This window comes from Labrenzia sp. THAF187b (assembly GCF_009363375.1).
Taxonomy (GTDB): domain Bacteria; phylum Pseudomonadota; class Alphaproteobacteria; order Rhizobiales; family Stappiaceae; genus Roseibium; species Roseibium algicola.
On the sequence record NZ_CP045344.1, the window covers coordinates 3,902,395 to 4,017,001 of the forward strand.

The following is a 114,607-nucleotide window of genomic DNA, read 5'->3' on the forward strand; positions in this document are numbered from 1 at the left end:
GCCATGCTGGTCGGCCGCCTTGAGCTGTTCACAATCCTGGTTCTTCTTGATCCGGATTTCTGGTCAAAGTGACCTTTAAGCTCACCTGAACGAACGGGGCCGTCCGGCCCTGATCTGCACGAGAGAGATCTGCCATGAAGTTTTCCGCGCCCCTTGTCAGTGGCCGTCTGGTCAAGCGCTACAAGCGTTTCCTTGCCGATGTTCTTCTGGACGACAATAGCGGTGCGATCACGGCCCATTGCGCCAACCCGGGCTCGATGCTCGGCTTGAAGGAGCCAGGATCTCGTGTCTGGCTGTCTGCGTCGGACAACCCGAAACGCAAGCTCAAGTATTCCTGGGAAGTGATCGAGGCCGACGGAGCTCTGGTCGGCATCAACACGGCGCATCCCAACAAGCTGGTGGAAGAAGCGTTGGAGGCAGGGCGTATTGCCGGACTTACAGGCTACCAGACGCTGCGCCGTGAAGTGAAATACGGCAAGAACTCACGTATCGACATTCTGCTGGAAGGTGCAGACGGCGCGAAGACCTACGTGGAAGTGAAGAACGTCCACCTGATGCGTAAAGCAGGACTTGCTGAATTTCCGGACAGTGTCACCGCCCGCGGGGCCAAGCATCTTGTGGAACTGGGCGACATGGTGGCCGAGGGGCACCGCGCGGCAATGGTGTTTCTGGTCCAGCGGCCCGATTGCAGCCGGATGAGCCTTGCGGACGACATCGACCCTGCCTATGCAGCCGCCTTTGCCGAAGCCAGACGAGCCGGAGTGGAGGCCTTTGCAATCGGCTGCGATGTCCGGCTGGACGGCATTGATGCAGTCAAGCCGGTCGAAATCATCGCCTGAGCCAAGCCAAGCCAAGCCAAGCTAAGCTAAGCCAAGGCAAGCAAAATTGTGCGGCAGCTGTTACGCCTGCCGCACGACAATCGGCGTGCCGTTCGGCACACGGTTATAAAGATCTATAATGTCCTGTTGGAGCAGGCGCACGCAGCCGGACGACACGGCCTTGCCAATGGACAAGGTTTCCGACGTGCCGTGCAGGCGGTAGAGCGTGTCGCGATTGCCTTCAAAGATATAAAGAGCTCGCGCACCCAGCGGATTGTCGAGACCCGGCGGCATGCCGTTCCTGTATTTCTCCAGTTCTGGCTGACGGTCGATCATTTCAGCCGGCGGCGTCCACTTGGGCCAGGCAGCCTTGCGTGCGATGCGCGCACGGCCACCCCAGGCGAATCCTTCCCGGCCGATGCCGACGCCATACCGCATTGCCTGGCCGCCCTCCATGGTCAGGTAGAGAAACCGGTTGGGCGTATCAACGATGATCGTGCCCGCCGGTTCGGGAGCGGCATAGGTCACCAGTTGGCGGTAGTAGACCGGATCGATCTTCGACAGATCCACTGCCGGAATAGGGTAGGGCTCTTCCGGCATTGCCCGGTACATCTGAAGGTACTCGGGTGAAATGCGCACAGCTCTTCCCAGGCCATCGGCTGGGTAACCAGGTCCTGCAAGTTGTCCGGTTCTTTGGCTGGATGCGCAGCCGGTCACAAGAGCGGCAGCAGCGGAGGCGAGGAACAAACGTCTGTTGAGCATTCCGTTTTCCGAAATCGGCTTTCGTAGCGTGTAACGACTAAGTTTTCGGAGAGGAAACGCATGACAGGCGACAAAGTTCTGATTTGCTAAATTTTTGTTTCGGCGAGCCGAGAGATCTGGCCGGATTGACTTGAAGGCAGACGCAAAAAGACCGGCCAAACGCGATGCCTGACCGGTCGATTGTCGATTTACAAACAGGGTTCCAGCGGAAACGTGCCAGAACCTTCAAAAGTTCGCGAAGTCTGGATCAGCCTGCGGTTTCTTTCGAAAGCGGCGGCTGGAACTGCCAGCCCATGTCCCAGGGGAAATAGATCCAGGTGTCCTGCGATACTTCGGTGATGAAGGTATCGACCATGGGCACGCCAACCGGCTTTGCATAAACAGTCGCGTAGTGTGCCTTCGGCAGCATTTCACGAACCACTTTCAGGGTCTTGCCGGTGTCGACCAGATCGTCGATCACCAGAACACCGCTGCCTTCACCGTCTTCCAGGTCGATGACCTTCGGGTCGATCGGCTTGATGACCTTGAGCGAACCCTGGCTGTCGTAGTCGTGATAGGACGCAATGCAGACGGTTTCGATGGTGCGGATGCCAAGCTCACGCGCAACGATCCCGGCCGGTACCAGTCCGCCACGGGTGATGCAGACGATCGCCTTCCATTCACCTTCGCTAGAAAGGCGCCAGGCAAGTGCGCGGGAATCTCTGTGAAACATGTCCCAGGAAACGGGGAATGCTTTGTCTTGGGCTGGGTTTTCCATTTCTAGTCCTTCAGATTATCCCGACAGGTCGGCGACAGCTTCCGCGACATCCCTGACCGCAGCCATCAGTATCGCCTCGTCCCGCGAGCGGATCACGATTTGTGTGGTGAACTTGCCGTCCGTCGCTCTTGGATAAGAGCCAATCAATGTTTGCGGATGCGCGTCCTGAATGGCAGCGAGGCGCTCGGCGATGCGGCTTTCAGGCATGTCTGCGGCAACGGTTTCCGACAGCATCTTCTTGCCTGTCTTCAGCGAGGGCGCAAGCGCGTCCATCATCGCCTGCATGATTGACGGCACGCCTGCCATCACGTGGACGTTCTCGATCCGGAAGCCCGGTGCTTTCGAAACCTTGTTTTCGATGAGGTCCGCGCCTTGGGGGATTCGTGCCATCCGCTGGCGAGCCGGAGTGAATTGTCCCGGCGGGTAGTGGGGTTCCATGATTGCGACAGCGCGTGGATCAAGGTTCAGCGCAACACCAAAGGCATCGGCGATGCTTTCGGCCGTGATGTCGTCGTGCGTCGGGCCAATGCCGCCGGACGTGAACACGTAGTCGTAGCGCGCCCGCAGCGCATTGACGGCACCGATGATTTCCGGCTTTTCGTCCGGAACAATGCGCACTTCCTTCAGGTCAATGCCAAGCGCAGTCAGGTAGTCGGCGAGGAAGCCGATGTTCTTGTCCTTCGTGCGGCCGGACAGGATCTCATCCCCGATGACCAGAAACGCAGCGGTTACAACGTCATCTGCCCTCTGACCGGTCATCTTCACACTCCCTGACACATGGATGGGGATTGGCTTTATCCCAGCTTGACGCCGGGCTCAAGCGAAAGCGGGTCTATTGCCCGGGAGTCCAGCCATAAATATCGTCGAACCTGGCTGCCAGACTGGTTGGTTTCGACAGGCGCAAAACGGTGTCGCGGGCAAAGGCCATCGCGCCGCCGTAGTGGAACGTGCGGGCGTTTCTGAAAGAAATACCCTGAATGTGCTGTACCCGTTGTTTGCGTTGCCGCTCAAACGCCCTGAAGGCAGCGGGGATGTTTTCGACGTCCTGAGGCATATGCTCAGCCAGGATCGCTGCGTCCTCGATGGACATTGCCGCCCCCTGCGCCATGAACGGCAGCATCGCATGGGCGGCATCACCGATCAGCGCAATATTGCCATGGGTCCACGGGCCACCAGCGTCCACGCTGCACAGGGCCCATTTCAACCAGGCGTCAGGGATCGTGAGGAGATTGCGAACTTCCGTTGGCCAATCCCGGAAAATCTTCAGAAGGGTTTCCTTGTTGGCCTTTGCTGACCAGGTCTCGTCCTCCCAGGCCTCTTCGACCAGCCCGACGATGTTCAGTTCCCGACCGCCACGAACCGGGTAATGCACCAGATGGGCGCTCTTGTGGAACCAGAGGCCGGCATCGCGGCGCCAGCGCTCGGGCACCGCATCGATCGGAACCGTGGCCCTGTAGGCGACCTGGCCGCTGTAATGAGCGTCTTCATGTCCGGGAATGAGTCGTCTGGTCTTGGACCAGACCCCATCAGCGCCAATGAGAGCCCTGCAATGAAGGTTTCCCGAGATCTCATTATCCTGGAACACGCAGGTCAGATGCTCATAGGGCGAGGATTCCAGATCGATAACTTCGCTTGAAAGGCGGAGGGAGATACCGTCACTGGACTGGACCTTCTCCAGAAGCACACGCTGGAGATCTGCCCGGTGGATTTCCCAGAAAGGATAGCCGTGTCGCTCCTTCAGGAAAGTGCCCATGGTCACCCTGGCGAGCTCTTCGCCAGATTTTGCCGAGAAGATTTTTACGAAATCCGGGGCATAGGCATGTGGAGCGAGGTCTTCCAGCAAGCCAAGCTGATCGAGCACCGAGCAGGCGTTGGGTGAGAGCTGAAGGCCGGCGCCAACTTCCGAAAGTTGCCGAGCCCTGTCCATGAGGACAATGTCATGCCCTTGAGCATGCAGGCAAAGGGCGGCCGTAAGACCGCCAATCCCTGCGCCGGCAATAATGATCGGAAGACCGGTCTCACCATTCGTGCTCATGGACAGACCAATAAATTACGCCGCTACAGGCGTCCAGGTGCAGTCTGAAGGCGAGGATTCGGTTGCCTGCAGTGTCTTGTCGAACTTGTAGAGCGTTGAGCAATAGGGGCAGACCACTTCGTTCTCACTCCCCATGTCGAGGAAGACATGGGGATGATCAAACGGAGGATTTGCGCCGATGCACATGAATTCCCGTGCGCCGATCGCCACCGAATCGTGTCCGCTGGAGTTCTGGAAATGCGGGACGACATGATCCGCCATGTTGAAATTCCTCTGTCTCTAAAAGGTTGGACCCCGATAGCAAATTTTGCGGACCATATCCATTTGTAAAATATATGGGTAGACCCGGAATCTGCGATCCACAACCGCAGCAAGGCTCCACCTGGAGCCGGAAATGGGCTTTACCTTCGCTGCCTAAACCCCTTACTCTACCGTGAAATTGTGTTTTCCGTTTACGTAAGGGTTAATGTCTTAGATGCCTCAGTTCGAGTTCGATGGTGTTAGGATCGCCTATGAGGATAAAGGTGAGGGGGACCCGATCCTGCTGATCCACGGGTTCGCGTCCAACAAGCAGGTGAACTGGCAGTATCCCGGTTGGGTCGATTTGCTGGTCGGCGACTGCAGGCGCGTGATTACCATCGACAATCGCGGCCACGGCGACAGTCAGAAGTTCTACGACCCGGCAGCTTATGGTGCACCGGTGATGGCGGAAGATGCCAAACGCCTGCTCGACCATCTTGATATCGAGCGTGCCGATGTCATGGGCTACTCGATGGGGGCAAGAATCTCGGCATTCCTGACCCTCAACCACCCGGGCAGGGTGCGCCGTGCGATCTTCAGCGGCCTGGGCTACGGCATGATTTCCGGCATCGGAGATCCGGAGCCGATTGCGACAGCCCTTGAGACCGACCGCATCCAGGACATTTCCGATCGCACCGGACGTGCCTTCAGGGCCTTCGCGGAGCAGACAGGGTCCGATCGCCGGGCACTGGCGGCCTGCATGCGCTCCTCGCGGCAGAAAATCAGCGAGGAAGACGTCGCGCGCATCGAGCGTCCGGTGTTGATTGCCGTCGGTACGAAGGACGATATCGCCGGGTCACCGCACAAGCTGGCAACCTTGATTCCGCACGCGGAAGTGCTGGAGATCCCGGGCCGCGATCACATGGTTGCCGTGGGCGACAAGGTGCACAAACAGGGCGTTCTGGCGTTCCTGAACAACATTGAAGCGTAAGGCCTGACGCCACCGGAGGCGCAAGCCGCGCTGTGGTGTGCTGATCGGGTATCGAGGGAGGTTGCATGGGTCCGAAGCGTGTTGAATTCCAGGGCGCGGAAAAGAACGGTCTGGTGGCAGACCGTTACGGGGTAGGGGACTTGCCTGTGATCATGCTCCACGGCGGCGGCCAGACCCGGCATTCCTGGGACGGTGCCGCACGCAGGATCGCGGATCTCGGGCACCCGGTCTATTCACTGGACCAGCGCGGACATGGCGAAAGCGACTGGGTTGCCTCGGGAAACTATGCATTTGACGATTTCGCCAGGGATCTCGTGGCTGTCACCTCTCAGGTCGAGGCCTTGCACAAGGCAAACCCGGTAGTCGTTGGGGCGTCGCTTGGCGGCTTTGCCGGTATGCTGGCGGAGGGACAGGAAAACAGGGGCGGTCTTTCCGCGCTGGTTCTGGTGGACATCACGCCGCGGATCGACATGGGTGGTGTCGCCAAAATCCTGGGCTTCATGGGAGACAGGGTCGATGACGGCTTTGCCGACGTGGAAGAGGCCGCTGATGCGATCGCCCGCTATCTGCCCAACCGCTCGCGGCCCAAGGACCTGTCCGGCCTCTCAAAGAACCTTCGGCTCCATGCAGATGGCCGCTACCGCTGGCATTGGGACCCGGCATTCCTGAAGTCAAAGCATCATCAGGACGAAGACAGGGCGGTGGAGTCGCAAGAGCGCATGCTGGCTGCGGCGGGCAATCTTTCCGTGCCTGTTCTCCTGATCCGGGGGCAGAACTCCGAATTGGTCTCCATGGACCATGTTCGCGAGTTCCAGGCGCTGGTGCCTCACTCGAAATTCACCGATATCCGCGACGCCGGACACATGGTTGCCGGTGATCGCAATGACGTTTTTGCCGGAGCGGTAGAGGACTTCCTGATCGCACTCAAAACCGATGCCGCGATGGCCTGAGATAGAATTGCCGACAAGTCGTTGCGACGCGTTCGGATATTCGCTGTGAAGTGAAAACGGGAGTCGTTTCAAGTTGCTGGCAGAAGTGGTTGAGAGGTTGATTCAGCTTCGGGCTTGGCTTGCGATCTTGTCAGACGCCAGTGAACACCGGCGATCTCTTTTCCAGAAAGGCCCTGCAGCCTTCGCGGTAGTCGGCACTGTCGATACAGACCTGCGCATTGGCAAGGTCAGCCGTTGCGTCCGTCTGACTGCCGGGCTGGGCGAGGCGATTGATGGCTTGCTTGGCTGCCTTCAGTGACAAAGGCGCATTGGCGCAGAGTGTCTCGCTTAGCGCATTGATGTGCTGGTTCAGATCCGTGTCGTCGACCACTTCATTGACAAGGCCCATGTCCAGCGCCTTTTCGGCCGTCAGGCGCTCGGCCGAAAACAGCAGTCTCTTGGCGTTGGAAGGTGAAACGGCCTCCAGCAGATCACCGAGCGCTTCGGGCGGATAGGCTAGACCGAGCCTCGCTGCGGGAATGGCGAAAAAGGCGGAACGGGCGGCGATGCGCAGATCGCAGGCGAGTGCAAGGCCCAGGCCTCCGCCAAGGCAGGGGCCTTCGATTGCCGCAATGACCGGGACGGGCAACGCCTTAAGTGCCTTGAAGGCGGCAACATTTATGTCGTCGTATCTCTTGGCGGCTTCCGGCGTCGAGCGTATGGCTTCGAATTCCGATATGTCAGCGCCTGCGCAAAAGCTCTTGCCACCGGCACCACGCACGATGCAGACGCGCAGATCCGGATCCCGTGCGAGCTCTGCCAGAAGACCGGGAATTGCCTGCCATGCGGCAAGAGGCAGTGCGTTTTTTCTGTCGGGCGCATTCAACACAAGCTCTGCAATCTGACCGTTGCGGATCACCATCGGATTGCCGGAAGGGGCTGGTTGGGACGTTTGTGTTGGCATGATTTAACCTCAAATTGCGATTTCAGTTAGCAAGATGCTGAAAATCTTCAGGTATCGGGGTTCATTTGAAACGGTCATATCTGATATCAGGAAGTTTGATTTGGGAATATCAGACGACAGTCCTATTTTAAGGACCACTCGTGACGGCTTGAAAAGGAGACAGGCCATGTCGGCACCGATCAGCAAGACCGGTTTGAAAGAAGTTCCGACCCATGATCCGGTCTGGCATCAACTGAGGGATGAAGCACAAGCGATGGTCGCGGCAGAGCCGGCCCTGTCGTCCTTCGTCTACGAAACGGTTCTGAACCATGACAGCCTGGAAGAGGCCGTCGTTCATCGCCTTGGCGACCGGCTGGGCCGGGACATTGTTTCCGCATCATTGATCCGGCAAACCTACCTTGAAGCACTGGCAGACGAGCCGGAGCTGGCCAAGATTTTCCGGGTCGACATCGTTGCCGTCTTCGACCGCGATCCGGCATGCTTCCGTTTCCTGGAGCCGGTCCTTTACTTCAAGGGCTTCCATGGCCTGCAGACGCACCGGCTGGCAAACTGGCTGTGGCGCCGTGGCCGGAAGGATTTTGCCCTTTATCTGCAAAGCCGCAGCTCGGAAGTTTTTCAGATCGACATCCATCCGGCGGTTCCCGTCGGGCGCGGTATCTTCATCGACCACGGTACCGGCATTGTGGTTGGCGGAACCGCGGTGATCGAGGACGATGTCTCGATCCTGCAGGGCGTCACCCTTGGCGGCACCGGCAAGGAAGATGGCGACCGCCATCCGAAGATCCGCCGCGGTGTCTTGCTGGGGGCGGGTGCCAAGGTTCTCGGCAACCTGGAAATCGGACATTGCTCGCGCATTGCCTCGGGGTCCGTGGTGCTTCAGGACGTGCCTGCAAACACGACGGTTGCCGGGGTTCCGGCCAAGATCGTCGGCAAGGCAGGGTGCGCAGAACCGGCCCGCAGCATGAATCAGCTGCTCGGTGAAGACGCCGGCCAGACGAATTGAAAATCCGGTTTCAGGAAGACGGGGAAAGCTTGCGGAAAGGCTTTGGCATTTCCGTTGGCTCCTGTAGGGTCCGCGCCAGATTGATGCTGAAGGCAAAGAACAGGAGAGCGCCGTGAAACCCGATGAAATCCGAAAGATCGAAGCCTATCTGCGTTCGAAGTTCGAGAACAAGACCATCAAGGTGCAGGCCCGCCCGCGCAAGGACGACTCTGCTGAAGTTTACATCGGTGACGAATTCATCGGTGTCATCTTCCGAGACGATGAGGATGAAGATCTGAGCTGGAACTTCCAGATGGCAATCCTTGAAATTGATCTGGACGAAGTCTGAGTTTCAGACTTTTCGATCGTAACGTGAAAAGGCGGCTCCTCTGGTGTGCCGCCTTTTTCATTTCTCCGCCATCCGCTCAAGTCAGGTCATTGCATCCGGTAACCTTCGATGCTGGCAACGATGTCGCCGTCGAGGCGGCGCCAGTCCGGCAGAAGCGATTGATCGAAGCTGTAGCGCAGTTCCAGACCCGAGGCGAACACGATGGCGCGGTGGCAACCGGCTTTTCCCGAAGTGCTGTCTTTGCGGCATCGTGCGATGAAGCCGTTTTGAACGGTTGGATCGTAGACGATGAGATCCGTCGCCGGCGCGCCACGCGCCGACAATTTCAGGACCTTCAGTCCCGAAGGCCCCTTCATCTCGCCACCGCGTGCAAGACGCCTGTAGAACGGATCAAGCCTTGCCCGCAGGCTCTCCCGGCCGGGATTGCTCTCAAGGTCAACCCGGATCGTCGCAGGGGCGTCCCATCCCGTATCGCTGTTCTTCGTGGCGCTGGAAGACCAGTGCAGGTTCAGGCGAAGTGTTTCAAACGCGGCTTCGGAACCAAGGGCCTGCCGTTTCTGCGAAGCCGTCGCGATCAGGTTCAGGGGAAGCTCAAAGCGGGTCGTGCCGACGGCAAAGCGGACGGGCTGGTCCTGACTGATGCCTGCCTCCATCGGCCAGCCGGACGACCAGGAGTAGATCTTCCCGCCAACATGAGCCGTGCCCAATACACACATTGCCAACGCCAGCCAGGTGAAGTGGCGGGGATCGGTTCTGATCGGGCGTGGCAAGGAGACAGGTATCACGACTTCAGTCCCTTGATTGGCTGTGCACATATATGGGACAGGTTGTCCTGAAACGGCACAGGTGTCCCGCTTGGGGAAGGCGTTGACGCTGCTCGAAGTGGCTCAATTGAGGGGTTTTCGCTCATTTGCCGTTCCGGCACAGTCTTTGCTCTTGACCCTTTACGAATTCTTAATCACTTTCCGTGCGAAAGAGTTAACAAGGGGTTAACGGGCGTGCTGTTCAATCTTCTAATCGTTGGATATATCGCATGCGCCGGATTTGTTGCGTCCGGTGTGCTGGGCAGCCTTTATCAGCTGATCACGAAGCAGCCGCCGAAGTTCGCCTTTGACGGAGAGGGCATCCTGTCGTTTATCGCCGGCGTTTTTGTCTGTGTGTTCGCTGGACCCTTCATCATCATGCGCAACGCCATTCGTGGACGCAGGATCGAAAAGCGGCCGTTGGGTTGGCTGGTCGCATCTTCCACAATTGCCGGCATGTGGAGCATGTGTTCCGGTGTTATGGTAATCAACGTTGCCCTGATCATGATTGGTTACACCTGAGGTCTCATGCCGGTCTTTGCTCTTGATGGACGTACGCCTGTTTTTCCGGAAAACGGGGAATACTGGATCGCACCGAATGCGACGCTGATTGGCGATATCATTCTGCAGGAAGCTGCAAGCGTCTGGTTCAACGCGGTCCTGCGTGGTGACAACGAGACGATTACCGTCGGCATGCGCTCCAACGTCCAGGACGGCTGCGTCTTTCATACGGACATGGGCTACCCGCTGACCATCGGCGCCAACTGCACGATCGGCCACAAGGCAATCCTGCATGGCTGTACGATCAAGGACAATTCGCTGGTCGGGATGGGCGCAACAATTCTGAACGGCGCTGTCATCGGCTCCAACTGTATCATTGGTGCCAATGCCCTTATTTCCGAAGGCAAGGAAATTCCGGACAATTCTCTTGTGGTGGGCGTGCCAGGAAAGGTCGTGAAAACGTTACCGCTGGAGGCGGCGAACGGGATTGCGAATTCCGCCGACGGATATGTGCGCAACTGGCGGCGCTTCAAGGCCGGCCTGCGGGAACTCTGACCCGCTTTGATCTGACCCATTCGACCCGACCCCAATTGAGCTGGGCCTGAAAAGGCGGGAACCGGCCTGCGGGGGGCGGGCCGGTTCCCTGGATCCGGTCGTGGTAGGGATGGGGAGGGTGGGGACGCGACCGGATCGTCCTAGAGGCCGGCTGAGGCCGGACCAATCCCAATCCTAATTGGACACGCTACTGACAGTCGTCACGCGCGTGTCGGCAATACCTGTCCACTGCACGGGCGAGCTGGCAGACTGACGCTTGATGTAACGGTAGGGTGTCGAAAACCAGGGCAGCACCGCCTCGATCTGGTTGTCGAGGATCATGTCACCATGGTCCGTACGTACTGTCAGAACGGCATGACCCGAGTTCTTGGTATCTTTTGCAACAGTGATCAGAAGGGCGCTTTTCGGCCAGCCGGCTTCGATCAGGACGCGCTGCTTTTCAAGGACGTATTCCTCGCAGTCGCCGTATCCGTTCACCGGATAGGTCCAGTATTCTTCCTGGCCGAACAGATCCTGGTCGGTCATAGGATGAACCCGGCGATTGACTTCCTTGTTGATGGCAATGAGTTCGTTCCAGCGGGCTTCGTCCAGCTTCACGACAACCGGCTTGTACTTTTCCTTCGGACAAGCCCAGACGTTGTCACGGCAGAACTGGTCATAGCCGACGGGTGCCTTGACAACCGTTTGCATGTCCATGAAGCGGCCGGGTTCTGCCTGTGCAACCGATCCCATGACGGTGCAAGACAGCAACACTGCAGATGCGAGTAGAGTTCTGTGAAGTAATTTCATCGTAACGCCCTCCCCAAGGCTGACGCAACGATGACTCAATGATTTTTACTTGGAGAAAATCTCCAAAGTAAAACTGTATTTGTATTTTATGTGTGTTTGAGTTTCTTTTTATCGTTATTTGAATTTACTTTAATTCAAGTTGGAGGAAAATTTTCGTAAAATTTGATGCATCCTCCAGAAGTCCTTGAAATGGCGAGAAATTGGTGTTTTTCGAGTGGTGCGAAATCGGCGTTCAATCGCCTGGTTTTCGGTCTGGAGCGGGTCTTGTGCCCGTCCTTGAGGGGGAGGAAAGGGCATGAAAGTTTTTTGATTTTTTTGGATCTGGCCAGCAGAAAAGAAACGCTACTACCCGGAAAATTACGCAGAAACAAAAAGGCCCGGCAAAAAGCCGGGCCTTTCTGAAGTGTCTCAAGCACTTGAGAATGATGAGAAAGCTAAAGTCAGCTTTCCTCTGGTGCCGATATGTGATGTTCCAGCAATTCGCGGCTTTGAACAGCAGCAAATTCGACGGCTATGCCACCTTCGATGCGGCGAATGACACGTGCATGCATCTTGCCGAGCGTGATGGCGTCGCCCATCTCCGGCACGATGTCCGTGGCGATGGCCGCGCCGGACAGGGATACGTCGATGATGCGGCAGACATGTTCCGAGCCGTCTGGCAGGATCATCTTCGTCATCGGGTTTTTGGGCACGAAGCGGTCGTGGCGGCGGTCTTCGGGAAGATTGAGTTCGTCCCGGTTCGCGAGCCACGTCAAAACATTGGCGATCTTGTCGCGTTTACGGACCGTATTGCGCAGTTCAACCGCAAAGCCGCCATCGATCAGGCGGGAAATCCTGCCTTCGACGCGGCTCAGGTGGTCAAGATAGGCAATCACGCGTTCGCCGACCCTGCCGGTGACCGGTGTAATCATGGCCATGCCGCCAGGCGACATGTCGATAACCTGACAAGGGTATTCGCGCCGATCTTCAAGCATGAAGCGGCCCAGTATATTGACCTGGACCCGTTGATGGCGCCGGCGGTCAGTGACTTGAAGCGATCTGCTTCCTTCTGTTGCTGTTGCCACTCCGGCGCTCATGCCTGTTCTATCCAAAACGGTGCGCAAATCGCATTGTCCCCGGCTGAGATGCGATTCAAAAGACGTCTTTCAAAGCACTTTAGGTAGCTGGGGTTAACGATGTGTAAGAGTGTAGCTCAGAAGGCGCACAGGTCCAGACTTGTGATCGATAAAAATGCGGGTACGGCCGCGATGTTCGGAATTCAAGCCCTCTCTGTCGAGAAAGCACAATAATGCGAGAGTAAAAATCCGGAAGGAAGGACTTCTTTTCGGCTGAATAGAGGCTGTAAATCAGCCGGTGCCGGACATGAATTCGGGCCAGCTGATTCTCGGCCGGCCCGATTTCGCAGGTGAACAGGGATGTTACCAGACTTGCTATGTTGGGCGGATCAGGTCTTGCCGCCAGAATAGACGGTCAGATGTCCGACCTTGCGCTCGGCACCGCTCGGCAGGGGCGGTGTCGGCATGGCGATGCCTTCGGCGGTAAAGCGCGGCAGGATCGGGTTGAGCGTGGAAGCAGGGGAATCCACGAAATAGGGACGCTCGTCCGGCCAGACCAGGCGCAGGCTGCAGATCGACTGGCTCAAAATGGGATGCAGGCCGATCCAATAGGGTTTTTCCATCGGAGTGCAGCTTCCCAGGACACGGATCCTGCCTTCACCTGGAACATTCAGCGGTACCAGCAGCATTTCCATCTGCAGGATCTGTCCGCGTTCCGTATGGCCGTTGATGCCGATCACGGCCGCAGCCGCATCTTCGGTGATGGCGGCGATCAGGCTTTCCAGGGCTTCACGGTCTTTCACGCTCCAGCCGCGCAGGAAGTTGCGGCCCTTGAGTTCCCGGCAATGTGCGGAACACAGGCGTGTGCCGGCGAGGCGGTAGCGCACGTCCCTGGAACCGTTCGTCTCCAGAATGAAGGTGTCACCAAGAAGGCCGCGGATCTCACCCGGATCGACTTCGCTGCGGTTCGGTGCTGGACGGGCGCCGCGAAGATTGTCCCAGTAGTTGTAAAGAGTTTGCGTTACGCCGTGTTTCATCTGGTTCGCCTCTTTGCCATTCTTGCGCCCGGTGTTTCGTCTCAAGACAGTTCTTGTTTCAAAACGGGACGAAAATGCTTCCCTGTTGGTTTTTGACCTTTACAAAGCAGGGCGCGTGCCAAGTGCTTGTTGGCGCGAAAGCTTGAGAGGCGGTCAGAAATTAAGGTTAATTTTCGGTAAAGCTTGTATTGGGGGCGGTTGCCTGTCAGCTTAACACTCAGTTCACATAGACAGCGGGTGGGAGGAACCTGTTGTTGCAGGTCAGGCCGCGGGCCGATAGGTACAGCCGCCAAGAGCTGCCTCGGTAAAACAAGCGCCGGCCGGAGTGAACAACTGTCCTGAACGGGCGTCGTGGGGACGCGACCGGTTTTGGGGGGCATCGCAAAGCGCTGGTCACCTTTAGGTGGCCGGCGCTTTGTATTTTCAGGCTTTTTGGGGATTGTGACTGGAGAAGCCGAAGTCACTCTTTCCCGGTTTCGCATGTTCTGGCGGTCGAACCACTCTTGTTTTGTCTTCGATCTGGCTTAGAAGAAAGACTGGAAAGGCAGAGGGTCCATGAACGTTTACCGCATTGATGAAGAGCGCGCCCGGCGCGAAAAAGCCCAGAAGGAACAACCTCCCCAACGGCCGTCCGGTCCGCCCGTGTTCAATCTGCCCGGGATCATCGTCTGGCTTGGCGGTATCCTGATTGCGATCCACGTTCTGCGTGTGATGATCCTTCCGGCGAACCTGGACAATCTGATCATCGAACTTTTTGCATTCTGGCCGGTAAAATATGCCTATCTCGGCAGCCTGCCGCCTTTTGATCTTCTCTCCAGCCTCTGGGCCTTCGTCACTTACAGCCTGCTGCATGGTGGCGCCATGCACATTATCTTCAACCTGCTCTGGATGGCGATTTTCGGCAGTGCGGTTGCCAGGCGGTTTGGCGTAGGCCGATTTCTGCTGTTTTCGGCGGCTTGTTCCGTTGGTGGGGCGCTGGCCCATCTTGCCACCCACTGGGGAGAAGGCGCGCCGATGATCGGCGCATCCGCCGCCATTTCCGGCCAGATGGCTGCGGCCATTCGCTTCGTTTTCGAGCGTGGTGGCCCGCTGGGTGCGATCCGCAGCAACGATCCGACGGCCTATTTCGTACCGGCGCAGCCGCTTGCGGAATGCCTTCGCAATCAACAGGTTCTGGTTTTTGTCGCGGTATGGTTCGGGCTCAACCTGTTCTTCGGCCTGATGAGCGGTCCCGTTGCGGGACAGCCGGCAAGTGTTGCCTGGCAAGCTCATATTGGTGGATTTGTCGCCGGACTTGCCCTGTTCCCGCTGTTCGACCCCGTGCCGCAGCGGCGTAATTCCTGACGCGAAGCGAAAGTACCTTCAAGACGCAAGGTCAACAGTTTGCGCGATCTGATTTTTTTGCCATGATACCTGACGACTGGAGGTCGTCCTGTCGGATTCGAATGGACGTCCGGCCCCAGTCGGTGCGAAAGTGGTCGAGCAGCTGGAACATCTCCTTCCGGAGACCGGCTGGCAGACTACATTAAGGTCGATCAACTATTGACGTTTGATCGCTTCCGATTGAGCGTCGGTTGATCTGGTCCGGTAAAACGGACCGATTGATGCCATGGGAGGTGATTGAATGACCGTAGCCGCAATCCTGAGTGGGAAAGGCCACGATATTATCACAGCGCGCAGCGACGCGTTGCTCAGCGAAATTTGTGAAACCCTGGCAAAACACAAGATCGGTGCCGTGGTCGTTTCCGACAAGGAAGGTGCCGTTGACGGCATTGTGTCAGAGCGGGACATCGTTCGCGTGGTCGGTACGCAAGGCGTGTCGGCGCTGAAAACACCGGTTTCCGGTGTCATGACCAAGAACGTGGTTACCTGCTCCGAAGAGAACAACATCAACGAAGTCATGGCTCGCATGACACAGGGCAGGTTCCGCCATATGCCGGTCGTGAAGGACGGCAAGCTGACCGGTGTGATCTCCATCGGCGACGTCGTAAAGTTCAAGATTGCGCAGGTTGAACTCGAAGCCGAGCAGATGCGCAGCTACATTACGATGGCCTGACGTGAAAAAGGCTGGCTTGTAGGCCAGCCTTTTTGTTTCGACGTGTGATTTATCAATCTTGCCGTGTTGCCAGAAACGCGGTGGCTTCCTTCAGCATTTTTTCGGGTTTTTCCCCGTGCCATGCCGACTGAGACATGTCCGGCAAGCGATGCGCGATGCCCTTGTGGCAATCGATGCAGGTCTTTTCACCCGTGAACAGGAAGCGTTGGTGCGCCTCAGAGGCCCTTCCACTCTGACGGGTTATGTCCATGGAATCGGCGGAATGGCAGTTGCGGCACTCCAGCGAATTGTTCGCCTTGAGCCGGGCCCACTCGTGCTGGGCCAGTTCAAGCCGGTGTTCCAGAAACTTTTCCCGCGTATTGATCGTTCCGAAGATCTTGCCCCAGACCTCCTTTGAGGCCTGCATCTTGCGGGCGATCTTGTCTGTCCATTCATGGGGGACATGACAATCCGGGCAGGTGGCTCTCACGCCCGAGCGGTTGGAGTAGTGGATTGTCGTTTTAAGCTCGGCAAAGACGTTGTCGCGCATCTCGTGACAGCCCGTGCAGAACTTCTCAGTATTGGTCAACTCCAGCGCGGTGTTGAAACCACCCCAGAAAATTATGCCCATGATGAAGCCGCCGAGGGTCAGAAAGCCGAGGCTGTAGTGCACGCTCGGGCGGCGGATGGTGGTCCAGAGCCTTTTGAGGAAGGCCAGCATCATTTTGCCCCCTCTTTGGATTTCACATATTCGAGCACTTCATCGACATCGACAAAGTCGTTCTCGACCAGAGGCCGGGCGTCGGTCTGCGGCACGTGGCACTGATTGCAGAAATACCGCCGGGGTGTGACGGACGCCAGGAACTGGTTGTCCCGGTTCATGAAATGCGTGATCGACACCATTGGCGCCTGGCTGACTTCAATGGCTGTACGGGAGTGACAGCTCAGGCACTTGTTGGAGTTCTTGTCGATCTGATAGCCCTCGATCGTGTGAGGGATCAGCGGTGGCTGCTCGGGATAGTTCCGCACCTGGCGAATGTCGGAGTTCACCGGCTTTGGCATCGGGGCAGGCGTCCCGTTTTCCGCCAACGGCGTTGCGGGGCGCATGGTGGCGATGTGTTCCTGGGCGGCTGCGGCAGCTGCGGCAACCAACAGGGCGGCGCAGGCAAGGCCGATTGCAAAGCGTTTCATGGCTCACCTCACACTGCTTCTACGCGCACGGCGCATTTCTTGAAATCGGTCTGCTTCGACAGCGGATCGGTCGCGTCCAGCGTGACCTTGTTGATCAGCTGGCGGGCATCGAACCAGGGCACGAAAATCAGCCCCTTGGGCGGTTTGTTGCGGCCTCTGGTTTCGACGCGGGTGAGAATTTCCCCACGTCTGGATTTGATGCGCACTTCCGCACCGCGCCTCAGGCCTAGAGCCTCGGCATCGTCCGGATGCATGTAGCAGAGGGCATCGGGCACGGCCTTGTAGAGTTCAGGCACGCGCTGCGTCATCGATCCGGAGTGCCAGTGCTCCAGAACCCGGCCGGTGGACAGCCAGAAGGGATACTCCTCATCCGGGCTTTCCGCGGGCGGTTCAAAGGGCAGGGCGAAAGCGACCGCCTTGCCGTCCGGTTTCCCATAGAAATCGAACGCGGCTCCCTCTTTCACATAAGGGTCGTATTTGCCGTTGTAGCGCCAGCGGGTTTCCTTGCCGTCCACCACGGGCCAACGGAGCCCGCGCACCTGGTGGTAGGTGTCGAAATCCGCCAGATCGTGGCCGTGTCCGCGGCCGAACTGGGCGTATTCCTCAAACAGGCCTTTCTGGATGTAGAAGCCGAACTCGTCGGATTCGCGGTTTTCGTAGTCTTCCGCCCGCTCGCTGTTGGGGAAGGCGTTGACATTGCCGTTTTCGAACAGAACTTCGTACAGCGTCTTTCCCTTGTAATCGGGATTGTCGGCCAGAAGCTCGGGCGGCCAGACTTCGTCTGTTGTGAAACGTTTGGAAAACTCAACCAGCTGCCACAGGTCGGACATGGCCCCTTCCGGTGCGTCGACGAGCTGGTGCCAGAACTGCGTGCGGCGCTCGGCGTTGCCGTAGGCACCTTCCTTTTCCACCCACATTGCGGTTGGCAGCACAAGGTCGGCGGCTTCTGCCGTCACAGTCGGGTAGGCATCGGAAACGACGATGAAGTTTTCCGGATTGCGATATCCTGGCAGGCCTTCTTCCATCATGTTCGGGGCGGCCTGCATGTTGTTGTTGACCTGCACCCAGTAGCAGTTGATTTCGCCGTCCTTGAGTTTCCGGTTCTGCAGAACGGCATGCGCACCGATCCATTCAGGAACGGTTCCTGCCGGCAGCTTCCAGATCTTTTCGGCTGTTGCCCGGTGCTCCGGATTTGAAACCACGAGGTCGGCAGGCAGGCGGTGAGCGAAGGTGCCGACTTCGCGGGCGGTGCCACAGGCAGACGGCTGGCCGGTCAGGGAGAAGGGGGAATTGCCGGGCTGGGCAATTTTACCGGTCAACAGGTGGATGTTGTAGATGAGGTTGTTCATCCACACACCGCGGGTATGCTGGTTGACGCCCATGGTCCAAAGGGACATCACCTTGGTGTCCGGATCTGCGTAAAGCTCAGCGATCTGCTGAAGCCGCTCCCTTGAAACTCCGGACTTCTCCGCGGCGAAGTCCAGTGTGTAGGGTTTCACGAATTCGGCGAATTCCTCGAGAGACATCGGCTCGGAATCGCCGCTGCCGGCATTCGCTGCAGCAGCTTCAAGCGGATTTTCCGGTCGCAAGCCATAGCCGATGTCCTGTGCGCCCTTCCGGAAATTGACGTGGTTTGACACGAACTCCTCGTTCACCGCGCCGGACTGGATGATGTGGTTCGCAATATAATTGGCGATGATCAGGTCCGTCTGGGGAACGAATACGCCGGGAATGTCCGCCAGATCGAAGCTGCGATGTTCGAAGGTGGAAAGCACGGCAACCTTGACATGGGGATGGCTGAGGCGCCGGTCGGCGATCCTGGTCCACAGGATCGGGTGCATCTCGGCCATGTTGGAGCCCCAGAGCACAAAGGCGTCGGCGTTTTCAAAGTCGTCGTAGCAGCCCATGGGCTCGTCAATGCCGAAGGCACGGATGAACCCGACGACCGCTGACGCCATGCAGTGGCGAGCATTGGGGTCGATATTGTTGGATCGGAAGCCGGCCTTCATCAGCTTGGAAGCCGCATACCCCTCCCAGACCGTCCATTGGCCCGAGCCGAACATGCCGACAGCCTTCGGGCCCTTGGCCTTCAGTGTCGCCTTCCATTTCTCCGCCATGATGTCGAACGCTTCGTCCCAGGATACCGGTTCGAAGTCGCCGTCCTTGTCGAACTTGCCGTTCTTCTTGCGCAGGAGAGGTGTCGTCAGCCTGTCCTTGCCGTACATGATCTTCGACAGGAAGTAGCCCTTGACGCAGTTGAGACCCCGGTTCACCTCCGCTTCAGCGTCGCCGTGTGTCGCCACCACGCGTCCTGCCTTGGTCGCGACCATGATGGAACAGCCGGTGCCGCAGAAGCGGCAGGCAGCCTTGGACCACTTCAGGTCGGTCAGATGCGCATGGGTGACAAGGTTCTGTGCGGCCGCAGGCACGGGTAGTCCCGCTGCCGCGGCGGCGGCCGCCACAGCCTGCGCCTTGATGACATCACGTCTGCTTATTCCGCTCATTGTGTGTCTCCTTGAAGGGAGGTCGGTGCCGCCTCGGGCGCACCGTCTGTCTGGTGGTAAACAAGGGATGCGCTCACAACGCCGGTGAGCAGCTGGATATCCGTGAGGGCCTGTACGATTTCCGCTTCGTTCGCGGTTTCCAGTGTCACGATCAGGCGTCCCTGATCATCGGAATGGGCGATCTCGGCGCCGCCGAGAGCGAGAACATCCCGCTCGACATCGGATATCGCCTCTGTTCGTGCATGAACGAGAAGACTGGCTATGTGGACTGTTGTGCTCATGCTGTCTGGTCATCCTCTTTGGGATGGACAATGGCCAGTGCATCCTGCGGACAGACTGGGAGACAGGCTCCGCAGCCCGTGCAGGCATCTGTTTCGATGCGAAGCCGGCCAAAGGGGCGTTTGGTGAGATCTATTCGAATTGCCGAAGTGGGGCAGATATCCCGGCACACCTGGCAGGCAATGCCATGATCCTGCAGGCAACCCGGCTGAAATTCAGCCTTGATCGGCCAGGCCGGTGTGCGCTTCGTGTCAAAGACGTCCTGTGCGCAGGCGTCTGCGCATTTGCCGCAGAAAGTACATTCGCCGCCGTCGAAGACAACTTCCGGCCGCCCGGTGTCGTCCGGCCTCAAGATGGATTCGGGGCAAGCTTCGCTGCAGGCGTTACAGCTTGTGCAACGCGCGGCAACAAGGGCTTCGTCCGTCCAGGGTGGGCGAAGTCTCTGGATCTCCGGTTGGCTGGGCAGTTTCAGGAATGCTCTGCGGCTGGCCGAAAAATGAGGGTCGGGTGACATTGCATCAGCCCGTCGGCGGCCCAAGGACCAGCTGTGACATCCAGACGATAAAGCCGTAGCCGCCAACAATTGCGACTGAAAGCGCCGGGGCAAGCAAAACGGCCAACAGGATGAACGCAATCCGTTCGTCCCGTTTGCTTGGAACAGTATTGTCCGCCATAGCCTCTCCCTCAGCTTGCGGTCGATAGGGAATCAGGCACGGGGTGTTGATCTTGTTGTTCGCGCCTGATGAAAACTTAGGCGCAAGAGAGGGGATTGAGATATACGTGATACTACTTAAAAGTTTGTTTCAAAAATTCGCAACTTAATATGTTTCAATGACTTGCAGCAGGGCTGCCGAGAAGGTTGCTGGCCCTGGAGGCCAGGCTCAACTCTTGCCATAAACTACGTCGGGATCGTAAACCCGATCGGTTTCCACGCGTTCCAGACGCACCGTTCCGTCGTCGCTCTTCACGGTTTTTCTGTAGAAACAGGAGCGATATCCGACGTGGCAGGTTGCGCCATTGCCGGCAACCGAAACCTTCAGGATCAGGGCGTCCTGGTCGCAATCGGTCAGGATTTCATGCACGGTCTGGATCTGGCCGGAGGTTTCGCCCTTCTTCCAGAAGCTCTGGCGCGAACGGCTCCAGTACCAGGCCTCGCCGGTCTCGATCGTCCGCTTCAGGGCCTCTGCATTCATGTAGCCAACCATGAGCACTTCGCCTGACGCCACATCGGTGACGACAGCCACAATCAGGCCGTCCCGGTCAAACTTCGGCATCATCAGATCGCCGTTTTCAACCGTTGCCTTGTCGCCGCGCTCAGTCAGGTGGGTATTGCACATGGGAGGAAAGCCCTTGTCGTCATTGATAACGCAAGGGCTGAAAAGTCAGAGACCCTTGCCGCGTACCAGTGACATGAATTTCGCCTGTTCGGCGGGATCGTCCTGGAATACGCCGGTAAACTGGGTGGTGATCGTGGAGACACCGGGTTTCTGGACACCGCGCATGGTCATGCACTGGTGTTCGGCTTCCAGCATCACGGCCAGGCCACGCGGGGCCAGAGCGTCGTCAATGACCGATGCGATCTGCGCAGTCAAGTTTTCCTGCGTTTGCAGACGCTTGGCGTAGATGTCGACAACGCGTGCCAGTTTGGAAAGTCCAACGACGCCTTCTGCCGGGTAATAGGCGATATGAGCTTCGCCGATGAAAGGCAGCATGTGGTGTTCGCAATGGGAATGGAACGGGATGCCGCGCACAAGGACGATATCCTTGTAGCCGCCAACATCTTCGAACGTCCTTGCAAGATGCTCTGCCGGATCTTCGAAGTAGCCACTGTAAAGCTGGCTCAGTGCCTTGACCACGCGCTTCGGTGTTTCCACCAGACCTTCGCGGTCCGGGTCGTCGCCGGTCCAGGCCAGAAGCGTGCGCACTGCAGCTTCCGCTTCTTCACGGCTTGGCCGATGCAACTGATCCGGCGACTTTCTTTCGAAGGTTTTTTCTACCGGCTTGAGGACAGCGTCCATGGGGATCCTCGCAATTTAACCCTTGTCACTCGTCATACGGCGCCCGCTGGTGCACAGATCAGAAGGTTCGGGCTTTTCAAGCCGCGGACCCTTATCATACTCCAGGCAAAAAGCGAACGCACAGTTTCTGAGCGGGAGGAGCCGGTTTCTAGCGTGCAAACGTCATGCGAAAGACCAACTGCGACCACTCTGCCCCTTGCGAATTTGCCGTGGCGTCTGATGTATATATATGAAAGCAGTGCGCCATCAATGTGTCGCGCATCACAGGCATTCACGAAGAGGCGAGTTATGCTCGACGACATTTATAACGCGAAGATCCTCGAATTCGCCGGAAATATTCCGCGGATCGGCCGTCTCGAGCATCCGGACGCAAGCGCAAAAGCTCATTCCAAATTGTGTGGCTCCACCGTCATTGTCGATCTTTCCATGAAGAACGGCGTCGTCACGGATTTTGCTCACGACGTCAAAGCCTGCGCGCTTGGCCAGGCGTCTTCGTCAATCATGGCTCGAAATATCATCGGCGCGCGCGCAGATGAGTTGCGCGAAGTGCAACGGACCATGCGTGCCATGTTGAAGGAAGGCGGCGAGGCACCCACAGGCCGCTTCGAAGACCTGAAGTTTCTGGAACCGGTCCGCGAATACAAGGCGCGCCATGCCTCCACGCTTCTGACATTTGATGCCGTTGTCGACGCGCTCGACCAGATCGAGGCGAAAGCCAAGGAAGACAGCGCGGTCGCGTGACCGCGGTTCGGCGCCCCATGTGTTCTCTCCATAACGAACCGCGAAAGCCGGATGGCCGATTGTCACCAGTCGGATATGCAGCGATTGGGCTTATCTGGCTTTACCGCCATTCCGTGTCGCTCTTCATGGGGCGCACCTGCCGCTACGCGCCAACTTGCTCCGATTACACCGAGCAATCCATTCGCCGCTTCGGCTTTTGGGCCGGGGGGTGGGTTGGCCTGTCCCGGGTTCTTCGGTGTAATCCCTGGGGTGCGTCCGGTTTTGACCCGGTTCCCGACACCTTGCCGCCCAATGCGCACTGGTTTTTGCCCTGGCGTTACGGTCATTGGACCGGCAAGCACATCCCGCCGGAACATCGTCTGGACTAATCGCTCATCCGATCCGTTGTTGACCTAACGTCAGGTTGGTGCAACGCTTGCCTCTCATGCCAGAAGGCGGAGGGAAGAATGAGCGGACGCGACTTCCATTTCGTGATGATCAAGCCGACCCATTACGACGACGACGGTTATCCGATCCAGTGGCTTCGCTCCGCAATTCCTTCCAACACGCTCGCCAGCCTGAACGGGCTCGCAGAAGCAGCTCGTAACCGTCAGGTTCTTGGGAAGGATGTCCGCATCCATCTTCATACCTTTGATGAAACCAACAAGCGGGTTCGTCCGGAAAAGATTGCCCGGCAGATCCGGCAGGCAGGTGGATCTACGCTTATTGCGCTGGTCGGGGTTCAGTCCAACCAGTTTCCCCGGGCGACCGACCTTGCCCGCAGGTTTCTAGGTCTTGGTCTGCCGGTTGCCATCGGCGGATTTCATGTCTCCGGCTGCATATCCATGCTGGATGAAATGCCGGAAGAGATGGTTCGGTTGCAAAAGGAAGGTGTCGTCTATTTTGCCGGCGAGGCCGAGGACGGGCGGTTGGACGATGTCTTCCGAGATGCCTTTTCTGACGATCTGAAGCCGCTTTACAATTTCATGGCGGACTTGCCGTCGCTGGAGGGGGAGCCGACCCCGATCCTGCCCACCCAGCACATTCGCTTCACGGCCGGATCGCATTCCAGCTTCGATCTTGGCCGCGGTTGCCCTTTCCAGTGTTCCTTCTGCACCATCATCAACGTGCAAGGTCGCAAGAGCCGGTTTCGTTCCGCCGACGATCTGGAGCAGATCATTCGCGACAACGTTGCACAGGGGATCGACCGTTTTTTCATCACCGACGACAATTTCGCCCGCAACCGGGAATGGGAGCCGCTGTTCGACCGCTTGATCCAGCTTAGGGAGCAGGAGAGTTTCGACATCAAGTTCATCATCCAGGTGGACACGCTCTGTCACCGGATTGACGGTTTCATCGAGAAAGCGACGAGGGCAGGGGTCAACCGGGTCTTCATCGGGCTGGAAAACATCAATCCGGACAATCTCATGGCCGCAAAGAAGCGGCAGAACAAGATCACCGAATACCGGGAGATGCTGCAGAAATGGCGAGCCCACGGGGCAACCACCTATGCCGGTTACATCATCGGTTTTCCGGGCGATACCAAGAAGTCGGTCCTGCATGATGTCGAGATCATCAAAAAGGAGCTTCCGCTCGATCTGCTCGAGTTCTTTTATCTGACGCCGCTTCCGGGATCCGAAGATCACAAGGTGCTGTTAAGCAAAGGCATCTGGATGGATCCAGACCTCAACAAGTACGATCTCAATCACCGGGTGAGCCATCACCCGAAAATGAGCGATGAGGATTGGGAGGAGGCCTACCGGCAGGCCTGGGCAAGCTACTATTCGGATGGCCACATCGAAACGGTGTTGCGCAGAGCCGCGGCGCATCGCAAGGGGCGTCCGGGCAACAAATTGTTCCTGATGATGTGGTTCAAGCTGATGGTCGAATGCGAAGGCGTTCATCCGCTTGAGGGCGGTTATTTCCGCCTGAAATTCCGCACAGACCGACGCGGCGGGCTGCCGCTTGAAAATCCGCTGGTGTTCTATCCGCGGTATCTTGCCGAAATCGTCGCCAAACATTGGGTCTATCTATCTGCCGTCTGGCGGGTTTACCGGATCTACCGGAGGGTCAAGGCATCGCCCGACAGGCGGACGTATTCCGATCTTGCCATTGCCCCGATGAACCGGAGCGAAGAAGAGGATCTGGCGATGATCCGGGAAACACGCGGCGGCGCGGAAGCGGTTGCCAAACAGCTTCGCGACGCCGCGCTTTCGAAGGCCGGAAAAGACAGGGCGAAGGCTGCTTCGGCCCTATGATGGAGAGGCCGTGGCCTTGCGCCGAAGCAGCCGCCAGCCGAAGGTCATACCCATCGCGGCAATGATGATCGCAGCCGCTCCGACAAGCTGCAGCGGTTTCAGCTGATGGCCGAAGGCAACATAGTCGACAAGGATCGCCACCACCGGATAAATGAAGGAAAAGGCACCTTGCAGATAGGTCGGCAGCTTCTGCACTGCGCCATACATGAGGATGTACATCAACCCCGTGTGAACGGCGCCAAGCGTGACAAGCGAGCCCCAGGCCATTGTACCTTCCGGCAGAGCGTTCCAACTGACAAAGGGGGCAAGCATCAGGATGCCGACACAGACCTGTACCAGCGCGATCAGCTGTGGAGGCGTTCCCGTCAGCTTCTTGGTCAGCAGGGCCGCGACAGCCCAGAAAAAGGCAGCGCCGAGCGAGAGTGCTATACCGAGTGCATAATTTGAACCGGCATATTCGACAGCGCCGGGTTTTGCCTGGACGATCAGCAGGACACCGGCAAAGGCAATGACCAGCCAGCCGAGCTTGTTGACGGTGATCCGTTCTCCCAGAAACAGAATGCCGAAGCCGACCAGGATGAACGGCTGGGTATTGTAGACAGCGGTTGCCACGCCGATGGATGCCTCGGAATAGGCAGTGAAGAGCATTGCCCAGTTCACGACGATGGCAACGCCCCCTATGGCGGCAACGGCCAGTTTCTTCCAGGTCAGGTGCCGGCGGAGTAGACCCTGGGCAGAACAGATGACAAGCAGCGCCAACGCACCGAAGGCGCAGCGCCAGAACACAACGTCGATGGCGCCTTGGCCGGAGAGGACCACGAAAAGTCCTATCGTTCCCAGAATGGTCATGGCGGCGGTCATTTCGGTGGCGCCGCGCAATGTCTTGTCCATTTTTGCCTCCAAGCGTTTCAGGATGGCCTTCATTCTGCCAAGGAGATGGACGCGAGTACTTTTGATAAATCAGCTGAAGCTGGTATTGTTTTGTGAAATGTAAGCTTATCTGCCGATTGGTATTTCGAAATGAAAATGGATGAGACGGATATCAAGATCGTTGAAGCCTTGATTGACGACGCGCGCATGTCGTTGAAAGACCTGGCCACTCACGTGGGATTGTCGTCGCCCGGTGTTTCGGAGCGGATCCGCCGTCTGCAGGAGCGCGGCGTCATTCGCGGCTTTACCGTGGATATTGATCCGAAGGTGCTTGGATACAGTCTGCAGGCGATCGTGCGCATTCGACCGCTGCCTGGAAAGCTGCATATTGTGCAGCAACTCATTCAGGAAATTCCCGAGTTTTGCGAGTGCGACAAGGTCACGGGAGAAGACTGTTTCGTCGCCCGTCTTGCCATTCCTTCCATCGATCAGCTCGACGGAATTCTGGACCGGATTTCGGACAAGGCGGAAACCAGCACCTCGATTGTCAAATCCCAGCCGATCCGCCGCCGTCCGCCGCCTTTGGCTGTGGCTGAGAAGGCCTCTTGAGTCCTGCGTTTCCGGGCCGTTAAGGCCTGAATGCAAAATGTGTTGCCGCAACGAAAATTCTCAAAGACAGCACCTGCAAATCGGTGTATTCCGCAAAGGCCGCCGACCGGTCCGTGCAGTCTCGAATCTGCCTCAGGACCGTCGCCAATGTTGGATGGAGACCGGGTGCGGCGCACCGGCCTTTGGGTCTTTCAAGGCACCATGGACAAGGCTTCGCCCCAGGCCGAAACCGGGGATATTCTCATCCGCACTGCCGAGCCCGGCGATCTCGCCGAGCTGTTTCGCATTGAAAACGCCGCCTTCGTCGGCGATCGCATTTCCCGGCGAAGCTTCCGGCGATTTCTGGAGAGCCCTCGCGCTCGCGTTTTGGTCGCAATCGGCGCAGACGGGTTGGTTGGGTACGCGCTGCTGCTCTTGCGCCAGGCAACCGCGCTGGCGCGGCTCTATTCGCTTGCTGTGGATCCGGCCTGCCGGGGGCAGGGGCTTGGCGCAAAGCTGCTGGAAGCGTCCGAAGTTGCCGCCTTCGACAGCGATCGCATTGTGCTGCGGCTTGAAGTGCGTGCGGACAACGAGGCGGCCATCGCACTCTATCAGCGTAGCGGCTACCGGATGCTGGGCAGGGTAGAGGCCTATTACGAGGATGGCTGCGCAGCGTTGCGCATGGAAAAGCTGCTCCATGGTCCGGTGCTGGGCACCGGCAACGCGCCTTATTACTCGCAGACAACCGAATTCACCTGCGGCCCGGCCTGTGCACTGATGGCGGCCCGGCATTTCGACCGGTCGGTTCCGGCTGAGCCCTTGACGGAACTCACCCTCTGGCGGGAGGCAACGACGATCTATCTGGCCTCCGGTCATGGCGGCTGCGGTCCCTTCGGCCTGGCCAATGCGCTTGCACGGCGCGGGCTTTCGGTCGAGGTCAGGCTGTTTCCCGACGAACTCCTGTTTCTCAATTCGGTTCGGAACCCGGAAAAGCGCAAGGTTCTGACCCTGGTACAGGAAGGCTACCGCTCGGAAGCCGCGCAGCTTGGTGTTGCCCGTTCGGAAAACCCCTTGGAAGCAACAGCACTGGCGACCGAGATTTCAGCCGGCACTCTCGCGATCGTGCTCATTTCCGGCTACCGCATGTTCGGTCAGAAAGTGCCACATTGGGTGCTTGTGCATGACGCGGACGATCGCCACCTCATCATTCATGACCCGTGGCTTGAGCGCGAGCGCCATGAAAGTCCGGCAGATGCTGCCAATCTTCCCATTCCCTTTGCCGAATTCGACCGCATGGCCCGCTGGGGCCGCAGCGCGGTACGTGCCCAAATCCTGATACGAAAGGACGCCTGATCCAATGTCTTCCTGGGTCATTCTGGTCGACAACCTCAAAGACCTCTCCAACACGGAAACGCCGCACAAGGTCATGACCGTGCGGGAGTATCTGACGCACCCGAAACTGTTTACCGGTGCCAAGCCGACCATTCTCAATCTTTCGCGCTCCTACGCTTATCAGGGGGCAGGCTATTACGCGTCGCTTCTGGCTGAAGCGCGCCAGCACCGCGTGGTGCCGGTTGTCGAGACGATGATCGAACTGTCCCGCAAGCAACTCTATCAGCATGCCTTGCCGGAGCTTGAAGACCGGCTGAACCGCTGCCTCCGCAAGATGGCACCGGAGGCTGCTGGTGCGGTCTCTCGGCTGCTGATCTATCTCGGCCAGGTTGGTGACCCCGCGCTTGAGCCATTCGCGCGGCTGCTATTCGACTGGTTCCGCGCGCCAGTGCTGGAGGTGCTGCTGGAAGAGGGCGAATGGCGCAGCATCAAGCGGATCCGGGTGCTGGCGGTAAATGACCTTGTGGCGGAAGAGCGCGCGCAATTTCTGGCAGCGGTGGAAAGCTATACGACACGCCCCTGGCGGGCGCCGAAACAGCGCGCACTGATGAAGTATGCCATGGCTGTTCTGTCCGATCCCAAGGAAGAGTTGCCGCCATCCTCCATCGCCTCTCTGAAGCACATGGCCAAGGTGGCGGCGCGCCACGGGGTTGAAGTCGTGCCGATCGGCAAGGGTGATCTCGACAAGCTGGCGCAATACGATGCGCTGTTCATTCGCGAGACCACCAACATCGACAATCACACCTACCGTTTCGCCCGGCGCGCCGTGCAGGAAGGCATGCCGGTGATTGACGATCCGGTGTCGATGATCCGCTGTACCAACAAGGTCTATCTGACCGAGCTTCTGGCAAGTCATGGCATCGCGACGCCCAAGACCATCGTCCTGTCTTCCCTGAAGGAGGCGGGTGATCTGGAAGCCAAGCTCGGCTCGCCGATCGTTCTGAAGATCCCCGACGGTTCCTTTAGCCGCGGCGTGTTCCGGGTGACGGGCGCTGAACCCATCAAGGAAAAGCTGAAAGAGCTTTTCCAGGAAAGCGCCATCCTGCTTGCGCAGGAATACTGCCCGACGGACTTCGACTGGCGCATCGGTGTGCTGGACGGAGAGCCGCTGTTTGCCTGCCAGTATCTGATGGCCAAGAAACACTGGCAGATCGTGCGGCACGAGACCGGCAAGAAGGCCGTCGAAGGCGGGTTCAAGACGGTTTCCATGGCCGAAACACCGCCCGCAGTGATCGATATCGCGGTTCGGGCGGCGCGGCTTATCGGTGATGGTCTTTACGGCGTCGATCTGAAAGTGATTGGCGAGCGGGTGGTGGTCATCGAGATCAACGACAATCCCAATCTTGATCACGGGGTTGAGGATCTTGCCGAAAAGGACGCTGTCTGGGATCAGCTTATCCGCTGGTTCGTACGCCGCCTGGAGGCGCGCTAGGGCAACACCACCGGCCAAATCAAGGGAAATGCTTCGGAAAAGGTTGCCGGATTAGTTTGAATCCCGTATGCCCGGCCCGTTCCATTTCCTTTGAACAGCTTACCTGCCTTGTCTGCAGGAGTGAGCAGGAGAAAACCGATGATTGAACTTACTTTCCCCGACAATTCCGTGCGCGAATACGCGGCAGGCACCACCGGTCTCGCCGTCGCCGAAGGCATTTCCAAGTCGCTGGCCAAAAAGGCCGTGGCAATGGCTCTCGACGGGGAACTGAAAGATCTCACCGACCCGATCAGCGGCAATCACCAGATCGAGATCGTCACCCGCGACGACCCGCGCGCCCTTGAACTGATCCGTCACGATGCGGCCCATGTCATGGCCGAAGCCGTGCAGGAGCTGTGGCCCGGTACCCAGGTGACCATCGGTCCGGTGATCGAAAACGGCTTTTACTACGACTTCAAGCGCGTTCACCCGGACACGGGCGCCGACTGGCCGTTCACGCCGGAAGAGCTGCCGGTCATCGAAAAGAAGATGCGCGAGATCATCGGCCGCGGTGCACAGTTCACCAAGGAAGTGTGGAGCCGCGACGAAGCGAAGCGCTATTTCGCAGCCAAGGGCGAGGACTACAAGGTCGAGCTCGTTGATGCGATTCCGGAAGATCAGGAACTCAAGATCTACAAGCAGGGCCAGTGGCTGGACCTGTGCCGCGGTCCGCATATGGTCTCCACCCGGCAGATCGGCGATGCCTTCAAGCTGATGAAGGTGGCCGGCGCCTACTGGCGCGGCGACAGCAACAACGAAATGCTGACCCGCATCTACGCAACGGCGTGGCACAGCGAGAAGGAGCTCAAGGCCTACCTTCACATGCTGGAAGAGGCCGAAAAGCGCGACCACCGCAAGCTGGGCCGGGAAATGGACCTGTTCCATTTCCAGGAAGAAGGCCCGGGTGTTGTCTTCTGGCACCCGAAAGGCTGGGACATGTTCCAGAGCCTGATCGCCTACAAGCGCCGGGTTCTGAAGGACACCTACAAGGAAGTGAACGCACCGCAGGTGCTGCACACGTCGCTTTGGGAAACCTCCGGTCACTGGACCTGGTACAAGGAGAACATGTTCTCCGTGCAGTGTGCCGATCCGGAAGCCGAGGACGAGCGTGTCTTCGCGCTGAAGCCGATGAACTGCCCCGGTCACGTGCAGATCTTCAAGCACGGGCTGAAGAGCTACCGCGATCTGCCGATGCGCCTTGCCGAGTTCGGTGCGGTGCACCGCTACGAACCGTCTGGTGCACTTCACGGTCTGATGCGCGTGCGCGGCTTCACCCAGGACGATGCCCATGTGTTCTGTACCGAAGAGCAGATGGCGGATGAGTGTCTCAAGATCAACGACCTGATCCTGTCGGTGTATGAAGACTTCGGCTTCGACGAGATCGTGGTGAAACTGTCCACCCGTCCGGAAAAGCGCGTCGGCACCGACGAGGCATGGGATCATGCCGAAGCGATCATGTCCGATGTGCTGAAGCAGATCGAAGCCCAGTCGGGCGGCCGGGTGAAGACCGACATCCTGCCGGGTGAGGGTGCTTTCTACGGTCCGAAGTTCGAGTATACCCTGCGTGATGCCATCGGCCGTGAATGGCAGTGCGGCACGACGCAGGTCGACTTCAACCTGCCGGAACGCTTTGGTGCCTTCTACGTCGACAAGGACGGCGAGAAGAAGACACCGGTGATGATCCACCGCGCGATCTGCGGGTCCATGGAACGGTTCCTGGGTATCCTGATCGAGAACTTCGCCGGTCACTTCCCGCTTTGGTTTGCACCGCTGCAGATCGTGGTGGCAACGATCACTTCGGAAGCCGATGATTACGGCCAGGAAGTAGCGGATCTGCTCAAGGCGAAAGGCCTCAAGGTCGAGACCGATTTCCGCAATGAGAAGATCAACTACAAGGTCCGCGAACACTCGCTGGCCAAGGTGCCGGTGATCATCGTGTGCGGCATGCGTGAAGCCGAAGAGCGGACCGTGAACGTTCGCCGTCTCGGTTCCAAGGACCAGACCCCGATGGGCCTCGACGAGGCGATTGCAGCGTTCGTTGAAGAAGCGACGCCGCCAGACCTGAAGTAAGGTTTTCCCTGGCATTAAGGGAAAATCTGACAGCTTGCACATTGCCCTGGCATCAGGGCAATGTTCTGTCACAATCATGAAACAGGGTGTCTGGTATTGGGTTCCGGATTTGCTACCGTTTCATCAGGGTCAAGACGACTGCCGTGAACTACGCTGAATTCAGTTATGCCAATCCTGAGCATCCACCGCTGAAGCGTTGGACCATCCGCACCATTGAAGGTCTCTCCGGCCGGCGAAAGCTGGTCAACATCTACGAGGTGTGGAAGGAAACGATGGTCGGCACGTCCGACTATATCTGGAACGACCTCCTCGGCCTGATCAACCTCAACGTTTCGGTTGCAGATGGCGAATGGCCGCCGAAGGATCTGCCGGAAGGTCCACTGGTGCTTGTCGCCAATCATCCTTACGGCATTGGCGATGGTCTTGCGATCCTGGCACTCGCGGAAAAGCTTGGCCGCCCGTTCAAGATCCTGATCAACAACGAGTTGCTGAAGGTACCGGAAGTCCGGCCGTTTTCGCTGCCGGTCGATTTCGAGGAAACCAAGGAAGCGCTCAAGACCAATATGGCCACTCGCAAGGAGGCGCTGCGCCTGCTGCAGGAAGGCACGACCATCATTGTTTTTCCAGGTGGTGGCGTGGCGACGGCTGCCAAGCCATTCGGCCGTGCGGAAGAACTGCCCTGGAAGACCTTCACGGCAAAAATGATCCGATCCTCAAGGGCGACTGTTCTCCCGCTTTATTTCGACGGGCAGAATTCCTGGCTGTTCCACCTGGTCAGCAAATACTCGCTGACCCTTCGTCTCGCGCTGCTTGTGCGTGAGTTCCGCCGTATCCTCGGTTCAGTGATGACCGCACGCGCGGGCAGGGCAATCCCGTTCGAAACGCTTTCGGGATTTGGCGATCAGAAGGAGATCATGGATTTCCTGCAGACCAAGGTTATGGAGATGGCGCCACCCACACGGACCCGGCGTTTGCTCGGCCGGCGGCGTTAGACGTCGCTACCCAGTCAGATCGTAAAGTCGCCGGGAACACGGCGCAGGTCAGTTGTTGATGCTGGACTGCTGCTGGCTGGCCAGTTCGCTGATGGAAGTGACCACTTCAACTTCCCGATCTTCACCCGGTTCCACCTGGAATGTGTGCAGGTAGGTGCGGCCATTGTTGCGGGCGAGGGCTTCATATTCGCCTTCTGCCAGCACGAAATCAGGGAAGGCGCCAGTCGCCTCTACCACGACGTCACCTCCCGGGCTCAGGACGGACCAGGTCGTGTTGGCAATTGCTTCGCCGCCACGTTCGTTGACCAGTTTGAGCGTAATGCCGGCTGCCTTGTGGAAGATCGTCGCTTCGGTGAGCTTGCCCGGCAGCACCTGGATATCGGCCCGGACGACCGCGTTCACATCGCCGTATTTGCTGACCACATGATAGGTGTTGGCGCTGAGACGGAGAATGGAGCCCGGCTTGACGTTGCTGGCAATCAGGTTGCGTTCGCCGCGCTGATTGAACTCCATGCCATAAAGATCGAAGGCCACGGCGCGCCCGTCGAGGTCTTCACCATCCTTGAGAGCTGCGCCGAATTTGATGCCGCCCGCATTGAGCGTCACCATCTTCGACTGGACTTCCTTGCCGATGACGATGCGGTTGGTTGCCTGGGAGAAGCCGTAGGCGGTGTGAATCAGGTAGGTGCCCGGGTCGAGCCGGAATTCGGCATCACCACCTTGAGACGTTGCAACAAGTTGCAGGCGCCCGTCGGCATTGGTCGTTTCCGAATAGATCCGCCAGATGAGCCCTTCGTTCAGGGGAGGGCTGTCGGGCGTCAGCTTTGCCATCAGGTAGAGAGCGCCCTGCCGCAAGCCGCCCTTGATACCCGGGGATGATGCCCTGGCTGGAGCATAGGGGACAAGCGTATCGGAGAAGAGGGGTTCCGGCTCGCGGTCGAGCAGGTTGATGATGGGATCTTCAGGGACAGCAGACGGTGCGTTCGGGTCCGGTTTTTCCGCAGGGGTCGGCGGTACGTCAGATGTCTGCGCCAAGGTCGCAGGAGCAAGGCCCATCGAAAGGACGGCGCTCAGCATTATCGAAAATGCAGTGCATCTGACTGCACGCTTCAAAGCCGATTGGCCGGAGAGGGGGGCTGAATTCACCATGCCTACGTCGTTATCATTTTGACTCGCAGACTTTTACCAGTCTTTTGAGGCATTCGTCACCCGAAACTGACCTTGGAGATCCGGTCCGGTTTGCCTGGTGCAAGTGCACCGGATGCAGGGTAACGACTATGTTTCTGTTTCCAGTGCGTTTTTTCGAATTCTCGGTGCAATCTGACCGATCACGGGCCAAGGACGATTTTCCCGAGATTCACCGCACTGCAGCGTTGTCTCTTAATGCGCCCGGAAATTGGGCAAATTCAAGACGCCGCGATCAAAGTTGACAATTACGGTCAATGAATTAGGTGGATCGTACGATTGCAACAGGCCGACAGGATCTCTTCATGCCGAGTAACAGCGCCGGATCGCCGGCAACTCTGGACTTTCTGCGACAGCGGCGCTCTCACCCCTCCGTTACCATGTCAGCCCCGGGGCCGAGCGAAGATCAGATCAACGACATTCTGACCATTGCAGCGCGCGTGCCCGACCATGGCAAGCTGGCACCCTGGCGTTTCGTTCTCTACAGGCCGGAACAGGGACGCACGATCGGTGCCTGGCTGGCGGACCGGTATGAAGCACTCAACGGTCCGCTCGATGGCGAGCAGCGCCAGAAGGAACTGACCCGCTTCACCCGTGCACCATTGGTGATCGGTGTTCTCAGCCAGGCGGCCGAGCATCCAAAAATTCCGGTCTGGGAACAGGAGCTTTCCGCCGGCGCCGTCTGCATGAACCTGCTGACAGCCGCGGCTGCATCAGGTTTCGCGTCACAGTGGTTGTCCGAATGGTTTGCCTTCGATGAAGATGCTGCCCGTTACCTTGGCGCGCGCGACGGAGAGCGGTTTGCGGGGTTCGTACATATCGGAACTCCGACACAGCCACCTTTCGAGCGTCCGCGCCCCGACCTTGCCGATATTGTATCCACCTGGACAGAGACCGACTGACCCATGTTCTACGAAACGGAAAAAAACGACCACGGCCTGCCGCATAACCCGTTCAAGGCTATTGTCGCACCCCGGCCCATTGGCTGGATCTCCACACTCGACAAGGACGGCAAGGCCAACCTTGCGCCCTACAGTTTCTTCAACGCGGTCTGCGATACACCGCCGATCGTGATGTTCTCTTCCACCGGCTACAAGGACAGCGTCTCCAACATCGACGCGACAGGGGAGTTCGTCTGCAACATGGCGAACCTCGGCCTCAAGGACGAGATGAACCAGACCTCCGCCTCCGTTGCACATGAGATCTCCGAGTTCGATCTGGCCGGATTGGAGATGGCTGCCTCAAGGCTGGTGAAAGCGCCTCGCGTTGCAAAGGCCATCACCGCGCTGGAGTGCAAGCACCTTCAAACCCTGCGATTGAAGACGCTGACAGGAGACGACACTGACAGCTACGTCGTTTTCGGTCAGGTTGTCGGTGTCCACATCGATGAAAGTGTTATTGTCGACGGGAAGGTGGATGTAACGCTCTACAAGCCGCTATCCCGGCTTGGCTACATGGACTACGCCGTGGTGAACGAGGTGTTCCAGATGGGCCGGCCCAAAGTTTAACGATTATCCGAACGATTATGACCGATAAGGGCGCCGGCAAAGTCGGCGCCCTTTTATTGTGACTTGCCGACTCATGGAAAACGGCGTTATTCGAATGTAGTAGTCGATGTTTTTCCTGGTGCGTTTTTCCAAAGGAAATGGCCGGTAGCCTCTTGTATGTCCACATAACCGGCTTTCGACATAAGTAGTTCTGACCAGGCACAAAAGAAAAAAGACTCGCCTGTAGTTGCTTAGATCCCCACCTGTGTGTTGTTAAGGTTTTGTTAACCTTTTGGGCGTGAAAGTTAACGCTGAAAGTTAACGAAGTGATAATTTGGTTCCGTCGAGGAGACAGGGTCATGCGAGTTGCTGACACCGCCTCGATCGCGTCTAGGATCGAGCTTGCGTTTCAGTCTGCGAGTACTTCAACGGGTACGTCATTCGACTACCTGGTGAAGACAGCTGCGCGGGAATCGTCATTCAACCCAACGGCAAAGGCCAGAACATCCAGCGCCACCGGGTTGTTCCAATTCATTGAATCCACCTGGCTGGAGACAATGAAGGAAGCTGGTCCAAAACACGGTCTTGAAAAATACTCCGATCAGATTCAACGCTCCAAGAGCGGAAAGTTCTATGTAAGCGACCCGCAAATGCGACGGGAGATTCTCGACCTTCGGAAGGATCCGGAAATCTCGTCCATGATGGCAGGGGCGCTCACACAGAAGAATTCCCAGTACCTGGAACGCAGAATCGGGCGCGAACCGAGCGACGGCGAGCTCTATATGGCTCATTTTCTTGGTGCCAATGGCGCAAGCAGGTTGATTGATGCCGCCGGTGCCAGCCCGGACATGCGAGCCGACAAGGTTTTTTCCGCTCAGGCACGCGCCAACAAACCGATCTTCTATCATTCGAACGGCAAGGCTCGCTCGATGCAGGAGGTTTACGAGGTTATCGTTTCCAAGCACGATGCCGTCACGATGATTGCGCAGGCCAGCACCAACAAGGACCTGCGGACGTCGGGAGAACTCACGCAGGTCGCGACGCTGCCGAATGCAAAGCCTGCGGACGGGGCTGCGACAATCAACCAGAAATCCTTCGATCATCTGGCAGGAGACCCGGCAGCCGCCTTCGCAATGCGGACGAAACCCGCCGGCCCGGGCCAGATCGCGAGAGCTGACAACACAGGCCCTCAATTGCCTCAGGGCGAACTGTTTCAATTGGCAAAGACGGATGTGCCGCTGCCTGAGCGCACGTCAGGGCAGGGGGCAACCACAACGGCAAGCGCAGCTTTCCTGGAAGAAAGCGTCGGGTCTGTGACCCCGGACCGTCCGATGCCGCAAAATACCCGCGAAGCAGCCGTTGACGGTGAGGATTTCGATGCAAGCAACAGGGTTCTGTCGGCCTTCCAGGCGACGGAAACAGCCAATCCTTTCGAGGCTCTGTTCCGCAATGACGCGGCTTCGAACCAGGCAGGCGTCAACCCGCGCTTTGCTTCGGCTTTCGCCGCTGTGGAAGAAGCTGCTCTTGTCAGCGCTCTGTCCGGAGCCTCCAATCAGGTGCAGGCACAGGAACTGGCGCTGGTTAATCAGGGCGGGCCGCTGGACCTGACGCGTTTCCTGCGCCTGAAGGCAGAAGAGGAACAAAAGGACCTGCTGCCACCGGCTTGAGCATGGGCAGTTGAAAGACCCGGCTGAAAGCCTGAAGCCTCATGTCCGCCACCATCGGGAAAGGCGGGCATTCGCCAGAGGACCTGGCAAAATTATGGTGAACCGATCGTTAAGCCTTTGATGTCAGACTCACACTCGACTCTTGGGAAGATTGTTTTACCGCCATGAACGCACATGACTTTCACCCTCTGAACGAAGTTGACGAGCGCACCTTGGATATACGGGCCGCGGAAGAATTCGCGGAACGTTATTTGGCAGCCGAACCAGGCAGCCAGGAACAGACCAGCATGGCTGCAGCCTTGACGATTCTTCTCGACGATCCCAGCCGCGCCGTCCGCAAGGCGATAGCGAGCCTGCTCGCGCCAAGCGCCTACGCTCCCGGTCACGTCGTCCGCTGCCTCGCAAGTGATGTCGACGAAGTGGCTTTGCCGGTTCTCAAGCACTCTCCCATATTGACGGATGTCGAACTGGTCGATCTTCTTGCCGAAGGCAGCGATGCCGTTCAATGCGCCATCGCTTCGCGCGAGGGACTGCCGGCTTCTGTCTGCGCCGCCATCTGTGAGGTCGGATGCGAGCAGGCCTGCAGACAGCTTTTGGTAAACAGAAGCGCCCGCATCCTGCAATCCTCCCTTCTGCGTATCGCGCAAAGATTCGAAGACCGGCCGGACCTCTGCGACCAGCTTCTGAAAACCCGGGACCTGCCGCTGATCACGCGCTATCAGTTGCTGATGCGGCTCGCGCAGAATCTGGATGATCATCCGATCGTGCTGGAGCGCGTTCCGGAAAACCAGCGTCATACTTTCCTGAGCGACGCGGAAGACAAGGTCGTGCTGCGGCTGGCTCTCGAAGCCGGTGCAGACGATCTGCCGGAATTCGTCGAGCATCTTCGTATCAATGGCAAGCTGACCACCCGGTTGCTGCTGCGCGCGGTCTGCTGTGGGCGCTTGCGGTTTTTCGCTGCCGCTCTTGCCAACCTTGGCCAGGTGCCGCTGCCGAGGCTGTGCAAGCTTCTGGTGACGGTTCGCCGGTCGGCGCTGCAGGCGATGCTCCGCAAGGCCGGTTTGCCTCTGCGGGCTCACCAGGCCTTTCTGCTGGCCATCGACATTGCCCGGCAGGCAGACGCCGACTTCACCTATGATCTGGCGTTGGACGAAGCCCGCATGCTAACGGAAACACTGCTTTCCGAAATGCAGGACGGCGCCTTGGGGGCGGACGAAGACGTGACCGCGTTCCTGCGCCGTTTCGCCATCGACGTTGCACGTCTCGAGGCCCGGCTATTGGTGAAGAACAGCGGCCTTCAGGTGACAGCCGCTGCTTGAGCTGCTGTCAGATTCCGTTTCAAAAGCTCGACCTTACCTCCAGAAACAAGTCGGCTGTGTGCCTGATTTGAGGTTGCGATTGCATGTCACTTGGCGACCGCAAGGGTGTGTAATGGTCGCAGTGATCTGCCGGTTGTTGAAATGAACCAGCCTTCTGGAAGATGCCGTCGGATTGGCGGGGCAAGCACCACTTGATTGTACTGTCTTAGTGGAGTTTGACTTCTCGTTCGATTTGGAGGGGGCTTCCTGCCGAACGGCGATGCACTTGCCGTTCTTCAATTCCTGATTTCGACCACATGTCAGCGGGCACACACGGCCTGTCGATTGTTTCAGGCGGTCTAGAATTGAAGGGTCCGGGTCGAGCGAGGCAAGATCGACACCTGCTTCGCGGCTGAAGATCCTCAAAGCTTGCCGGCTACGGTTGCCCCAATCACCATCAACACGACCAACCGAACACCCGAGACGGTTCAATTCGGTTTGCATTGCTGTGGCGAGTTCTTCAGGCGAGAGTGACCGGCTACTGGTTGAAGGTGTGACTGACGATGCGGGCGCGGTTGATACTGTTTCTTGCTGAGGCAGGGCAGAGACGGTTATCTCCTGCACAGGGGGCGTGCTGTTAGAGGCATCCGCAGCCTTGGCTGCCTGTGCCGCAGCGGCGGCAGTAGCTGCCGCTTCCGCCTGCTGTTGCAGTGACGATATATTCAGCCTTGCCAGCTTGGCGTAGATCCCGTCCGGATATTGCTCCAGATAGGTTTCATACATTTCCGGCCGGGTGGCGTTCTGAATTGATTGCCAGAAAGCGATTTCAGCGGAGGTGTCGGGCTTCGCGTTGCGGGCAGCTTCTGCCTCGCTGCGACTCTTGAGCTCATCGATCCGGATCTTGGCGATATCCGCGAACTGGCCCTCGGGATATCGGGTCAGGTAGGTTTCGAAGTAGGCAATAGATTCGCCGGATTTGATGGAATCCCAGTAGGCCAGTTCGATTTGCGGGTTGATCGCCGGCTTTTCCGGTTCGACGGGCTGCACCATCTCAAGCTGTTTGAGAATGACTTCGCCAGTCAGTGAAGAATTGTCCCAGGGAACCTGCTGGCCCTTGGTGGCTTCCAGAACGTCCCGGCGCACCATTACCAGGTCGCGGGTGATATCCTGACCGGGCGTGCCGAGATGCTTGATCAGGGCAGTTGTAAACGGGCTGTTCTCGCCATCGCCGTCAAGCGCGACATTGCCCGGCTGGGTGGCGAAGGACACCAGGGAGCCGACACCGGAGCCGATCTTTGCAAGGCCACGACCGACTGCGCTTGAGCGCGTCCCCATGGACCGGGCAAGGTTTTCCGTAAACGGGTTGTTCCGGCAAGCATCCAGAAAGACAAGGTTGACCTTCGTGCTCTGCTCCATGGCATTGAGTACGAGATTTGCGGGCAGGGCCTCGAAATCAAGGTCGAGATGGGTGCTGAGTTCGGCGTCGACCGGGACGAGATAATTCTCGCCGTTCACCTGGATGCCATGGCCAGCATAGAAGAACAGGGCAAGGTCTGCGTTATCGAGCTTCTTGATGAACTCGCGCACGGTCTGGCGCATGTCCCTCAAGCTCAGGTCGAGACCTGTGACAACATCGAATCCGAGGTCCGTCAGCTTGTCCGACATGCCCTTGGCATCATTGTAGGGGTTCTTCAGCTCCGCGACATTCGCGTAGCCGGAATTCCCTATTACGAGAGCTACTCTTCGTTCGGCATGTGCCGCGCTTGCGGCAAACACAAGAAGCAACAGGCATGCGATTATCTGCTTCACAGGCGGTTCTCCAAACCTACCAGCTCTCGGGAGCTGCCGTGCAAAACTATTCCGGTTACTCTGCTGTAGGGTACTCCGGCAGGCCGGGATCATAGTTCAGATCGCGGCTCGCCGGCACACTTCAACTTTGAACGTTCTTAAATCTGGTTTTACCGTGTGGCTAAATCCAGTTACAGCTCAATATCCAGCTGGCCTTTGAACCTTTGCAAGCGAGCTTCCTGCCGCACGGGTGTGTCAACGTCTGTCGTCCGACACCGGGCACTCTGCCGATGATCTTGTTGCCGTAAATAGTCGGGTTTTTCGGGCAACTGTCGGCGGTCTTGGACTTGGTGCTCGGCTTGGAACCGTTGCCGGAAGGTTCAGGCTTTCTGGTTGCGACACAGCGGCCGTTCTTCAGTTCCTGGTTCCGTCCACAGGTGAGCGGGCAAACGCGTCCGGTTGATTTCTTGAGCTGATCCAAAATGTCGGGGCTTGGGTTGAGTGAGGCAAGGTCGATGCCCGCTTCGCGTCCATAGGTCCTCAGTGCCCGACGGCTCTTGTTGCCCCAATCGCCATCAACCCTGCCAACCGAACAGCCGACGCGGTTGAGTTCAGTCTGCAGAGCCGTAGCCAGTTCTTCAGCGGAGAGCGTTGTGACTGGCGAAGGAATGACGCCTGCCGGTGTTTCGTCAGGTGTCAGCGCGGCAACGGTGATTTCCTCGTCGCGTTTGGTAGCGGTTCTTTCAGGCACCGGGTTGGGCGCGGCCGCTGAGGCCTGGGCCTTGCGGCGGACTTCTGCTTCGGCCTGGCGTTTGATCGATTCGATCTTCAACCGCGCAAGGTCGGCGTAGATCCCTTTTGGATACCGGGTAATGTAACTTTCGAACATCTCCGGCCGGGTCGAATTCTGGATTGTTTGCCAGTAGGTGATCTCAGCCGTTGCATCCGGCTTGTTCTGCCGGGCCTTGTCACGTTCGGCCTTTGCCCTGATTTCGTCGATACGGATCCGGGCGATGTCGGCAAACTGGCCTTCCGGGTAGCGAGACAGATAGGTCTCGAAGTAAGCGGTATTCTGCCCGGACTTGATCGAATCCCAGTAGGCCAGCTCGATCTGCGGGTTGATCGCTGGCTTTTCCGGTTCAATGGGCTCCACCATCTCAAGCTGTTTGAGGATCACTTCGCCAGTGAGCGAGGAATTGTCCCAGGGAACCTGCTGTCCCTTGGTGGCCTCCAGAACGTCCCTGCGAACCATGACGAGATCCCGGGTGATATCCTGTCCGGGCGTGCCGAGATGTTTTAGAAGGGCAGTCGTGAAGGGACTGTTCTTGCCGTCGCCATCAAGCGCGACGTTGCCAGGCTGGGTGGCAAACGAAATTAGAGAGCCAACCCCGGAGCCGATCTTGGCAAGGCCCCGGCCAACAGAACCGGAACGGGTGCCCATGGACCGGGCAAGGTTTTCAGCCAGCGGATTGTTCCGGCAAGCATCCAGAAACACCAGATTGACCTTGGTGGAATGCTCCATGGCATTGAGAACAAGGTTCGCCGGCATCGCCTCGAATTCAAGATCGACGTAGGAATTCAGCTCGGCGTCAATCGGCACCAGATAGTTCTCGCCACTTACCTGCAGGCCATGCCCTGCGTAGAAGAACAGGGCTATATCGGCACCTTCGAGCTTGGCGATGAATTCCCGCACTGTCTTTCGCATATCCCGAAGCGACAGGTTGGTACCGGTCACGACCTCGAAATCCAGACTGGTCAGTTTTTCGGCCATGCCTTTGGCGTCGTTGTCCGGATTGGTGAGCTGTGTGACATGTTCATAACCGGAATTACCGATCACGAGCGCGACACGGCGTTCGGCATGTGCCGCGCTTGCGGCAAACGCAAGAAGCAAAAGGGATACGAGGATCTGCTTCACAATCGATTCTCCAGAGCTACCTGATCTCGGGAGCAATCGGGCGAAAAACGGCTGCTCCCCCGAAGGGTAATCCGGCGATTCGGGATCGGAAATCTGATCGCGGGCTCACCAGAAAAATTCAACTTCAAACGTTCATAAATCAGACTTCAGCCGAACGGCTAAAGCCAGGTGCAGGTCTTTACCCAGCTGGCCCTAGAACCTCTGCATGCAAGCTTCCTGCCGCAGGGGTGTGTAAGGGTCTGGCGGCCGAGGCCATGAGATTTTCCAATTACCTTGTTTCCATAGGCAGACGGGTTTTTCGGGCAGCTGTCAGTTGTCTTCGTCTGCGTGCTTGGCTTGGGGCTGTTGCCGGAAGGTTCAGGCTTTCTGGTCGCGACACAGCGACCGTTCTTCAGTTCCTGGTTCCGTCCACAGGTCAGCGGGCAGACGCGTCCGGTCGATTTCTTGAGCTGTTCCAGGACCGAGGGATCCGGGTCTAGTGATGCCAAATCGATACCGGCTTCGCGGCCATAGGTTCTCAGTGCCTGACGGCTTCTGTTGCCCCAGTCGCCGTCAACACGGCCAACCGAACAGCCAACCCGGTTGAGTTCTGTCTGGAGAGCCGTTGCAAGCTCTTCAGGCGATAACAACGATACCGGGGATGTCGAGGTCGTTGACGGCGCCTGATCAGGCGTCAGGGCGGCAACGGTGATTTTGTCTGCAGGCTTGGACGTCGTTCTTTCAGGCGATGCATTCGCTGCTGCCGCAGCGATGGCTTGGGCTTCTGCCTCTGCCTGAGCCTTGCGGCGCGCATCCGCTTCCGCCTGGCTCTTGATAGACTGGATTTTCAGCTGGGCAAGGTCGACATAGATCCCGTTCGGGTATCTGCCGAGATAACTCTCGAACATCTCCGGGCGGTTCGAATTCTGGATTGTCTGCCAATAAGTGATTTCAGCCGTGGCATCCGGTTTCGCTTGCTCGGCCTTGTCGCTTTCTGCCTTTGCCTTGATCTCGTCCAGACGGATCCGGGCGATGTCGGCGAACTGGCCTTCCGGGTAGCGAGACAGATAGGTTTCGAAGTAGGCCGCATTCTGTCCCGACTTGATCGAGTCCCAATAGGTGAGTTCGATCTGCGGGTTGATCGCCGGCTTTTCCGGTTCGACGGGCTGCACCATCTCAAGCTGTTTGAGAATGACTTCGCCAGTCAGCGAAGAATTGTCCCAGGGAACCTGCTGGCCCTTGGTGGCTTCCAGAACGTCCCGGCGCACCATTACCAGGTCGCGGGTGATATCCTGACCGGGCGTGCCGAGATGCTTGATCAGGGCAGTTGTAAACGGGCTGTTCTCGCCGTCGCCGTCAAGCGCGACATTGCCCGGCTGGGTGGCGAAGGACACCAGGGAGCCGACACCGGAGCCGATCTTTGCAAGGCCACGACCGACTGCGCTTGAGCGCGTCCCCATGGACCGGGCAAGGTTTTCCGTAAACGGGTTGTTCCGGCAAGCATCCAGAAAGACAAGGTTGACCTTCGTGCTCTGCTCCATGGCATTGAGCACGAGATTGGCGGGCAGGGCCTCGAAATCAAGGTCGAGATGGGTGCTGAGTTCGGCGTCGACCGGGACGAGATAATTCTCGCCGTTCACCTGGATGCCATGGCCGGCATAGAAGAACAGGGCAAGGTCTGCGTTATCGAGCTTCTTGATGAACTCGCGCACGGTCTGGCGCATGTCCCTCAAGCTCAGGTCGAGACCAGTCACGACATCGAATCCGAGGTCCGTCAGCTTGTCCGACATGCCCTTGGCATCATTGTAGGGGTTCTTCAGCTCCGCGACATTCGCGTAGCCGGAATTCCCTATTACGAGAGCTACTCTTCGTTCGGCATGTGCGGAAGTCAAAGACAGCAATAAAAGAAAAAAGAAACAAAAAAAATGTTTCACGGCCATTCTCCATGAATAGCCCGAATGCTATGCGCGCTTGAAACCTGAGTCAACCAACTCTTTGACGTTGCGGCATAAACCTTGTTGGCAATTGGTCTACTGGTCCGTCAGACGTCATCAGGTTTCGGCGGAAATTGCGCCAGATATTCTTCCGTCACGCCTTGCAGGGTTTTCAGAAGTTCGACGCCGGTCTTGTTCGCTTCGTCCTTTGCACCTTCGGCGACCATTGCGCGAATGGCTTCGACGTAGCGTTCGACGAGGGACAGGGGCAACTTGTCGGGAGACGGCACGGTTTCGATCAGGTGACAGAAGCTGGCGGCGACTTCGCCAACCAATGGAAAGCCAAGTGTCAGGGCCTGTCCCTTGATGTTGTGTGCAGCCTGAAACAGGGCGGCGAGGGTGTCGTCGTTCAATCCCTCTGCGCGAACAGCTTCCCAGGCGTGAAGCAGGGTCGCGCTCTCGTTGTTCATCCAGGTTCCGAAATGGGAGGACAAGCGTTCGAGTGCTGCTTCAGCCGCCTTGACCGGATCGAATTTCTTGGCCTCGCGGGGCGTCAGTTCCCGCACCTTGCTGCGCAGGTCCGATGGCGGGGACAAGATTTCATATTCCTGGTCCTTGGCAGTGTCGGCCATGACGGCAAATGTCCTCGTTATCCTCGCTCGGTCCGGACTACAGAACACCTCGGTGGCAAAGCCTTCGGGCATTCGGCCGGAGCCTGTGGCTGGCAGTATCGGCAATCATACTTAACAGGGTGTTTCCGCCAGGATGTTTCGAAACTAATAGCGGAACATTTCAGTGAGGATGCGTTCGTCCCAACCGTGATCGGAATCAAACATGATCACGCCTTCCGCTTCGGCCGCCTCCCGGACTGCAACATGGGTGACGTGACGGATTTCAGTGTGGTCGGCTGACGCGCTGACAGGGCGTTTGCCGGGATCCAGTATCTCGATATCTACCTTTGCGCCGTTCGGCAGGATCGCGCCGCGCCAGCGCCGTGGCCGGAAGGCGCTGATGGGGGTCAGCGCGAGCAGCTGTGCGGTGATTGGCAGGATCGGGCCATGCGCAGATAGATTGTAGGCAGTGCTCCCCGCCGGTGTCGCGACAATGATGCCGTCGCACACAAGTTCTTCCAGCCGGACGCGTCCATCGACGGAGATGCGCAAACGGGCGGCCTGCGATGTCTGGCGCAGGAGTGACACCTCGTTGATGGCAAGGGCGTGATGGATGCCTTCGGAGGTCGTGGCCGTCATTTCCAAAGGCCGGATCGTCGTGATGTCGGCCAGCGCTAGCCGGTCCTTCAGGTCGTTTTCCCGGTATTCGTTCATCAGGAAGCCGACCGAACCACGGTTCATGCCGTAAATCGGTTTGTTGCTGCCCATGTGCTTGTGAAGGGTCTGCAGCATCAGGCCATCGCCGCCGAGAGCCACAATGACATCGGCTTCTGCCACCGGAACATTGCCGTAGCGGGCAGACAGGTCTTCCTGAGCCTTGAGTGCTTCCTCCGTGTCGCTGGCGACAAAGGCGAGCTTGTCGGTGGAAACCGGCCGGAAGTGTTCGGCACTGGAAGGAGGCGCAGATTGGTACATGAGCCAAGGGGTCTTTGCGTCTGGCAGTCTGCCGGCCAAAAAGCTGCACGCGTTGCGAAGCAGCTCCCGGCCGAATTCAGGGAATAGCACCATAACCGGGCAACCGACGTTGGTGCAGAGAAAATTTGTCTTTCGGTTCAGATTATGCTTGTCGGCTGAATTGTCGTCAGTTGTCCGTATCAAGCGATGACCGGAGAGGTGGGGCTGCCGGAGCACTGTCATCGCTGCAGGTCGGGTTGGCCATAAGGTCCTGCCATTCCAGGAAAGGCACGATGGCTGAGCGGACGGCGTCAATCTTGGCAGACATGATGCCGGCAACACGGAGCCCGTTCGGCGTTTCCACCAGGAGCGGGCCGCCCGATGCGCCGGCTTCCGAGGCGCAATCCGTGACCCAGCTGTCCCCGGCTGTTCCCATGACCCTGCACGCGGGCACGACGGTTGGCAGAAACCGGCGGCTGCGGCGGTAACCTGCGGATTGAAACCGTGTGTCCTTGGTCAGAACTGTTGCCTCATCCAGCGAAAGCACCGGAACGGGCGGTAATGTGCTGGGTTCCTTCAGCAAAATGATGCCGACATCCTTGTGTACGTCCCGTAACCTCGGTTTCTGCTGTGGCTCGTATCCTGCAGCGGTGATGGTGCAGGCAGCTTCCAGGCGGGCGGAGTATTCGTCCCGCCGAACACCGGCCATGAACAGAAGGTCTCCGATCGGAAAGGGCCTGCGGGTCGTCTTGTTGTAGAGGCAATGGGCGGCTGTGAGCACGATATCGGGTGCGATCAAGGTGCCGGTACACATGGTGGTCGACCTGAAGCCGGCAACGTTTACCCGTCCAATGGACGGCCAGGGGGGATCGATCGAGTCGATGACCTTGAGCTCGATTGGGGCCGCGGACACCTGCTGGTGCGAAAGCAGGGCGACGAGAGCAAGGCCCATGGTCCGGAGAACACTCCGTCCAGTCCCGGTGAAAAGCCGATGTTCCCGCAAAGTCTGACGCATTCTTCAGAGCCCCAATGGAGGGTTCATTCTGTCGTTCGACGCTTAACGTGACGCTAAGTGGACCTGCGAAAGTCCGGGCTATTCCTGATAGTAGTCCCAGACCAGGGTGCGGGCCAGGGTCTCGTCGTTGTGGCGCATCCGGGTTGCCACAAGGGCATCAAGGTTGGCGATCACCAGGTCCGGGTGACTGGCCGCCTCGTTGACCGGCGCGGTGGACGTGCAGGCGGCCTTCATCAGAATGTTCGGCATTCCGGAGAAATGCACGAACTGCCATTCCGGCCCGAGGCGGCAAAGTGCTGCGGAGGATCCTTCATGGGCAGATGCCGGGAACTTCTCCGGCCATTTCTTCAGAAATTGCCGGTAATCGAACTCCCAGAGAGCAGCATCTCGCCAGGACAGAGGCGTTTGTCCGCTGAGGTACGGCAGCAGGCTGGCTCCGTCCGGGGCATGCTCGGGTTCGATATCCAGCAGATCCAGGAGTGTCGGGAAGATATCGGTCGAGGAGGTAAAGGCGGAAACCCGGTTCGCTGCGCTGCCACCCGGTGCCCGTATCATGAGGGGAATGTGGTAGCTCTCACGGTAGAACCCGCTTTTGCCGAGCATCCAGTGATCGCCCATCATCTCAGCATGATCGGACGTGAAAATAACCAACGTGTTTTCGAGTGGTTCCAGCGCTTCGAAGATCCGGCCGAGCTGTGCGTCAACTTCGGTAATCATGCCGTAATAAAGTGCTCGCAACCGCCTGAGATCGCGCTCTGTCAGATCACGCACGAAGTCAGTGGTCCCCGGTAGATGGGAGGCCAGCTGCTGATAATCCTGCAGGGCTTCCATGAAGGGGTGAAACCCAGCTTCCTCCGCCGCAGTTGGTGCCCCGGAGAAACCCGGCCCGTCATCGGGATGGTAGAGGGTGTTATAGGGCGCAGGAGCGGCAATCGGCGGATGCGGTCGCAGGAAGGAAACATGCGCCATCCATGGCCGGTCTTCATCCTGTTCTCCAAGCCAGGTGAGGAAGGCATCCGTCATGAAGGCTGTCTGGGTTTCGTCCTTTGAATACCTGGCCGCCTTGAGGCTGACTTTTTCACCTTCTTCTGGTTCCACGTGATGGATGGTAGGCAAACCTGCGGGATCGTGGCCGCGTGAGACCATCCAGGAAAGCCACTGCTTTTCGTCCTCGGCAAGCGGCTGGCGTACCCAGAAGCCGGGCAGAACACCTTCATAGGAAGTCAGGACGGGGTCGTTCGGGTGATGCAGGCGAGGATCGGGCGAGGTATCGGTGTAGCCGAACAACGTTGGCGTATAACCGGCCCGGCGGGCAGCACGGGCAATATTGTCGAACCGGTCATCGAGTGGCGCGCCGTTCCACACGACCCGGTGATTCATCTGGTAGAGCCCGGTATAGAGCGAGGCCCGTGCGGGAGAGCACGGAGCAGTTGCCGCAAAATGCTGTTCGAAAACCGTCGCCGTTTCGGCGAAGGCATCAAGGTTCGGCGTTCGGACAACAGGGTGTCCAACTGTGCCGAGACAATCGCCCCGCCACTGGTCAGCGGTGATCAGCAGGATATTGGGACGTGTCATTCCGCTTCCAGTTTCTCGATCAGGGCTGGCAGATCCGCGACCGTATCAATCACGTAGTCGGCACCGGCTTTTTTCAGCTCTACCGTTGCATGCTGGCGCAGGGCGTCAACCTGATCTTCCGAAAGTGCAGCGAGTTCCTCCGGTGTCTTGCCGGCATAGTTGCCCGACAGCGCAAGACCCACAGTCAGGCAGCCGGCTGCAACACCCTCGGCAATGCCGGGTTCGGTGTCGTCCACCTTGATGACCGCGCTCGGCGGATAGGCCACCAGATCGACGAAGCACTGATACATGCCGAGCGGTCCGGGACGGCCTTCCGGCAGGTCGTCGGCACAGATGAGATTGTCCGGCTCATAACCCTGTTCGGCGGCTTTCGGCAGCACGCGTTCCATGATCGAGCGGGTATAGCCGGTGGTTGAGCCGATTTTCATGCCCTTGGCGCGAAGCTGTCTGACAACCTCGGCAGCACCTGGAACGAGATCGGAGAAATCGGCGACGACTTCCTCGTTCATTGGAACGAAAATCTTGTAGACCTTGTCCACATCGGCATCAGTTGGTGCGTGGCCGTATTTGGCGATCCATTGGGCGCAGATGTCCGGGTCATCCATCATGGAGCGGATGTGGTCCCACTTCGGTTTGCCCATCGGGCCGCGTGCCTGGTCGATGGTTGCGGTAATGCCGAAGGTCTCGAAGGCCTTTACAAAGACACCCATCGGGGCAAAGGAACCGAAGTCGATCATGGTACCGGCCCAGTCGAAGACCACGGCTTTGAATTTGCTCATCTTGTTTCCTCACGCATAGAGATCGGCAATGGTTTCCTCGCCGATGGCGAAGGCGGTGGAGGCACCGCAGCCGGCGGTGACGACGACAATGCGGGTGCTATCGTCCGGCGCATCGGTGAAGCGCCAGCGGTCCGGGGCAGAGGCGTAGGTGCCGATCCAGGTTTCAGAGATGTCATAGGGGCCAAGATCGAGGATCGTCTCCATCTCGCCCAGGATCAGGTCGTTCACGGTCTTGTCGATGAACGGATCGGGTGTCGCGCTGTAATGATGGCTGTCGCCGACAACGAGACTGCCGTCTTCGGACTGGACAACGATCAGGTGAATGCCGTTTTCCCGGTGATCAGCCATCTCCCGATCCAGCCGGGCTTTCAAGGGCTCTGCTTCGGGGAGTTCGGCATAGCCAAGATATCGCGCCAGGCCGAGGTCAGACATGACTGCGGTGCCAAGGTCGATACGATTGCGAGGGGCGACGCGCAACATCTGCAGTTTGCAGCGCGTGACTTCGTAAGTGGCGATCCGGTCAGAAAAAAGTGTCGTGCCATCGTCGCCGGGGCAGATGATCACGGTCTCCGCGTGCACCATCCCGCGCGAGGTTTGAAGCTTCGGTGCCTCGACAGAATTGACGCTTGTCTGCCAGAGGAAGTCGACGGCAAGGGCTTCTTTCAGCCAATTGGCGATCCGGGGCAGGGCATCTTTCGATTCCACGCGCACTTCAAGCGGTGAATAGAGCGCGCAGGTGATTTTCTCCTGTCGCAAACAGGGAACCTTTTGGGCGGCCTCAGCGGGCGTCAGGCGCTGACACTCCGCACCCATTTCTGTCTGCAGAAACGCGTCGATAACAGCTTCGGACTCCGGGAGCCTTGCGGTCATGGTCAGACCTTCGTGCAGCAGCGGTATGCGGGCGGCTTCCGCAACTTCTGCCCACACCTGTCGGCTGCGCGACGCTTTTTGCCAGCAGTCGCCTGCCTGTTGGCCGGTGACGGTCACAAAGCCGAAGTTGCGAATCGATGCGCCATTTGCCTGGCTGTCGCGATCAATGACGACAACTTTCTTGCCGCGCCTGACTGCTGCTAGGGCGTGCGCAAGCCCAACGATCCCGGCACCGACGATCGCAAGGTCATAAGATCTCTGTTTCATTCTGGTGGTCTCTGGAATTGTGCTGGAGCCGTTCAAAGTCAGTATCACGCTTTTGTCGTGGGCGATGAAATCGACTCTGGTGCAGTGGTTTTGAAAACGTCAGGCGCCAGTAATCACGGAACTGTCTTTCGGTCTATCAAAGATCAGAATGTATAGGTTTTAATTATCAAATGACGGGTGACTTCTATTTGTCATGAAACGGGCAACCCGGCTCGAAATGCCTCTATGGCGGCCACTGTACCCATGTCTTTTTGCCAGACTGCAAAGTGGTTTGCGGTGAGGTTCGCGTCTTCGATCCTGACACCGACACAACCGTCGCGCTCGGTGATTTCCGCTTCCAGCGCGACACCGATACCCGAGCCGGATCTGACCAGCGTTGCGATTGACCCCCACGAGCCAAGAGCGAGTGCGGTCTTGGGTCTTGTCCCGGCAAGCGTGGCAGCGGCTTCGAACAGTCTGCGGGTGCCGGAACTTCCTTCGCGTTGGAGGAGGGGGAGCTCGGCGACGTCTTTCCAGGAGGCGCTCTCCTTTTTCGCCAGCGGGTGATCGGGAGGAGCCGCCAGGACAATGCGTGTCTTCAGGATCAATTCGCCTTCGAGGCCTGCCGGAATTTCGCGCCCGGTAATGAACCCGATATCGAGAGAGCCTGTTTCGATCAGGTTGATGATGTCCTGGCTTGCAAGGGCGCGGGCCTCGATGGAGATGGTTGGGTGTTTCGCCATGAAGGCCGAGATGATCGGGATGGCAAGCTGGTAGGTTGAATAGCCAATCCTGAGTTCACCAGCCGCCAGGGCGCGGTGGTGAGACAGTTCGGTTTCCAGATCACCTGCCAATGCCAGCAACGCCCTGATGCGGGGCAATAGAGCGACCAGAACCGGGGTCGCGGAAACGGAATATCCGGACTTTACCAGCAGTTTTGTCTTGAAGCGGCTTTCCAGACCTTGAATGTGATTGGAGATGGAGGGTTGGGAGACGCCGATTTCCTTCGCCGCATCTGTGAAGCTTCCGGTGCGCACCACAGCTTCCAACGCTCGCAGCTGCGCCAGACTGAGGTTTCCTGTGGTGCGGGCCTGTTCCCTTTTCACCGGGCTTCAGGCCGTCAAATTGGCGACGGGAGCGCGGCAGATACCTGTCTGTTCCAGGTGGTGAGCGACACGAAGCGCCAAATCCTCGCGCCAGGCAGGGGCGATCACCTGAACACCGATCGGCAATGTCGCCCCTTCCTGCCAGACCGGTACCGTTACCGCGGGAAGGCCGATGAAGGAGATTGGCTGGGTAAACAGGCCGATGTTGGGCCGGGCCGGCATGGTCTCGCCGCCGATCGTGAAAGTCTTGGTACCTGACGGCAGGGCCGGGAAGGGGGGCGCCGGGGCCAGAAGAACGTCGACGTTTTCGAAAATCTTGCGGAAGAGGTCGCGAAACCAGCTCCGGAAGCGCTGAGCCTGCTGGACCCAGATTGCGGGTACCATGGCTCCCGCCAGGAAGCGGTCACGCGTTTCCGGGTCAAAGTCCTGCGGCCGTTCCAGGATACGGCCGAGATGCAGGGTAGAGCCTTCGGCCGCCGTAATGACATAGGCCGCGGCGCGGGCCCGTGCGGCTTCCGGAATGTCAATCTCAAGGCTTGCCCCAAGCGCCTTGGCGACAAGGTCTACTGCATTCAGGGCATCCGGCAGGGCCTTGTCGCGGAAATAGCCACCTGCAACGGCAATGCGCAGCGGGCCGATATCTTCCTGCAGCCGGTTATGGGTCTCGATTTCCGGATGGTTTGCCTGGGCCGGGTCCGCGGGGTCGTGGCCCTGCAGGACGTCAAAGATCAGGGCAAGATCTTCTGCCGAACGTGTCAGCGGACCGAGGTGATCGAGACTGCCGACAAAGGGATAGGTGCCGGCGCGGCTGAGGCGGCCATAGGTCGGCTTCAAGCCGAACAGGCCGCAGAACGAGGCCGGCACGCGGATGGAGCCATTGGTATCGGAGCCCATTGCCAGCGGCACCATGCCGGCAGCCGTTGCCGCGGCAGATCCGGAGGAAGAGCCCCCGGTCATGTGACCCGTATCATGAGGATTGCGGCAGATGCCGTCGTGCGCGCTCTCGCCGGTAAAATCATAGGCGTATTCGCCCATGTGGGTCGCGCCGACCAGAACGGCGCCAGCGTCCTTCAGCTTGCGGACCAAAGTCGCATCGGCAGAGGCGGGCGGGTTTTCGCGATTGATCTTCGCGCCGGCGCGGGTTGTCAGGCCTTCGACATCATACAGGTTCTTGACCGCATATGGCACACCGGCGAGTGGCAGTGTTCGGCCCTCTGCAATCGCGTCATCGACAGCGCGCGCTTCAAGAAGTGCACGCTCGACCAGGACGTCGGTAAAGGCGTTGACCGTTGGATTGAGACGTTCAATGGCCTCGAGAGATGCGTAGGCAACTTCCAGAGCCTTGATGTCGCCGCTGTTGACGGCCGTGGCTGTCTGAGCCGCAGAGCGGGTGTTCAGTTTGCTGTTATCCTGGCTCATGGAACAAAGACCGGTGCGGCTTCGGCGTGGTCTTCCAGCGGGAAATCCAGGACGGCTTCGGCAGCTTTCTCGATCGCGGCGATATGCATTTCCACAACAGGGCGCCAGTCTTCTTCGATCGTCAGCCCCAACATCTTTTCCATGTGGGCCACATGCGCCTTGGGCTCAAACGTGTCCGCCATCCCGCTTTCCTTCATCCTGAATTTTCCCGGTGCATCATTCAAAGGCTATGGGGTTCTGTCCAGAGGAGAAATCTTCTTTTGGTTCCCGTCTTTCGCAAGTCTGGTTTCAAGCGCTTCATTGCCATTTCAGAACGTCTCCACAGGACAGTATTGTTGCGGCGCAGCATTTTTGTTGCATAAAAAATAGCCCTGCGCATAATGGCGGCATGAGCGGCGGGCTTTCCATTCTGGTTATAGATGACAACAAGATCCGTGCCTCGATCATCGAGCAGGGATTGCGCGATGCCGGGCACGATAAGGTCATTCTTGTTCACCAGATGGAAGGACTGGTTCGACAGATCGCGGATATCAATCCGGATGTGATTGTCATCGATCTGGAAAACCCGAATCGCGACCAGCTGGAACACATGTTTCAGGTGTCGCGCGCGGTGCGGCGACCGATTGCGATGTTCGTCGACAAGTCGGACAGCCATTCCATAGAGGCCGCCGTCGATGCGGGGGTGTCGGCCTATATCGTCGACGGGCTCAAGCGGGAGCGGGTCAAATCGATCCTTGATATGGCGATCAGCCGCTTTCGCGCGTTTTCCAGGCTGACAGAGGAGCTGGAGGAAGTGCGCTCTGAACTTGCAGACCGGAAAACCATCGATCGGGCCAAGGGCATCCTGATGAAGTCGAAGGGGCTCAGCGAGCAGGAAGCCTATGACCTGTTGCGCCGTACGGCCATGAACCAGAGCCGGAAGATCATTGATGTGGCGCAGAGCCTGGTGATCGCCAGCGGACTTCTGGGAGACTGACGCGATGACAACAAAAAACACCGAGTGGGGAGAAGCGGCCAACCAGGGGACTGGAGGATCATGGATACGAACTTGAAGCCTGTCATTGCCGGATTTATCCCGCTTCTGGACAGTGCCGTTGTCGTGGCGGCTGCCGAACTCGGTTTTGCCGAGCAGGAAGGCATCGCGCTGAAGCTGATTCGCGAAACATCCTGGGCAAATATTCGAGACAGGATTTCCGTCGGTCATTTCGACGTGGCCCATATGCTCGCTCCGATGCCGATTGCATCCAGCCTCAACCTGACCAGTCTTGCGGTGCCCATGCTGGCGCCCATGCTTCTGGGGCTAGGTGGCAACGCAATTACGGTTTCCAACGCACTCTGGGCGGACATGTCGGCTGTCGGAGCCGATCCGGAAGGCGACCCGACGTCGACCGGTGCGGCGCTCGCGCGGGTTATTGCCAACCAGCAGGAGGCGGATGCGCCGCTGCTTCATTTCGGGGTCGTGCACCCGTTTTCAGGCCATGCCTATGAATTGCGCTATTGGCTCGCTGCCGCCGGGATCGATCCGGATCGGGATGTCGAGATTACCGTACTGGCGCCGCAGGTTATGGCGGATGCCCTGGCGGCCGGCCAGCTCGATGGATATTGCGTTGGCGAGCCCTGGAACACGGCTGCGGTCGACGCGGGAACGGGGCGCATTGCAACCTACAAACAGGCCATCTGGCCGGACAGTCCGGAAAAAGTGCTGGGCGTGACGCGCAAATGGGCCGAAGCCAACCCGGAAACGCTGGCCGCGCTGATGCGTGCCTTTTCGGCAGCAGCCGACTGGTGTGCCGATCCGAAGAACAATGCCGAGCTGGCCGACATGCTCGCAAGGCCCGACCTACTGGCTTGCCCCGCTGAAATCTGCCTAGCAGCACTATCAGGCCGGATCAGGCTGGGCCCGGTCTCGGTGAAGGACGTTCCGGACTTCCTGACCTTCTCGGGTGGGGTCAAGGCAGCGCCAATGCCGGTTCACGGCAAATGGTTCTACGAGCAGATGGTTCGCTGGGGGCAGGTGGAGCGTTCGCGAGAGGCGGAAAGCGAAGTTGAAAAGGTCTTTTCTCCGACCGCTTATCTGGAGGCTCTGGAGCTGACCGGAGAAGCGACAGACATGACCATAGAAATGTTTGACGGCGCCCGTTTTTGAGTTCCGAGACAGCTCGCCTGGCGTCGGGGTAGTCTGGTTGCGTTGCACAAAATTCGTTCAGTTGCCTGCGCGCTTCGATGATCAAATATGCAGCTTGAGCATATGGTCAAAATTTTCACAAAGAGTAAGTATCTGTAAATAAAGAGAAAAGCCAATTTCTCCAAATTGGCACAGTTCGTGCTTTTAAGCAGGTGAGGCCGACGCTGGCCTACCAGATATCGCACCCACTGCCGGGTGTACAGGCAAAGCCGCCGATCTGAACCGCATGGGAATTCCTCCCGTCATGCGGTTCGGTCGGCGGCTTTTTTATTGCTCCTGTGCCCGGCTGAAGAGGGCGCAGGACGAACGAGGGACAGGACGCGACAATGAAAAAGACCCTGAATATCACCCGCCGGACCGCATTTGGCGCCCTGATGGCAGCCACGGCACTTGTGTCCGCTTCCAGCGCCTATGCCGAGATGCTGGATGTCGAAAAGGACGAACTCACCTTCGGCTTCATCAAGCTGACAGACATGGCTCCGCTCGCGGTTGCCTATGAGCTCGGCTATTTCGAGGAAGAAGGCCTTTTCGTCACCCTGGAGCCGCAGGCCAACTGGAAGGTTCTGCTCGACCGGGTCATCACGGGCGAACTGGATGGGGCGCACATGCTGGCCGGACAACCGCTGGCGGCCACCATCGGTTTCGGCACCAAGGCGCACATCGTTACGCCGTTCTCCATGGATCTCAACGGCAACGGCATCACCGTTTCCAACGAGATCTTCGAGATGATGAAGCCGCACCTGGAGATGCAGGACGACGGCAAGCCGGTTCACCCGATCAAGGCAACCGCCCTGAAGCCGGTCGTCGACAAGTTCAAGTCCGAGGGCAAACCGTTCAACATGGGCATGGTCTTCCCGGTTTCCACCCATAACTACGAACTGCGCTACTGGCTGGCATCCGGTGATATCAACCCGGGCTTCTATTCCAGTTCGGACATCTCCGGCCAGATCCAGGCAGACGCTCTGCTGTCGGTCACTCCACCTCCGCAGATGCCTTCAACGCTGGAAGCAGGCACCATCTATGGCTATTGCGTCGGCGAACCCTGGAACCAGCAGGCAGTCTTCAAGGGCATCGGCGTCCCGGTCATCACCGATTACGAGATCTGGAAGAACAATCCGGAGAAGGTCTTCGGTCTGACGCAGGAATTTACCGAAGAATATCCGAACACCACGCTTGCGCTTACCAAGGCGTTGATCCGCGCAGCCAAGTGGCTGGACGAGAACGACAACGCCAATCGTATGGAAGCCGTCGAGATCCTGTCCCGCTCGGAGTATGTCGGTGCGGACGCTGAAGTGATCGCCAACTCCATGACCGGCACCTTCGAGTATGAGAAGGGCGACAAGCGAGACGTTCCCGACTTCAACGTCTTCTACCGCTACTTCGCGACCTATCCCTACTATTCCGATGCCGTCTGGTACCTGACCCAGATGCGCCGCTGGGGGCAGATTTCCGAGTACAAACCCGACAGCTGGTACGACGAAGTCGCGCGGTCGGTCTATCGCCCGGACATCTATCTGAAGGCCGCAGAAATGCTGGTCGAGGAAGGGCATGTGGCCAAGGAAGATTTCCCCTGGGAAACGGACGGCTACCGCGCTCCGACCCCGTCGGCGGACATCATCGACGGCATTCCCTACGACGGCAAGCAGCCGAACGCCTACATCGACAGCCTTCCGATCGGCCTGAAAGGCAAGCAGGTGGTCGACGGCAACCAGGTCGTGGGCGGCTGAACTTCCCCAAACTTGAGCGGCGGTCTGCAGCCCCGCCGCTCGTTTTTCTCATTCGACACGAACCGACAGAATTCGAACAAGGATTGACGACATGGCCAATGCCGATACCGCAGGCAGTCAGGACCTTGCCCGTGCCGCACGCCGGGAAAAGCTCTTCACACGGATCAACAAGGCCGCCGGCTGGCTGGATGCGCTTGGCCTTTCCTGGACCGTGCCACTCCTGAAAATTGCCGCAGGCGACAGCCCAAAGGAACAGCTGGGGGAGCTCAAACGCGTTCTCGTGATTCCTCTCCTGGGCATCATCGCCTTTCTCGTCCTCTGGGGAGCGCTGGCGCCCCAGGTGCAGACATCACTGGGCGCAGTTCCCGGGCCTGCTGCTGTCTGGACCCAGGCGGTCAACCTCTGGGACGATCATGAGCGCGAGCGTGACAAGGCCGCTGCCTTCTACGATCGCCAGGAACAACGCAACGCCAAATACGAAGCTGAAGGCAAGACCGACAAGATCAAGTGGCGCGACTATACCGGTAAGCCGACCTATATCGACCAGATCGGCACCTCGCTGAAAACCGTCGGCCTCGGCTTTCTGATCGCAACGCTGATTGCCGTGCCGCTTGGCATTGCCTCCGGTCTGTCGCGCTCCTTCAACGGCGCAATCAATCCGCTGATCCAGATCTTCAAGCCGGTGTCGCCACTGGCATGGTTGCCAATCGTCACGATGATCGTGTCGGCAACCTATGCCGATCCTGTCGACTGGCTGTCTAAATCCCTGTTGATCTCCGCCGTCACCGTGACCCTTTGCTCCATGTGGCCGACCCTGATCAACACCGCGCTGGGTGTGGCCTCGGTCGACAAGGACCTGATGAATGTCGGCCGTGTTCTGCAACTGCCGACCTGGAAGACCGTTACCAAGCTGGTTCTGCCGTCCTCTCTGCCGCTGATCTTCACCGGGCTGCGCCTGTCGCTGGGTGTGGGCTGGATGGTGCTTATTGCGGCGGAAATGCTGGCGCAGAACCCGGGGCTTGGAAAATTCGTCTGGGACGAATTCCAGAACGGTTCTTCCCAGTCGCTCGCAAAGATCATGGTCGCTGTCCTGACCATCGGCATCATCGGCTTCATGCTCGACCGGCTGATGTTTGCCCTGCAGCGCGCCTTCACATTCTCGGCCAATCGCTAAGGAGACGGATATGTCCTTTCTGGAAATTTCCGGCGTCTCCAAATCCTATGGCGAAAATGCCACCCGGACGGATGTGCTGGACGATATCAATCTGAAAGTGGAAGAGGGCGAGTTCATTGCCATCGTCGGGTTTTCCGGCACCGGCAAGACCACGCTGATCTCCCTGCTGGCCGGTCTCATCGAGCCGGACAAGGGCGGCATCATCTTCAAGAACAAGGAAATTGACGGGCCGCACCAGGATCGGGGCGTCGTGTTCCAGTCCTATTCGCTGATGCCGTGGTTGTCGGTGTTCGGAAATGTGGCGCTGGCCGTCGACAGCGTTTTCAAGAAGAAGAGCGCCGCAGAGCGCAAGGCGATCTGCGACAAGTACATCGAGATGGTCGGTCTAGGGCATGCCAGGGACCGCAAGCCGTCGGAACTTTCCGGTGGCATGCGGCAGCGCGTTGCCGTGGCACGGGCACTTGCCATGCAGCCGGAACTTCTGCTGCTGGACGAGCCGTTGTCCGCTCTTGATGCCCTGACCCGCGCGAAGCTGCAGGACGAATTCGCCGCGATCTGCGACGAAGAGAAGAAGACCATCGTTCTCATCACAAACGATGTCGATGAGGCGATCCTTCTCGCAGACCGGATCATACCCCTGAAGCCCGGCACACCGGCAACGCTCGGTCCGGAGTTCAAGGTGCCGTTTCAGCGGCCGCGCGATCGCGGGGAACTCAACCACGATGATGACTTCATTCGGCTGCGTGCCGAAGTCACCGAATACCTGATGGAAGCAGGTGCCGAGCGTGGCGCCGATCTGGAGCGGGAAATCGTTCTGCCGGACATCGTTCCGATTACCCAGCGTCCGAAGCCTGCCGACAAGCTTCCGGTAGCCTATGAGCGGGCATCGGAATCCGCGGTTCAGGACCGTTATCTCGACTTCTCTCAGCTGAAGAAGGTCTATCCGACGCCGAAGGGACCGTTGACGGTTGTCGACGGTTTCGATCTGAAAATGAAGAAGGGCGAGTTCATCACCCTGATCGGCCATTCCGGCTGCGGAAAGTCGACGGTTCTGTCAATGGTGGCCGGCCTCAACAAGATCACCGAAGGTGCCATCGTACTGGACGGCACTCATGTGACGCAGGCCGGTCCGGACCGTGCCGTCGTTTTCCAGGCACCGAGCCTGATGCCCTGGCTGACAGCTTACGAGAATGTCGAGCTTGGGGTCGACAAGGTCTATCCGGATGCGTCCAGGGCCGAAAAGCGGGACGTGATTGAATACTACCTCGGCAAGGTCGGTCTGTCGGACGCCATGCAAAAGGCTGCTTCGGAGCTTTCCAACGGCATGAAGCAACGCGTCGGCATTGCACGGGCCTTTGCCCTGTCGCCGAAGCTTCTGCTGCTGGACGAACCCTTCGGCATGCTCGACAGCCTGACCCGCTGGGAGTTGCAGGACGTCCTGATGGATGTCTGGAAACGCACCCAGGTGACGGCTGTCTGCGTCACGCATGATGTCGATGAGGCCATCTTGCTCGCCGACCGGGTGGTGATGATGTCGAACGGGCCCAATGCCCGCATCGGCAACATCATGGAAGTGGACCTGCCACGCCCGAGGTCGCGCAAGGAATTGCTCGCCCACCCGGATTACTACGCCTACCGCGAGGAGCTTCTGGACTTCCTGGAAGCCTATGAGGGCGGCGCTGATCCGAGCGAAGACCAGTTGAAATCCATTCAGGAAAAGCGGGCCGCACGGATGGCCCGTCAAACCGCGGCAGCCGAAGCAGCCGAATGAAAGTCTGGAGAAAAGCCATGACAAAACAGAAACTTGTCATCGTCGGCAACGGCATGGCACCCGGGCGGATGCTCGAAAACCTGTTCGAAAAAGACAGGGATGCTTATGACGTCACCATTTTCAATGCGGAGCCGCGGGTCAACTACAACAGGCTTATGCTGTCGCCCGTGCTCTCGGGCGAGAAGTCATACGAGGACATCATCACCCATGGCGACGACTGGTATGCCGAACACGGCGTGACGCTTCACAAGGGAGCACGGGTTGCCGAGATCGACCGGGACGCCAAAACGGTGACCTCGGAAAACGGCGTTACCGCCTCTTACGACAAGCTGGTGATCGCCACGGGATCTTCCCCCTTCATCATTCCGCTTCCTGGCAAGGAGCTGGACGGGGTTCTGACCTATCGCGATCTGGACGATGTGGAAAAGATGCTGGATGCCGCCAAACGGGGCGGACGTGCCGTCGTCATCGGCGGGGGGCTCCTGGGTCTTGAAGCGGCAGCCGGTCTCAAGATGCAGGGCATGGACGTAACTGTTCTGCACCTGATGCCGACCCTGATGGAACGCCAGCTCGACCCGGCTGCGGGGTTCCTGCTCGAAGCGGAATTCAAACGCCGCGGCATCGACGTGCGCACCAAGGCAAACAGCCATGAAATCCTGGGTGATGATGCAGGCAAGGTGAGGGGCATCCGCCTTGACGACGGCACCGAGATCGAAGCCTCGATCATCGTCATGGCCGTCGGCATCCGCCCGTCGGCCGACCTTGCCAGGGCGGTCGGGCTGGACGTCAATCGCGGTGTGCTGGTTGGCGATGACATGCGCACCAGCGATGCGGACATCTTCTCGCTCGGGGAATGCGTGGAACACCGTGGCATGTGTTACGGGCTTGTCGCGCCGCTTTATGAAATGGCGGGTGTGATTGCCGACAATCTGCTTGGTGCCTCATCCGAATACACGGGCTCGGTCACCGCGACCAAGCTCAAGGTGACAGGTGTCGATCTCTATTCGGCAGGCGATTTTTCCGAAGGCGACGACCGCGAAGAGATCGTGCTGCGCGATGCGTCGGCCGGCGTCTATAAACGCATCGTCCTGAAAGACAACAAGATCGTCGGTGCCGTCCTTTACGGTGAGACTTCCGACGGCCCCTGGTTCTTCGACCTTCTCAAAAAAGGTACCGACGTCTCGGACATGCGCGAGACGCTGATCTTTGGTCAGGCTTACCAGGGAGGGTCCCCGCTGGACCCTACGGCGGCCGTTGCAGCCTTGCCGGATGATGCGGAAATCTGCGGCTGCAACGGCGTATGCAAGGGCAAGATCGTTACGACGATCAAGGAGAAGGGCCTGACGACCCTGGACGGTGTCCGGGCCCACACAAAGGCCTCGAACTCCTGCGGCACCTGCACGGGGCTGGTCGAGCAACTGATGCAGGTGACCTTGGGCGATGCCTATAACCCGGCGGCCGTGACGCCGATGTGCGGTTGCACGCACCTGGGCCATGACGAGGTTCGCCGCCTGATCAAGTCCAAGGAGCTGAAATCCATTCCCGCTGTGATGCAGGAACTGGAATGGACCACGTCCGGCGGCTGTGCCAAGTGCCGGCCGGCGCTCAACTACTATCTGGTCTCCGACTGGCCGGATGAATATGCGGATGATTACCAGTCCCGTTTCATCAACGAACGCGTCCACGCCAACATCCAGAAGGACGGCACCTATTCGGTGGTCCCGCGCATGTGGGGTGGGATGACCTCGTCCAAGGAACTGCGGGCGATTGCCGATGTGGTCGACAAGTTCAACATTCCGGCGGTGAAATGCACCGGTGGCCAGCGCATCGACATGCTTGGCATCAGGAAGGAAGACCTGCCGGCAGTCTGGGCGGACCTCGGCAAGGCCGGGTTCGTTTCCGGGCAGGCCTACGCCAAGGGTCTGAGAACGGTGAAGACCTGCGTCGGGACGGACTGGTGCCGGTTCGGCACACAGGATTCCACCGGTCTCGGCATCAAGCTGGAAAAGTTCATGTGGGGCTCATGGACCCCGGCGAAGTTGAAGATGGCGGTGTCCGGCTGCCCGCGAAACTGCGCGGAAGCAACTTGTAAAGATATCGGCATCATCTGCGTCGACAGCGGTTACGAGATCCACTTCGCCGGAGCTGCCGGTCTCGACATCAAGGGCACGGAAGTTCTGGGCCTGGTCAAGACCGAGGAGGAGGCGATCGAGCATGTTGCTGCGCTTACCCAGATGTACCGCGAGCAGGGTCACTACCTGGAGCGGATCTACAAGTGGGCGAAACGCATAGGTCTGAATGAGATCCGTCGCCAGATCATGGACGACGAGGCGATGCGCATGGCGTATTTCGACCGTTTCGTCTTCTCCCAGAAATTCGCCCAGGTCGACCCATGGTCGGAGCGCGTCTCCGGCAAGGACAAGCATGAATTCAAGCCGATGGCTGTTCTGACGAAGGAGGCTGCCGAATGACTGCCGACATCCGTAACTGGGTCCATATCGGCACCCTTGAAGACATTCCCAGGGAGGGAGCGCGGTGCGTGAAGAATGGCGACATGACCATCGCCATCTTCCGCACCGCCAAGGACGACGTCTTTGCGCTGGAAGACAAGTGCCCGCACAAGAACGGGCCTCTCAGTCAGGGCATTGTGCATGACGGCTGTGTGACCTGCCCGTTGCACAACTGGGTGATCTCCCTGGAGACGGGAGCCGCGCAAGGAGCCGACGAAGGCCGCACGGCGGCTTTTCCCGTCCGGCTGGAGGACGGCCGGATCCTTATCGACCTTTCCTATTCCCACGAAGCCGTCTGATCGGCCGAGCATTTCGCGAAAGGAATTCAGATGTCATATGTAACGCCACAGGAATTTGCCACCAAGATGATCGACGCCGGTGAAGCGAAGATCTTCATGTCCACAAAGGACACGCTTATCCGGGCCTATATGGCAGGCGCCATCCTGGCCCTTGCAGCCGCCTTCGCCGTGACCATCGCCGTCAATACCGGCAACTTCCTGGTCGCCTCGATCCTGTTCCCGGTCGGCTTCTGCATGCTCTATCTGCTGGGCTTCGACCTTCTGACGGGCGTGTTCACGCTGGCGCCGCTGGCCGTGATCGCAAAGCGTCCCGGCTGCACCTGGGGCGGCGTCTTTCGGAACTGGGGCCTTGTCTTCACCGGCAACTTTGCGGGTGCCCTGACGACGGCGGTCTTCATGGCGATCATCTTCACCATGGGCTTCAGCCAGGAGCCGAATGCCGTCGGCCAGAAGATTGGCCAGATCGGTGAAAGCCGGACACTCGGCTATGCCGCTGCGGGCTGGGCGGGACTGCTGACGGTCTTCATTCGCGCAGTGATGTGCAACTGGATGGTTTCAACCGGTGTTGTCGCCGCGATGATGTCGAACTCTGTCTCCGGCAAGATCATGGCGATGTGGATGCCGATCCTGGTGTTCTTCTATCTCGGCTTCGAGCACTCCATCGTGAACATGTTCCTGTTCCCCTCCGGCATCATGCTGGGCGGTGACTTCACCTGGTTCGACTACTTTGCCTACAACGAAATTCCGGTTGTTGTCGGCAATCTGGTCGGCGGGCTGACCTTCGTCGGCGGCATGATCTACGCCACCCATTACAAGACGTCGCCGTCCCGTAAGGCAGGCTACGAAAAGGCGCCGATCGCAGCGCCAGCCGAATAAGTGTGAAGCTCCGCCGTCACCGGCGGCGGAGCGTCTTTTCCGGAGGATCGTTTTCCCGTGCTGATGCAAGTCCGCCATACCACCTTGAGCGTCGAGACCGGCCAGCATTCGTCTGCCGGACGGAAAGCCCTGAACCAGGACTTTCATGGCGCCATGGTGCCGGACGGCCCGGCCCTGGTGCACAAGGGCATCGCACTTGCTGTCGCGGACGGCATTTCCTCCAGTCCGGTTGCGCATGTCGCAGCCGAAACGGCCGTTAAATCCTTTCTCTCCGATTACTATTGCACCTCTGAAGCCTGGACAGTGAAGACCTCTGCCGTCCGGGTGATCTCTGCCGCCAATTCCTGGCTATTCAGCCAGACGAAACAGGCCGACGATCTCGACAGGGGCCATGTCTGCACCTTTTCTGCCCTGGTCCTGAAGGGGCGCAAGGCTCATCTCTTTCACGTCGGTGACAGCCGCATCTGGCGTCTTTCCGGCCAGAGCCTGGAACAGCTGACGGAAGACCACACTGTCCGGATTTCCGAACAGGAGAGTTATCTCGGCAGGGCTCTCGGGGTCGAGCAATCCGTCGATATCGATTACGCCGTGTTCGATCTTCGCCCGGGCGATCTGTTTGTCCTCACGACGGATGGCGTCCATGGTTTCTTGCGCGCGAAGGACATGGCTGACGCCGTTCTGGCTGGCGAAGATCTCGATCAGACAGCCAGGACACTTGTCGAAAAGGCGCTGGCTGCAGGCAGCAACGATAATCTGACCGTTCAGGTCGTGCGGGTTATCGACATCGCGGAACCCGGTGCCGATGATCTCCTGAACGGGGAAGGCACCTTGCCACCGGCGGCGCTGCCGAAGGTGCCTGGCACCCATGAAGGGTTCCGTTTATTGCGTGGGCTGCACGCCACCAGCCGCAGCCACATATATCTGGCGGAAAACGAAGAAACCGGCGAACCGGTGGCTCTCAAGTTTCCGTCGCTCGATTTGCGCGGAGAGGAAGACTATCTGCGCCGGTTCGCGCTGGAGGAGTGGGTTGCCCGCCGGATTTCATCGCCGCATGTGTTGAAGGCTTCCACCTATCCGCAAGGCCGGCAGACGCTTTTTCTGGCAACGGAATTTGTCGAAGGCCAGACGCTTCGCCAGTGGATGATCGACAATCCTCACCCCAGCCTTGAGACCGTGCGCGGAATTCTGGAGCAGGTGGCCAGGGGATTGATGGCCTTCCACCGCAAGGAAATGGTCCATCAGGACCTGCGGCCGGAAAACATCATGATCGACACGTCCGGTACGGTGAAAATCATCGATTTCGGGTCGGTGCGGATCGCCAGCGTGATGGAAGCCGCTCCTTCGCTCGACAAGGGTGAGATCCTCGGCACCCACCAATATACCGCGCCAGAGGTGTTTCTCGGCTACCTCGGGACCGAGTACAGCGACCAGTTTTCGCTCGGTGTGATCGCCTATGAAATGCTGACCGGGCGTTTGCCCTATGGTGCGGCCGTTGCCAGGGCAACGAGTGAGCGGGCTCAGGCTGCACTGCGCTATCGCAGTGCGACAGCTGTCACGGAACGGGTTCCGGACTGGGTCGATGGTGCGCTTTGCCGCGCGGTTCATCCCGTGCCGGTCAAGCGCTACGAAGCGCTGAGCGCCTTCCTGGAAGATCTTCGCCGCCCGAACCCGGCCTTCAGTTCAGATCGTTTTGTTCCTCTGGCGGAACGGGATCCGGTCCGTTTCTGGCAGATCGTCTCTGCTGTTCTCGCGGTGCTCTGCGCCATCCTCTTGTTTCAACTCTTCGGCAATTCATAGGAGATTTTCATGTCCGCTCTTACCCGCGAAGACGTTACCAGCATGATCCTGTCGGCGAAGCGCCAGGCGGGGCTCACATGGGAAGGCATTGCCGAAGCGATCGGCATGTCGCCTGTCTGGACCCATTCGGCGGCCATGGGCATGAACGCCATGCCGGAAGACAAGGCAAAGGCAATCACGGAGACACTCGGGCTGCCGCAGGAAGCGGCTCTGGTACTGCAGGAGAGCCCCACGAAGATCTGGTCGCAGACCGTGCCGACGGATCCGTGCATCTACCGTCTTTATGAAATCGTCGGCGTCTACGGCCCGACAATCAAGGCTTTGATCCATGAGAAATTCGGCGACGGCATCATGTCGGCCATCGATTTCGACATGTCGGTAACCCGTGTCGAGAATCCCAAGGGAGACCGGGTGAAGATCGAGATGTCGGGCAAATACCTTGGCTACAACGCCTGGTAAATCAAGAACCGGGATTGATGGCATGACCGAACAAGAAAAAACAATCCGGACCACCTGTCCCTATTGCGGTGTCGGCTGCGGCGTCCTCGCGACCCGGCACCCGGACGGGACGGTGACTGTTGCAGGTGACCCCAAGCACCCATCCAATTTCGGCCGGCTGTGTTCCAAGGGGTCGGCCCTTGGAGAAACGCTTTCGCTGGATGACAGACTGCTCTATCCGGAAATCGACGGCGAACGCGCCAACTGGAATGACGCGCTCGATCTTGTCGCACGCAACTTTCAGGATGCCATTCGGGAACATGGACCAGATAGCGTTGCGTTTTATGTATCCGGCCAAATCCTGACAGAAGACTATTACGTCGCCAACAAACTGATGAAAGGGTTCATCGGTTCGGCGAATATCGACACCAATTCCCGTCTTTGCATGGCATCTTCCGTTGCCGGACACCGGAGGGCATTCGGTTCGGACACGGTTCCGGGAACCTATGAAGATCTTGAACTGGCAGATCTTGTTGTGCTGGTCGGCTCCAATCTCGCCTGGTGTCATCCGGTCCTGTTCCAGCGTCTCGAAGCGGCCAAGGCTGCAAATCCGGCGTTGCGGGTGGTCGTGGTGGACCCGCGCAAGACAGCGACCTGCGCCATTGCCGATCTGCATCTGCAATTGAAGCCTGACACGGACGTTGCCCTTTTCAACGGTCTGCTCGCCTTCCTGGCTGAGGCGTCTGTCGTGAATGAAAGCTATGTCAATCGGTTCACGGAAGGCCTTGAAAAGGCTGTCGAAGCTGCAGGACCTTGTGAAATTGGCCAGATAGCCGAAAAGACCGGCCTGTCACGTCAGGAGATCGCACTCTTCTACAAGATGTTTGCCCGGACGGAAAAGACGGTCACCGTCTATAGCCAGGGTGTCAACCAGTCAGTCGTCGGGACTGACAAGGTCAATTCCATCGTCAACACACATCTTGCAACAGGACGGATCGGAAAGCCCGGCATGGGTCCTTTTTCCGTCACGGGTCAGCCGAACGCCATGGGAGGCCGGGAAGTCGGCGGATTGGCCAATATGCTCGCCGGCCACATGGCTTTGGAAAATGCCGAGCACCGCGGGATCGTACAGGACTTCTGGCAAAGCCCGGTCGTGGCTGATCGGTCAGGCTTGAAAGCTGTTGAGCTTTTCAAGGCCGTGCGGGAAGGCCGGATCAAGGCGCTCTGGATCATGGCAACAAGCCCGGTAGACAGTCTGCCGGATGCAGATGGTGTGGCAGAAGCCCTTGAAACATGCCCCTTTGTAGTCGTTTCGGAAGTGACGCGGGCGGCCGACACGGTTCCCTATGCGAACGTGTTGCTGCCTGCAGCTGCCTGGGGTGAAAAGGACGGAACAGTTACCAACTCCGAGCGCCGGATCTCAAGACAGCGTGCGTTCCTGGATCTTCCCGGTGAGGTTCGCCCCGACTGGTGGCACCTGAGCGAAGTCGCAAGGCGAATGGGCTTTGCCACGGCCTTTTCCTATGATGGGTCTGCGGCGATTTTCCGAGAGCATGCCGAGCTTTCCGGTTATCGGAACGAAGGCAGCCGGGATTTCGATATCGGTGCTTATCGGGACGTGTCCGATGCCGATTTCGATGCCATGGAGCCCTTTCAGTGGCCGCAGCCGGCGGGGGCACTACCAGCTGATACGAGATTTTTTGCTGGCGGAGGATTTTTCACCGAAAGCGGCAAGGGGCAGTTCGTACCCGTCGGTTTCAAGGCACCGCGGCAAACAGAGCGCCGCTATCCGTTCTCCCTGAATACGGGCCGGATCCGCGATCAGTGGCACACCATGACGCGCACAGGCAAGACGCCGCGCCTGACCGCGCATTTCGCCGAACCTTTTGCCGAACTCAACCCGATCGATGCCGCAAAGCTCGGGATCGACCCGGCAGACCTGGTGACGGTCAAAAGCCCTTATGGAGCCGTAATTGTGCGGGCGCTACTGACAGACCGGGTCGCCCCGGGAGAAGTCTTCGTGCCGATGCATTGGACCGACCAGCTTGCATCGAAAGCCCGTATCGATGCGGTCATGGCGCCTGAGACAGATCCGCATTCCGGACAGCCAGGATCCAAGTTCACGCCTGTGGCTGTGACAAAAGCGAAAATGGCCTGGTTCGGTTTTGCCGTCTTGCGCCAGCGACCGGAGAAGATCGCTGCCGACTATTGGGCCCTTGCTCCTGTTCCTGGCGGATACCGGCTTGAGTTCGCGGCGAAAGCCGATGCGGATTTCGTGGAAATCGCAGCTTCGTTGACCTCGTCCAGCAACGAGACGACAGATATATCGGACGGTGCCGCTGGCTGGAGACGTTTGGCCGAGTGGCGGGACGATGTGCTGCAGGCAGCGTTCTTCTTTTCCGCATCCCCGGTGGAAGTCTCGCGCCAATGGGCTTGCGGGCTTCTGGATGAGGGGCCCGTTTCGCCGCAGGAGCGGGCACGGGTTCTTGCTGGACGGGTGCCGGCAGACAGGCCGGATCCGGGGGCGCTCGTGTGCTCCTGCTTCCAGATCGGCTGCAACCAGATTGCCGAAGCCGCACGCTGCGGTGCGACGAGTGTCAGCGCAATCGGTGAAACACTGAAAGCCGGCACAAATTGCGGCTCCTGCCGCTCGGAAATCCAGACGCTTCTCGATGAAATTGCAAAGGAAAGCCTCGATGATGCCGACATTGCGCAAGCCAGCTGAGGTAAAGCGCCGGAGCCGTCCGGCACGCGTGGGGGCTCTTGCAAGCCTGCCGCTGTTCTTTCCGCTTGAAGGAAGAAAAGTGCTGCTGGCAGGCGGCACGGAAGCCGCTGCCTGGAAGGCAGAGCTGCTGGCTGCTGCAGGGGCAGAGGTGCATGTGCACGCGCGGGAGCTGGCGCCGGCTTTCCAGGCACTTCTTGTGGCCGGCAGCATCAAGGGACGTTTCATACATCACCGGTCCTGCTGGTCGCAGAAAGACTTCGAAGGTGCAGCCCTTGCGATTGCCGATGCAGAGAGTGACGAAGAAGCAGAAGCGTTTGTTTTGGCCGCGCGACGCATGGGAGTTCCGGTCAATGTGATCGATAACCCCGCCTATTGCGACTTCCAGTTCGGGTCCATCGTCAACCGGTCACCGGTCGTGATCGGTATTTCGACCAATGGGGTCGCGCCGATTCTTGGCCAGGCGATCCGACGGCGGATCGAGACGCTGATGCCTGAAAGTCTGCAAGGATGGGCGCAGCTGGCAAGCCGGTTGCGGGAAAAGACTCTTTCCCTGCTGGACGCGGGGGCACAGCGGCGCCGGTTCTGGGAGCGGATCTCCGATCTTGCCTTCTCGGGCAAGTCGGCGCCTGAAGAAGAAGAGCAGCTCGCCGCAGCACTTCTGGAGGATGCAAGGTCGTCTGCCGCAGGTAAGGTCACCCTTGTGGGTGCAGGTCCGGGCGATGCGGAATACCTGACATTGAAAGCCGTTCGTGCGCTGCAATCGGCTGATGTCATTCTCTTCGATGATCTGGTCGATGACGCGGTTCTCGAACTTGCGCGTCGAGAAGCCAGACGGATGCTGGTCGGAAAAAGAGGCGGCCGGGAAAGTTGCCGCCAGGAAGACATCAACGACATGATGGTTTCGCTGGCACGACAGGGCAAACACGTGGTGCGGCTCAAATGCGGTGATCCGATGATCTTCGGCCGTGGTGGCGAGGAACTCGACCGTCTTGCTGCCGAAGGCATCCCGGCAACCGTGGTTCCAGGCATTACTGCGGCCTCTGCCATGGCGGCACGCCTGGGCGTTTCCCTGACGCACCGAGACCATGCTCAATCTGTCAGGTTCGTTACCGGCCACTCGCGCAAGGGCGATTTACCGGAAACCGTAGATTGGCCTGCGCTCACCGATCCAACCACCACGACTGTTTTCTACATGGGCGCGCGCATGGCCGGCCGTATCAGAGACCGGCTTGTTGCCGAAGGCTTGTCAGCAGCAACCCCCGTCGTTGCCGTTTCGGGAATATCCCGCACCGACGAAAAGCGCTGGTCGGGAACACTGGACGAACTTGAATGCGGTGTCGATTTGCTCGGACTGGAAGGTCCGGTCCTCATCGGAGTGGGGCAAGTCTTTCGGGCAGCAGGCCGTCAGGCCGTGCAAAGTGAAGGATTTGAATTCAATCAGGTCTTTTCTGCGCGAGGGGAAATGGCCGGAGCTGAAAATCGAGGCATTCGGACACTTGGCAAATCTGCAGCTATTTGATTTGTTTGAGCGGCAAATCAGCTGGTGATCCGAAGCACTGATGAATCGTTCCGAACAAATTTGCGCAGCCCTGCGCAGTGCCATCCTTGAGCGTGCCCTGTTACCGGGCATGAAACTGCCGGAAGATTCGCTGGGTGAGCGTTTCGGGTCGAGCCGGACAATCGTGCGCCAGGCACTGGAACGGCTCGCAGCGGAAGGCCTTGTCGAACTGCGGCGGAACAGGGGAGCCGTTGTTGCAACCCCCAGCCTGGAGGAGGCGCGGGATCTGTTTGATCTGCGATGTCAGATCGAAGACCTTGTGGTGTCCCGGCTGAGCGCTGAATTCTCCCAGAAGCACCTTGATGCACTGAATGCGCATCTCGACAAGGAAATCGCCGCTGAAAAGGGACCTGAGCCTGTCTCCATCCGGCTTGCCACGGAATTCCACATTCTCATGGCGCAGCTCACGGAAAGTCCGGTTCTGATCCGCTACGTGGAAGATGTCGGCTATAGATGCGGGTTGACGCTGGCACTTTACTCGCGGCCGCATTCCACTGATTGCGGGATCCAGGAGCACCGGGAAATTATTGATGCTCTTTCCAAGGGCGATGAGGATCGGGCGCGAGACCTCATGCGACACCACCTGGGGGCCGTGGCTGACCGGGCGCTGATCAAGCCCGAAAACAAGGGGCAGGGCATCTATCTCGATGCCCTGGAACCTTACGTCCGCGCCGTTCGAGGGGACGACTAGGCTTCAATGCCCATGCGGGTGAGAATTCGCTCCGCGCTGTCGTTCCAGACATCCATCTTTGTGATCTTGCCGTCATGCACTTCGAACCGGTCGACATACCGGTTGCCTTCGAAGGCGGTTCCGTCCGGCCATTCGCCGTAAAGCGTTCCGACAGAGTAGACGACAACACCGTCCGCCCCGCGGGCAACGTCGAAACGGTCCATCTTCTTCTTCACCCACTTGTACCGCTTCGCGTTAAAGCCGGTCGGACCTGACGGATGGTTGAATACCCGTCCGCCTGTAAACGTGATCGTCACATCGTCGGCAACGTAGGTCGCAGCGAGATCCGGATCGGGTTTCATGGAAGCATCGAGATATTCCCTAACGATCTGGGCTTCCTCGGGAAGGGTGTCCTTGTTTTCGTCCAGCATGGGGCGTCCTTTTCAAAATGGCCTTCCAGAGCATAAATCCTGTGCGGCTTTTTGTATGCAAGTTTTGTATGCAAAGATTGCATGCAATTTAAGCGAAATTCTGATGTCATCGAAGGTCTGTAAAGGCTGAAATTGGATAAGCAGTTGAAATGTATGAAGATCAGCAAACTGGCATCTGACTTGCTCTTGATATGGCGTTCGGACGTGTCGTCCGGAAAACCAGAGGAGCCGTTCATGAAATCCGCTTGCAAATTTCCGAAGGTGACACGCCGCGTCCTGATGTCAGGTGCCGTCGGCCTCGCCCTGGCCACCAGCCTGCCGGCCTTCGCCGCCGATACAATCAAGATCGGCCTTGTTGCCGCGCTCAGCGGTCAGTCCGCCAAGTCAGGACAGGCAATTACACGTGGCCTGACCATCGCGATTGACGAGATCAACGAGAAGGGCGGTGTCCTGGGCAAACCGCTTGAACTTGTAAGCCGCGATGACGAAAGCAACCCGGGCAAGGGGCTTGTCGCTGCACGTGAGCTTGTCCAGCGCGAAGGCGTTGCGGCCCTGATCGGGGGTCTGGACACGCCGGTCTCCTTTGCAATCGTTCCCTTTGCCAACCAGTCAAAGGTGCCTTTTGTCGGGCCATGGGCTGCGGGCACCGGCATCACCAAGAACGGTGCTGAAGAGAACTACATCTTCCGCGTCTCCGCCGTTGATGAATACGTCGATGAAGCGATCACCGAATATCTGGTTACCAAATACGGCTCCAAGAAACCGGGCATGATCCTCATCAACAACCCTTGGGGTGAGTCCAACGAGAAGGGGCTTTTGAAAGCTCTGGAGAAGCGCGGCATGGAGCATGCCGGTATCGAGAAGTTCGAGTCCAACGACGTCGATGTCGTGCCGCAGCTCACGCGCCTTAAGGAAAACGGCGCGGATGGCCTGTTTGTGGTGGCAAACGTTGCCCCGACCGCACAGGTGGTGAAATCGCTCGACCGGATGGGCTGGGACGTTGCCATGGCATCGCACTGGGGCCCGGCAGGTGGACGGTTCACGGAACTGGCCGGCAAGAGCGGCGAGAAACTCCACTTCATCCAGACCTACCTGTTCCGGGAGGGCGATGCGAAGGGCGAAGCCATGTTCTCGAAGCTTCAGGAGAGCTTTCCCGAAATCGAGACCATGGCCGATGTGACACCCGCGACCGGTATTGCGAATGCCTATGACGCCATGCTTCTGCTGGCTGCTGCCATCGAGAAGGCCGGTTCCACCGATGGTCCGGCTATCCGACAGGCGATGTACGACATCGAGAACATCGAAGGCCTGATCAAGACCTATACCGACCCGTTCTCGCCGGAAGACCAGGATGCAATTGCGCCTGAAGACTATGTCTTCGCGCAGTTCGTCGAAGGCGAAATCATCCCGATTGAAGATTGATGATGTCACCTCCCGCGGCAGGCCCGCGGGAGGTTTCTTCCCTTTTGATTAGCCCTGATCCCGTCTCACCCGCCAGGACCCACCCATGACCCTCTTGATCGCCGCCCTTGTCACCGGCATTGGCCTTGGAAGCATGTACGGGCTGATCGCGCTCGGCTTTCAGATCACATATTCCGTTTCTTCCACCGTCAATTTCGCGCAGGGCAGCGTTGTCATGCTGGGCGCGGTTCTGGGCTTTGTCTTTACCGAACGGCTCGGCTTGAACTGGCTGATCGCCTATCCGCTTGCGATCGCCTGTTGCGGCCTTTTTGGCGTGCTTGTTGAAATTCTTCTGGTTCGCCCCTTCGTGGAACGCAATTCGGAAGCCTGGCTGATGGCGACCGTCGCGGGCGGCATTTTTCTCGATAACGCCGTTCTCTTCAGCTTCGGCAACGAACCGCGGACATTGTTTTCGCCTTTGGCGCAGACCACCTGGCAATTCGCCGGCACGGGCATCTATCCGCAGCAACTGCTTATTCCGATTGCCGCCATCGGTGTTGCTCTGGCGTTGCACTTCCTGTTCCGCAAGACCTTGCAGGGCAGGGCGCTGCTTGCCGTCGTCCAGAACAATCAGGCAGCACGGCTCATGGGGATCAACACAACCATGATGGTGTCCGGTTCCTTTGCGATTTCGGCCATGCTTGCCGGATGTGCCGGTCTTTTGATCGCGCCGCTGTTTTCCGTGCATTCGGACATGGGGACGCTCTTTGGCCTCAAGGCCTTTGCAGTGGCAATCCTGGGCGGCATGACATCGGCAGCCGGAGTGATGCTGGCAGGCTTTCTCTATGGGGTGACGGAAGCCCTGGTCACGGCCTACTTGGGCTCATCTTCCACCTACATCGTTGTCTTTGCGCTGATCATCCTTGCACTGACATTGAAGCCGGATGGGCTCTTCGGTCGTCCCGCCGTAAAGAAAGTCTGAGGAAGCGCCGTGCCCTTTCTGAACCAGCGAATTCTTCTCGATAGCGCGTTGCTCGTTCTGACCGTTGCAGCCTGTGCGATGGCCGTGACAAGCGGTGGCTACACGCAGTTTGTCATCGGCCTCGTTGCAATCACGACCATCCTGGGGACCGGTCTCAACGTTCTTTATGGTTTGACTGGTCTGGTCTCCCTTGGCCAGGTGGGTTTCTTTGCCATCGGCGCTTATGGTGTGGCGGTGATGACCCTGTCTGGCCTGAGCTTCTGGCTGGCACTGCCCTTGTCCGCGCTCGTGGCGGGGATCGCGGGCGTTCTGCTGGCGGTGCCTGCCGTCCGTATGGCGGGGCCGTTCCTGGCAATGGTCACGATTGCCTTCGCGTTCATTGTCGAACATGGCGCGGTGGAATGGCGTTCCCTGACTGGCGGTCAGAATGGCCTCATGGGCTTTCCGATGCCGGAGATCTTCGGTTTCGTATTCAGCGAGCGGGAACTGGTGGTGCTGGCCATCCTGCTTGCCGGATTGTCTCTCTACCTGTTTCGCCGATTGGCCGAAAGCGGCTGGGGCATGGCAATGACGGGCGTACGCGATGCTGAAACCGCAGCCGCCTCGCTTGGATATCGGCCCTTCGCGGTCAAGGCGGCCGCGTTCGCCATTGCGGCGGCGATGGCCGGGCTTGCGGGCGGTCTGTTTGCGCCGTTGATGATGTTCATCGCGCCGAGCAATTTCCCGTTCTCGCAGTCGATCCTGTTTCTCTTCGCAATCCTGATCGGCGGCGCCGGCACCGTGCTGGGGCCACTCGCCGGCGCGCTGGTAACCGTCCTGCTGCCGGAGTTCCTTTCAGATCTTGCAGAATACCGGCTGCTGTTCTTTGGCGGTTTGCTGGTGGGCGTGTTGCTGATAGCGCCTCGCGGGCTGGTCGGCACGGTGGCGTCTTACATTCCGAGGTCGAGCCGAAGCGTGACACCTGTTTCTTCCGCAGACATCGAGCAGTTCCTCAAGGGCGGGCTTACCTCAAGCGCTCTGGAGATTGAAGACCTCGGCATTTCGTTCGGCGGTGTTCGGGCAGTCGATGGAGTCAGCTTCCGGATCGAGCCCGGCGAGGTAACATCCATCATCGGTCCGAACGGTGCGGGAAAGACCACCGTCCTCAACATGATAGGCGGGTTCTACCGTCCAACGCAGGGCAAGATCCTGCTTGGAAGCCGGGACCTTGCCGGGCTGCCGGCCCATGCCGTTGCCCGATCGGGGATCGCCCGAACCTACCAGACGACCAAACTTTTCGAGAACCTGACGGTGCTTGCAAATGTCGTCTCCGGGCTGGGGCGCGGTGCCTTCGGCGACCCGTGGTCCGACATTCAGTCGCCAGATCGTTTGTCGCTGGCGGCAGGACTGTTGCGATACTGCGGCTATGAAGGGGACTTCGACAAGCGTGCCGGTGACCTGCCGCATGTCGACCGCAGGCTGGTGGAGATCGCACGCGCGCTTGCCCTGAAACCTGACATCCTGCTTCTGGATGAACCGGCAGCCGGGCTGATGCGTGCCGACAAGGACAAGCTCGCCATGCTGCTGCGGGATATTGCCGACCTGGGGCCTGCAGTTGTACTCGTCGAACATGACATGGAACTGGTGATGGGGATTTCGGACCGGATCCAGGCAGTAGACGCCGGCAAGCCTATTGCCTTTGGCACCCCGGCAGAGATCCAGGCAAACGAAACAGTGATTGCAGCCTACCTCGGCACCGATGGCACCACGGCCTTCCCGCGTACAAAACCGCTGCACACAGAAGAAACGCCTGTTCTGTCGACACAGAAGCTGACTGCCGGATATGGCGCGGCTCCGGTGTTGAAAGAGGTATCACTCAAGGTGCGGCCAGGCGAAATGGTCGCTCTGCTCGGGGCGAATGGTGCTGGAAAATCGACGTTTCTTTCTGCCGTATCGGGTCTGCACAGGCCGGTCACCGGAAGCATTATCCTGAATGATGAGCAGACGCAGGCCATGCAGCCGCATGAACTCGTCGGGCGTGGTCTTGTGCTGGTTCCCGAAGGCCGCCAGGTGTTTCCGGAACTGACAGTGCGCGAGAACATCGAACTGGGTGCCTACAAGAGACATTCGGCAGTCAACAGCTCGGAACTGGAAGCTCATCTGAAGCGGTTTCCACGCCTGCGCGACAAGTTGCACAGCCGCGCAGGGCTTCTTTCGGGCGGTGAGCAGCAGATGATGGCAATTGCCCGCGGTCTCATGGCGAAACCCAAGATCCTGCTCCTGGACGAACCTTCGCTTGGATTGGCTCCGGCCATGGTTGAGGAGCTTTATGCGATCCTTGGTGAGTTGCGGGACGAAGGTATCACCATTCTGCTTGTCGACCAGATGGCAACGCTAGCTCTGGCCGTTGCAGATTACGCCTATGTTTTGGAACAGGGCCGTATCGTGATTGAAGGCAAGGCAGCGGAGCTGGCTTCGGACCCGCGGCTGACGGCGGCCTATCTCGGCGCCGCCAATGAACTGGAAACTCGCATGGAGGCGAGGGTATGAGCGGGCTAGTAATCCGGAACGTCCTGCTGGAGGGCGTTGATGCGGCTGTCGATATTGCGGTCAGGGCCGGAAAGATTTCGGCGATAGGAGCCGACCTGCCCACGAGTGCGGAAGAACTGAATGGCAACGGCGTTCTCCTGGTGCCGGGATTTGTCGAGAGCCATCTTCATCTCGACAAGGCCTGCATTCTCGACCGTTGCCGGAACGAGACAGGCACGCTGGAAGGAGCAATCTCGTCAGTTGCGGAGGCAAAGAAAGGGTTTTCGGAAGAAGACGTCTACGACCGTGGTTGCAAGGTTCTCGAAAAGGCCATTACTCAGGGCACCAACGCCATCCGGACGCACGTGGAGATCGATCCGGGCATCGACCTGACGGGGTTTCACGCCATTCAGCGGCTGAAGCAGGATTTCGCCTGGGCGCTGGACCTGCAGATATGTGTCTTTCCGCAAGAAGGGCTGATCAACAACCCGGGTACTGCCGAATTGCTGGAAGAGGCACTCACAGCCGGAGCGGACCTGCTGGGCGGGTGTCCCTATACGGACAGCGATCCGAATGGCCAGATTGCCTGCCTGTTCGAAATGGCCGAGCGCCATGATGTCGATCTCGATTTCCATCTGGATTTCGATCTCGATCCTTCCTGGCGTCATCTTGATGAAATTGCCCGTCAGACAGTCGCCTTCGGCTGGCAGGGAAGGGTCGCGATCGGCCATGTCACCAAGCTGTCGGCCCTTTCCCGAAAGGACCTTCTGGAGGCGGTGCAAATTCTGAAAAGCGCTGAAATCGCGCTTACCGTTCTGCCGTCGACAGATCTGTTTCTGATGGGACGTGGCAGCGAAAGCCTGGTTCCGCGCGGGGTCGCGCCGGCACATGTCTTTCATGAACACGGCGTGTGCTGCACGGTCGCAACAAACAACGTGCTCAATCCCTTCACGCCCTACGGCGACTGCTCCTTGCCGCGCATGGCCAATCTTTATGCCAATGTTCACCAGCTCGGATCAGCGGAAGACCTGAAGGCCTGTTTTGACATGGTAACGGCTGCACCACGGCGGCTGATCAACAAGGCTCACAGGATCGAAGTTGGCGAAGCGGCCACCTTCGTGGCGCTGCCGGCCATGAGCGGATATCAGATCGTTTCGGAAATCATCCGGCCGGTCTGGGGGATGAAGAATGGAAAACTCACCTTCGAGCAGGCTCCGGCCAGGTTGGTGGGACCATTGGAAGCGCAAGGCCGGACCGTGGAAAGACGAGCGGCTCTTGTGCCCTAGCTGCTCGTGGACGAGATCACTTGCGCCGTTGTGCTGCCGCGTGTGCGCATGGCGGCACGTTCCTTCATGTATTTTTCCGCCTCGATCATATGACCGCGCATGATCATGCGGCAGAGTTCGGCATCACCCGATTTTATCGCTCGCAGCAACTGCACCTGATAGTGCAGTCCCGTTTCGCGCAGGGCAGGGTTCGGTTCCTTGTAGATCGAGCGGCAGACCGTCATGTCGCGTAGCAGGCTGAGCAGGAAGGAACATGTGAAGGCGAGGATCGGGTTCTTGCAGTGCCGGGCCAGTTCCTCGTGAAAATCAAGCTCGGCCAGGCGCTGCGAATATTCTTCTTCCGCCGTTTTGGGCTCGTCCTCGTAAAGCCGGATGCAGCCCTGCAAGGCCTGAAAACCTTCGTCTGTCAGTGTTCCGGCAACCGAGGCGGCAAGTTCCGGCTCAAGCTGTTTCCGGAGTGTGTAGATGTCGGCAATCGTCGGCTGGTCGAACAGGAACAGATTGTCCAGCATGCGGATGGCTTCACCTGGTTCCACCGATGCGACGAAGACACCACCGCCCGGGCCGCTGCGTGTTGAAATCAGCCCCTGGAACTCCAGTACCTTCAAAGCCTCACGCAGTGAACCACGTGACACCCTGACCGTTTCCGGCTGAAGCCATTCGGCGGGGATCCTGTCGCCGGGGCGCAGACCGGCTTCGACGATCTGTTCGCGGATCTGCTGGGCCACCATGTCAGGTCGCCGCAGGCGTTTCCGCGTCTTGGGATCTGTCGCTCCTTCGGGAATTCTCATGGCCGGTTAAACTGCAATGCCTTGTTTTTTGGGGAGCCTATGCCTTCCCGAGTGGGTGATAGCAAGCCGCAATGTGGCTGTTGCCGCCTTTGGCCTCGTCCGGTGACGGTTTGCCGGCAACGCAGATATCCGTGCGGTGCGCACAGCGCGCGGCAAAGGCGCAGCCTTCGGGAGGATTGTAGGGATCCGGCAATTCGGCAGAGGCATCTTCCGACATCAGGTCGTGCCGCCCGGGGGCGGGCGCGGAGCGCATAAGCAGATCCGTATAGGGGTGCAGCGGCTTGCGGAAGATTTCTCTGGCTGGGCCCAGTTCGGCCATCCGGCCGAAGTACATCACCGCCACGCGGTCGCTGACACTTTCCACCACCGAAAGATCGTGGCTGATGAAGATGTAGGTGAGGCCGAAGTCGTCCTTCAGCTTGTCCAGCAGGTTCAGCACCTGGGCCTGCACGGACACGTCAAGGGCAGACACGGGTTCATCAAGTACGATCAGCTCAGGCCCGGCCGCAAGTGCCCGCGCAATGCCGATCCGCTGCGCCTGGCCGCCGGAGAATTCATGCGGATAGCGTTCCAGGAACTCCGGCGCCAGGTTGACCGCCTGCAGCAGCTCGGCAAGGCGCTTCTCGCGGCCATCAGCATTCAGGTTTGTCAGGTGCTTGAGCGGCGCTTCCAGGATGGTCCTGATGGTCTTGCGCGGATTGAGCGAGGCAACCGGATCCTGAAAGACATATTGAACCTTGCGGGCGAGTGCATTGCGGTCCTTTTTTGCCAGTGCCGCAAGATCCTCGCCGTTGAAGGTGATCGAGCCGGAAGTCGGCAGATCGAGACCGACGACGAGGCGCGCGAGGGTGGACTTGCCGCAGCCGGACTCTCCGACGACACCCAGGGTCTCTCCCTTCTTTACATCGAGACTGAGACCCTGAACCGCGTGCACGGCGGGAAGATGACCGCCAAAGAGCTTCCGACCGCCGCCGAAAATGCGCTCGACATCCTGAATGGTCAGGAGGGTTTCGCTGTCCATGTGGTTACGACTTATCTCGTTCATGCGGTCGCTCCGGAATTCAGCGGAAAGAGGCAGCGCACACCGCGGGTTTCGGAAGACATCTCAAGGTTGATCTCGCCGGTCCGGCAGGAGGCCTGTGCGTGCGGACACCGCTCGGCAAAGGCGCAACCGTCCGGCAGGTTGTTGACCACGGGCGGGCGGCCCTCGATTGCATCCAGACGACGGCCCGGTTCGCCCAGAACCGGCACGCATTCGATCAGCTTGGCGGTGTAGGGATGACGCGGGTTCGCCAGAACCTCTTCCGTCGTTCCCGTTTCGACGATGCGGCCCGCATACATTACCGCAACACGGTCACAAAGGGCGGAGACAACGCCGAAATCATGGGTGATGAAAAGGATTGCAGCGTTCCGTTCGCGGCGCAGGCCGTTCATCAGCGTCAGGATTTGCGATTGCACGGTGACGTCGAGCGCGGTGGTCGGTTCGTCCGCGATCAGCACCTTGGCATCGTTGGCGAGCGCCATGGCAATGCAGACCCTTTGGCGCATGCCACCGGAAAGCTCGTGCGGGTAGGCGGACAAGCGTTCCTTCGCATTCGGGATCCGCACAAGCGATAGCAGTTCAACGGCCTTCTCCCGCGCTTTCGAGCCGGACATGGGCTGGTGGGTGGTGATCGCTTCCGTCAACTGATCGCCAACGGTGAAGAGCGGGTGCAGCGTCGACAGCGGATCCTGGAAGACATAGGCAACCGACCCGCCTCTGAGGTCCCGGATACGCCGGTCGCTTGCCGCAAAAAGATCTTCGCCGTCGAGATAGGCGGCACCGCCGGCAATCCGGCCGGGTGGTGTCGGCACAAGGCCCATGATGGACATGGCCGTTACCGACTTGCCGGATCCGGATTCTCCGACCACGCCCAGGCATTCGCCCTCTTTCAGGTTCAGATCAACACCGCCGACTGCCTTGTAAACGGAGCTGCCGATCTGGAATTCGGTGCGCATCTGACGGACATCCAGCACACCGCCCTTTTCCGAAGGCGCGGGGACCTCGTCGGGCTTGCGATGCACCGCTGTTCGAGAGACCGGCCGGGTCAGGGACCCGGCACGCAGACGCGGGTCGAGGATATCGCGAACTCCGTCGCCGAAGAGGTTGATACTCATGACCAGCGCAAAGATCATCAGACCCGGAATGATGGAGACATGCGGCGCGGTAAAGAGGATCTTGCGGCCTTCACCCAGCATGGAGCCGAGGTCTGCCTGTGGCGGCTGGGCGCCCAGGCCGAGGAAGGACAGCCCGGCCGTTTCCAGGATCATCCAGCCGACGGTTGTCGACATGGTGATAACGATGACCGGCAGGACGTTGGGCAGAATTTCCAGAAACAGGATCTGCACCGGCGACTTGCCAGACAGCCGTGCCGCGTCAACAAACTCCCTTCGGGATAGTCCGAGCGTGATACCGCGAATGTTGCGGGCAAAGAACGGTATGTTGACGAGCGCGATGGCATAAAGCGCGTTGAGCAGCCCAGGGCCGAGCACGGCGACAATGGCCAGTGCCAACAGAATGTAGGGAAACGCCATCACCATATCGATGCCGCGCATGATCAGAGTGTCCGTTCGCCCGCCCGCGTATCCGGCGACCAGTCCCAGAAGCGAGCCGAAGAAGGCAGCGATTATTGTTGCCGACAGACCGACGGCAAGCGATATGCGTGTCCCCCAGATCAGCCGCGAGAGGATGTCCCTGCCCAAGTGATCGGTGCCAAGCAGGTGTCCTGCGGTAAAGATCGGCAGAAGTCGGTCAGCCGGGGCGGTAACGTCCGGGTTCGCCAGCGGCAGGATCGGCGCTGCCAGAGCGACAAGACAGATCAGAACCAGAACGACAAGGCCGCTGGTTGCCAGCGAATTGTTGAGCAGCAGCGCAAGTGTCCCCGGGCGTGAGGATTTTGCCTTCTCCTTGGAAGGGGCGCTCATGGTCGTGTCACTCATCAGCGCAACCTCGGATCAAGAATGGTCTGCACCACGTCTGCGAGCAGATTGAAGAGAACATAGGCGGCGGCGACCACCAGAACCCCGCCCTGGACCAGCAGCAGATCGCGGGTGGAAATGGCGGTCACGAGCATGGATCCGATGCCTGGCCACTGGAACACCGTCTCGATATAGACAGCACCGCCGATGACAAAGCCGGCCTGGATGCCAATGACCGGCACCACGCCGACGAGGGCCGACTTGAATGCGTGCTTGTAGATGACCTTGCGTTCCGACAGGCCCTTGGCGCGGGCGGTGCGGATATAGTCCTGACGCAGCACTTCCAGCATGGCGGTGCGCGTCAACCGGGCGATGACGCCGGTCGCGACCACCGAAAGCGTCAGCGCGGGCAGGGTGAGGTGATGGATCAGGTCGGGCAAGTCGCCGCCACCATAGATCGCGTACATGCCGGACGCCGGAAACAGGCGCAGATTGACGGCGAAGACCAGGATCAGCAGCAGGCCGAGCCAGAAAGACGGGGTCGAGATACCGATCAGAACGAGCAGCGTGATGATCTTGTCCGCCCAGCCGTACTGACGGACGGCAGAGACAATACCGGCGAGAAGGCCGAAGATCGAACACAGGATGAGTGAGGTTCCGGCCAGAATGAGGGTCGCTGAAAAGCGCTCCATCACTTCATCCAGCACCGGACGGTTGAGCGTGTAGGAGCGGCCGAGATCACCCTGGAACAGGTTGCCGATCCAGATGACGTATTGCTCGAACAGGGTTTTGTCGAGGCCGAGATCGCGGTTGAGCTTGGCGACATTTTCCGGTGTCGCGTAGGAGCCGAGAATGGCAGTTGCCGGGTCTCCCGGGATCATCGCCATGATCAGGAAGACGATGATCGTCAGCCCGAAAAGGACCGGGATGGCAGCCAGCAGACGCTTGGCGATATAGGAAGCCAATGGTCTCTCCCTCTTTCTGAGTGCGGCCGGCCATTTCCTGAAGCCTTGCCGCCTCCGCAACCTCATCCCGAGGAGCGCATTTATGCGCGTCTCGAAGGATGGGCGGCACACTCCGGAGCAAGTGGCCCATCCTTCGAGACAGCGCCTTGCGCTTCCTCAGGATGAGGGAGTGTTGTGTCGCCGGGATGCGCCTTTACGTTTCCTTCGGCACTTGCTGCGTGCAGGTCCGAATACGAAAATCCCGGCGAACCGTTCAAGGTCCGCCGGGAGACGTGTCGTCTTACTGAGGCTTCTTGACGTCCTGAAGCATCAGGAAGAAGGACGGCTGCAGCTTGAAGTCTTCAACCGATGCCTTGGTGACGGCATTCTGTTTCCAGTTGGCAACGAAGACCCAGGGGGCGTCCTCCTGGACGATTTCCTGCATTTCCTTGTAGAGCCTTGCACGTTCTTCCTGGTTGGTTTCCTCGCGGGCATTTTCCAGAAGCTCGTCCACCTTGGCATTGGAATAGTAGCCGGAGTTGAACCCGCCCTGTTCGGGCATCGCTTCGGTGCGCAGGGCCAGGAACGGAAGCGTGTCCGGGTCATTGGTCATCCAGGCCATTTCCGCCATGGAAGCCTTGCCTTGCAGACCCGGGTTCACCTTGCCGAGGAAGGTGTTCCATTCATATGTCTCGATCTTGACCTTCATGCCGACGGCCTGCAGATCGGCCTGAATTGCCGTGCCCATGGCAACCGGGTCGAGCATGCCGGAGCCGCCTTCGGTGACATAGAAAGTAACTTCCTGTCCGGCGTATTCAGCTTCCTTCAGGAGTTCCTTGGCCTTTTCCGGATCGTAGGGATAGGGCTCCAGGCTCTCGTTGTAGGCCCAGGCAAAGGCAGGAGGTGTCGGCCCTGCTGCGACGTCGGCCGTACCTTGCAGGATGTTTTCCACCAGCGCCTTCTTGTTGATGGCGTAGTTGGCGGCCTGGCGTGCGGCCTTGACGTCAAACGGAGCTTCGCGGGTGTTCAGGATCAGGAACCAGACGTGAGGTCCGGCCTGTTCCAGCACCTTGAAAGTTGAATCGTCCTTGAACTGCTGCAGGCTGTCCGGCGGGACTTCAACCATCACGTCCAGTCCACCGGAGAGCATTTCGGCGATCCGGGTGTTGGCGTCGGTGATTGGGCGGTAGATCAGCGCTTCCAGTTCCGGAGCGCCATCCCAGTAGTCTTCGTTCTTGACGGCAACCACCTTGGCGTTGGCTTCCCATTCGGCAAACTTGTAGGCGCCGGTACCGGACGGATTGCGGCCGAAATCCTTGCCGTATTGCTTGACTGCCTCGGGCGAGACGATCAGACCCGTCGGATAGGCAAGGTTCGACAGGAACGGCGCGTAAGGGGCACTGAGGTTGAAGGTGACGGTGGTTTCGTTGTCAACGACCACGTCCTCCACGGTGGAGAAGAAGAATGCAAGCGGGAAGGGACCCGTGTCGTGATAGGGGTTTTCCTCGTTCAGCATACGGTCGAAGTTGAACTTCACCGCTTCCGCGTTGAAGGGGGAACCGTCATGGAACTTGATGCCTTCACGCAGCTTGAACGTGTAGGTCTTGCCGTCTTCCGAAATGGTCCAGCTTTCGGCAAGGGACGGTTCGACTTCCAGGGTGCCGTCCTTGTAGCGCACAAGTCCGTCATACAAGTTCACCAGAATGCGGAAATCGTTCACCGCCGTGACGGCGTGCGGGTCGAGTGACTTGGGTTCCGCGATCTGGCCGACAACCAGAACATTGGGCGGAGTTTGCGCCTGCACCTGGGGTGCAAAGGCGAGGAAGGCCGAGGCGAAAGCCGCGGCTAGGAATCTTTTCATGACCATTCCCCTCGTTGTTTCTGACGAATAATTAATCATGATTAATTGCAATGCTGCAATAATTATTTCATATTTATTTTCGCTCGAGGGTTGTACTCTCGATGCCATATAAACGCTTAAGCGCTGATAAATAGGGGGAAACAAGGATGCCGCAGCACGCAATCCGTATCGACCCGGAGCGTCTCAAAACGCTTCTCAACGGAGTGAATCGCTTCGGCTTTGTTCCCGAAACCGGCGGCTACACGCGACCAGGCTTCACTCGGGTCGATCTGGAGTGCAGGGATTGGTTCGAGGCACAGATGAGGGCCGACGATCTGCAGGTGTGGAGAGATGGCGCACTCAACCTGTTTGGCCGGTATGGACCTGAGGACGGGCCGTGCGTCATGGCCGGATCACATCTCGACACCGTGGTCAATGGCGGGGCTTTTGACGGAGCGCTCGGCGCCTGTGTTGCGCTGGAATGCGTGCGAACGATGAAGGATGCCGGGATAACGCCCCGGATAGCGATCGAAGTTGCCGCGACTTCCGAAGAAGAGGGCCGTTTCGGGGGCATGCTCGGCTCACAGGCCATAGCCGGGGCGATCACTCCGGCCTGGATCGAGCAGGCGATTGATGCCGACGGGATCCGGCTGCGCGATGCCATGAACAGTCTGGGGCTCGAGCCGATGGACATCCTGAAAGCTGCCCGGCCGGCCGGTTCGATAAATGCCTTTCTGGAACTCCATATCGAGCAGGGGCCGGTTCTTGAAGCCGAAGAATTTCCCATCGGCATCGCCGAGGAGGTTTCCGGTGTCTGTTATCTGGAGTTGGAACTGACGGGAATCGCCAATCATTCCGGGACAACACCCATGCATCTGCGAGCGGATGCATTTGCCGGGCTTTCCGAGCTTGCCGGGACAATTCCGGATCTGATCCAGATGCACGGCACCGACCAGAGCCGGTTTACCATTGGTCATGTCGAACTTTCGCCGAACCATCCCCACACGATTCCAGGTCGTGCAGTCTTTTCGGTGATTCTGCGTGACACGTCGGAAGAGATAATGGTGGGGCTGAAATCGCGTTTTCTGGAAAGCGCCGACATTGTCGCCAACCGGCACCGACTGAAATTGAACAAGACCGAGAGGAGCTGGTTGTCACCGGTTTCGCTGGATAGCGAGCTTGCCGACAAGCTCGCCGGCCTTGCCGAACGCAACGAATTACCGGCGCGGCGTATGCCTTCCGGAGCCGGTCACGATGCCCAGACAATGCAGTCTTTCTGCCCTTCCGGACTGATCTTCGTTCCCAGCCGGGCCGGCATAAGCCATGCTCCCGAAGAACACAGCGACTGGTCGGATATCGAGAAGGGGGCGAACCTCATGCTGCAGGCGTTGCTCGACTTGTCCGGCTAACCTGTTTGATGGTGTCTGCCGGCTTCTGCAACTTTCGCTCTTTCAATGCCGCGCGGGCTCGGCTAGGCTTTTCAAAAGTAAAGCATATCGTTCCTGGCGGGCGCGCCGCCACAAGTGTTGCAAACAGACAGTCCCTATCCATTTTCCAACGGGGGTGCCATGGTTGATCGGATTGCCGGACTAAAGGTCCGTAGTGCCTTGAGGTCCGCCGCGACGGTTGGCCTCGTATGCCTTTTCCCGTTGTTACAAGGTTGTGCGCTTTCCGATGCGCCGGTGCTTTTCCCGAAAGGGCCTATCGCGTTGGCGGAACGGGATCTGCTGTTCACGGCATTCGGCATCATGATGATCGTCGCTATTCCCGCAATCATACTAACGCTGCTGTTCGCCTGGCGATATCGCAAGCGTAATGGCAACACCGCGGATTATGCGCCCGAGTGGGATGGTTCCTGGGGCATTGAAGCCGTGGTCTGGCTGGTTCCAGCTGCGATCGTGATTGTCATCGGAACCATTGTCTGGGATGCGACCCACAGGCTCGACCCTTACAAGGCCCTGGCGTCCGACAAGCCGGCTTTCAAGGTGCAGGCCGTCGCACTCGACTGGAAATGGCTGTTCTTATACCCGGAACTCGGCACGGCCAGCGTGAATGAACTGGCTTTTCCCGCAGACAGGCCGTTGACCATAGAGATCACCTCCGACACGGTCATGAATTCACTGATGATCCCAGCACTCGGCGGCCAGATCTACGCTATGGCGGGCATGCGCTCCGAACTTAACCTGATTGCAGATGGTCCAGGCACCTTCAACGGCCGCAACACAATGTATTCCGGCGACGGTTTTTCTGACCAGCACTTCAAGGCACATGCCATGAACGAAGCGGATTTCGCCGCCTGGAAGGAAAAGGTAACAGGATCCGCTGATGTGCTGGACGCCAAGGCGTATGTGGACCTGCACAAGCAGAGCGTTGCCGATCCAGTCCGGCACTATTCGTCTTACGAGACGGATCTCTTTTCAATCATCCTGCGCAAATACGCGCCGATTGTCGGCCCTTACGAAAGCAAGGCCGCCGAACTCATCTGCCGGGGGGCTGTTTGATGCTGGGACGTCTTACGATCGAGGCCCTGCCGTTCTATTCCTGGGTGGCCATGGGTGGGGCGGCAGTGACAGTTGGTGGCGGCATTGCCGTGTTCCTGCTGATCACCTGGCTGCGCGCATGGAAAGTTCTCTGGACAGACTGGCTGACCAGCGTCGATCACAAGAAGATCGGCATCATGTATGTGGTGCTGGCTCTGGTGATGCTGGTGCGCGGGTTTGTCGATGCCCTCATGATGCGGGCGCAACAGGCGATTTCCCTGAACAGTGAAGGTTACCTGCCGCCAGAGCATTTCGAGCAGATTTTCTCCTCCCACGGCACGATCATGATCTTCTTCGTGGCAATGCCGTTCCTGACCGGGCTCATCAACATCATTGTGCCGCAACAGATCGGCGCGCGGGACGTCGCCTTTCCGTTCCTGAATTCCGTCAGCCTCTGGATGACGGCAGCCGGTGCCGGGCTGGTGCTGATATCGCTTGTGGTCGGCAAGTTTTCCCAGGCTGGTTGGACCGGGTATCCGCCATATTCCGGCGCTGAATACAGTCCGGGCGTGGGGGTAGACTACTGGCTATGGGCGCTGATCATCAGCGGGGTGGGCAGTACGCTCTCAGGCATCAATTTCATCGTGACCATCGTCAAGAACCGCTGTCCGGGCATGACTTTCATGCGCATGCCGATGTTCACCTGGACGACACTGTGCATTTCCATCCTGATTGCCTTCGCCTTTCCGGCGCTGACGGTGGTCGCCGGTCAGTTGACACTCGATCGCACGCTTGGCTTCCATTTCTTCACCAACGGTGACGGCGGCAACATGATGATGTTTGCCAACCTGCTGTGGATCTGGGGGCATCCGGAAGTCTACATCCTGATCTTGCCGGCCTTCGGTATCTTTTCCGAAGTGGTGGCGACATTCTCGCGCAAGCGGCTGTTCGGTTACACTTCGCTGGTCTATGCGACCGCCTGTATCGCGCTGCTGTCGTTCACGGTCTGGCTGCATCACTTCTTCACGATGGGCTCGTCAGCCAATGTGAATGCCATCTTCGGCATCGCGACGATGATCATCGCGGTGCCAACGGGGGTGAAGATCTTCGACTGGCTGTTCACCATGTACAAGGGCCGGATCGAGTTTCACACGTCCATGGTCTATACCATCGGCTTCATGGTGACCTTCGTCATCGGTGGCGTGACCGGGGTGCTGCTGGCGCTGCCGCCCGCCGACTACCTGATGCACAATTCCACCTTTCTGGTGGCGCACTTCCACAACATGCTGATCCCGGGTGCTCTTTTCGGTTATTTCGCCGGCATGAACTACTGGTTCCCCAAAGCCTTCGGTTTCAAGCTGGACGCCAAATGGGGCATGCGGTCCTTCTGGTGCTGGATCATCGGTTTCTATCTCGCCTTCATGCCGCTCTACGTCCTTGGCTTCAAGGGCATGAGCCGGCGGATGGAGCATTATGCCGACCCCACCTGGCAACCCTATCTGATCGTCGCTGCGATCGGGGCGCTGTTCGTGCTGTGCGGCATCGCCTGCATCGCCATCCAGCTTTACGTTTCGGCCAGGAAATGGGGATCTGCCAGGGACATCACGGGGGACCCGTGGAACGGTCGTACCCTGGAATGGGCGACGTCCTCTCCGCCAGCGGCCTATAACTTCGCGGTTCTGCCCGAGGTGACCGATATCGACGCGTTCCACGACATGAAGATCCGGGGGGAGGCCTATCAGCCGCCGCAGCATTACGAAGACATCGTCATGCCGAAAAACACCTGGATCGGCCCGGTGCTTGGTGCGCTGGCATTTGTGCTCGGTTTTGCCTTCGTCTGGTACATCTGGTGGCTCGTCGCTCTGAGCTTCGTGCTGTCTCTCGTATGTGTTGGTATCCGGGCGTCCGACGACAACAGCGAATTCGTGTTGCCCGCCGCAGAAGTCGCCCGGATCGAGCGAGAGCGCCTTGGGCAGATCTCGCCGGCCGACATGCATGACATGCGCGATTTTGTACCGCGCGGTGCCGCCTCCGGCGCACCGTTGTCCGGAACGGTTTGAGGGAGGGGCCGATGTCTGCTGCAACCATCCTTGAAGAGGAAGAGAAGCACTCCCTTCATTCCAGGGAATTCGGTTTCTGGATCTATCTGATGACCGACGCGGTCATCTTCGCGCTGTTGTTTGCGACCTACGCTGTCCTGTCGGAAAACTCCGCAGCGGGTCCGACGTCAAAAGAGCTCTTCGATCTCAGCAGGACTGCCGTTGAAACCGGCTTGCTGCTGGTCTCCAGCCTGACCTTCGGAATGGCGAGCATCGCGCTGATGAACGACCAGAAGGGCCGCGTGGTCCAATGGCTCTTTGTGACCTTGCTGCTCGGCTTCGCGTTTCTGGCAATGGAGCTGACTGAATTTGCCGGCATGATCGAAAAGGGCGCGGGTCCGCAAGTAAGCGGCTTTCTGTCCGCGTTCTTCACGCTGGTGGGCACACACGGACTGCACGTTGCGTTCGGGGCACTCGGGATCGTGGTTATGATTGGCCAGATCATGGTCAAGGGCCTTACACCACCGGTTCGTTCCCGTTTGATGCGGCTCGGGCTGTTCTGGCATTTTCTCGATATTGTCTGGATCGGGATCTTTTCGGCGGTCTATCTGCCGGGCGTTCTATAGGGGGCACATATGAACCATTCCGCTGAACGCAGCCTGTCTACCTATCTCACCGGGTTTGTGCTTGCAGTTGTGCTGACGGCAATTCCCTTCGCCCTGGTCTGGGGCGGTCTGCTTACAGGCAGTGCCGTATATTTCGTCATCGCCGTTGCCGCGGTTCTGCAGGTGATCGTTCACCTGGTATTTTTTCTACACATCGACCTGAAATCCACACCGGTCGAGAACCTGTTCTTTCTGGCCTTTGCCGCGGTGCTCATTTTCATCATGGTCGGCGGCAGTCTCTGGATCATGATGGATCTGCACCACCGCATGCAGTGAATGCCTGGCAGCCATTGAGGGCGTCTCGCCGCAATCGACGACCAGCCTGTCCGAAAGGGAGAATGACATGAGATGCAATCGCAATCCGCTTGCCGGCAGTCTTCTGGCCGCAGGGCTGATGCTGGCCGCGACCACCGGTGCACTGGCCGACTGTCAGGCGGACATCGACAAGGTTGAAAATGCCGTTACCCACTCCGAGAGGGAAGGTATCGACATCACTGTTGCAGAGAAGATGCGCGCACTGCTCCAGGAAGCGAACAAGGAACGGCACGCAGGCAACGAAGCAAAATGCCAGGAGCTGATCAACCAGGCAAAATACATCGGCGACGTGGAATGACGACCGATAACGTGATTGTTCCACTGGTCGGTTGGCTGCGATTGAGGTAAGAGAACCCGTTCCGGAACAGGTGTGGGGAAACATGATTTCGGTCGTTCTTGGATGAAATCGTGCCGGGACATAGCGATAGTAGGGGCTGGCATTGCCGGCTCGATCGCAGCTCTGGAACTTGCTGATCGCGGTAACCGCATCGTGCTTTACGATGCCGGAGCAGAACCGCTGACTGCGGCATCGCTGGTCAACGAAGGCAAGATCCATCTCGGGTTCGTTTACGGCGGGGACAGCTCAGGTCTGACCGCACGGCGCATGATCGACGGCGCGCTGCATTTCCGGTCCATCGTGTGCCGATGGATGGCGCAAGACCTTTTCGCTTCTTCCGTAACGCAGCCATTCGACTATGCCGTTCCTGAGGGGTCTCAGCTTTCCGCGGGTGCGGTAGAACAGCACTTCGTGCTGGTGCAGGATATCCTCCGCGAGCGGCTTGCCGCACCAAATGCAGACTACCTCGGCGAAGTGGATCTGCCGGCCTTCCAGCGGCTGACCTCCCATTCTTATGGCTCCGAAACTGGCAAGATCGCGGCGGCCTTCGGAACGCCGGAACGATCCGTCGACACTCGAGCCATTGCTGCTTCACTGCGGAAAGCGGTTCTTTCTCACCCGCGAATCGAATTCCAGTCCAATCACAGGGTGACGCGTTTCGAGACAAGCCGCTCCGGTTGGCACGTGGTTGGTGAACATCGCGCTGACGGACCATTTGACCGGGTGCTCAACGCCGCCTGGGAGCAGCGCCGCTATCTGGATCATGCCAGCGGCTTTGCTGATAATGCCCCGTGGTTCCTGCGCTACAAGATGGCAGTGCTGCTGCCGGATGTTGTCGAAGATCTGGCGAATGTTACGCTCATGTTGGGGCGATACGGAGATGTCGTGCGGTATGAGTCAGGCCGGGTGTATCTTTCCTGGTATCCGTCAATGATGCTCGCCAGCACACGCGACCTTTTGCTTCCGCACCCAGAGATCGCTTCTTCCCGAAAGGCCGAAATTGTCCGCAGTTCCGTTGCCGCACTTGCAGCCTATTATCCGAAGTTAGCTGAGTTCCTGCGGTTGCCCGAGATGGAAGAAGCACCGTTGATCGGCGGAGTTATTGATGCAAGGGGCGCAAGTGATATTGATGATCGCGTGAGCGATCTGCACAAGCGCAGCAGAATAGGCCCCAGCCTCCTGGCTTATGGTTATTGCAGCCTTGATCCGGGCAAATACACGACCGCACCGATGTTCGCGCTTGAAGCGGCGGACGCGCTGGCATCTTCAAGCCGGGTTCATCAAGTCATCGCCTCATGAAGTTTCCTGCAATATGGCCATGGAAGCGGCCACGTCTGACAATCTGTATTCCTGCCTACCGGCCGAAGGGGTTTCTGGAACAGGTGCTTGCGTCAGTGCAGGAGCAGAGCTTTCGCGACTTTCGTGTTGTCATTTCCAATGATGGCGGTTTCGAACGGGAAACCTTCGAACCGTTCCGGCGCATGGCAAACGTGCGTATCTACCATCAGCGGGGACGACTCGGCTGGGTGGAAAACGCCAATTGGCTGATCAGAAGGGTGAGGACGCCGTATTTTGCAATCCTGCCGCAAGACGACACCATTGAGCCGGACTATTACGCCGCGCTTGTGGATCTTCTGGAAAAGACACCTGCTGCCGGAAGCGCTTGCACTGCAATTCAGACTGTCGGCAGGCCGGATGAACACATCATCCGCAGCAAAAGCGTGAGCGGAGACCTGGAAGCGCGGATCAGTCAGGTGTTCGGGATGAGTTATGCCGGCGTCAGTTTTCGGGCGGTCAACCGGACACCGCCAAACCTTCGTGATCTGACCGTTCCCGGAAACCGGTTCGACAACATGTTCGCCGACAGTACCTGGATCATGCGCCAGGCGATCCAGGGTGAAATGCTTTATCTCGACCGGCCGCTCTACAGGAAGGTCTATCACGACGGCAACACCCACACGAGCTGGCTGGAAACACCGGCCAAAACCCTTGCATACGCCTGGATGCGTTATTGCCAGCAAATGGCACTCTATGCGGCACGGTCCGTGGCTGACGAGTACCAGCGCGAGGCCATATTCGATCTTGCCTGCGAGCGGGTCTTTTCCAGAAACAGCGAGTTGAGACCGCTAGCCGTCGGCAGGGCATTCGACGCGACCTGGAGCCAGAGCGAACTGGATCTGCGCCAGGAGGGGATGAAGAAGATGCTGCGTCGTTCATTGATGCAGCGCCATGGCAGCTGCAACGCGTGGCGAAAACATATGGTCCGTGTCGCCTGAGGCACGCGATAGCACGGTGCCAGCGGCGAGCGGCACAATAGAGTTTCAGGCTGAATGGGGGGAAATGGTGCCGGCAGCAGGATTCGAACCCGCGACCCCGAGATTACAAATCACGTGCTCTACCAGCTGAGCTATACCGGCGCCGGGGATGGCTTCTACCAGATTGGGCGCACTTGTCCATGCCCTGATTTGCATTTTTCGATCCTGATGCCGGTAAACCAGCTAAACCTCTCTGATAATTTCAAAAATTGGGTAGCCGTTGTGGATAGTTTCGCGTGCGCAGAGGCTCAGCGATCCAGAACTTCTGTGTCGCGACATCTCGATTCCAATGTCATTCCTGCAAAATGACGGAAGCAGTTGTGCTTTCGGTGCAATCAAGAGGCATCGTGTACGGTCAGCAGGACAGCGCGCGGCCATCTTGCAAGTTCCCTGGAACGGAATCATTTCCTTGCCTTGGCAATATATGCTCGCGCAGCACATCAAGCACTGACCCGCATCGCCTTTTGTGAGACAGAACAAGGTGGACACAGGCGACTTTCTAACCGCGGCATCCGACAATCCAGCTTTCGCAAGCGCTGAAGGGGCTCTGCGAAGAGAGGGCTCGACAGCTTGCATGAACCGGGTTTTGCACCCATAAATGCGCACTCTGAATATCAGCCTGTCGCTTTCTGCGCGGGCTCTCCTGGTTTTACCGGAAGGCAGGCTGGATTGACCAAACACTGTTCGGTCCTGTCATCACTTCCGTTTCACTCTCAGTGGAAAGTCTGCCGTGCCACATGTGGCTCTGCTCGAAATCATGTGTGCCAATTGGATCGATTTAAATGACTGAAGCGCAGCGCATCTGCCTCATTTTCTATCTGCAGCCGATCGCACTCGGGGCTTGGCTGCCGCATATTCCAGGTGTCCAGACAGCGCTCGGACTGACCAACAGCGAGTTGGCGATTGCGCTCGTCGGGGCGCCGGTCGGCACTTTGACAACCTTGATGATCGCGGGGCGCATTGCAGGCTGGATCGGCGCCAAGCGGATCACGCTGGTCTTCTATCCGGTCTTTCTTCTCGCCATGCTGTTGCCCTTCATGGCGACAACCCAGTGGCTCTTGATGGCGGCGCTCGCGCTTGTCGGTGGATCGATGTCCATCCTGGAACTTGGGCTCAACGTGCTGGCTGACGATTACGAGACTCGCACCCACCACAAGATCATGAGCAGAGCACATGGCTGCTGGAGCTTCGGACTGCTGTCTGGAACGCTGATTGGCTCGGCTGTTGCGGGTCTTGCCCTGTCGCCCCTTCTGGCTGGTATCGCGATCGCGATCCTGGTTCAGGCCCTGGTGCTGCCTGTAATCCTGCAGTTGCCTTTGCCGCCCGAAGGGCAGTCGGCCAAACCCGAGCAGCGCGGTTTCCGGTTGCCACATCCGGTTTTGCTAGGTGTCTGTTTTTTCACTTTTGGAACGACTTTGGTGGAAGGGGCCGTTGCCGATTGGGCTGCGGTCTATCTCCGGGATGCCTTTGCCGCCAATCCAGGCCTCGCCGGGCTGGGCATATCGATCTTTTCGCTGTGTCTGGCTTCGACCCGGCTCATGGGAGACCGCTTGCGCCAGGTTGCGGCGCCAGGACGCCTGGGGCAGGTGCTTGCGCTCATCGGACTGATTGGTCTGAGCCTGATATGGCTTGCACCGAACGTGCCGATTGCGCTTGTCGGTCTGGGAGTTCTGGGATCAGGCGCCGCGCTCGCGTTTCCCCTTGGAGTGACCGCGGCATCCGCAGCGCCTGGAGGAAGTGCGGCTTCCAATGTCGCCGTGCTTTCCTTTGTGGCTCTGCTTGGCTTTCTGGTCGGGCCGCTCACCATCGGGCCGCTCGCCGATGCCTTCGGTATTCGGGCGGCGCTCATGGTGCTGGCACCGATGATCGGCATCAGTCTGCTGCTGGCGCCTTGCCTGACCCGGTCGGAGGCGACGCGGGCGAACAGAACTGCTACCAGCTCCGTGACTGCGGCGCACGGAGAGGTGCACTGAATCGGGGGCTGAAAGGAGAGGGGCCTTACAGCCCCATTTTCATCCGCGCCACATAGAGTGACAGTACAGCGGCATTTGAAACATTGAGCGAGCGAATCTCGCCCGGCATGTCGAGGCGGGCTGTCAGGCCGCAGGCTTCGCGCACACCCTGTCGGACGCCTTTGCCCTCCGAGCCCAGTACCAGAACTGTCCTGTCGCTGAACGGTGTCTCTTCAAGACTTGCCGCGCCATCGCTGTCGAGGGCAATGCAGGAAAAGCCTTCGTCCTTCATCTCGGCAATGAAGCGGGCCATGTTTTTCACCCGGACATGTTTGATCATGTCGAGTGCACCGGAAGCGGATTTCGCCAGAACGGAGCCTTCTTCCGGTGCGTGGCGTTCGGTCGTTACCACCGCATCGGCATCGAGCGCGACAGCCGAGCGCAGGATTGCGCCGACATTGTGCGGATCCGTGACCTGGTCAAGCGCCAGCACGAGCCGAGCACCTTTCAGATGCTCGGCGCCATAAGCGGGCAGGGGATCGGCTTCCAGAATCATGCCCTGATGGACAGCATCCTTCGTCACCATCCGGTCCAGTGCGCGGGGCATCATGGATTCGACAGGGACATCGATCTTCACGCCGCGTTCTTCGAGGCGGCGAACGGCATTGTCCGTTGCGAACAACTTCAGCCGTTTGCGGTCCTTGTTGGCAAAGGCCGCTTCAACGGTGTGAAGGCCGTAAAGCAGTACCGGGCCTTCCGGGGGAAGACCCGGACGGCGCGGCGCAGGTTTGCCAGCGAATTTCTTGTTGCCGCGAAAGCCCGGCTTGCCGGCTGGGCGCGAAGGTTTCTTGTCGTCACTCATGGCGCAGCTCTACCGGGATTTCCACGTCAGGAAAAGAGGGAAAGACAGTACGACTGTTCCATATCCATTGCCTCAAGAGGGCTTCAGGATCATGCAGCTGACGGTGCCATGGGCGATCAGTTTGCCGTTCGCGTCCCGCAGATCACCTTCGGAGGTCGCCAGGCGGGAGCCGCGGTGGACGATCCGTCCCTCGCAAACCACTTCGCCGCTGGTTTCAAGCAGCGGGCGAACCATGTTCACGTTGAGCGATGTGGTGGTGTAGAATTCGCCGGGCTGCAGCGTGGTGTGTACAGCGCAGCTCAGCGCCGTGTCGATCAGCGTCGAAATCCAGCCACCATGGACCGTACCGAGCGGGTTCAGGAACTCGCGTGCCGGCTGGCCGGTGAAGACGGCCCGGCCTTCGGAGAATTCCTTCATCCTTATATTGGAATGCACCATGATCGGCGGGGCAGGCAAATCGCCTGCCATCATGCGCTCGAAGATATCGAGCCCGGTCATGGTGGCAAAGGCTGCCTTTGGAAGCGCACCAAGAGTGTGGGTCTTGCCGTTTTCGGTCAGGGAATGGGGATCGTTCATGATTGGTGTCCTGAAAAGGTGGTCTCGTCGGGGTCTGAATGGGAGGCGGTGTTTGCGGCGGGTTTTTCCTGGCTTTCCAGAATGTGAACCGCCTTGCGCAACGTGGACATCTGGGTGCGAACGGCATCTGCGCCGTCCGGGCCGAGCAATGTGCTGACCTCTTCCTGTGCCTTGAGCCAGGTGCGGTGGATCTCAATCACCTTTGCCTCGCCCAGTTGTGTCAGCACTGGAAGAACCTTTCGGCCTTTGCCATCTTGCCGGCTCACAAGGCCGGCAGTTTCCAGAGGCTTGAGGTTTCGGGCCAGCGTGGATCGGTCTATGCCGAGAAAACGGGCGATCTCTGCCGCCGAACTTGCAGACCCGTCGGCTATGGCGGCCAAAAGCTGGGCCTGGGTCAGTTCAAGGCCAAGCGCTGCCATGTGCCTATTATAATGTCGGGTCAGAAGATTGGCGGTGCGCCGGGCAGCGTGACCGAGGCAGGTTCGGCCCATGTGCTGGAAATCGATATCTTTAAGAGAAGAGGGCATTTGTTGTAGATACAACAACTAAAGAATCTGCTCAAGGGTGCAGTCGTGTCCGACAGGTTTTTCAAAAGGGCAGCAGGTGCAGGCATTGGCACAAATGGCCTCGTCAAAGGAACGGGCGCGTTGTTGAAAGTTGTCCACAGGCTGGGGTCGCGTGATGCCGGATTTTCAGCAAAACGCAGGGAAACCGTGACATCGCAGCCATGCTGCGGCAATCTGTTGGTGCCATCGGCCTTGGCAATAGCTCACGTTCGAAGCCTCTGTTTCGAGCGTCCTGCTGATTTTGTTCATTTCTTTGCAAAATCGGCGTTGACAGGGCGGGGCCCTATCTGCATAACACGCGCCACGGGATTGCTCGCCCCTTCCGGGCGGGCTCTTCGGTAAGCCATCCTGATCGCTTCGGCGTGAAGCAGGACGAGATGGAGGAGTGCCCGAGTGGCTAAAGGGGACGGACTGTAAATCCGTTGGCTATGCCTACGTTGGTTCGAATCCAACCTCCTCCACCATCGTTCCTGGTTCTCTCGTTGTGCGGGTGTAGCTCAATGGTAGAGCAGCAGCCTTCCAAGCTGACGACGAGGGTTCGATTCCCTTCACCCGCTCCATCATGGGTGCTGATCGGAGTGTCCGGAACGGAAGGCTCTTTCGCCCGGAAATCCTGACAAGAAGTTCAACGGGAAGCAATTCGTCGCTCGCGGATCTGTCCAAGGCGCCGGAACGCGTCCCGCCTCGACCTAATTCGACCGAACCGAGTATTGGACAGAGAGCGACGCCGATGGCGAAGGAAAAATTTGAGCGCAACAAGCCGCACGTTAACATTGGCACGATTGGCCACGTTGACCACGGCAAGACGACGCTGACCGCAGCAATCACCATGACGCTGGCTGAAACCGGCGGTGCGACTGCAAAAGCTTACGACGAAATCGACGGCGCGCCTGAAGAAAAGGCTCGCGGCATCACCATCTCCACGGCCCACGTTGAGTATGAGACGGAAAACCGTCACTACGCACACGTCGACTGCCCTGGTCACGCCGACTACGTCAAGAACATGATCACCGGTGCAGCGCAGATGGACGGCGCGATCCTGGTCTGTTCTGCCGCTGACGGCCCGATGCCGCAGACCCGCGAACACATCCTCCTGGCTCGCCAGGTTGGTGTTCCGGCTCTGGTCGTGTTCATGAACAAGGTTGACCAGGTCGACGACGAAGAGCTCCTCGAGCTCGTCGAAATGGAAATCCGCGAACTGCTGTCTTCCTACGAATTCCCGGGCGACGACATTCCGATCGTCAAGGGTTCTGCGCTGGCAGCCGTTGAAAACCGCGATCCGGCCATTGGCCGCGATGCGATCCGTGAGCTGATGGCTCAGGTCGACGCGTACATCCCGACCCCGGAGCGTCCGAAGGACCTTCCGTTCCTGATGCCGATCGAAGACGTCTTCTCGATCTCCGGCCGTGGTACGGTTGTGACCGGTCGTGTCGAGCGCGGCATCGTGAAGGTTGGCGAAGAAGTCGAAATCGTCGGCATCAAGGACACGCAGAAGACCACTGTCACCGGCGTTGAAATGTTCCGCAAGCTGCTGGACAGCGGCGAAGCAGGCGACAACATCGGCGCGCTGATCCGCGGTATCGCACGTGAAGACGTTGAGCGTGGCCAGGTTCTTTGCAAGCCGGGTACCGTTACCCCGCACACGAAGTTCAAGGCCGAGGCTTACATCCTCACCAAGGAAGAAGGTGGTCGTCACACCCCGTTCTTCACCAACTACCGCCCGCAGTTCTACTTCCGTACGACGGACGTGACCGGTGTGGTGTCCCTGCCGGAAGGCACGGAAATGGTGATGCCGGGCGACAACGTCTCCGTCGAGGTTGAGCTGATCGTGCCGATCGCCATGGAAGAAGGCCTGCGCTTCGCTATCCGCGAAGGTGGCCGTACCGTCGGCGCTGGCGTCGTCGCATCCATCATCGAATAAGATGATTTCGGGCTGCCGGGCCTTGTGCCCGGCAGTCCCGCCTCTTAAGTCTTGCGATGTGCGGCTTCAGAGGGTATCAGGAGCAAGTTCGCCCAGGCGGACTTCTGAAGGGGTATAGCTCAGCTGGTAGAGCGACGGTCTCCAAAACCGTAGGTCGCGGGTTCGAACCCTGCTGCCCCTGCCAATTTGCTCTTGATTAATCTGCCTCGAGGGCTTAAAGAGTTTCCTCGAGTGAGGCGCGCGAAGTTTTTCGCGCGCCCACTCGTATTTAACAGACCGGAATCGGAATGGCGAAGACCAATCCCTTTAAATTCATCCAGGAAGTACGCGCGGAAACGTCCAAGGTAACTTGGCCGACGCGCAAAGAAACAGCAGTGACCACTGTCATGGTTTTCATCATGGTTGTGATCGCGGCAATCTTTTTTCTCGTGGCAGATCAGTTGATGGGCTTCGGGATCGGCTATCTTCTGGGTGTCGGCGGCTAATTTCAGTCAGCCGCCCGGGCGACTGTCCGGTTTGAAGACAAAGAACAAGAAACGGAACTGAGATCCATGGCCAAGCGCTGGTACATTGTGCACGCCTACTCCAATTTCGAGAAGAAGGTCGCCGAGTCCATCCGCGAAAAGGCCGAGCAGAAGGGTCTGTCCGACCTGTTCGAAGAAATTCTCGTTCCGATGGAAAAGGTTGTTGAAGTGCGCCGTGGCCGCAAGGTCGATGCAGAGCGCAAGTTCTTCCCGGGCTACGTTCTGGTGAAGATGGAAATGACCAACGAGGCTTTCCACCTCATCAAGGATACGCCGAAGGTAACCGGGTTCCTGGGCGCGGATCAAAAGCCGATGCCGATCCCGGAAAAAGAAGCAATGCGCATCATCAACCAGGTGCAGGAAGGCGTGGACCGGCCGAAGCCGTCCGTGACTTTCGAGGTTGGCGAGCAGGTGCGTGTTTCCGACGGTCCGTTCGCGTCCTTCTCCGGCCTTGTCGAGGAAGTGGACGACGAGCGTGCGCGTCTGAAGGTGGCCGTGTCCATCTTCGGCCGTGCAACGCCGGTGGAACTGGAATTCGGTCAGGTCGACAAGCTCTGATCGTTTGCTGCCCCGAGGGGTGGCTTGAGAGCCCGGTCGCAGTGTCCACAAGGATGCGGCATCCGGGATGAAAGGGTGGAAGGTTCCGGAACTCTTCGCCGGGTTCCAACAGGGCCGAACCACCAACTCCCAATCAGCTGAAGTGCCATTCAGCTGTTAATGACTGGAGAGAAACATGGCGAAAAAAATCGAAGGTTTCCTGAAGCTTCAGGTACCGGCAGGTTCCGCTACTCCGTCGCCGCCCATTGGTCCGGCGCTCGGTCAGCGTGGTCTGAACATCATGGAATTCTGCAAGGCCTTCAATGCCGCTACGCAGGATGCTGAAAAGGGTGCACCGTGCCCGACCGTGATCACCTACTACTCCGACAAGTCCTTCACGTTCGAAGTGAAGACGGCTCCGGTCAGCTTCTTCCTGAAGAAAGCTGCCAAGCTGCAGAAGGGCTCCCAGACCCCGGGCCGTGGCACGGTTGGTTCTGTGACCAAGGCGCAGGTGAAGGAAATCGCCGAAGCCAAGATGAAGGACCTGAACGCCAACGACATCGACGCAGCGATGCTGATGGTCGAAGGCTCCGCCCGCTCCATGGGCCTCGAGGTAACGGAGTAAGATCATGGCGAAGGTTGGAAAGCGCATCCAGGCAGCTCGTGAAGGTATCGACCGCAACAAGCTGTATTCCCTGAACGAAGCCATCGGCCTCGTGAAGGACCGTTCCAAGACCAAGTTCGACGAAACCGTCGAAGTTGCGATCAATCTCGGCGTTGATCCGCGTCACGCAGACCAGATGGTCCGCGGCGTGTGCATCCTGCCGAACGGCACCGGCAAGACCGTTCGCGTTGCTGTGTTTGCTCGCGGCGACAAGGCTGAAGAAGCCAAGGCTGCTGGCGCCGACATCGTCGGTGCAGAAGAGCTGGTTCAGGAAGTTCAGGGCGGCAAGATCGACTTCGATCGCTGCATTGCAACTCCGGACATGATGCCGCTCGTCGGTCGTCTTGGTAAGGTTCTCGGCCCGCGCGGCCTGATGCCGAACCCGAAGGTTGGTACCGTGACCCCGGACGTCAAGTCCGCCGTCAACGACGCCAAGGGCGGCGCTGTTCAGTTCCGCGTTGAAAAGGCCGGTATCGTTCACGCTGGCGTTGGCAAGGTGTCCTTCTCTGAAGAAGCGATCACCCAGAACGTCAAGGCTCTGCTGGACGCCGTTCAGAAAGCCAAACCGACTGGCGCAAAAGGCACCTACCTGAAGCGCATCGCCGTGTCCTCCACGATGGGCCCGGGCGTAAAGGTAGATCTCGCCACCGTTGCTGGCGAGTAATCCGGTCTTTCCGGATTGATACGAGATTTCGGCTGAAAGGCCGAATAGACCCGGCGGCTTGCTGCCGGGTTGCCCTGTCCGAGACTGCAGGTGCCGGGAAACCGGCTTAAGCCAAACAAGGCCTGCATAGATGGGTGAGAACCGAATTTCCCACCGATCCGGTGGAAAACCTGGTTCGAACCAGACCTTGCCGAGCGCTTCTGGCGCGAAGGTGAGGGGACAGGACCCTGAGCGTCGCCAGGACAGGCGGTACCGGGTTCGGGACCATCTGCCAGGCGGCAAGGTAAACCGGCGGCATCACAGCCGCCAAATGGAGAAGGCAAGTGGAAAGAGCGGAAAAGCACGAGTTCGTGTCGGCCCTCAACGCCGAGCTGGGTAACACCGGTGTTGTCGTCGTCGCGCACTATGCAGGCCTTTCGGTAGCTCAGATGACCGCACTGCGGGCATCCGTGCGCGAAGCCGGCGGCACTGTAAAAGTCGCAAAAAACCGCCTTGTCAAACTCGCCCTTCAAGGCACCGACCTTGAGCACATCTCCGACCTGTTTCAGGGCCCGACCGTTATCGTCCATTCCGACGATCCGGTAGCCGCTCCGAAAGCAGCCGTCGATTTCGCCAAGGCAAACGAAAAGTTTGCGATCCTTGGTGGTGCTCTTGGCTCGACCAACCTGAACCCGGATGGGGTCAAGTCTCTGGCAACCATGCCGTCGCTCGATGAGCTGCGTGCGAAACTGGTTGGCATGATCCAGACCCCGGCTTCCCGGATTGCACAGGTTGTCAACGCTCCGGCCGGGCAGCTTGCCCGCGTCTTCGGCGCTTACGCCAAGAAGGACGAGGCCGCATAAGGCGTCCAAAACACACTGTCTCACGTAACCAAAACTGGTTCGAATTTAAGGTACTGAAAAATGGCTGATCTTGAAAAGCTCGTTGAAGAACTGTCCGCACTGACCGTTATGGAAGCTGCTGAACTCAGCAAGCTTCTGGAAGAAAAGTGGGGCGTTTCTGCTGCTGCTCCGGTCGCAGTTGCTGCTGTTGCTGCTGGTGGTGGCGATGCAGCTGCTGCTGAAGAAAAGACCGAATTTGACGTTATCCTGGCTTCTGCCGGCGACAAGAAAATCAACGTCATCAAGGAAGTCCGCGCAATCACCGGTCTTGGCCTGAAAGAAGCTAAGGAGCTCGTCGAAGGCGCTCCGAAGCCGGTCAAGGAAGGCGTTGGCAAAGACGAAGCAGAAGAGCTGAAGAAGAAGCTCGAAGAAGCTGGCGCATCTGTCGAGCTGAAATAATAGAGGCCTACCGGCCTTTTGAACGGTCCCGGGTAACCGGGACCGTACCTAGCCCCGGCGGGATTTTCCCGTTTCCGGGGCAAACGTACCACTAGGGCATCCTGCTTTCGCAAGACGGCAGATGAAGATGTTCTAGGCCCCTAAGACCGGTCAACTTGTCTGGTTTCAGGTGAGGGCACCTGAAGCAGGTTGATCCAGGGGGGACGGTTTTCCGAAGCGCCCGGGCGCTCGCCCGATTGGAAAAGGGGCGTTTCGGGAAGCCGTTACCCGGCCGATACGAGGAGCGACAATGACCCAAACGTTCAACGGTCGCAAAAAGGTCCGTAAATATTTCGGATCGATCCGCGATGTCGCGGCTATGCCTAATCTCATCGAGGTTCAAAAAGCATCCTACGACCAGTTTCTGCAGGTCGACGAGATGCCGGGCGGTGGCCGCAAGAATGAAGGCCTTGAAGCGGTCTTCCAGTCCGTATTTCCGATCTCCGATTTTGCGGGCACTTCCCTTCTGGAATTTGTTTCCTTCGAATTTGAAGCTCCCAAATACGACGTCGATGAGTGCCGCCAGCGCGACATGACCTTCGCGGCTCCGCTGAAGGTTACCCTGCGCCTGATCGTGTTCGATGTCGATGAAGACACCGGCGCGAAGTCCGTGAAAGACATCAAGGAACAAGATGTCTACATGGGCGACATGCCGTTCATGACCGACAACGGCACTTTCATCGTCAACGGCACCGAGCGTGTCATCGTTTCCCAGATGCACCGTTCTCCGGGTGTGTTCTTCGACCATGACAAGGGCAAGACCCATTCTTCCGGCAAGTTGCTGTTCGCAGCACGCGTGATCCCGTATCGCGGTTCCTGGCTCGATATCGAATTCGACGCCAAGGACATCGTGCATGCGCGCATCGACCGTCGCCGCAAGATCCCGGTTACGTCCCTGCTGATGGCGCTTGGCCTCGATGGTGAGGAAATCCTCAACACGTTCTACAAGCGTATCGATTACACCCGTCAGAAGGACGGCTCCTGGCGCATGCCGTTTGACGGCAACCGTCTGAAGGGCACCAAGGCGTCCTACGACCTGATCGACGCCGACAGCGGCGAAGTGGTGATCGAGGGTGGCCGGAAGATCACTCAGCGCACCATCAAGCAGCTTGAGGAAAAAGGCGTCACCGCCTTGAAAGTGACCGACGAAGACCTTCATGGCCAGTACCTGGCTGAAGACATCGTCGACATGAAGAGCGGTGAAATCTACGCTGAAGCAGGCGACGAGATTTCCGGCAAGCTGCTGGAAGAGCTGGTCGATCGTGGTTACCACGAGCTGCCGATGCTCGACATCGATCATGTCAACACCGGTCCGTACATCCGCAACACCCTGTCGGTCGACAAGAACGAGTCTCGCGAAGATGCTCTGTTTGACATCTACCGTGTGATGCGTCCGGGCGAGCCGCCCACCATCGACACTGCCGAGGCGATGTTCCAGTCGCTGTTCTTCGACGAAGAGCGCTATGACCTGTCCGCCGTTGGCCGCGTGAAGATGAACATGCGTCTCGACGTGGAGTGTGCCGACACCGTTCGCACGCTGCGCAAGGACGACATCCTGGAAGTCATCCGGGTGCTTCTTGAACTGCGCGATGGCAAGGGCGAAATCGACGACATCGACAACCTCGGCAACCGCCGTGTTCGTTCTGTCGGCGAGCTGATGGAAAATCAGTACCGCGTCGGTCTGCTGCGCATGGAACGTGCGATCAAGGAACGTATGAGCTCTGTCGAAATCGACACGGTCATGCCTCAGGACCTGATCAACGCGAAGCCGGCTGCTGCTGCCGTTCGTGAATTCTTCGGTTCCTCGCAGCTGTCGCAGTTCATGGACCAGACCAACCCGCTGTCGGAAGTCACCCACAAGCGCCGCCTGTCGGCACTTGGCCCGGGCGGTCTGACCCGCGAACGCGCAGGCTTCGAAGTCCGCGACGTTCACCCGACGCACTACGGCCGTATCTGCCCGATTGAAACGCCGGAAGGCCCGAACATCGGGCTGATCAACTCGCTGGCAACCTTTGCCCGTGTGAACAAGTACGGCTTCATCGAAAGCCCGTACCGGAAAGTGAAAGACGGCGCCGTTACCAACGAAGTCGTTTATCTTTCCGCCATGGAAGAAGCCAAGCACTACGTGGCCCAGTCCAACGCCGTCTACGACGACGAGGGCCGGTTCACCGAAGAGCTGATCACCTGCCGTCACGCCGGTGAAAACATGATGGTTCCGTCCGACAAGGTCGACCTCATGGACGTGTCGCCGAAACAGCTCGTGTCCGTCGCGGCCGCGCTCATTCCGTTCCTTGAGAACGATGACGCCAACCGCGCACTGATGGGCTCGAACATGCAGCGTCAGGCCGTTCCGCTTGTTCGTGCCGAAGCACCGTTCGTCGGTACAGGCATGGAGCCGATCGTGGCACGCGATTCCGGTGCTGCCATCGGTGCCCGCCGTGCTGGCGTTGTCGACCAGGTGGATGCGACCCGTATCGTTATCCGTGCGACCGAAGACCTCGACCCGGGCAAGTCCGGCGTCGATATCTACCGGCTGCAGAAGTTCCAGCGGTCCAACCAGAACACCTGCATCAACCAGCGTCCGCTGGTGCGTGTCGGTGACCGGATCCACAAGGGCGACATCATTGCCGACGGTCCGTCGACCGATCTCGGTGATCTGGCGCTCGGCCGGAACGTGCTCGTCGCGTTCATGCCCTGGAACGGCTACAACTTCGAGGATTCCATCCTCCTGTCCGAACGCATCGTCTCTGACGACGTGTTCACCTCCATCCACCTCGAGGAATTCGAAGTGATGGCGCGTGACACCAAGCTTGGGCCGGAAGAAATCACCCGCGACATTCCGAACGTTTCGGAAGAAGCGCTGAAGAACCTCGACGAAGCCGGTATCGTCTACATCGGTGCCGAGCTGAACCCGGGCGACATCCTGGTCGGCAAGATCACTCCGAAGGGCGAAAGCCCGATGACGCCGGAAGAAAAACTTCTGCGCGCCATCTTCGGTGAAAAGGCGTCCGACGTTCGCGATACTTCCCTGCGCCTGCCGCCGGGGGTTTCCGGTACCGTTGTCGAAGTGCGCGTCTTCAACCGCCACGGCGTTGAAAAAGACGAACGCGCGATGGCGATCGAGCGCGAGGAAATCGAGCGTCTCGCAAAGGACCGCGACGACGAACAGGCGATCCTCGACCGCAACGTCTATGGCCGTCTGGCCGAGATGCTGATGGACAAGACCGCTATTGCCGGCCCGAAGGGCTCCAAGAAGGACACCGTACTGACCGGGGACGTTCTCAACGACTTCCCGCGCTCGCAGTGGTGGCAGTTCGCCACCGACGACGAGAAGTTCATGTCCGAAATCGAAGCTCTGCGTGGTCAGTATGACGACAGCCGCAAGCGTCTCGAGCAGCGTTTCATCGACAAGGTCGAGAAACTGCAGCGCGGTGACGAACTGCCGCCGGGCGTCATGAAGATGGTCAAGGTCTTCGTTGCCGTGAAGCGCAAGCTTCAGCCGGGCGACAAGATGGCCGGCCGTCACGGCAACAAGGGCGTGGTCTCGAAGATCAACCCGTGCGAAGACATGCCGTTCCTTGAAGACGGCACGCATGTCGATATCGTGCTGAACCCGCTCGGCGTTCCGTCGCGCATGAACGTCGGTCAGATCCTTGAAACCCACCTGGGTTGGGCCTGCCGCGGCATGGGTAACCGGATCGGCGAAATGTACGACGAGTACAGGAAGTCAGGCGAGATCGGCGAATTGCGCAGCAAGATTGTCGAGATCTACGGCGACAACATGAAGGGCGACAACGTCAAGGAATACGATGACGAAGGTATCGTACGCCTGGCGGAGCAGCTGAAGAAGGGCGTCAGCATCGCGACGCCGGTCTTCGACGGTGCTCGTGAACCCGATGTCGTCGAGGCGCTCAACATTGCCGGCTACGACCCGAGCGGCCAGTCCGTTCTGTACGATGGCCGGACCGGTGAAGAGTTCGACCGCAAGGTAACCGTGGGCTACATCTACATGCTGAAGCTCCACCACCTTGTCGACGACAAGATCCATGCCCGTTCCATTGGCCCGTACTCGCTCGTCACCCAGCAGCCGCTCGGTGGTAAGGCGCAGTTCGGTGGCCAGCGCTTCGGGGAAATGGAGGTCTGGGCGCTTGAAGCTTACGGTGCAGCCTACACGCTGCAGGAAATGCTCACCGTCAAGTCGGATGACGTTGCCGGCCGTACGAAGGTCTATGAGGCCATCGTTCGTGGCGACGACACCTTCGAGGCAGGCATTCCGGAAAGCTTCAACGTGCTTGTGAAGGAAATGCGGTCCCTGGGTCTCAACGTTGAACTGCAACGAACCGATGTCCCCGTGATCGGCGAGGAAGAAACTGCGGACGCCGCAGAATAACCCCGCCTACGGACCACAAATGACTTGGAATGCCGGTTGCGGGGAGGGGCGCAAGAGCTCGCTCCCCCACCGCGCATCGAAGGAGATGGATCATGAATCATGAGGTCATGAACCTGTTCAATCAGCAGGCTCCCGCACAGACCTTCGACAATATCCGGATTTCGCTTGCGAGCCCGGAAAAGATCTTGTCCTGGTCTTTCGGCGAAATCAAAAAGCCGGAGACCATCAACTACCGTACGTTCAAGCCTGAGCGCGACGGTCTGTTCTGCGCGCGTATCTTTGGCCCGATCAAGGACTACGAATGTCTTTGCGGCAAATACAAGCGCATGAAATACAAGGGCGTCATCTGCGAAAAGTGTGGCGTTGAAGTCACCCTGTCGCGGGTTCGCCGTGAGCGCATGGGCCACATCGAACTGGCTGCGCCTGTTGCGCACATCTGGTTCCTGAAGTCCCTGCCGAGCCGTATCGGCCTTCTGCTCGACATGACGCTGAAGGACCTGGAACGCGTTCTGTATTTCGAGAACTACGTTGTTCTCGAGCCGGGCCTGACCCCGCTCAAGCAGCACCAGCTTCTGTCGGAAGAAGACTTCATCGCCGCTCAGGACGAGTATGGCGAAGATGCCTTCACCGCCATGATCGGTGCCGAGGCGATCCGCGAGATCCTGATGAGCATGGATCTGGAACGCGAGAGCGAGAAGCTGCGTCAGGAAATCGCCGAGGCGACCACCGAACTGAAGCCGAAGAAGCTTGCCAAGCGCCTGAAGGTCATCGAAGCATTCATGGAATCGGGCAACCGCCCGGAGTGGATGATCATGACCGTGGTTCCGGTTATCCCGCCGGATCTGCGCCCGCTGGTACCGCTTGACGGTGGCCGTTTCGCGACGTCCGATCTGAACGATCTCTACCGCCGCGTGATCAACCGTAACAACCGTCTGCGCCGCCTGATGGAACTGCGTGCTCCGGATATCATCATCCGGAACGAAAAGCGCATGCTTCAGGAGTCCGTTGACGCCCTGTTCGACAACGGCCGCCGCGGTCGCGTCATCACTGGCGCCAACAAGCGTCCGCTGAAGTCGCTGTCCGACATGCTGAAGGGCAAGCAGGGCCGGTTCCGTCAGAACCTGCTCGGCAAGCGCGTCGACTATTCTGGCCGTTCGGTTATTACCGTGGGTCCGGAACTGAAGCTGCACCAGTGCGGTCTGCCGAAGAAGATGGCGCTTGAGCTGTTCAAGCCGTTCATCTATTCGCGCCTCGACGCCAAGGGTTTCTCCTCGACCGTCAAGCAGGCCAAGAAGCTGGTTGAAAAGGAACGTCCGGAAGTCTGGGATATCCTCGACGAAGTCATCCGTGAGCACCCTGTTCTCCTGAACCGCGCGCCGACGCTGCACCGTCTTGGTATCCAGGCTTTCGAACCGACCTTGATCGAAGGCAAGGCCATCCAGCTGCATCCGCTCGTCTGCTCGGCCTTCAACGCCGACTTCGACGGTGACCAGATGGCTGTTCACGTGCCGCTTTCGCTGGAAGCCCAGCTCGAAGCGCGTACGCTGATGATGTCGACCAACAACATTCTGCATCCGGCAAACGGTGGCCCGATCATCGTTCCCTCGCAGGATATCGTTCTGGGTCTCTACTATCTGTCCATCATGGCAGAAGGTGAGCCGGGCGAAGGCATGGTCTTCGGCAACACTGGTGAGATCCACCATGCGCTGGCCAACAAGGTCATCACGCTGCACACCAAGGTGAAGGGCCGGTATCGGTCCATCGATGCGGAAGGCAATCCGACTTCCGAAATCATCGAGACCACTCCGGGCCGCATGCTCATCGCGGAGCTTCTGCCGAAGCACCACGAAGTGCCGTTCGAGGTCTGCAACAAGCTGATGACCAAGAAGGACATCTCCAAGATGATCGACACGGTTTACCGTGCCTGCGGTCAGAAGGAGACGGTTATCTTCTGTGACCGGATCATGCAGCTTGGCTTCAAGAACGCCTGTAACGCCGGCATCTCCTTCGGCATGGACGACATGGTCATCCCGGACACCAAGCACAAGCTGGTGGCCGAAACCTCGTCGCTCGCGACCGAATACGAGCAGCAGTACAACGACGGTCTGATCACACAGGGCGAGAAGTACAACAAGGTTGTCGACGCCTGGGCGAAATGTACCGACAAGATTGCTGACGAGATGATGGCCCGCATCAAGGCGGTCCAGATCGATGAGGAAACCGGTCGTCAGAAGCCGATGAACTCGGTCTACATGATGTCGCACTCCGGTGCTCGTGGTTCGCCCCAGCAGATGAAGCAGCTGGCCGGCATGCGCGGCCTTATGGCCAAGCCGGACGGTTCCATCATCGAGAACCCGATCATCTCGAACTTCAAGGAAGGCCTGTCGGTTCTGGAGTACTTCAACTCCACCCACGGTGCCCGTAAGGGTCTGGCCGATACCGCTCTGAAGACCGCAAACTCCGGTTACCTGACCCGCCGTCTGGTGGACGTCGCCCAGGATTCCATCATCCTGGAACCGGATTGCGGATCCACGCGCGGCATCACCGTTGCTCCGATCGTCGATGCCGGTAACGTCATCGCTTCGCTCGGCATGCGCGTTCTGGGCCGTACGACTGCGGAAGATGTCTACAACAACCAGACCGGCGAACTGCTTGTCCCCAAGGGCACGCTGATCGACGAGAAGGATGTTGATGCCATCGAGGCTGCCAAGGTTCAGCAGATCAAGATCCGCTCGGTTCTTACCTGTGAAACCGAAACCGGCGTCTGCGCGACCTGCTATGGTCGTGACCTTGCTCGCGGTACGCCCGTGAACATGGGTGAAGCTGTCGGCGTCATCGCCGCACAGTCGATCGGTGAGCCTGGCACGCAGCTGACCATGCGTACCTTCCACATTGGTGGTACCGCACAGGTTGTCGACAGCTCGTTCATCGAGTCCAACGTCGACGGCACGGTCAAGATCCGGAACCGTTCGGTCAATCGCGACAGCGACGGCAACCTGATTGCCATGGTTCGCAACATGTCCATCGTTGTCATCGACAGCGACGGCAACGAGCGTGCCGTGCATCGTGTGGCCTACGGTTCCAAGCTGCATGTCGATGAAGGCGATGCGGTCAAGCGCGGTCAGCGGATTGCCGAGTGGGATCCGTATACCCGTCCGATGCTTGCTGAAGTCGATGGTATCGTGGACTTCGAGGATCTGGTCGATGGTGCGTCCGTTCAGGAAACGGCCGACGAAGCGACCGGCATCACCAAGCGTGTCGTCATTGACTGGCGTTCTTCGCAGCGTGGTCAGGATCTGAAGCCGGCTATCGTCGTCAAGGACGAAAAAGGCAGCATTTCCAAGACCGATCGTGGCTCCGATGCCCGTCTGATGCTTTCCGTTGACGCGGTTCTGTCCGTTCAGCCGGGAGCTTCGGTCAAGGCTGGTGACGTTCTGGCCCGTATCCCGCTGGAAAGCGCCAAGACCAAGGACATCACCGGTGGTCTGCCGCGTGTTGCGGAACTGTTCGAGGCTCGCCGTCCGAAGGATCATGCGATCATCGCCGAAATCGATGGTACGATCCGCTTCGGTCGCGATTACAAGAACAAGCGTCGCGTCATCATCGAGCCGGCGGAAGAAGGTGTCGAGCCCGTCGAATACCTCATCCCGAAAGGCAAGCACTTCCATCTTCAGGAAGGCGATGCCATTGAAAAGGGTGAGTACATCCTCGACGGCAACCCGGCTCCGCACGACATCCTGGCGGTTAAAGGCGTGGAGGCCCTTGCGGCTTACCTCGTCAACGAGATCCAGGAAGTCTACCGCCTGCAGGGCGTGACCATCAACGACAAGCACATTGAAGTGATTGTCCGCCAGATGCTGCAGAAGGTCGAGATCACCGATCCGGGCGATACGGAGTTCTTCTCCGGCGAACAGATCGACAAGATCGACTTCGAGGAAGCCAACCGCCGGGCGATCGACAATGCACGCGATCCTGCCAAGGGGACGCCGGTTCTGCTCGGCATCACCAAGGCGTCGCTGCAAACGCGCTCGTTCTTCTCCGCCGCCTCCTTCCAGGAGACGACCCGCGTCCTTACCGATGCGGCAGTCAACGGCAAGACCGACCCGTTGGTCGGCCTCAAGGAGAACGTCATCGTCGGCCGCCTGATCCCGGCCGGTACCGGTGGGGTGATGAAGCGGATCCGTCAGATCGCGACGCATCGCGACGACCTGATCCAGGAAGCTCAACGTCAGCAGTCTTCGGACAGTGCAGCGGAAGGCCTTCTGGAAGATATGACCGGTGCAGCCGAGTAATCGGTTTCCCGTCGAACTGTCGAAAGGCCGCCCTCGGGCGGCCTTTCTTGTATAATGAGGCAAAAGAGGCCTGATGATATGAACGACAATGAACTTGAACTGGACCCGGTGGTCTACATCGTCATTGGCAGGGTTTGGGAAAATGAAGACGCTTCGCCGGATGACGCCATCACCATTCACGCGCTGCTGACAGCACCGGATGACGACGATGCGGTTCGCAAGACACTTGAATCTCTCTCGGCTCAGGGCTTTGCGGAAGCCGAGCTCGACCAGATCGGCGTGATGGATGGCGAACCGGATGATCCGGTTTACGAAGGTGCCTACCAGGATGCGCTTGCCGGGAACGTTGCGATCGTGACTTTCACGGCCTGAGGAGGCTGAAAGATCCCTCGCCCGCAAATACCTGCCGTGCGTCAGACGCATATCGGTGGATGAGGGGCTATGGCCGGCGAATCCGGAATGCGCTTATGGCGGGTCCGTCTGGAATCGGTCCCATGAATCAAGGGCCTGTGTTGCCCGCTGACCTGGCAAAACCCACAGATCTGACCTGATTTGAGTCATTCCGGTTAGAGTTGATTCAGAATTCTGCCGGAATGCGGAATCTGCCAGCGCAATAAAATTACCGAAAAGGTGCTGAAAACTACCGTTTGGCGCTGGTAAGTTGCGGAAATCGTGTCGGAAATTCAGATGGCGAAACAGTAACCCGCACAAACGCTGTTTTTTCGACAAAGCACTTGACGCAATGGGTGCATATGAGTAGTTTCCGCGCATCCCAAGGGCAGGCGGTAAGTGCGAACCCGTCCAGCGCCACCAAGGCGCAGGACCCAGTCCTCTTAAACGCTGCCGGGTTATATAGGCGAATACGCGTCGATTGCATGACCGCGGGGTAACTCGTGGTCCTCTGGTTTTTCGCAGCGCCGGCCGCTCTTCATTGAGCGCGCGGGCGCGATTTTGCATGTCTTCACGGCTCAAACCGGGGAGGGGTCAAGGTCAGCGGGGGACTGCAGTTGCATACGAATTTTTGGATGGACAAGGTAAAGGGCAAAGAATGCCGACCATCAACCAGTTGATCCGCAAGCCGCGGAAAGATCCGCCGAAGCGGAACAAGGTGCCGGCCATGGAGGCCTGCCCCCAGAAGCGTGGTGTTTGCACCCGCGTTTACACGACGACGCCGAAGAAGCCGAACTCGGCTCTGCGTAAGGTGGCCAAAATCCGCCTGACCAACGGCTTCGAAGTCATTGGCTACATCCCGGGTGAAGGTCACAACCTTCAGGAACACTCGGTGGTTATGATCCGCGGCGGTCGCGTAAAGGACTTGCCGGGTGTGCGCTACCACATCATTCGTGGTGTGCTCGATACCCAGGGCGTCAAGGATCGTAAGCAGCGCCGTTCGAAGTACGGCGCGAAGCGGCCGAAGTAAGGAGCACATCAGATGTCCCGTCGTCACCGCGCTGAAAAACGCGAAATTAACCCGGATCCGAAGTTCGGGGATATCGTCGTAACGAAGTTCATGAACTCCATCATGTACGACGGTAAGAAGTCGACTGCCGAGCGCATCGTTTACGGTGCTTTCGACGTCGTCGAAAACAAGACCCGCGAGAACCCGATCGAAGTGTTCCACGCTGCTCTTGAAAACGTTATGCCGCAAGTTGAAGTTCGCTCCCGCCGTGTTGGTGGTGCGACCTACCAGGTCCCGGTCGAGGTTCGTACCGACCGCCGTCAGGCGCTGGCTATTCGCTGGCTGATCACTGCGGCTCGCAATCGTAACGAAACCACGATGGTTGACCGTCTTTCCGGCGAGCTGCTCGACGCAGCAAACAACCGTGGTACCGCAGTCAAGAAGCGCGAAGACACGCACCGGATGGCAGACGCCAACCGCGCATTCTCGCACTATCGCTGGTAATTTGTGACTTCGAAGGGCTGACGCAATGGCGCGCACGCATAAAATCGAGGACTACCGCAACTTCGGCATCATGGCTCACATCGATGCTGGAAAGACCACTACGACTGAGCGGATCCTCTTCTACACTGGTAAGAGCCACAAGATCGGCGAAGTTCATGACGGCGCAGCCACCATGGACTGGATGGAGCAGGAGCAGGAGCGTGGCATCACGATCACCTCTGCTGCAACCACCGCTTTCTGGAAAGAAAAGCGCCTGAACATCATCGACACCCCGGGCCACGTTGACTTCACCATTGAAGTTGAACGTTCCCTGCGCGTGCTCGACGGTGCCGTCGCCCTTCTGGATGCAAACGCTGGCGTTGAGCCGCAGACTGAAACTGTTTGGCGTCAGGCCGACAAGTATCATGTCCCGCGGATGATCTTCGTCAACAAGATGGACAAGCTGGGCGCCGATTTCGATCGCTGCGTCAAGATGATCAAGGAACGCCTCGGCGCAACTCCGCTGGTCATGCAGCTTCCGGTTGGCGCTGAAAGCGAATTCGCTGGCTGTATCGACCTTCTGGAAATGAAGGCTCTGATCTGGCAGTCCGAAAACCTTGGCGCTGCCTGGGACGTTGTCGACATTCCGGCCGATCTCGTTGATCGCGCTCAGGAAGCTCGCGATGCTCTGATCGAGACTGTTGTCGAAGTCGACGAAGCTGTCATGGAAGCTTATCTGGAAGGCGAAGAGCCCTCCATCGAGACGCTCAAGAAGCTTATCCGCAAGGGTACGATCAGCACCGAATTCGTTCCGGTCTTCTGCGGTTCCGCGTTCAAGAACAAGGGCGTTCAGCCGCTTCTCGACGCAGTTGTCGACTACCTGCCGAGCCCGGTTGAAGTTCCGGACATCAAGGGTATCGACCCGAAGACCGAAAGCGAAATCGTTCGCAAGTCTTCCGACGAAGAGCCGCTCGGCCTGCTGGCGTTCAAGATCGCTAACGACCCGTTCGTTGGTTCCCTGACGTTCTGCCGCATCTATTCCGGCGTTCTGAACAAGGGCGTGTCCCTGCTGAACACCGTGAAAGACAAGCGTGAGCGCGTCGGCCGGATGATGCAGATGCACTCCAACTCCCGCGAAGACATCGATGTAGCCTATGCAGGCGATATCGTTGCTATCGCTGGTCTGAAGGACACCACGACTGGCGACACCCTGTGTGATCCGCTGAAGCCGGTGATCCTGGAGCGCATGGAATTTCCGGAGCCGGTCATCGAGATCGCTGTCGAGCCGAAGACCAAGGGCGACCAGGAAAAGATGGGCCTCGCGCTCAACCGCCTGGCTGCCGAAGATCCGTCCTTCCGCGTCAAAACCGACGAAGAATCCGGTCAGACCATCATCGCCGGCATGGGCGAGCTGCACCTGGACATCATCGTCGACCGCATGAAGCGCGAGTTCAAGGTCGAAGCCAACATCGGTGCGCCGCAGGTGGCTTACCGCGAAACCATCACCAAGGTTTCTGAAGTGGATTACACCCACAAGAAGCAGTCTGGTGGTTCCGGTCAGTTCGCTCGCGTCAAGCTTGTCATCGAGCCGGCCGAGCCGAACGAAGGCTACGTCTTCGAAAGCAAGATCGTCGGCGGGTCCATTCCGAAGGAATACATCCCGGGCGTTACCAAAGGTATCGAAAGCGTCATGTCTTCCGGTCCGCTGGCAGGCTTCCCGATGCTCGATATCAAGGCAACCCTGATCGATGGTGCCTACCACGACGTTGACTCCTCGGTTCTCGCCTTCGAAATCGCCGGCCGTGCCGGTTTCCGCGAAGGTATTGCCAAGGCCGGCCCGAAACTGCTCGAGCCGATCATGAAGGTCGAGGTTGTTACACCGGAAGACTACATGGGTGACGTGATTGGTGACCTGAACTCCCGCCGCGGCCAGATCGCCGGCACGGAGAACCGGGGCGTCGTTACTGTCATCACCGCAATGGTCCCGCTGGCCAACATGTTTGGCTACGTGAACAACCTGCGTTCCATGTCTCAGGGCCGCGCACAGTACTCGATGGTGTTCGATCACTACGAGCAGGTGCCGCAGGCTGTCGCCGAAGAGGTTCAGGCGAAATACGCCTGAGCCCATCCTCTTAACGTCAAGAAGAACTAGAGAAACGGAGTAATCCGATGGCGAAAGAAAAATTTGAGCGCAACAAGCCGCACGTTAACATTGGCACGATTGGCCACGTTGACCACGGCAAGACGACGCTGACCGCAGCAATCACCATGACGCTGGCTGAAACCGGCGGTGCGACTGCAAAAGCTTACGACGAAATCGACGGCGCGCCTGAAGAAAAGGCTCGCGGCATCACCATCTCCACGGCCCACGTTGAGTATGAGACGGAAAACCGTCACTACGCACACGTCGACTGCCCTGGTCACGCCGACTACGTCAAGAACATGATCACCGGTGCAGCGCAGATGGACGGCGCGATCCTGGTCTGTTCTGCCGCTGACGGCCCGATGCCGCAGACCCGCGAACACATCCTCCTGGCTCGCCAGGTTGGTGTTCCGGCTCTGGTCGTGTTCATGAACAAGGTTGACCAGGTCGACGACGAAGAGCTCCTCGAGCTCGTCGAAATGGAAATCCGCGAACTGCTGTCTTCCTACGAATTCCCGGGCGACGACATTCCGATCGTCAAGGGTTCTGCGCTGGCAGCCGTTGAAAACCGCGATCCGGCCATTGGCCGCGATGCGATCCGTGAGCTGATGGCTCAGGTCGACGCGTACATCCCGACCCCGGAGCGTCCGAAGGACCTTCCGTTCCTGATGCCGATCGAAGACGTCTTCTCGATCTCCGGCCGTGGTACGGTTGTGACCGGTCGTGTCGAGCGCGGCATCGTGAAGGTTGGCGAAGAAGTCGAAATCGTCGGCATCAAGGACACGCAGAAGACCACTGTCACCGGCGTTGAAATGTTCCGCAAGCTGCTGGACAGCGGCGAAGCAGGCGACAACATCGGCGCGCTGATCCGCGGTATCGCACGTGAAGACGTTGAGCGTGGCCAGGTTCTTTGCAAGCCGGGTACCGTTACCCCGCACACGAAGTTCAAGGCCGAGGCTTACATCCTCACCAAGGAAGAAGGTGGTCGTCACACCCCGTTCTTCACCAACTACCGCCCGCAGTTCTACTTCCGTACGACGGACGTGACCGGTGTGGTGTCCCTGCCGGAAGGCACGGAAATGGTGATGCCGGGCGACAACGTCTCCGTCGAGGTTGAGCTGATCGTGCCGATCGCCATGGAAGAAGGCCTGCGCTTCGCTATCCGCGAAGGTGGCCGTACCGTCGGCGCTGGCGTCGTCGCATCCATCATCGAATAATCGACAGCCGGGCCTGCCGGTGACTTTCAAGTGAAACGCGGGCAGGCCCGCAGTCTTATTGGGAACAACAACAATGAACGGTCAGAATATCCGGATCCGCCTGAAGGCGTTTGACCACCGTATTCTCGACGCCTCCACCAAGGAGATCGTCAATACGGCCAAGCGGACCGGTGCTCAGGTACGGGGTCCCGTGCCGCTGCCGACGCGGATCGAGAAGTACACGGTGCTTCGCGGGCCGCATATCGATAAGAAAAGCCGCGATCAGTTCGAGATGCGTACGCATAAGCGCCTTC

104 protein-coding genes and 4 tRNA genes (2 of these 108 running past the window's edge) are annotated in these 114,607 nt (G+C 58.7%); 66 read left to right on the plus strand and 42 right to left on the minus strand.

Annotated elements, in window-relative coordinates:
* Positions 1-72, plus strand: partial view of a TrkH family potassium uptake protein gene (locus tag FIV03_RS17940; protein WP_023001064.1) — the final stretch only. It extends 1,353 nt beyond the left edge of the window; the window shows 72 of its 1,425 coding nt (coding positions 1,354-1,425); its start codon lies beyond the left edge, outside the window; it ends in the stop codon at positions 70-72.
* 62 nt (positions 73-134) lie between these two features.
* Positions 135-839 carry a DNA/RNA nuclease SfsA gene (gene sfsA, locus FIV03_RS17945; protein ID WP_152510507.1) on the plus strand — a complete coding sequence of 235 codons (705 nt, stop codon included), beginning with the start codon at positions 135-137 and terminating at the stop codon, positions 837-839.
* 60 nt (positions 840-899) lie between these two features.
* On the opposite strand, the gene FIV03_RS17950 is transcribed toward sfsA, so the two are convergent.
* The 5 genes from FIV03_RS17950 to FIV03_RS17970 form a co-directional block, all read right to left on the minus strand.
* On the minus strand, positions 900-1,580 hold the full coding sequence (locus FIV03_RS17950; protein WP_075282450.1) for a L,D-transpeptidase: 681 nt from the start codon (positions 1,578-1,580) through the stop codon (positions 900-902).
* 247 nt (positions 1,581-1,827) lie between these two features.
* A complete protein-coding gene (gene gpt, locus FIV03_RS17955; RefSeq protein WP_023001067.1) occupies positions 1,828-2,337 on the minus strand; it encodes a xanthine phosphoribosyltransferase in 510 nt (169 codons plus the stop codon).
* A 15-nt stretch (positions 2,338-2,352) separates the two neighbouring features.
* The gene (locus tag FIV03_RS17960; protein ID WP_077292646.1) at positions 2,353-3,096 is read right to left on the minus strand and encodes a competence/damage-inducible protein A; all 744 of its coding nucleotides are present in this window, start codon (positions 3,094-3,096) and stop codon (positions 2,353-2,355) included.
* 73 nt (positions 3,097-3,169) lie between these two features.
* Entirely contained in the window at positions 3,170-4,372 is a 1,203-nt protein-coding gene (locus FIV03_RS17965) for an FAD-dependent monooxygenase (protein ID WP_152510508.1), read from the minus strand.
* Positions 4,373-4,387: 15 nt separating this feature from the next.
* Positions 4,388-4,633 (minus strand): zinc-finger domain-containing protein, encoded by a 246-nt coding sequence (locus tag FIV03_RS17970; RefSeq protein WP_023001070.1) that lies wholly within the window; start codon positions 4,631-4,633, stop codon positions 4,388-4,390.
* Between the two features lie 214 nt (positions 4,634-4,847).
* Here FIV03_RS17970 and FIV03_RS17975 point away from each other — a divergent pair, with 214 nt between their 5' ends.
* On the plus strand, positions 4,848-5,603 hold the full coding sequence (locus tag FIV03_RS17975; RefSeq protein ID WP_152510509.1) for an alpha/beta hydrolase: 756 nt from the start codon (positions 4,848-4,850) through the stop codon (positions 5,601-5,603).
* Between the two features lie 65 nt (positions 5,604-5,668).
* Positions 5,669-6,553: an alpha/beta hydrolase gene (locus FIV03_RS17980; protein WP_055654838.1), complete on the plus strand. Its 885-nt coding sequence runs from the start codon at positions 5,669-5,671 to the stop codon at positions 6,551-6,553.
* Between the two features lie 130 nt (positions 6,554-6,683).
* On the opposite strand, the gene FIV03_RS17985 is transcribed toward FIV03_RS17980, so the two are convergent.
* Positions 6,684-7,496 carry an enoyl-CoA hydratase gene (locus FIV03_RS17985; protein ID WP_152510510.1) on the minus strand — a complete coding sequence of 271 codons (813 nt, stop codon included), beginning with the start codon at positions 7,494-7,496 and terminating at the stop codon, positions 6,684-6,686.
* A 166-nt stretch (positions 7,497-7,662) separates the two neighbouring features.
* On the opposite strand from FIV03_RS17985, the gene cysE reads away from it, so the two are divergent.
* Both cysE and FIV03_RS17995 read left to right on the plus strand, forming a co-directional pair.
* The gene (cysE, locus tag FIV03_RS17990; RefSeq protein WP_023001074.1) at positions 7,663-8,499 is read left to right on the plus strand and encodes a serine O-acetyltransferase; all 837 of its coding nucleotides are present in this window, start codon (positions 7,663-7,665) and stop codon (positions 8,497-8,499) included.
* A 112-nt stretch (positions 8,500-8,611) separates the two neighbouring features.
* On the plus strand, positions 8,612-8,827 hold the full coding sequence (locus FIV03_RS17995) for a DUF3126 family protein (protein WP_006940479.1): 216 nt from the start codon (positions 8,612-8,614) through the stop codon (positions 8,825-8,827).
* Positions 8,828-8,913: 86 nt separating this feature from the next.
* Here the strand turns inward: FIV03_RS17995 and FIV03_RS18000 are convergent, their stop codons facing one another.
* Positions 8,914-9,612: a hypothetical protein gene (locus FIV03_RS18000; RefSeq protein ID WP_152510511.1), complete on the minus strand. Its 699-nt coding sequence runs from the start codon at positions 9,610-9,612 to the stop codon at positions 8,914-8,916.
* A gap of 213 nt (positions 9,613-9,825) precedes the next feature.
* Here FIV03_RS18000 and FIV03_RS18005 point away from each other — a divergent pair, with 213 nt between their 5' ends.
* Both FIV03_RS18005 and FIV03_RS18010 read left to right on the plus strand, forming a co-directional pair.
* Entirely contained in the window at positions 9,826-10,152 is a 327-nt protein-coding gene (locus tag FIV03_RS18005; RefSeq protein WP_023001076.1) for a hypothetical protein, read from the plus strand.
* Between the two features lie 6 nt (positions 10,153-10,158).
* Positions 10,159-10,686: a gamma carbonic anhydrase family protein gene (locus tag FIV03_RS18010; protein WP_152510512.1), complete on the plus strand. Its 528-nt coding sequence runs from the start codon at positions 10,159-10,161 to the stop codon at positions 10,684-10,686.
* 174 nt (positions 10,687-10,860) lie between these two features.
* On the opposite strand, the gene FIV03_RS18015 is transcribed toward FIV03_RS18010, so the two are convergent.
* From FIV03_RS18015 to FIV03_RS18025, 3 genes are all read right to left on the minus strand, one after another.
* Positions 10,861-11,475 carry a transglutaminase-like cysteine peptidase gene (locus tag FIV03_RS18015; RefSeq protein ID WP_209009698.1) on the minus strand — a complete coding sequence of 205 codons (615 nt, stop codon included), beginning with the start codon at positions 11,473-11,475 and terminating at the stop codon, positions 10,861-10,863.
* Positions 11,476-11,915: 440 nt separating this feature from the next.
* On the minus strand, positions 11,916-12,551 hold the full coding sequence (locus tag FIV03_RS18020; RefSeq protein ID WP_055654833.1) for a PilZ domain-containing protein: 636 nt from the start codon (positions 12,549-12,551) through the stop codon (positions 11,916-11,918).
* A 368-nt stretch (positions 12,552-12,919) separates the two neighbouring features.
* Positions 12,920-13,567, minus strand: coding sequence for a PAS domain-containing protein (locus FIV03_RS18025; RefSeq protein ID WP_152510513.1), 648 nt, complete (start codon positions 13,565-13,567; stop codon positions 12,920-12,922).
* A 555-nt stretch (positions 13,568-14,122) separates the two neighbouring features.
* Between FIV03_RS18025 and FIV03_RS18030 the strand changes: the two genes are divergently transcribed.
* Positions 14,123-14,911 (plus strand): rhomboid family intramembrane serine protease, encoded by a 789-nt coding sequence (locus tag FIV03_RS18030; RefSeq protein WP_152510514.1) that lies wholly within the window; start codon positions 14,123-14,125, stop codon positions 14,909-14,911.
* Between the two features lie 280 nt (positions 14,912-15,191).
* Entirely contained in the window at positions 15,192-15,623 is a 432-nt protein-coding gene (locus FIV03_RS18035; RefSeq protein WP_023001082.1) for a CBS domain-containing protein, read from the plus strand.
* Between the two features lie 52 nt (positions 15,624-15,675).
* On the opposite strand, the gene FIV03_RS18040 is transcribed toward FIV03_RS18035, so the two are convergent.
* The 8 genes from FIV03_RS18040 to folE form a co-directional block, all read right to left on the minus strand.
* Positions 15,676-16,323 (minus strand): cytochrome c3 family protein, encoded by a 648-nt coding sequence (locus tag FIV03_RS18040; protein ID WP_031269311.1) that lies wholly within the window; start codon positions 16,321-16,323, stop codon positions 15,676-15,678.
* Positions 16,323-16,793 carry a nitrate reductase cytochrome c-type subunit gene (locus tag FIV03_RS18045; RefSeq protein ID WP_023001084.1) on the minus strand — a complete coding sequence of 157 codons (471 nt, stop codon included), beginning with the start codon at positions 16,791-16,793 and terminating at the stop codon, positions 16,323-16,325. Before FIV03_RS18045 ends, FIV03_RS18040 begins: the two co-directional genes overlap by 1 nt.
* 8 nt (positions 16,794-16,801) lie before the next feature.
* Positions 16,802-19,297, minus strand: coding sequence for a periplasmic nitrate reductase subunit alpha (napA, locus tag FIV03_RS18050; RefSeq protein WP_077292651.1), 2,496 nt, complete (start codon positions 19,295-19,297; stop codon positions 16,802-16,804).
* A complete protein-coding gene (locus tag FIV03_RS18055) occupies positions 19,294-19,578 on the minus strand; it encodes a chaperone NapD (protein WP_152510515.1) in 285 nt (94 codons plus the stop codon). Before FIV03_RS18055 ends, napA begins: the two co-directional genes overlap by 4 nt.
* The gene (napF, locus tag FIV03_RS18060; RefSeq protein ID WP_152510516.1) at positions 19,575-20,090 is read right to left on the minus strand and encodes a ferredoxin-type protein NapF; all 516 of its coding nucleotides are present in this window, start codon (positions 20,088-20,090) and stop codon (positions 19,575-19,577) included. The genes FIV03_RS18055 and napF overlap by 4 nt, the downstream gene beginning before the upstream one ends.
* A 4-nt stretch (positions 20,091-20,094) precedes the next feature.
* A complete protein-coding gene (napE, locus tag FIV03_RS18065) occupies positions 20,095-20,250 on the minus strand; it encodes a periplasmic nitrate reductase, NapE protein (protein WP_152510517.1) in 156 nt (51 codons plus the stop codon).
* Between the two features lie 207 nt (positions 20,251-20,457).
* The gene (gene hisI, locus FIV03_RS18070) at positions 20,458-20,913 is read right to left on the minus strand and encodes a phosphoribosyl-AMP cyclohydrolase (RefSeq protein WP_152510518.1); all 456 of its coding nucleotides are present in this window, start codon (positions 20,911-20,913) and stop codon (positions 20,458-20,460) included.
* A gap of 45 nt (positions 20,914-20,958) precedes the next feature.
* Positions 20,959-21,594 carry a GTP cyclohydrolase I FolE gene (gene folE, locus FIV03_RS18075; RefSeq protein ID WP_023001090.1) on the minus strand — a complete coding sequence of 212 codons (636 nt, stop codon included), beginning with the start codon at positions 21,592-21,594 and terminating at the stop codon, positions 20,959-20,961.
* 288 nt (positions 21,595-21,882) lie between these two features.
* Here folE and FIV03_RS18080 point away from each other — a divergent pair, with 288 nt between their 5' ends.
* From FIV03_RS18080 to FIV03_RS18090, 3 genes are all read left to right on the plus strand, one after another.
* Positions 21,883-22,335: an iron-sulfur cluster assembly scaffold protein gene (locus FIV03_RS18080; RefSeq protein ID WP_152510519.1), complete on the plus strand. Its 453-nt coding sequence runs from the start codon at positions 21,883-21,885 to the stop codon at positions 22,333-22,335.
* Between the two features lie 59 nt (positions 22,336-22,394).
* On the plus strand, positions 22,395-22,703 hold the full coding sequence (gene yidD, locus FIV03_RS18085) for a membrane protein insertion efficiency factor YidD (protein WP_152510520.1): 309 nt from the start codon (positions 22,395-22,397) through the stop codon (positions 22,701-22,703).
* A 78-nt stretch (positions 22,704-22,781) separates the two neighbouring features.
* Positions 22,782-24,572 (plus strand): radical SAM protein, encoded by a 1,791-nt coding sequence (locus FIV03_RS18090; protein ID WP_152510521.1) that lies wholly within the window; start codon positions 22,782-22,784, stop codon positions 24,570-24,572.
* Here FIV03_RS18090 and FIV03_RS18095 read toward each other — a convergent pair.
* Positions 24,567-25,463 (minus strand): DMT family transporter, encoded by an 897-nt coding sequence (locus tag FIV03_RS18095; RefSeq protein ID WP_075282470.1) that lies wholly within the window; start codon positions 25,461-25,463, stop codon positions 24,567-24,569. The two genes, FIV03_RS18090 and FIV03_RS18095, sit on opposite strands and share 6 nt — an antisense overlap.
* Positions 25,464-25,598: 135 nt before the next feature.
* Between FIV03_RS18095 and FIV03_RS18100 the strand changes: the two genes are divergently transcribed.
* The 5 genes from FIV03_RS18100 (at position 25,599) to FIV03_RS18120 (ending at position 31,955) form a co-directional block, all read left to right on the plus strand.
* Positions 25,599-26,051, plus strand: coding sequence for an Lrp/AsnC family transcriptional regulator (locus FIV03_RS18100; RefSeq protein WP_152506358.1), 453 nt, complete (start codon positions 25,599-25,601; stop codon positions 26,049-26,051).
* A 147-nt stretch (positions 26,052-26,198) separates the two neighbouring features.
* The gene (locus tag FIV03_RS18105) at positions 26,199-27,383 is read left to right on the plus strand and encodes a peptidase C39 family protein (protein ID WP_209009700.1); all 1,185 of its coding nucleotides are present in this window, start codon (positions 26,199-26,201) and stop codon (positions 27,381-27,383) included.
* A gap of 4 nt (positions 27,384-27,387) precedes the next feature.
* A complete protein-coding gene (locus FIV03_RS18110) occupies positions 27,388-28,854 on the plus strand; it encodes a RimK family protein (protein WP_152510522.1) in 1,467 nt (488 codons plus the stop codon).
* Between the two features lie 138 nt (positions 28,855-28,992).
* A complete protein-coding gene (gene thrS / locus FIV03_RS18115; RefSeq protein WP_023001097.1) occupies positions 28,993-30,963 on the plus strand; it encodes a threonine--tRNA ligase in 1,971 nt (656 codons plus the stop codon).
* Between the two features lie 143 nt (positions 30,964-31,106).
* Positions 31,107-31,955, plus strand: a complete 849-nt coding sequence (locus FIV03_RS18120) for a lysophospholipid acyltransferase family protein (protein ID WP_152510523.1) — start codon at positions 31,107-31,109, stop codon at positions 31,953-31,955.
* A gap of 48 nt (positions 31,956-32,003) precedes the next feature.
* Here the strand turns inward: FIV03_RS18120 and FIV03_RS18125 are convergent, their stop codons facing one another.
* Entirely contained in the window at positions 32,004-33,032 is a 1,029-nt protein-coding gene (locus FIV03_RS18125) for a hypothetical protein (protein WP_152510524.1), read from the minus strand.
* A 488-nt stretch (positions 33,033-33,520) separates the two neighbouring features.
* On the opposite strand from FIV03_RS18125, the gene FIV03_RS18130 reads away from it, so the two are divergent.
* From FIV03_RS18130 to FIV03_RS18145, 4 genes are all read left to right on the plus strand, one after another.
* Entirely contained in the window at positions 33,521-34,042 is a 522-nt protein-coding gene (locus FIV03_RS18130) for a nitroreductase (RefSeq protein WP_286202311.1), read from the plus strand.
* A gap of 3 nt (positions 34,043-34,045) precedes the next feature.
* A complete protein-coding gene (locus tag FIV03_RS18135; RefSeq protein ID WP_152510526.1) occupies positions 34,046-34,648 on the plus strand; it encodes a flavin reductase family protein in 603 nt (200 codons plus the stop codon).
* A 338-nt stretch (positions 34,649-34,986) separates the two neighbouring features.
* Positions 34,987-36,294, plus strand: a complete 1,308-nt coding sequence (locus tag FIV03_RS18140) for a transglycosylase SLT domain-containing protein (protein WP_152510527.1) — start codon at positions 34,987-34,989, stop codon at positions 36,292-36,294.
* Positions 36,295-36,458: 164 nt separating this feature from the next.
* Complete coding sequence (locus FIV03_RS18145) at positions 36,459-37,613, plus strand: DUF2336 domain-containing protein (protein ID WP_152510528.1); 1,155 nt, start codon at positions 36,459-36,461, stop codon at positions 37,611-37,613.
* 33 nt (positions 37,614-37,646) lie between these two features.
* Here FIV03_RS18145 and FIV03_RS18150 read toward each other — a convergent pair whose 3' ends face one another.
* The 12 genes from FIV03_RS18150 to FIV03_RS18205 form a co-directional block, all read right to left on the minus strand.
* On the minus strand, positions 37,647-39,401 hold the full coding sequence (locus FIV03_RS18150) for a caspase family protein (protein WP_152510529.1): 1,755 nt from the start codon (positions 39,399-39,401) through the stop codon (positions 37,647-37,649).
* 160 nt (positions 39,402-39,561) lie between these two features.
* A complete protein-coding gene (locus FIV03_RS18155; RefSeq protein WP_152510530.1) occupies positions 39,562-41,295 on the minus strand; it encodes a caspase family protein in 1,734 nt (577 codons plus the stop codon).
* 158 nt (positions 41,296-41,453) lie between these two features.
* The gene (locus FIV03_RS18160; protein ID WP_209009701.1) at positions 41,454-43,208 is read right to left on the minus strand and encodes a caspase domain-containing protein; all 1,755 of its coding nucleotides are present in this window, start codon (positions 43,206-43,208) and stop codon (positions 41,454-41,456) included.
* A 107-nt stretch (positions 43,209-43,315) separates the two neighbouring features.
* Positions 43,316-43,840 (minus strand): Hpt domain-containing protein, encoded by a 525-nt coding sequence (locus FIV03_RS18165; protein ID WP_152510532.1) that lies wholly within the window; start codon positions 43,838-43,840, stop codon positions 43,316-43,318.
* 144 nt (positions 43,841-43,984) lie between these two features.
* Positions 43,985-44,794 (minus strand): NAD kinase, encoded by an 810-nt coding sequence (locus FIV03_RS18170; protein ID WP_031269325.1) that lies wholly within the window; start codon positions 44,792-44,794, stop codon positions 43,985-43,987.
* Between the two features lie 166 nt (positions 44,795-44,960).
* On the minus strand, positions 44,961-45,725 hold the full coding sequence (locus FIV03_RS18175) for a trypsin-like serine protease (RefSeq protein WP_209009702.1): 765 nt from the start codon (positions 45,723-45,725) through the stop codon (positions 44,961-44,963).
* Between the two features lie 141 nt (positions 45,726-45,866).
* A complete protein-coding gene (locus FIV03_RS18180; protein ID WP_152510534.1) occupies positions 45,867-47,363 on the minus strand; it encodes a sulfatase-like hydrolase/transferase in 1,497 nt (498 codons plus the stop codon).
* Positions 47,360-48,142, minus strand: a complete 783-nt coding sequence (gene phnX, locus FIV03_RS18185) for a phosphonoacetaldehyde hydrolase (protein ID WP_152510535.1) — start codon at positions 48,140-48,142, stop codon at positions 47,360-47,362. The genes FIV03_RS18180 and phnX overlap by 4 nt, the downstream gene beginning before the upstream one ends.
* Before the next feature lie 9 nt (positions 48,143-48,151).
* Complete coding sequence (locus tag FIV03_RS18190) at positions 48,152-49,279, minus strand: TIGR03364 family FAD-dependent oxidoreductase (protein WP_152510536.1); 1,128 nt, start codon at positions 49,277-49,279, stop codon at positions 48,152-48,154.
* A gap of 191 nt (positions 49,280-49,470) precedes the next feature.
* Entirely contained in the window at positions 49,471-50,364 is an 894-nt protein-coding gene (locus FIV03_RS18195; RefSeq protein WP_152510537.1) for a LysR substrate-binding domain-containing protein, read from the minus strand.
* A gap of 6 nt (positions 50,365-50,370) precedes the next feature.
* Complete coding sequence (locus tag FIV03_RS18200) at positions 50,371-51,783, minus strand: AtzE family amidohydrolase (protein ID WP_152510538.1); 1,413 nt, start codon at positions 51,781-51,783, stop codon at positions 50,371-50,373.
* Positions 51,780-51,965 carry a DUF4089 domain-containing protein gene (locus tag FIV03_RS18205; protein WP_200863770.1) on the minus strand — a complete coding sequence of 62 codons (186 nt, stop codon included), beginning with the start codon at positions 51,963-51,965 and terminating at the stop codon, positions 51,780-51,782. The genes FIV03_RS18200 and FIV03_RS18205 overlap by 4 nt, the downstream gene beginning before the upstream one ends.
* A 206-nt stretch (positions 51,966-52,171) precedes the next feature.
* Between FIV03_RS18205 and FIV03_RS18210 the strand changes: the two genes are divergently transcribed.
* The 13 genes from FIV03_RS18210 to FIV03_RS18270 all read left to right on the plus strand — a co-directional run bounded on the left by FIV03_RS18210 (position 52,172) and on the right by FIV03_RS18270 (position 69,534).
* On the plus strand, positions 52,172-52,759 hold the full coding sequence (locus tag FIV03_RS18210; RefSeq protein ID WP_152510539.1) for an ANTAR domain-containing protein: 588 nt from the start codon (positions 52,172-52,174) through the stop codon (positions 52,757-52,759).
* A gap of 60 nt (positions 52,760-52,819) precedes the next feature.
* Complete coding sequence (locus FIV03_RS18215) at positions 52,820-53,929, plus strand: CmpA/NrtA family ABC transporter substrate-binding protein (RefSeq protein ID WP_152510540.1); 1,110 nt, start codon at positions 52,820-52,822, stop codon at positions 53,927-53,929.
* A 365-nt stretch (positions 53,930-54,294) separates the two neighbouring features.
* Positions 54,295-55,695: a CmpA/NrtA family ABC transporter substrate-binding protein gene (locus FIV03_RS18220; protein ID WP_023001119.1), complete on the plus strand. Its 1,401-nt coding sequence runs from the start codon at positions 54,295-54,297 to the stop codon at positions 55,693-55,695.
* A 91-nt stretch (positions 55,696-55,786) separates the two neighbouring features.
* Complete coding sequence (locus FIV03_RS18225; RefSeq protein WP_152510541.1) at positions 55,787-56,869, plus strand: ABC transporter permease; 1,083 nt, start codon at positions 55,787-55,789, stop codon at positions 56,867-56,869.
* Positions 56,870-56,879: 10 nt separating this feature from the next.
* Positions 56,880-58,640 carry a nitrate ABC transporter ATP-binding protein gene (locus tag FIV03_RS18230; protein ID WP_152510542.1) on the plus strand — a complete coding sequence of 587 codons (1,761 nt, stop codon included), beginning with the start codon at positions 56,880-56,882 and terminating at the stop codon, positions 58,638-58,640.
* Between the two features lie 17 nt (positions 58,641-58,657).
* Complete coding sequence (nirB, locus tag FIV03_RS18235; RefSeq protein ID WP_152510543.1) at positions 58,658-61,111, plus strand: nitrite reductase large subunit NirB; 2,454 nt, start codon at positions 58,658-58,660, stop codon at positions 61,109-61,111.
* Positions 61,108-61,449 carry a nitrite reductase small subunit NirD gene (nirD, locus tag FIV03_RS18240; protein ID WP_173013879.1) on the plus strand — a complete coding sequence of 114 codons (342 nt, stop codon included), beginning with the start codon at positions 61,108-61,110 and terminating at the stop codon, positions 61,447-61,449. Before nirB ends, nirD begins: the two co-directional genes overlap by 4 nt.
* A gap of 30 nt (positions 61,450-61,479) precedes the next feature.
* A complete protein-coding gene (locus FIV03_RS18245) occupies positions 61,480-62,325 on the plus strand; it encodes a formate/nitrite transporter family protein (RefSeq protein WP_152510544.1) in 846 nt (281 codons plus the stop codon).
* Between the two features lie 63 nt (positions 62,326-62,388).
* Positions 62,389-64,122 carry a bifunctional protein-serine/threonine kinase/phosphatase gene (locus FIV03_RS18250; RefSeq protein WP_152511974.1) on the plus strand — a complete coding sequence of 578 codons (1,734 nt, stop codon included), beginning with the start codon at positions 62,389-62,391 and terminating at the stop codon, positions 64,120-64,122.
* Positions 64,123-64,131: 9 nt separating this feature from the next.
* Entirely contained in the window at positions 64,132-64,581 is a 450-nt protein-coding gene (cynS, locus tag FIV03_RS18255) for a cyanase (protein WP_152510545.1), read from the plus strand.
* Positions 64,582-64,603: 22 nt separating this feature from the next.
* Positions 64,604-67,285: a nitrate reductase gene (locus tag FIV03_RS18260; protein ID WP_152510546.1), complete on the plus strand. Its 2,682-nt coding sequence runs from the start codon at positions 64,604-64,606 to the stop codon at positions 67,283-67,285.
* Complete coding sequence (gene cysG / locus FIV03_RS18265; protein WP_152511975.1) at positions 67,260-68,804, plus strand: siroheme synthase CysG; 1,545 nt, start codon at positions 67,260-67,262, stop codon at positions 68,802-68,804. Before FIV03_RS18260 ends, cysG begins: the two co-directional genes overlap by 26 nt.
* A gap of 40 nt (positions 68,805-68,844) precedes the next feature.
* Positions 68,845-69,534, plus strand: a complete 690-nt coding sequence (locus FIV03_RS18270) for a GntR family transcriptional regulator (RefSeq protein ID WP_023001129.1) — start codon at positions 68,845-68,847, stop codon at positions 69,532-69,534.
* Here the strand turns inward: FIV03_RS18270 and FIV03_RS18275 are convergent.
* On the minus strand, positions 69,531-69,944 hold the full coding sequence (locus tag FIV03_RS18275) for a nuclear transport factor 2 family protein (protein ID WP_023001130.1): 414 nt from the start codon (positions 69,942-69,944) through the stop codon (positions 69,531-69,533). The genes FIV03_RS18270 and FIV03_RS18275 overlap by 4 nt on opposite strands.
* 234 nt (positions 69,945-70,178) lie before the next feature.
* Here FIV03_RS18275 and FIV03_RS18280 point away from each other — a divergent pair, with 234 nt between their 5' ends.
* From FIV03_RS18280 to FIV03_RS18295, 4 genes are all read left to right on the plus strand, one after another.
* Complete coding sequence (locus tag FIV03_RS18280) at positions 70,179-71,366, plus strand: ABC transporter substrate-binding protein (RefSeq protein ID WP_152510547.1); 1,188 nt, start codon at positions 70,179-70,181, stop codon at positions 71,364-71,366.
* Positions 71,367-71,451: 85 nt separating this feature from the next.
* Positions 71,452-72,327 (plus strand): branched-chain amino acid ABC transporter permease, encoded by an 876-nt coding sequence (locus FIV03_RS18285; RefSeq protein WP_023001132.1) that lies wholly within the window; start codon positions 71,452-71,454, stop codon positions 72,325-72,327.
* Between the two features lie 78 nt (positions 72,328-72,405).
* Positions 72,406-74,856, plus strand: coding sequence for an ATP-binding cassette domain-containing protein (locus FIV03_RS18290; RefSeq protein ID WP_152511976.1), 2,451 nt, complete (start codon positions 72,406-72,408; stop codon positions 74,854-74,856).
* Positions 74,853-76,121, plus strand: a complete 1,269-nt coding sequence (locus FIV03_RS18295) for an amidohydrolase family protein (RefSeq protein WP_152510548.1) — start codon at positions 74,853-74,855, stop codon at positions 76,119-76,121. The genes FIV03_RS18290 and FIV03_RS18295 overlap by 4 nt, the downstream gene beginning before the upstream one ends.
* Here the strand turns inward: FIV03_RS18295 and FIV03_RS18300 are convergent.
* From FIV03_RS18300 to FIV03_RS18320, 5 genes are all read right to left on the minus strand, one after another.
* Entirely contained in the window at positions 76,118-76,852 is a 735-nt protein-coding gene (locus FIV03_RS18300; protein ID WP_286202201.1) for an FCD domain-containing protein, read from the minus strand. The two genes, FIV03_RS18295 and FIV03_RS18300, sit on opposite strands and share 4 nt — an antisense overlap.
* 97 nt (positions 76,853-76,949) lie before the next feature.
* On the minus strand, positions 76,950-77,957 hold the full coding sequence (locus FIV03_RS18305) for an oligopeptide/dipeptide ABC transporter ATP-binding protein (protein WP_152510549.1): 1,008 nt from the start codon (positions 77,955-77,957) through the stop codon (positions 76,950-76,952).
* Positions 77,954-79,891, minus strand: a complete 1,938-nt coding sequence (locus FIV03_RS18310; RefSeq protein ID WP_152510550.1) for a dipeptide/oligopeptide/nickel ABC transporter permease/ATP-binding protein — start codon at positions 79,889-79,891, stop codon at positions 77,954-77,956. Before FIV03_RS18310 ends, FIV03_RS18305 begins: the two co-directional genes overlap by 4 nt.
* On the minus strand, positions 79,891-80,835 hold the full coding sequence (locus FIV03_RS18315) for an ABC transporter permease (RefSeq protein WP_023001138.1): 945 nt from the start codon (positions 80,833-80,835) through the stop codon (positions 79,891-79,893). Before FIV03_RS18315 ends, FIV03_RS18310 begins: the two co-directional genes overlap by 1 nt.
* 280 nt (positions 80,836-81,115) lie before the next feature.
* The gene (locus FIV03_RS18320; RefSeq protein WP_152510551.1) at positions 81,116-82,675 is read right to left on the minus strand and encodes an ABC transporter substrate-binding protein; all 1,560 of its coding nucleotides are present in this window, start codon (positions 82,673-82,675) and stop codon (positions 81,116-81,118) included.
* A 146-nt stretch (positions 82,676-82,821) separates the two neighbouring features.
* On the opposite strand from FIV03_RS18320, the gene FIV03_RS18325 reads away from it, so the two are divergent.
* The 8 genes from FIV03_RS18325 to FIV03_RS18360 all read left to right on the plus strand — a co-directional run bounded on the left by FIV03_RS18325 (position 82,822) and on the right by FIV03_RS18360 (position 90,766).
* Entirely contained in the window at positions 82,822-84,063 is a 1,242-nt protein-coding gene (locus FIV03_RS18325; RefSeq protein WP_152510552.1) for a Zn-dependent hydrolase, read from the plus strand.
* Positions 84,064-84,222: 159 nt separating this feature from the next.
* Entirely contained in the window at positions 84,223-85,155 is a 933-nt protein-coding gene (gene cyoA / locus FIV03_RS18330; protein WP_152510553.1) for a ubiquinol oxidase subunit II, read from the plus strand.
* Positions 85,155-87,194, plus strand: a complete 2,040-nt coding sequence (cyoB, locus tag FIV03_RS18335) for a cytochrome o ubiquinol oxidase subunit I (protein ID WP_152510554.1) — start codon at positions 85,155-85,157, stop codon at positions 87,192-87,194. Before cyoA ends, cyoB begins: the two co-directional genes overlap by 1 nt.
* A gap of 11 nt (positions 87,195-87,205) precedes the next feature.
* Complete coding sequence (cyoC, locus tag FIV03_RS18340; RefSeq protein ID WP_152510555.1) at positions 87,206-87,799, plus strand: cytochrome o ubiquinol oxidase subunit III; 594 nt, start codon at positions 87,206-87,208, stop codon at positions 87,797-87,799.
* 9 nt (positions 87,800-87,808) lie between these two features.
* Positions 87,809-88,114, plus strand: coding sequence for a cytochrome o ubiquinol oxidase subunit IV (cyoD, locus tag FIV03_RS18345; protein ID WP_023001144.1), 306 nt, complete (start codon positions 87,809-87,811; stop codon positions 88,112-88,114).
* Between the two features lie 67 nt (positions 88,115-88,181).
* Positions 88,182-88,451 carry a hypothetical protein gene (locus tag FIV03_RS18350; protein ID WP_152510556.1) on the plus strand — a complete coding sequence of 90 codons (270 nt, stop codon included), beginning with the start codon at positions 88,182-88,184 and terminating at the stop codon, positions 88,449-88,451.
* 102 nt (positions 88,452-88,553) lie between these two features.
* Positions 88,554-89,789, plus strand: coding sequence for an FAD-dependent oxidoreductase (locus FIV03_RS18355; protein WP_152510557.1), 1,236 nt, complete (start codon positions 88,554-88,556; stop codon positions 89,787-89,789).
* The gene (locus FIV03_RS18360) at positions 89,786-90,766 is read left to right on the plus strand and encodes a glycosyltransferase family A protein (protein WP_152510558.1); all 981 of its coding nucleotides are present in this window, start codon (positions 89,786-89,788) and stop codon (positions 90,764-90,766) included. Before FIV03_RS18355 ends, FIV03_RS18360 begins: the two co-directional genes overlap by 4 nt.
* A gap of 65 nt (positions 90,767-90,831) precedes the next feature.
* Here FIV03_RS18360 and FIV03_RS18365 read toward each other — a convergent pair.
* Positions 90,832-90,907: transfer RNA gene (locus FIV03_RS18365), tRNA-Thr, on the minus strand.
* Positions 90,908-91,587: 680 nt separating this feature from the next.
* Between FIV03_RS18365 and FIV03_RS18370 the strand changes: the two genes are divergently transcribed.
* Complete coding sequence (locus tag FIV03_RS18370; protein WP_152510559.1) at positions 91,588-92,778, plus strand: MFS transporter; 1,191 nt, start codon at positions 91,588-91,590, stop codon at positions 92,776-92,778.
* Between the two features lie 25 nt (positions 92,779-92,803).
* Here FIV03_RS18370 and FIV03_RS18375 read toward each other — a convergent pair whose 3' ends face one another.
* From FIV03_RS18375 to FIV03_RS18385, 3 genes are all read right to left on the minus strand, one after another.
* Positions 92,804-93,619, minus strand: coding sequence for an RNA methyltransferase (locus FIV03_RS18375; protein ID WP_152510560.1), 816 nt, complete (start codon positions 93,617-93,619; stop codon positions 92,804-92,806).
* A 72-nt stretch (positions 93,620-93,691) separates the two neighbouring features.
* Complete coding sequence (locus FIV03_RS18380; protein ID WP_152510561.1) at positions 93,692-94,195, minus strand: PaaI family thioesterase; 504 nt, start codon at positions 94,193-94,195, stop codon at positions 93,692-93,694.
* Positions 94,192-94,614 (minus strand): MarR family winged helix-turn-helix transcriptional regulator, encoded by a 423-nt coding sequence (locus FIV03_RS18385; protein ID WP_152510562.1) that lies wholly within the window; start codon positions 94,612-94,614, stop codon positions 94,192-94,194. The genes FIV03_RS18380 and FIV03_RS18385 overlap by 4 nt, the downstream gene beginning before the upstream one ends.
* Before the next feature lie 526 nt (positions 94,615-95,140).
* Between FIV03_RS18385 and FIV03_RS18390 the strand changes: the two genes are divergently transcribed.
* From FIV03_RS18390 to rpsJ, 18 genes are all read left to right on the plus strand, one after another.
* Positions 95,141-95,225, plus strand: a tRNA-Tyr gene (locus FIV03_RS18390).
* A gap of 22 nt (positions 95,226-95,247) precedes the next feature.
* Positions 95,248-95,321, plus strand: a tRNA-Gly gene (locus FIV03_RS18395).
* 170 nt (positions 95,322-95,491) lie between these two features.
* A complete protein-coding gene (tuf, locus tag FIV03_RS18400) occupies positions 95,492-96,682 on the plus strand; it encodes an elongation factor Tu (protein WP_006936456.1) in 1,191 nt (396 codons plus the stop codon).
* Positions 96,683-96,790: 108 nt separating this feature from the next.
* Positions 96,791-96,866 (plus strand) — tRNA-Trp (locus FIV03_RS18405).
* A gap of 103 nt (positions 96,867-96,969) precedes the next feature.
* On the plus strand, positions 96,970-97,167 hold the full coding sequence (secE, locus tag FIV03_RS18410; RefSeq protein ID WP_006936470.1) for a preprotein translocase subunit SecE: 198 nt from the start codon (positions 96,970-96,972) through the stop codon (positions 97,165-97,167).
* Between the two features lie 66 nt (positions 97,168-97,233).
* Positions 97,234-97,764, plus strand: coding sequence for a transcription termination/antitermination protein NusG (gene nusG, locus FIV03_RS18415; protein ID WP_006936469.1), 531 nt, complete (start codon positions 97,234-97,236; stop codon positions 97,762-97,764).
* A gap of 175 nt (positions 97,765-97,939) precedes the next feature.
* Complete coding sequence (gene rplK / locus FIV03_RS18420) at positions 97,940-98,368, plus strand: 50S ribosomal protein L11 (protein ID WP_023001581.1); 429 nt, start codon at positions 97,940-97,942, stop codon at positions 98,366-98,368.
* A 4-nt stretch (positions 98,369-98,372) separates the two neighbouring features.
* Positions 98,373-99,071 carry a 50S ribosomal protein L1 gene (gene rplA, locus FIV03_RS18425; RefSeq protein WP_055654723.1) on the plus strand — a complete coding sequence of 233 codons (699 nt, stop codon included), beginning with the start codon at positions 98,373-98,375 and terminating at the stop codon, positions 99,069-99,071.
* A 323-nt stretch (positions 99,072-99,394) separates the two neighbouring features.
* On the plus strand, positions 99,395-99,913 hold the full coding sequence (gene rplJ, locus FIV03_RS18430; protein ID WP_023001583.1) for a 50S ribosomal protein L10: 519 nt from the start codon (positions 99,395-99,397) through the stop codon (positions 99,911-99,913).
* A 60-nt stretch (positions 99,914-99,973) separates the two neighbouring features.
* The gene (gene rplL, locus FIV03_RS18435) at positions 99,974-100,351 is read left to right on the plus strand and encodes a 50S ribosomal protein L7/L12 (RefSeq protein ID WP_023001584.1); all 378 of its coding nucleotides are present in this window, start codon (positions 99,974-99,976) and stop codon (positions 100,349-100,351) included.
* 289 nt (positions 100,352-100,640) lie between these two features.
* Entirely contained in the window at positions 100,641-104,780 is a 4,140-nt protein-coding gene (gene rpoB, locus FIV03_RS18440; RefSeq protein ID WP_152510563.1) for a DNA-directed RNA polymerase subunit beta, read from the plus strand.
* Between the two features lie 92 nt (positions 104,781-104,872).
* On the plus strand, positions 104,873-109,072 hold the full coding sequence (gene rpoC, locus FIV03_RS18445; RefSeq protein ID WP_023001586.1) for a DNA-directed RNA polymerase subunit beta': 4,200 nt from the start codon (positions 104,873-104,875) through the stop codon (positions 109,070-109,072).
* A gap of 78 nt (positions 109,073-109,150) precedes the next feature.
* Positions 109,151-109,444: a hypothetical protein gene (locus FIV03_RS18450; RefSeq protein WP_023001587.1), complete on the plus strand. Its 294-nt coding sequence runs from the start codon at positions 109,151-109,153 to the stop codon at positions 109,442-109,444.
* A 676-nt stretch (positions 109,445-110,120) separates the two neighbouring features.
* Positions 110,121-110,492 carry a 30S ribosomal protein S12 gene (gene rpsL, locus FIV03_RS18455; RefSeq protein WP_006936459.1) on the plus strand — a complete coding sequence of 124 codons (372 nt, stop codon included), beginning with the start codon at positions 110,121-110,123 and terminating at the stop codon, positions 110,490-110,492.
* Between the two features lie 12 nt (positions 110,493-110,504).
* A complete protein-coding gene (gene rpsG / locus FIV03_RS18460) occupies positions 110,505-110,975 on the plus strand; it encodes a 30S ribosomal protein S7 (RefSeq protein ID WP_023001588.1) in 471 nt (156 codons plus the stop codon).
* A gap of 25 nt (positions 110,976-111,000) precedes the next feature.
* Positions 111,001-113,076 (plus strand): elongation factor G, encoded by a 2,076-nt coding sequence (fusA, locus tag FIV03_RS18465; RefSeq protein ID WP_023001589.1) that lies wholly within the window; start codon positions 111,001-111,003, stop codon positions 113,074-113,076.
* A 47-nt stretch (positions 113,077-113,123) separates the two neighbouring features.
* On the plus strand, positions 113,124-114,314 hold the full coding sequence (gene tuf / locus FIV03_RS18470) for an elongation factor Tu (protein ID WP_006936456.1): 1,191 nt from the start codon (positions 113,124-113,126) through the stop codon (positions 114,312-114,314).
* Positions 114,315-114,387: 73 nt separating this feature from the next.
* Positions 114,388-114,607, plus strand: partial view of a 30S ribosomal protein S10 gene (gene rpsJ, locus FIV03_RS18475; RefSeq protein WP_006936455.1) — the 5' portion only. It continues 89 nt past the right edge of the window; 220 of the gene's 309 nt are visible here — the first part of the coding sequence; its start codon is at positions 114,388-114,390; its stop codon lies beyond the right edge, outside the window.

What these genes read in the sequence shown, in the direction of transcription:
- cyoD (WP_023001144.1), top strand. Translation starts at nt 87,809, where the DNA reads ATGAACCATTCCGCTGAACGCAGCCTGTCTACCTATCTCACCGGGTTT.
- FIV03_RS18375 (WP_152510560.1), bottom strand. Translation starts at nt 93,619, where the DNA reads ATGAGTGACGACAAGAAACCTTCGCGCCCAGCCGGCAAGCCGGGCTTT.
- FIV03_RS18310 (WP_152510550.1), bottom strand. Translation starts at nt 79,891, where the DNA reads ATGAGTGACACGACCATGAGCGCCCCTTCCAAGGAGAAGGCAAAATCC.
- FIV03_RS18355 (WP_152510557.1), top strand. Translation starts at nt 88,554, where the DNA reads ATGAAATCGTGCCGGGACATAGCGATAGTAGGGGCTGGCATTGCCGGC.
- FIV03_RS18020 (WP_055654833.1), bottom strand. Translation starts at nt 12,551, where the DNA reads ATGAGCGCCGGAGTGGCAACAGCAACAGAAGGAAGCAGATCGCTTCAA.
- FIV03_RS18110 (WP_152510522.1), top strand. Translation starts at nt 27,388, where the DNA reads ATGTCTTCCTGGGTCATTCTGGTCGACAACCTCAAAGACCTCTCCAAC.
- rpoB (WP_152510563.1), top strand. Translation starts at nt 100,641, where the DNA reads ATGACCCAAACGTTCAACGGTCGCAAAAAGGTCCGTAAATATTTCGGA.
- FIV03_RS17950 (WP_075282450.1), bottom strand. Translation starts at nt 1,580, where the DNA reads ATGCTCAACAGACGTTTGTTCCTCGCCTCCGCTGCTGCCGCTCTTGTG.
- cyoA (WP_152510553.1), top strand. Translation starts at nt 84,223, where the DNA reads ATGGTTGATCGGATTGCCGGACTAAAGGTCCGTAGTGCCTTGAGGTCC.
- FIV03_RS18360 (WP_152510558.1), top strand. Translation starts at nt 89,786, where the DNA reads ATGAAGTTTCCTGCAATATGGCCATGGAAGCGGCCACGTCTGACAATC.
- rplL (WP_023001584.1), top strand. Translation starts at nt 99,974, where the DNA reads ATGGCTGATCTTGAAAAGCTCGTTGAAGAACTGTCCGCACTGACCGTT.
- rplK (WP_023001581.1), top strand. Translation starts at nt 97,940, where the DNA reads ATGGCGAAAAAAATCGAAGGTTTCCTGAAGCTTCAGGTACCGGCAGGT.
- FIV03_RS17960 (WP_077292646.1), bottom strand. Translation starts at nt 3,096, where the DNA reads ATGACCGGTCAGAGGGCAGATGACGTTGTAACCGCTGCGTTTCTGGTC.
- folE (WP_023001090.1), bottom strand. Translation starts at nt 21,594, where the DNA reads ATGGACGCTGTCCTCAAGCCGGTAGAAAAAACCTTCGAAAGAAAGTCG.
- FIV03_RS18080 (WP_152510519.1), top strand. Translation starts at nt 21,883, where the DNA reads ATGCTCGACGACATTTATAACGCGAAGATCCTCGAATTCGCCGGAAAT.
- nirB (WP_152510543.1), top strand. Translation starts at nt 58,658, where the DNA reads ATGACAAAACAGAAACTTGTCATCGTCGGCAACGGCATGGCACCCGGG.
- tuf (WP_006936456.1), top strand. Translation starts at nt 113,124, where the DNA reads ATGGCGAAAGAAAAATTTGAGCGCAACAAGCCGCACGTTAACATTGGC.
- FIV03_RS18220 (WP_023001119.1), top strand. Translation starts at nt 54,295, where the DNA reads ATGAAAAAGACCCTGAATATCACCCGCCGGACCGCATTTGGCGCCCTG.
- FIV03_RS18245 (WP_152510544.1), top strand. Translation starts at nt 61,480, where the DNA reads ATGTCATATGTAACGCCACAGGAATTTGCCACCAAGATGATCGACGCC.
- FIV03_RS18010 (WP_152510512.1), top strand. Translation starts at nt 10,159, where the DNA reads ATGCCGGTCTTTGCTCTTGATGGACGTACGCCTGTTTTTCCGGAAAAC.
- nirD (WP_173013879.1), top strand. Translation starts at nt 61,108, where the DNA reads ATGACTGCCGACATCCGTAACTGGGTCCATATCGGCACCCTTGAAGAC.
- cynS (WP_152510545.1), top strand. Translation starts at nt 64,132, where the DNA reads ATGTCCGCTCTTACCCGCGAAGACGTTACCAGCATGATCCTGTCGGCG.
- FIV03_RS18290 (WP_152511976.1), top strand. Translation starts at nt 72,406, where the DNA reads ATGGCCGTGACAAGCGGTGGCTACACGCAGTTTGTCATCGGCCTCGTT.
- FIV03_RS17980 (WP_055654838.1), top strand. Translation starts at nt 5,669, where the DNA reads ATGGGTCCGAAGCGTGTTGAATTCCAGGGCGCGGAAAAGAACGGTCTG.
- FIV03_RS18350 (WP_152510556.1), top strand. Translation starts at nt 88,182, where the DNA reads ATGAGATGCAATCGCAATCCGCTTGCCGGCAGTCTTCTGGCCGCAGGG.
- FIV03_RS18230 (WP_152510542.1), top strand. Translation starts at nt 56,880, where the DNA reads ATGTCCTTTCTGGAAATTTCCGGCGTCTCCAAATCCTATGGCGAAAAT.
- FIV03_RS18030 (WP_152510514.1), top strand. Translation starts at nt 14,123, where the DNA reads ATGAACGTTTACCGCATTGATGAAGAGCGCGCCCGGCGCGAAAAAGCC.
- FIV03_RS18145 (WP_152510528.1), top strand. Translation starts at nt 36,459, where the DNA reads ATGAACGCACATGACTTTCACCCTCTGAACGAAGTTGACGAGCGCACC.
- napF (WP_152510516.1), bottom strand. Translation starts at nt 20,090, where the DNA reads ATGTCACCCGACCCTCATTTTTCGGCCAGCCGCAGAGCATTCCTGAAA.
- rpsG (WP_023001588.1), top strand. Translation starts at nt 110,505, where the DNA reads ATGTCCCGTCGTCACCGCGCTGAAAAACGCGAAATTAACCCGGATCCG.
- FIV03_RS18095 (WP_075282470.1), bottom strand. Translation starts at nt 25,463, where the DNA reads ATGGACAAGACATTGCGCGGCGCCACCGAAATGACCGCCGCCATGACC.
- FIV03_RS18140 (WP_152510527.1), top strand. Translation starts at nt 34,987, where the DNA reads ATGCGAGTTGCTGACACCGCCTCGATCGCGTCTAGGATCGAGCTTGCG.
- FIV03_RS18130 (WP_286202311.1), top strand. Translation starts at nt 33,521, where the DNA reads ATGTCAGCCCCGGGGCCGAGCGAAGATCAGATCAACGACATTCTGACC.
- FIV03_RS17970 (WP_023001070.1), bottom strand. Translation starts at nt 4,633, where the DNA reads ATGGCGGATCATGTCGTCCCGCATTTCCAGAACTCCAGCGGACACGAT.
- FIV03_RS18450 (WP_023001587.1), top strand. Translation starts at nt 109,151, where the DNA reads ATGAACGACAATGAACTTGAACTGGACCCGGTGGTCTACATCGTCATT.
- FIV03_RS18180 (WP_152510534.1), bottom strand. Translation starts at nt 47,363, where the DNA reads ATGACACGTCCCAATATCCTGCTGATCACCGCTGACCAGTGGCGGGGC.
- phnX (WP_152510535.1), bottom strand. Translation starts at nt 48,142, where the DNA reads ATGAGCAAATTCAAAGCCGTGGTCTTCGACTGGGCCGGTACCATGATC.
- FIV03_RS18040 (WP_031269311.1), bottom strand. Translation starts at nt 16,323, where the DNA reads ATGCTGGCCTTCCTCAAAAGGCTCTGGACCACCATCCGCCGCCCGAGC.
- thrS (WP_023001097.1), top strand. Translation starts at nt 28,993, where the DNA reads ATGATTGAACTTACTTTCCCCGACAATTCCGTGCGCGAATACGCGGCA.
- FIV03_RS18380 (WP_152510561.1), bottom strand. Translation starts at nt 94,195, where the DNA reads ATGAACGATCCCCATTCCCTGACCGAAAACGGCAAGACCCACACTCTT.
- FIV03_RS18205 (WP_200863770.1), bottom strand. Translation starts at nt 51,965, where the DNA reads ATGGCGGACACGTTTGAGCCCAAGGCGCATGTGGCCCACATGGAAAAG.
- FIV03_RS18200 (WP_152510538.1), bottom strand. Translation starts at nt 51,783, where the DNA reads ATGAGCCAGGATAACAGCAAACTGAACACCCGCTCTGCGGCTCAGACA.
- sfsA (WP_152510507.1), top strand. Translation starts at nt 135, where the DNA reads ATGAAGTTTTCCGCGCCCCTTGTCAGTGGCCGTCTGGTCAAGCGCTAC.
- FIV03_RS18320 (WP_152510551.1), bottom strand. Translation starts at nt 82,675, where the DNA reads ATGAAAAGATTCCTAGCCGCGGCTTTCGCCTCGGCCTTCCTCGCCTTT.
- rplA (WP_055654723.1), top strand. Translation starts at nt 98,373, where the DNA reads ATGGCGAAGGTTGGAAAGCGCATCCAGGCAGCTCGTGAAGGTATCGAC.
- FIV03_RS18325 (WP_152510552.1), top strand. Translation starts at nt 82,822, where the DNA reads ATGCCGCAGCACGCAATCCGTATCGACCCGGAGCGTCTCAAAACGCTT.
- FIV03_RS18100 (WP_152506358.1), top strand. Translation starts at nt 25,599, where the DNA reads ATGGATGAGACGGATATCAAGATCGTTGAAGCCTTGATTGACGACGCG.
- napA (WP_077292651.1), bottom strand. Translation starts at nt 19,297, where the DNA reads ATGAGCGGAATAAGCAGACGTGATGTCATCAAGGCGCAGGCTGTGGCG.
- cyoC (WP_152510555.1), top strand. Translation starts at nt 87,206, where the DNA reads ATGTCTGCTGCAACCATCCTTGAAGAGGAAGAGAAGCACTCCCTTCAT.
- FIV03_RS18135 (WP_152510526.1), top strand. Translation starts at nt 34,046, where the DNA reads ATGTTCTACGAAACGGAAAAAAACGACCACGGCCTGCCGCATAACCCG.
- FIV03_RS17975 (WP_152510509.1), top strand. Translation starts at nt 4,848, where the DNA reads ATGCCTCAGTTCGAGTTCGATGGTGTTAGGATCGCCTATGAGGATAAA.
- FIV03_RS18175 (WP_209009702.1), bottom strand. Translation starts at nt 45,725, where the DNA reads ATGGGCCTTGCTCTCGTCGCCCTGCTTTCGCACCAGCAGGTGTCCGCG.
- nusG (WP_006936469.1), top strand. Translation starts at nt 97,234, where the DNA reads ATGGCCAAGCGCTGGTACATTGTGCACGCCTACTCCAATTTCGAGAAG.
- cyoB (WP_152510554.1), top strand. Translation starts at nt 85,155, where the DNA reads ATGCTGGGACGTCTTACGATCGAGGCCCTGCCGTTCTATTCCTGGGTG.
- FIV03_RS18055 (WP_152510515.1), bottom strand. Translation starts at nt 19,578, where the DNA reads ATGAGCACAACAGTCCACATAGCCAGTCTTCTCGTTCATGCACGAACA.
- FIV03_RS18090 (WP_152510521.1), top strand. Translation starts at nt 22,782, where the DNA reads ATGAGCGGACGCGACTTCCATTTCGTGATGATCAAGCCGACCCATTAC.
- FIV03_RS18045 (WP_023001084.1), bottom strand. Translation starts at nt 16,793, where the DNA reads ATGAAACGCTTTGCAATCGGCCTTGCCTGCGCCGCCCTGTTGGTTGCC.
- cysE (WP_023001074.1), top strand. Translation starts at nt 7,663, where the DNA reads ATGTCGGCACCGATCAGCAAGACCGGTTTGAAAGAAGTTCCGACCCAT.
- FIV03_RS18305 (WP_152510549.1), bottom strand. Translation starts at nt 77,957, where the DNA reads ATGAACGAGATAAGTCGTAACCACATGGACAGCGAAACCCTCCTGACC.
- cysG (WP_152511975.1), top strand. Translation starts at nt 67,260, where the DNA reads ATGCCGACATTGCGCAAGCCAGCTGAGGTAAAGCGCCGGAGCCGTCCG.
- FIV03_RS18270 (WP_023001129.1), top strand. Translation starts at nt 68,845, where the DNA reads ATGAATCGTTCCGAACAAATTTGCGCAGCCCTGCGCAGTGCCATCCTT.
- FIV03_RS18125 (WP_152510524.1), bottom strand. Translation starts at nt 33,032, where the DNA reads ATGCTGAGCGCCGTCCTTTCGATGGGCCTTGCTCCTGCGACCTTGGCG.
- FIV03_RS18170 (WP_031269325.1), bottom strand. Translation starts at nt 44,794, where the DNA reads ATGTACCAATCTGCGCCTCCTTCCAGTGCCGAACACTTCCGGCCGGTT.
- FIV03_RS18105 (WP_209009700.1), top strand. Translation starts at nt 26,199, where the DNA reads ATGTTGGATGGAGACCGGGTGCGGCGCACCGGCCTTTGGGTCTTTCAA.
- FIV03_RS17985 (WP_152510510.1), bottom strand. Translation starts at nt 7,496, where the DNA reads ATGCCAACACAAACGTCCCAACCAGCCCCTTCCGGCAATCCGATGGTG.
- FIV03_RS17965 (WP_152510508.1), bottom strand. Translation starts at nt 4,372, where the DNA reads ATGAGCACGAATGGTGAGACCGGTCTTCCGATCATTATTGCCGGCGCA.
- FIV03_RS18370 (WP_152510559.1), top strand. Translation starts at nt 91,588, where the DNA reads ATGACTGAAGCGCAGCGCATCTGCCTCATTTTCTATCTGCAGCCGATC.
- rpsL (WP_006936459.1), top strand. Translation starts at nt 110,121, where the DNA reads ATGCCGACCATCAACCAGTTGATCCGCAAGCCGCGGAAAGATCCGCCG.
- FIV03_RS18210 (WP_152510539.1), top strand. Translation starts at nt 52,172, where the DNA reads ATGAGCGGCGGGCTTTCCATTCTGGTTATAGATGACAACAAGATCCGT.
- FIV03_RS18190 (WP_152510536.1), bottom strand. Translation starts at nt 49,279, where the DNA reads ATGAAACAGAGATCTTATGACCTTGCGATCGTCGGTGCCGGGATCGTT.
- gpt (WP_023001067.1), bottom strand. Translation starts at nt 2,337, where the DNA reads ATGGAAAACCCAGCCCAAGACAAAGCATTCCCCGTTTCCTGGGACATG.
- tuf (WP_006936456.1), top strand. Translation starts at nt 95,492, where the DNA reads ATGGCGAAGGAAAAATTTGAGCGCAACAAGCCGCACGTTAACATTGGC.
- FIV03_RS18035 (WP_023001082.1), top strand. Translation starts at nt 15,192, where the DNA reads ATGACCGTAGCCGCAATCCTGAGTGGGAAAGGCCACGATATTATCACA.
- FIV03_RS18300 (WP_286202201.1), bottom strand. Translation starts at nt 76,852, where the DNA reads ATGGTGGCCCAGCAGATCCGCGAACAGATCGTCGAAGCCGGTCTGCGC.
- FIV03_RS18215 (WP_152510540.1), top strand. Translation starts at nt 52,820, where the DNA reads ATGGATACGAACTTGAAGCCTGTCATTGCCGGATTTATCCCGCTTCTG.
- FIV03_RS18280 (WP_152510547.1), top strand. Translation starts at nt 70,179, where the DNA reads ATGAAATCCGCTTGCAAATTTCCGAAGGTGACACGCCGCGTCCTGATG.
- FIV03_RS18250 (WP_152511974.1), top strand. Translation starts at nt 62,389, where the DNA reads ATGCAAGTCCGCCATACCACCTTGAGCGTCGAGACCGGCCAGCATTCG.
- FIV03_RS18015 (WP_209009698.1), bottom strand. Translation starts at nt 11,475, where the DNA reads ATGAAATTACTTCACAGAACTCTACTCGCATCTGCAGTGTTGCTGTCT.
- secE (WP_006936470.1), top strand. Translation starts at nt 96,970, where the DNA reads ATGGCGAAGACCAATCCCTTTAAATTCATCCAGGAAGTACGCGCGGAA.
- FIV03_RS18275 (WP_023001130.1), bottom strand. Translation starts at nt 69,944, where the DNA reads ATGCTGGACGAAAACAAGGACACCCTTCCCGAGGAAGCCCAGATCGTT.
- FIV03_RS18260 (WP_152510546.1), top strand. Translation starts at nt 64,604, where the DNA reads ATGACCGAACAAGAAAAAACAATCCGGACCACCTGTCCCTATTGCGGT.
- FIV03_RS18385 (WP_152510562.1), bottom strand. Translation starts at nt 94,614, where the DNA reads ATGGCAGCGCTTGGCCTTGAACTGACCCAGGCCCAGCTTTTGGCCGCC.
- FIV03_RS18025 (WP_152510513.1), bottom strand. Translation starts at nt 13,567, where the DNA reads ATGAAACACGGCGTAACGCAAACTCTTTACAACTACTGGGACAATCTT.
- FIV03_RS18165 (WP_152510532.1), bottom strand. Translation starts at nt 43,840, where the DNA reads ATGGCCGACACTGCCAAGGACCAGGAATATGAAATCTTGTCCCCGCCA.
- FIV03_RS18295 (WP_152510548.1), top strand. Translation starts at nt 74,853, where the DNA reads ATGAGCGGGCTAGTAATCCGGAACGTCCTGCTGGAGGGCGTTGATGCG.
- napE (WP_152510517.1), bottom strand. Translation starts at nt 20,250, where the DNA reads ATGGCGGACAATACTGTTCCAAGCAAACGGGACGAACGGATTGCGTTC.
- fusA (WP_023001589.1), top strand. Translation starts at nt 111,001, where the DNA reads ATGGCGCGCACGCATAAAATCGAGGACTACCGCAACTTCGGCATCATG.
- rpoC (WP_023001586.1), top strand. Translation starts at nt 104,873, where the DNA reads ATGAATCATGAGGTCATGAACCTGTTCAATCAGCAGGCTCCCGCACAG.
- hisI (WP_152510518.1), bottom strand. Translation starts at nt 20,913, where the DNA reads ATGTGCAATACCCACCTGACTGAGCGCGGCGACAAGGCAACGGTTGAA.
- FIV03_RS18285 (WP_023001132.1), top strand. Translation starts at nt 71,452, where the DNA reads ATGACCCTCTTGATCGCCGCCCTTGTCACCGGCATTGGCCTTGGAAGC.
- FIV03_RS18225 (WP_152510541.1), top strand. Translation starts at nt 55,787, where the DNA reads ATGGCCAATGCCGATACCGCAGGCAGTCAGGACCTTGCCCGTGCCGCA.